This is a genomic window from Paeniglutamicibacter sp. NPDC012692 (genome assembly GCF_042901625.1).
Taxonomy (GTDB): domain Bacteria; phylum Actinomycetota; class Actinomycetes; order Actinomycetales; family Micrococcaceae; genus Paeniglutamicibacter.
This window is the reverse complement of record NZ_JBIBDE010000002.1, coordinates 623,566-736,076: the sequence shown is the minus strand read 5'-3', so window position 1 is coordinate 736,076 and position 112,511 is coordinate 623,566. Positions and strand designations below refer to the sequence as shown.

Genomic DNA, 112,511 nt, shown 5'->3' with positions numbered 1-112,511 from the left:
TTTCCCTGACGCCGCGGGAACTGGCCACGTCTCGGAAACCGGGCCGACCAGGGGAAGAGCCGGGCACCACCGCAGCGATAAGGACGACGTGAGATGGAACAACGAATAGCAATCATTGGCGGCGGCATCATCGGGGTTGCCCTGGCGCGTGCCCTTGCCCAACGGCAGGCCGGCGAGGTCACGCTCTTCGAAAAGGAAGACCGGCTGGCCAAGCACCAGACCGGCCACAACTCTGGAGTTGTCCACGCCGGCCTGTACTACGCGGAGGGGTCGCTCAAGGCCAAGCTGTGCGCCGCGGGGCGCGTGGCAATCAGGGAATTCTGCCTGGAAAAGTCGCTGCCGTACCGCGAGCTCGGAAAGCTGGTGGTGGCCATCGACGACTCCGAACTCGCGGCGTTGGCCGACATCGAGAAGCGGTCCCGAGCCAACGGGGTTCCCGGGCTCGTCAGGATCGAGGATTCCGCCGGGTTGCGCGAGATCGAACCGCACGTTGCGGGTGTGGCGGCCCTGCACTCCCCGCATACGGCTGTTGTCGACTATGCGGCGATCACCGAGGCCATGGCGCAGGACGTGCGTGCAGCGGGCGGGACGATCATGTTGGGCCAGGAAGTCACGGCGCTGGCCATCGAGCGCGGACGGGTCCGGGTGTCCACACCTGTTTTCGACGGGGTTTTCGACAGGGTCATCGCCTGTGCCGGGCTGCAGTCTGACCTGGTTGCGCGGATGGTCGGGGGCGATCCCTCGCCCAAGATCCTGCCCTTCCGCGGCGAGTACTGGCATCTGTCGGGGGAGGCGAACCACCTGGTCAAGGGCATGGTCTATCCGGTGCCGGACCCGCGGTTCCCCTTCCTGGGCGTGCACTTCACCCGCGGCGTGTACGACGACGTGCACATGGGCCCCAACGCCGTGCCGGCCCTGGCCCGCGAGGGCTACAGCTGGTCCAGGATTTCTGTTCGGGACACCCTCGAATCCCTGCGGTGGCCGGGTGCCTTTCCGCTGGCAAAAAGGCATTGGCGCATGGGCATCGACGAGATCGGCGGATCGCTGGTCAAGTCCCTTTCCTACCGGAAGGCGCAACGGTTCATCCCCGAACTGAAGCCCGCCGACCTCGCGGAGAAGGCCTCCGCCGGTGTCCGGGCACAGGCCTGGGGGAGGGACGGTTCGCTGGTGGACGACTTTGCGGTGGACCAGGTGGGGCCGGTGACATTGCTGCGCAACGCGCCATCGCCCGCCGCGACGTCGAGCCTGTCCATTGCCCAGTACATCCTGGAGAACTACCTGCAGGTCGACGTCCGGCCATAGCGGCGACCTTAGGGACCTCATGCCGGAATGCGGCCCCACCATGGGCGGCGACCCTTCCGTGACGGATTCAGCCCCGCCTCGCCTTGAGGGTTGCCTCGGCGACAGTGTCCAACCTCGGGTGCAGTTGGTCCCCATCCTCAATCACCCCGGTGAGCCAGCTCAGTGCCAGCCCATCGCCGGTGGCCTCCAGGATTGCGAGGTTGTTGTCGAACCAGGGGCCCTCGATTTCTTTCCAACGAAACGGCGGGTTTGGCACATGCGCGGCCCGTGCCATCCAAGCCCCGAATGGGACGGCGGGTCCGAAGGCCATGGCTGCGGCAAAGTAGCGCAGGAACCGGGGCAGCGGGTTGCGGATTGGCGAACAGACCGCCTGCAGGATGCGGCTGCCGTTCTCCCGTTCGACTTCGGAGACGTAGGAGAAGTGGACGTCGCCGGAGAGGAACGTGACGGTCTGCGGGGCGGGGCCGCGCTTGCCGTCGGCGACCTCGGTGGCGAAGCGGGCCACATCATGAAAGCTGCGCTGGAATGCCGCCCAGTGTTCAAGGTCCACGGCCAGGCGCAACCGTTCACCGAGCCAGGCCTGGGGCCTTCCGCGTTTCCCGGAGGAGAGGACCTCGTCCCAGGACTCCACGTGGTGCAGGCCCATGGGCAGCAGGAACGGTAGCGACGTACCGATCAGCAAGTGGCGGAAACCGCCGCGCATCCGCTCGTCGAGCCACACAAGCTCCGCCGGATTGAGCAGCGCGCGCTGCCCGGGTTCAAGCTTGCGTGCGGCCCGGGAATCCACCACGATCAGGCGCACCTGATCCCAGTCACGGCAGTAGCTCCACCTGTAGCTTTCCGGCCGGGCATCGACCCGTTCGGCGAATGCATCCAGGTCCGCCGTCAGATCCAGTTCGCCTGGATCGGTGTGGGCGGAGACGCGCTGCCACAGCGGATCCGCTGCCCGCTCCCTGGGAGAGAGGTTGCCGAGATGCTGATAGACCCAGTACGCACCGAGCCCGGAAACTATGCGCTGGTGCCACCAGTCGGTCTTTTGCATGCCTTGTTTCCAGCCCAGTGAGGAGTTCCAGTCGTCGCGGATATCGTGGTCGTCGAAAATCATGGCGCTGGGCAGGGTTGAGAGAAGCCAGCGGTTGGCAGGGTCAGACCATGCCAACCGATACAGGTGGGCGTATTCCTCGAAGTCCTTCAGCTCGGCCCCGGGCTCTTCCTTGATGTTGCGGCGTTTGCGGATGAAATCCTGCATCTCCTGGCTGGTTGAGTCCGCATAGACCTGGTCGCCGAGGAACAGCGCCAGGTCGGGCCAGCGCTCGCGCCCGTCCCCGGCCATGGACAGGGCGTAGGCGCGCATCGCGTCGACGCCGTGTTTGCGATTTCCGGATTCGTCATGCGGAACACTGGTGCGGCAGGAGCCGAAGGCCAGCCGTGGTTCCTTGCCCGGATCGAGGGTGGCGATCATCGAGTCCGGGAATCCGTCGTCGACGGGCCAGACGAGGTCTCCGTCCAGATGCACGGCATAGGGGAGTACGCTTCCGGCAGCCAGCCCTGACACCTCAACGAGAGCGTAGTGGTGCCCGTGCGCGGCAAAGGTCTTGGCCCGCCAAGCGTCCTCGCCGCAACGGACCTCGACGGTGCAGGCCGCGGCGGTTTCGACCCAGATGCTGGCGCACGAGTTGTCCACGTGCCGGAGCATCGGCCCGAGTATGAGGCCTTGTGCGCGCTCGGTTTGGTTGTCCGCTTCCGTGGGTCCAGCGATCATCGGTTGTCCCGCCTCTGGTGGTGCCGGTGAACCCAGACTGGCACATCAAAACCGATTGCCATAGACCGGTTTCGGTCGAGGAGGGATCCGGCCTTGGAGCTGGCGCTGGTGTAAGAAGTTGCCATCGGACCGGGGGTGTGCGACCTTAGGAGGAAGACCCTATGACAGGGGATCCGGACGATGGGTGCCGTACCCGGTGTGCGACAAGACGGCCCTTTAGGAGACTGTCATGTCCTGGCTCGTGCTTATCATTTCCGGTGTTCTTGAGGCCGTTTGGGCCACTGCCCTGGGCAAATCCGAAGGCTTTACCCGTTTGGCCCCGTCCATCGTCTTTGTGGTGGGCCTGATCGCAAGCATGCTTGGACTTGCGTACGCGATGAGGGAACTTCCGCTGGGCACCGCCTACGCGGTGTGGGTTGGAATCGGCGCGACGTTGACCGTCGTCTATGCCATGGCCACGGGCGGCGAATCGGTTTCGCTGCTGAAAGTACTCTTTCTCGTCATGATCGTCGGTGGCGTGGTGGGACTCAAGTCCCTTCACTAGAAGGAAGTTTCCCCCGACCCCGACACGCCCTGGTCCTGCAGGTGCCCCTCCAGCCGGACGCGCATGGCGGCCAGCAGCATCGCAAGCCCGATTTCGAAGGCCTGGTTGCTGCGCACCTTTCCGCGCGGTTCCAGCTCCAGGAGGCGTCCCAAATTTCGGGTTTCGCCTTCCGGCCGCCAGACTGCATCGGGTGCCGCGTAGTCCAGTCCCGACCCGAGCGCGAACGCGTCGAAAAGCTGGACGAGCACCAGCACCTCGTCGTCGGGAAAACCCGCGTCGACTAGCGATGAAGCGATGGAGTCATAGGCCGTGATGGCCTGCTGGTCGGTCACGGTGCTGGTGGCGATCAGCGGCACGATGTGCGGGTGCGAGGTGTACATGAGGCGCTCTGCACGGATGATCGACTCGATGGTCTCGTCCCACGGCGCATTGACGGGCAGGTCCGCCATGTAGCGCTCCGCCAGCCGGCCGCGCACCAGCTCGATTATGGCCACTAACCCCTGGACGTGGTTGTACAGGGACGGCGGCTTGACCCCCAGTGCGCGGGCCAGGGCGTTGACCCCGAAGGGCTCCCCGGAGTCGATGAGCTCGATGGCTGCGTCGGCGATGATTTCCGCCGTGAGCACGGGGCGGTGCGGTCGGGCCATGGGGCTGCATCCTGGGGTCGGGGGCAATCGGTCGTGGGCGGGTTGGTGTCCCGCCGGCTTCTCACAAGCCTAGACGCTTCCCGGGGTGGTTCTTCGTGGGTCCTTGGCCGGGGAACTTCGAAAAAGGGTCTTCCCAAATGGTGTGACGGCAGTCATAATCGTTAAAACTAACACCGTTAGTTTACGTGAATGTCGCCCCTCGGGCGCATTCCCCGCTCACCGTTTCCACGTCGTCAGTGTCAGAATCCTGGAGAGACTCCCATGTCCCACGCTCCCCACGCCGGCCGCATCCCCCTGCGGCTGCCCAGCGCCTCGGCCACCTTTGCCATCGCCATCGCCGGTTACCTCGGCGTCAACCTTTCGCCGTACATGATCACCGCGCTGGAGGCGTCCATCGGGGTCGACTTCATCACCGCCGGGTGGATCGTCACCGGGGTGCTGCTGGCCACCGCGATCGTCGGCCTGTCCGTTGCGCCGCTGTGCGCCGGGCGCTCACGGCTTTCCGTGGCCCGCGGCGGGCTGCTCCTGGGCGTGCTGGCCTTCGGCGCCGCGGCGCTGGTTCCCAGCCCGGCAGTGATCATCGCCGGCCTGCTGGTCGGCGGTGCCGGTGCCGGCGGTGCGGTTGCCGCCTCCGGCGCCGCCTTCGCCGCTTTCATCAACCCTGACCGCGTTGCCGGGTTCAACGGGCTGGCAAACCGCGCGATCATCACCGTGGTGCTCGCCGTGCTGCCGGTGCTGGGGCTCGCCCCGATCAACGTCTTCGGCGCGTTGGCGCTGTTCAGCCTGATCGGCCTGGTGCTCAGCGGCTGGCTGCCGCAGGTGCCGGTCGGGAACCCGCAGGCCGCGGCACTGCCGATGCCATCGGGGACCCCGGCCCATCGGTCCGCCGACCGCCGGGTGACCATTGCCGGCTTCACCCTGCTGGTCGTCTTCGCGCTGTGGGCCGTGACCGAGGATTCGCTCTGGGCCATGGGCGGGGTGCTCGGCGAATCGCAGGCCGGTGTGACCCCGGAAGGCCTGGGCCTGGCGCTCAGCGGTGCCACGGCCGGCGGGCTGATCGGCTCGGTCCTGCTGATGATCGTCGGCGACAAACTCGGCCGCGCCGTGCCGTTGGCCGTCTTGATGCTGCTCGGGAGCGCCCTGAAAATCGCCACCGGGTTCGCCACCGACCCCACCGTGTTCATCGTCCTGTTCATCGCCTGGAACACCGTCTACGCCGTCGCGTTCATGTACTTTGTGGCGGTGTCCGCGGCGCTCTCCGCCGACGGCCGTTGGTCCGGCCCGTTGCTGGCCGTCTACCTTGTCGGTTCCAGCCTGACCCCGATCATCGGCGCGGCCTTGCTGGCATGGCTCGGCAACCACGGATTCACCATTTTCCTCGGCGTCTCGAGCATGCTGCTGGCCGTCCCGACGGTTGCCGTCGCAGTGCTCGCCACCCGCCTGTACCGCGCCCCGTCCGTGACCGCCCCGGTGGAGTCGCCGGATGTCCTGGCCAAGTAGGCGGCAGGAACATCCGGCAACGCCAGCCCTTCACGAAAACTTCAACACCCAGGAGAATCCCCGCATGACCACCACGCTGTACATCAACGCCCGCATCTTCACCGCCGACACGGACCCGGAGGCGTCCTGGGCCGAGGCCCTGGTCGTCGACAACGGGAAGATCGCCTTTGCCGGAACCGCAGCCAAGGCCCTGGCCTTCGCCGGGCCGGACGCCGAATCGGTCGACCTCGAAGACCGCCTGGTGGTTCCCGGCTTCATCGACTCGCACACCCACCTGCTGATGACCGGCGAGGCGCTGGCCAAGGTCGAACTCACCTCCGCGCGCACGCTGGAGGAAATCCAGGCCCGGCTCGCCGCAGCGCGCGCCGCGGCACCCGGGGCCGCCCGCGTGCTCGGCCGCGGTTGGCTCTTCGATTCGGTTCCCGACGGCAAGCCGACGGCCGCCATGCTCGATGCGGCGGTCCCCGACGTGCCCGTCTACCTGGACAACAACGACTACCACTCCTGCTGGGTCAACGGCGCGGCCCTTGCCGAACTGGGCATCACCCGCGAGACCCCGGACCCGCTGGGCGGGCGGATCGTGCGCGACGACAACGGCGACGCCACCGGCCTGCTGCTGGAAACCGCGGCCCAGCAATTCGTGTGGCCACACCTCGCCTCCGTGACCAGCGACGCCGAGCGCGATGCGGGCCTGGACCGCGTCTTCGAGGCGTACCTGGCCGCAGGTGTCACCGGCGCCGTGGACATGGCCTTCGACGAGATCGGCCTGGCCACCGTGGAACGCGCCCTGCAGCGCCACGGCGGCAGGCTGCCCATGCGCCTGGCGGCGCACTGGTTCGTCTCCAACACCGGGGACGAGGCGGAAAACGTCGCCCAGGTGCGGCGCGCGGCCGAGCTGGCGGCCCGCGACTTCGGCCCGGGGTTCCGGGTGGTCGGCGTGAAGTTCGTTTCAGACGGGGTGATCGACGCCTGCACCGCCGCCATGCACGAACCGTACTTCGACGGCAGCAACGAGGGGCCGATCTGGCCGCTCGAGCAGCTCAAGCCGGTCCTTGCGGCCGCGGACGCCGCGGGGCTGCAGGTCGCCGTGCACGCCATCGGCGACGCGGCCAGCACCATCGCGCTGGACGCGATCGAACACGCCGCCGACCTGAACGGGCCGCGGGAGCGCCGCCACCGGATCGAGCACCTCGAGTACGCGGCGCCCGGCACCGCCGAACGCATGGCACGGCTCGGCGTCACCGCGTCCATGCAGCCGGTGCACACCGACTCCGCGGTGCGCGACAACTGGGACGCGATGCTCGGGGACGAGCGCACCGAGCGCGGCTTCGCCTGGCCGGAGTACGAGGCCGCCGGCGCGCTGCTGGCCTTCTCCTCCGACGCGCCGACCGCGCCCTACGCGGCGCTGCCGAACCTGTACGTCGCCACGACCCGGCGCTCGGCGCTGGATCCCGCCCGCGGCGCGGTCGAGCCGGACCTGGCCCTGCCGCTGGCCAGCGCGCTCATCCACGCAACCCGCGACTCCGCCCAGTCCGTGGGCGACGGCGCCACCCACGGACGCCTGGCCGCGGGGTACGCCGCTGACTTCGTCGTCATCGACGCGGACCCCTTCACCGAGGGCAACGACGTGCTGCTCACCGCCCGCGTGCTGCGAACCGTGGTGGCCGGGCAGGACGCCTACGACGCGGAACTCGCCGCGTCCGGTCAGGCCGTCTAGCGCGCCCCACGTCCCCGAACCAGCCCCCGAGAAGAGAGAAGCCCATGACAGATTCCGCCGACCTGCACCGTCCCAGCGCCGCGAATTGGCAGGAACCCGAGCACCTGCGCTGGTCTTTCCAGCACATGGACGAGCTTTTCCCGAGCGCAAGCATCGCCGCCGCCGGCCCGGCGGCCGAACTCGCCAGGCAACCGCGGGACCTCAGGTCCGTTGAGGTGCCGCTGCCCGGCGGCGTCAGCCTGAGTGTCGCCGAGATCCTGGCCGAGACCCGCACCGACGCCTGGGCGGTGCTGCACGGGGACCGGCTGGTCACCGAGGAGTACTTCGGGGAGATGGGTCCCGACACCCGGCACCTGCTGATGTCGGTGAGCAAGTCGATCGTCTCCAGCGTCGTGGGATCGCTCGCCGCCGACGGCCTGATCGATATCGAGCTGCCGATCGAACACCATGTCCCGGCACTTCGGGACAGCGGCTACGCGGGCGCCACGGTGCGCGCCATCCTGGACATGCGAAGCGGCATCAGGTTCAGCGAGGAGTACCTCGACCCCGATGCCGAGGTGCGCAAACTCGATGCCTCGGTCGGCTGGGCACCCCCGCGCGCCGACACCCCCGGAACGCTGAAGGAATTCCTGGCAACACTGGAACGCGAGCGGGAACACGGTGGGCATTTCGCCTACCGCAGCTGCGAAACCGACGTGCTGGGCTGGCTCTGCGAGGAAGCCGGAGGCAAGCCGTTCGCGGAGCTTGCCTCCGAACGCGTGTGGTCCAAGCTCGGCGCCCGCAGCGACGCCGTCATGTGCGTTGATTCGCAAGGCACGGGAATGTTCGACGGCGGCATCAGTGCCACGCTCACGGACGCGGTCAAGTTCGGGGCGATGATCCGTGACGGCGGTGTGTCGCTGACCGGTGAATGGGTGTTGGATGCCGGGTGGGTCGACGACATCTTTGCAGGGGGAGGGGACTCAACGGAGGCCTTTGCAGCGGGTCCCCACGGGAAAGGCATGCCCGGAGGCAAGTACAGAAGCCAATTCTGGTTCATGTCCGGCGACAGGACTACGGCTTACTGCCTGGGGATCCACGGGCAGATGATTTACATCAACCGCGCGAGCGGCGTGGTTGGGGTCAAGCTTTCTTCCACGGCCTTGCCCGTCGACCCGTTCGAGGGGCCCGCTGCAGCAGCAGCCTTCATGGCGGTCAGCGAGCACCTGCTGGAGGCCGATGCCCGGACCGCCGACTGACACGGATCGCCTGTTCGGGCTTTGAGGCACCCGAACGGACGATCGCGGGGCGTCGACGTCATCTGCGACGATGATGCGGCTCGTATCCCCTACACTGGGTTTCGTACCGCGGGAGCCAGTGATGCTGGCTGAGAGGGCGCCGTAAGCGCCGACCGACAGACGCCTTCCCGACACGGAAGGCGTGGAACCTGATCCGGATCATGCCGGCGTAGGGAAGGAGCCTTCATGTCGTGCACCCTGTCCGACCACATCACCACCGATCTTGCCGTTGTCGGCGGCGGAATCGTGGGCCTCGGCATCGCCTGGGAGGCCCGGCGTGCGGGCCGCCGGGTGGCGCTCATAGACCCGGCCCCCGGAACCGGCGCGACCTTTGCCGCGGCCGGCATGCTTGCGCCGGTCAGCGAGCTTCACCACCAGGAAGAAGACCTGCTGGAACTGACGCTGGCCTCCGCCGAACGCTGGCCGGCCTTCGCCGCAACCCTGCCCACGGGCCCGGCCGGGAGCTGTTTTTCGACCACTCCGACGCTGGTGGTGGGTGCCGATCCCGCCGATCGCCAGGCGCTGGCCGACCTGTGCGAGGCCCAGCATCGGCAGGGCCTGGAGGTCAGCCGGCTCAGCCTCAGGGAGGCCCGGGCGCTCGAACCCCTGCTGTCCCCGAACCTTGCCGCGGCCTATCTGGTGCCGCGCGACCACCAGGTCGATCCGCGCGCGGTGGCCCGCGCGATCCTCGACGGCCTGGCGGTTGTCGCCGGGGGCGACGACGCGACGCAGCCTGGTTGCCTGGTGGGCACCAACGCCGCCTCCCTGCTGCACGAGGATCCCGAAAACACCCACTCCCGCATCACCGGGGTGCTGCTCGCGGACGGACGCGAGGTCCATGCCCGGGAAGTCGTCGTGGCCAACGGGCACGGCGCCGCGCACTTGGATGGTTTGCCGCACGGCCTGCGCCTCCCGCTGCGGCCGGTGTACGGGGACATCCTGCGGCTGCGCGTGCCCGAAAACCTGCAACCGCTGGTCACCGCCACACTGCGCGGCCAGGTCCGCGGACTTCCCGTGTACGTGGTTCCGCGCAGCGACGGAACCGTGGTCATCGGCGCCACCTCCCGTGAGGACGGGTCCGTCGGGGTCAGCGCCGGCGGTGTGCACCAACTGCTGCGGGACGCCCAGGTGCTCCTGCCCGCCGTGGCCGAGCTCGAATTGCTGGAAACCACCGCACGGGCACGACCGGGGACGCCGGACAACGCGCCGCTGCTGGGCCGCGTGGCCGATGCCCACGGAACGGACATCCCCGGGCTCATCCTCGCCACCGGCTTCTTCAGGCACGGCGTGCTGCTGACGCCGATTGCCGCCCACATCGCCACAGAGTTGTTGCACGGCAGGAGCGACCCCGCCTGGGATCGTTTCCGCCCCGATCGTTTCTCGCCAGCCCTTCACCTCCAGGAGATTTCATGACAACCATCCAGCTCAACGGCACCCCCCACCCGCTGGTCGACGGAAGCACCCTGTCCGACCTGGTCGCCACGCTGACCGGCAGGACCCTGCTGCCCACCGGGCACCCCGTCGACGGCGGCAGGCTGGGTGTGGCCGTGGCGTTGAACGCGGGCATCGTCCCGCGCAGCCGATGGTCCGCCACCGGGCTCCAAGTCAATGACGAGGTGGAAATCGTCACCGCAGTGCAGGGCGGCTGAAGCTCCCCTTGACCCGGCGGCCGGCGCGGTCGCCACCCATAGTCTCCTGGAAGAAAGCAGCGAACCATGAACAACGTACTCACCCAGACCGACCCGCTGATCATCGACGGCATTGAGTTGGGATCCCGCCTGATCATGGGCACCGGCGGAGCCCCGAGCCTGGAGGGACTGGGCGCGGCGCTTGTAGCCTCCGGAACGGAACTCACCACGGTCGCCATGCGCAGGTACAGCGCCCCCGATGCCGCGACGAGCGGCGGAAACAACCTCTTTGGCCTGTTGCTTGAGAACAACATCCGGGTCCTGCCCAACACCGCGGGATGTTTCACCGCCCGCGAGGCCCTGATGACCGCGGAGCTGGGCCGCGAGGCACTGGAAACCGACTGGGTGAAGCTGGAGGTCATCGCTGACGAACACACCCTGCTTCCCGACGCCGTTGAACTGGTGGACGCCACTGAGCAGCTGGTGAACCGCGGCTTCAAGGTGTTTGCGTACACCAACGACGACCCGGTGCTGGCGCTCCGCCTGGAGCAGCTCGGGGTTGCGGCGGTCATGCCCCTGGGTGCACCCATCGGAACCGGACTGGGCATCCTGAACCCGCACAACATCGAACTGATCGTGGCGCGGGCAGGGATCCCGGTGATTCTTGATGCCGGGATCGGCACTGCCTCCGACGCGGCGTTGGCCATGGAATTGGGGTGCGATGCTGTTTTGCTGGCCTCCGCCGTGACCCGCGCCCAGGACCCGGTTCGCATGGCCGAGGCCTTCAAGCACGCGGTTCTCGGAGGTCGTTTGGCCGCACTCGCGGGACGCATCCCCAAGCGCGAGCACGCTTTGGCTTCCTCCGCCATGGAGGGCCGCGTTCGCCTGTAGTTTTTTCCGACGCCGATCGGCTCGATAATGATTTTTTCGACGTTTGACAAAGATATTTTCTTGCCGAATTCACGTAAAGTGACGCCGTTTTCACGCGCCAAATTTATTGCCTTGACTGTTGATAACAAACGTGATCCGGTTCCGCAACAACACCAATGGAGTCTAAAACAAATGATAAATCATTCTGTCGACAATGCCATTTTTGGGTTGCCCCCGCTGGTGGAGCCCGGACCGCCGCTGTCGTCTGAGGACCTTGAACGGTACTCCAGACACGCACTAATCCCACAGATCGGGCTCGAAGGGCAACGACGGCTGCGCAATGCCAAGGTGTTGGTTATCGGGGCCGGCGGTTTGGGCTCCCCGGCGCTGCTCTACCTTGCGGCCGCGGGCGTGGGAACCCTCGGGATCGTTGACGACGACTCGGTGGAACTGAGCAACCTGCAACGCCAGGTCATCCACGGGGTGGGCGACATCGGACGCAGCAAGCTGGACTCGGCCAGGGACTCCATCGCGGAAATCAACCCGGGCGTCGAGGTCCGGTTGCACGAGGTCCGACTGGACTCCACCAACGTGCTGGAAATCTTCGAGGGCTACGACGTCATCCTGGATGGAACCGACAACTTCGCCACGCGGTACCTGGTCAACGACGCCGCGGCATTGCTGGGCAAACCGTACGTCTGGGGTTCAATCCTCCGCTTTGACGGCCAAGTGAGCGTCTTCTGGGACAAGTTCGGGCCCAACCTCCGGGACCTGTATCCGGACCCGCCGGCCCCGGGCTCGGTTCCGTCCTGTGCCGAGGGCGGGGTCTTCGGGATGCTGTGCGCCTCCATCGGGGCCATGATGGTCACCGAGGCCGTCAAACTCATCACCGGTGTCGGCGAAACGCTCTTGGGCAGGTTGCTGGTCTTCGACGCGCTCTCCTCGCGCTGGCGCGAGCTGCGCGTCGCCAAGGACCCGGAATCGGAACCCATCACCGAGCTCGTCGACTACGAATCCTTCTGCGGCCTCGCCGAAACGGCCGGCAAGGCCGCCGCGAACGACGCACTGATCGGTGTCGAAGAGCTGGCTGCCAGGCTTGCCAAGCGCGAAGCCGGGGAGGACAGGTTTGTCCTGGTCGACGTGCGCGAACCGGTGGAATTCGAGATCGCCCGCATCCCCGGATCCGTGCTGGTCCCGGTCGGTGGCATCAACGACGGAACATTGCTGGGACGGATCCCGCAGGGCATTCCGCTGATCCTGCACTGCAAGGCCGGTGTGCGTTCCGGGCAGGCGTTGGAAGCCCTCGCCGCGGCCGGATACGAAGACGTTCTGCATCTCGAGGGCGGGATCGACGCCTGGAAACTTGGTTCCCCCGTAGCGGACGGGTAGTTCCCTTGCGGGTGCTCTGGGGGCGGCCAATCGATGATGGGTGCGGGCCAACGCGGGACGGAAATGATCCGTTCCGCAGAATTCCGGGGAATTATTCCCCTCCATGTTCCTATTGCGCATGGCAGCCTTATGGGCAACTCTGGGAGAGTTGATGGCCGTTTTCCTTGGGGGAGAAGCAGTGGATCATTATCAGTACCTGGGGGTCGGGCGTACCGCATCCGCCAACCAGATCGAGGCAGCCGTGAGGCTGGCATTGTTGCGCCATGGCGCCGACGCGGAATTGACCGAGCGGATCATGGATGCCTGGGACGTCGTGGGGGACCCGGATCGGCGGTTCGACTACGATTTCTGGCTGCTGACCCACCCGTCACCCGCAGGAGCCTACGCGTCGGTCGAGCACGGGGCTGCACCCATGCGGATCCCAGAACCCGATGTACCTCGGGCCGCCGTGCAACGACGTGCAACGGGGGCGCTGCCGCCCGAACGAAGCCTCCCGCCCGCTCAAGCTGGGCTTCCCGACACCGCCGCATCAAGGGCATCGGCGGTTCAGCCGGTCTGGCGGGACGAAGGCCCGGGACTCGCGGACAACGTCAGTAGAGGGTTCAATCGGTCGCGCCTATTGGTGCTTCTTGGTCTGGTGGCCGCAACGCTGTGTCTGGTGACGGTTCTGGTGACTTCGACACCGCCTACCGGCATCCTGCTGGTCAACGGAATGTGTTGGCTTGGTTTTGTCCTGATCGGCCGCCTATGGCCTTGGGCAGGTATCCCCGGCGGGCATTCCCGCAACAGGTGAACTTGGGCCCCGTAATTGGTCCTTGCAAGCCATGGGGAAGCGGGCTGTTCCGGTGCAGACAGCGCCCCGGAACGAGACTAGGCTTGGCCGCAACACCGGCAAGCCGACGCGCAACGCACTGCACCAGCGAGAGGACCACGGCCATGGGCTACACGCACAGCATCACCGTTCCACTGGACTGGGAGGAGGCGGTGGCCCGCACCAAGGAGGCGCTTGGGCGCCAGGGCCTCGGGGTGCTCACCGAGATCGATGTCCGCGCCGTCCTGACCGCGGAGATCAGCCGGGAGTCGGCCGACAGGATCGGAGACTACCTGATACTTGGGACCTGGAACCCGCATCTGGCCAACCGGGGACTGCTCACCGAACGCGAACTCGGCGCGCTGCTGCCTTGCAACGTGGTGGTCCGCAGGGCGGTGGGAGCGACCGAAACGACGATAGAGGCCGTCGACGCACTCGTCCTGACCCGGATCAGCGGCAACCCGGCCATTCGCGAGGTCGCCGACGACTTGGACACCCGGTTGAAGGCGGCGATGGAACGGCTGAGGGTCGGCTGAATCCCCGCGTTAAGGCCCCGTGGGGCGCCGCGGGAGCCTCCGCCCGGGGCGGTCCCGCGCCGCAACAATCCGCGCCGTTGCGGGGCTCGCGGCTAGGATTGCCCCATGAACGACGTAATGAAGCTGCGTTTCCTGGCGGCACCGACAGATGTCTCCGAGGACGGTGTCACGGTCCAGGCCGGCCGGGTCCTCGAATGGATCGACAAGGCGGGCTACGCCTGCGCCGTCGGCTACAGCGGCGGGTACTGCGTGACCGCATACGTCGGAAACGTGCACTTCACCAGGCCCATTGAAAACGGCGACCTGATCGAGATCACTGCCCGGATCGTCTACACCGGGCGCAGCAGCATGCAGGTGGTCGTCACCGTCGACGCCGCCGACGTGCGCGAGCGCATCTTCCGCCCGGCCATGGACTGCATCCTGGTATTTGTCGCGATGGACGAGGACCGCAAGCCCAAGCAGATTCCGAACTTCGAGCCGGCCGACGCCGAAACGGCGCAATTGGCCGCCGGCGCCGCCGAACGCATTGCCGGCCGTGCGGAGATCCGCAATGCCATGTTCGGCCAGGCCTACACGGATGCGGGCACCACGCCGCGCGAGACCTTCAGGTTCCTGGCCTCCCCGACGGACGTGAACTGGGGCGGGAACGCGCACGGCGGGATCGTCATGCGCTGGATCGACGAGGTGGCCCGGGCCTGCGCCATGAGTTGGTGCGGGAAGGATGCCGTGGCCGTGTACTCCGGAGGCATCCACTTCCTGAGCCCGATCCACATCGGCGACGTCGTCGAGCTCGAGGCCCGGCTGATCCACACCGGCCCGCACTCCATGCACATCGCGGTGCACGTCCGGGCGAAGGATCCGCGCGGGACAGAGTGGCGCGCCACGACCCAGTGCATGAGCATCTTCGTCACCCGCGACGAGTCGGGACACGCTTCCGAGGTGCCGCAGCTGGTGCTGCGCAGCGACGAGGACCGCCGTCTCGATGAACACGCGTTGGACCTGGTCCGCCGCAGGGCGAGCCTGTCCCCGCTGCGGTTCGCCGAGGAACGAAAGTACTGAGCGGTTTCCCCGCGCCGTCCGGCATCGTTCGCGCCGTCCGGCATCGTCCGCGCGGCACGGCGGAACCCGCGGGGGAACGACGGAACCCGCGGGGAACGACGGAACCCGCGGGGAACGCGCGCCGCGGGACCAGTGGCCGGGATATTGGCGGGTCGACCAACTAGGCTGAAATCCATGAGCCACACCCCTACCCAAGGCCCCCCGAAGCCACGCGTCGGCCCGGTCCGCATCACCGTGCCGAGCCGCAGCGACGCGTTCCTGCGCAAATTCACCGAGGTCATCGGCGGGCCGCTGGGCAGGCATTCGAGTCCGGGGCGCATCAGCCCCGGTTTCTTCACCGTCGAACGCGTGCTGATCATCCTCACGGTCATCGCCGCGCTGCTGGCCGTGGCCTCCAAGAACGCGTGCCGCATGAACGGCTGGGGCGGCACCAACGCCTATGCGTGGGCCTGCTACTCGGACTGGACCTCGCTGTTCCACGCCCGCGGGTTCGCCGAGAACCCCTTTGCCCCGTTCGCCACGGGGGCCGAGTTCGAGTACCCGGTGCTCATGTCGGTGGTCGCGTCGCTGACCGCCGCGCTGATTCCCGCGGGGGAGTACAACAGGGCGCTGGCGTTCTTCGACCTGAACTTCTTCCTGATGGTGGGCCTCTGGATGGTGGTGGTGATCGCCACGGCACGCACCGCCGGGCGCCGGCCCTGGGACGCGGCCATGGTGGCGCTGGGACCGGGCATCATCCTGGCCGGAAGCATCAACTGGGACATGTGGGCCGTGGCCTTCCTGGCCCTGGCGATGCTGGCGTGGTCGCGCCAGAACACCTTCCTGGCCGGGGTGCTGATCGGGCTGGGCACCGCCATGAAACTCTTCCCCATACTCTTCTTCGGCGCGGTGATTGTGCTTGCCATCCGCTCCGGCCGCTACAGGCCGCTCTGGGTGTCCCTGGGCGGCGCGGCCCTGTCCTGGACGGCCGTCAACCTGCCGTTTGCCGTGGTGAACTTCGATGCGTGGAAGCACTTCTTCACCTTCACCGAGGACCGCGGCGCCGGGCTGTCCTCCTTCTGGCACATCTGGAATGTCACCGCGGCGGTGGTTCCGGGCATGGCCACGCTCGACGCAAACCTCATCAACGTGCTGGCGATGGGCCTCTTCGTGGCCAGCTGCGCGGTGATCCTCTACCTGGGGCTGCGCGCACCCGTGGCCCCGCGCTTCAGCCAGCTCGTGTTCCTGATCGTGGCGTCGTTCGTCATGTTCAACAAGGTCTACTCGCCGCAGTTCGTGGTGTGGCTGATCCCGCTGGCGGCCCTGGCCTGGCCCAAGTGGAAGGACTTCCTGCTCTGGCAGCTCTTTGAGGTGCTGCACTTCTGGGCCATCTGGATGTACCTCTACGCCTCCACCGCCGACATCAAGGCGTCCAACACGTTCCCCACCTCCTTCTACGTCATGGCAGTGCTGGCGCACATGGTCGCCACCGGGTACCTGATGTACCGCGTGGGCGAATCGATGTTCAGGCCGGAGCTGGACCCGGTGCGCAGGGTGGGGCAGCTGGACCCGCAGGCCGGCCCCTTCGCCGGCGCGCCTGACAGGTTTGTCCTGGGAGGCCGACGTGGCCTTTGACGCGGCGGTCATCGGCGCCGGCCCCAACGGCCTGGCCGCGGCGCTCACCCTGGCCAACGCCGGGTTGGGTGTCAGGCTGATCGAGAGGAATTCCGGCGTCGGCGGCGCCGCGCGCACCCGGGAACTCGGCTACCCAGGCGCCGTGCACGACCTCGGCTCGGCGGTGCACCCGATGTCCCTCGTCTCCCCGTTCTTCGAACAGGTCGGGCTGCGCAGGCACGTCGACTTCATCGTCCCGGAGATCTCCTTTGCCCACCCGCTGGCCGACGGCCGGGCCGGCATCGCCTGGCGCGACCTGGACCGGACGGTGCAGGGGCTGGGCGCCGACGGTCCCGGCTACCGGCGGCTCCTGGGCCCCGTGGTCGGGCGCATGGACGCCACCGCGGACCTGCTGCTGAACCCGCTGCTGCGCGTCCCCCGGCACCCCGGCGCGCTGGCGGCCTTCGGGCTGCGCGCGGCGCAACTCATGGTCCCGCGGCTCGGCACCGGCGAGCTGGCGGCCGCGATGATTGCCGGCTGCGGCGCCCACACCGCCGGCGGCGGGCGCGGCCCCTCGGCAACGGGTGCGGGGCTCTTCCTGGCGGCCACCGCGCATTCGGCCGGCTGGCCGATCCCGCGGGGCGGTTCCCAGGCCATTTCCGACGCGCTCGCGAACCTGTTCACGGAGGCCGGCGGCAGCATCGAGCTGGACACCGAGGTCACGGACCTGGCGCAGATCCCCGAAAAGACCGTCCTCTTTGACACCTCGCCGGAGGCCATGGCCGCCATCTCCGGCGCCCGGCTGCCGGAGAAGTACGCCAGGCGGCTCAGGGGAACGCGCCGGGCCCCCGGCTCCTGCGTCGTCCACTACGTGCTCAACGCCCCGGTCCCGTGGCGCAACCGGGAGCTCGCCGATGCGGGCACCGTGCACCTGGGCGGCACCGCCGCGCAGATCGGCCGCGCGGAGCGCCTGGCCAACACCGAAGCCTCCCGCGCGCCCTATGCGATCGTCTCGCAGCCAAGCCGCTTCGACGCGAGCCGCGCCCCGGCGGGCAAGCACGTGCTGTGGGCGTACTGCCACGTCCCGAACGGGGATCCGAGCGACATGACCGCGGCGATCACCAGGCAGCTGGAGGCCGTCGCCCCCGGCTTCACCGACACCGTCGAATACTCGGAGGCCGTCACGGCCCGGGGGCTGCAGGCGCAGAACCCCAACCTGGTGGGCGGGGACATCTCCGGCGGCATGACGGACATGCTCGGCATGCTGGTGCGCCCGGTGCTCTCGGCCGATCCGTGGGCGACCCCGGCCCGGGGGATCTACCTGGCTTCGAGCTCCACCCCGCCGGGCCCGGCCGTGCACGGCATGAACGGCCACCTCGCCGCGTGCAGCGCGCTGCGCCGCGAATTCGGGATCGCCGGCTAGCGGGTGTCCTCGATGGCCGCCGGGATTCAACCGAACGGTTGAGCCGCCAGGCTTGCGGATCCCACTACGCTGGAGCTGTGAACACCAGCAATCCCGATGACCTGACAAGCCCCGGCACCGCCCTTGCGGCTGCCGACCAGCTGCCGGCCTCGGCCGGGGAAGTGGTGCTCCGGGTGTTGCGCGTGGGGCTCCACGTGGGCTTCGCGGCGCTGCTCGGCGTCGGGCTGCTCCGCATGCTGGTCTCCGAGGAATCGCCGGGCCGGCGCCTGCTGGCGATCATCCTCACCGGCGTGCTGGCGGCCCTGTACCTGGCCGGGACCATCGCCGAAAAGCGCCACTTCGGCGGCCGCGCGCCAAGCACCGTGCAGTGGGCCAAGTGGTGGCTCGGCGGGGTGGTGGTGCTCTGGCTGGTGCTGATGTACCTGAACGCCGACTACTCCTGGCTGGCGTTCCCGCTCTTCTTCCTGCACCTGCACATCCTGGGACAGCGGCATTCGCTGATCGCCGTGACCATGCTGACCGCCGTGGTCATCGGCGCCGGCGCCTTCCACTCGGGCTCGCTGAGCGCTCCCCAGGTGATCGGGCCGGTGGTCGGCGCGATCTTTGCGGTGGTCATGGGCATGGCCTACCGGGCGCTGTACACCGAGGGGGTGAACCAGCGCCGCGCACTCATTGAATTGCAGGCCACTCGGGCGGCCCTCGCCGAGGAGCAGCACCGCGCCGGGACCCTGTCCGAACGCACCAGGCTGGCCCGCGAAATCCACGACACCCTGGCCCAGGGCTTCTCCAGCATCGTGCTGGTCTCCCGCTCGGCCAGCGCCGCGCTCGCCGCGGGGGACACCGCGGCCGCCGCCGAACGCCTCGAAACCATCGGCGCCACGGCCGCGGAAAACCTCGCCGAGGCCCGCGACTTCGTCCGCGACCTGTCCGGCGGGGAGACCGGGGCCCAGGGACTGGCCGGTCGGCTGCGCAGGCTGTGCGCCTCCACCGAACGCACCGCGGAGGCCGCTGGCCAGGGCTTCGAGGTCGTCTTCAAGCAGGACGGCCAGGCTGTGTCCCTGCCGGCGCCCGTCTCCGCCGCGCTGTTGCGCGCCGCCCAGTCAGGGCTGGCCAACGTCGCCTCCCACGCCCGGGCATCGCGCGCGGTGCTCAGCCTGGGCTACCTGCCCGATGCCGTCACGCTTGACGTGTTCGACGACGGCAAGGGCATGGACCTGGACGAACTTCCCCGCGCGCCGCGGGCCGACGGCACCGGGTTCGGCCTCGCCGGCCTGCGCGAGCGCCTGGCGCTGCTGGGTGGCACGCTGGACATCGAATCGGCCCCGGGCGAGGGAACGGTCCTGGCCGTTCGCATCCCTTGGAACGGAACGGAAAGAGAAAACAATGCCTGACTTGAAGATCCTGCTGGTCGACGACCACCCGGTGGTGCGCGCGGGCTTGCGCGCCGTGCTCACCGAACAGGGCGGACTGACCGTGCTGGCCGAGGCCTCCGACGGCGCCGCCGCGCTGGCCCAGCTGGCGCGCCTTGAAACGCTGGGCCAGCACGTCGACGTGGTGCTCATGGACCTGCAGATGGACGGCATGGACGGGGTCACCGCCACCTCGCGGATCCGCGCGCAGGATGGGCCTCCGGTGCTGATCCTCACCACCTACGACTCGGACGCGGACATCCGCGCGGCGCTGGACGCGGGGGCCGCCGGCTACCTGCTCAAGGACGCCCCGCTGGCCGACGTGCTGGCCGCCGTCGAGTCCGCGGCCAAGGGGCAGCAGGTGCTCTCCTCGGACATCGCCGCCCGGATCACCCCGGAGGCGCGCGCCAACAACACCGACCTGAGCCCTCGCGAACTCGAGCTGCTGCAGCTGCTGGCCCGCGGGCAGAGCAACAAGGAAATTGCCCAGGAGCTCTTCATCTCCCAGTCGACGGTCAAGACCCACCTGATCCACATCTACGACAAGCTCGGCGTGGACAACCGCACCGCCGCCATCGACAGGGCGCGCGGCATCCGGCTGATCCGCTAGCTTCACCTGCGGTCCCGGCTCGGGCGCAATCCGCCCGGTGGCGTGCGAGGATGTGGGCATGTGTTCAACCGTCTTGTGGACGATCAACCACGCCGCGTACACGCCGGGGTTCCGTGACTGGACCCGCGACCGGCTCGGCGTGGAGCCCCAGGCGAGCGCGCTGCGGGTTGAGGCCCCGGCTGGCGATCGCCGGCCACACTGTCTCGCTTGGAAACGGAAACGGCCCTCGATGAAGCAGCCGGGCTAAGGATCGAGAGCGATTGCTCTGCTGACCGTTGGACTCGTTATGAATTTTCGACGCGTGCAGGCATCCCGGGCAGCCTTTGCGTCGGTTTCTTTCGCTTGAAAAATCGGCTGAAAAAAGACTAGACAAGGTATTGGTTTCAGGCGTAGCGTCACACATACAATTACATTTCGTAACGAAACCCTAGCCCGCAGACAAACCTCAGGAGATTCCCCAAACTTCTTCTCTGGTCGAGTGGGACTCCGTTTTCAGGCAGGATTACGCTCCGGATCCTGAGAACATTGGTGCGGTTTCGGCGGCGCAGGTAACCCCCAAGTACCTGCGAATGCAATTGCAGATGCTTCCCCCAAGGGCATCTTCAAATGAAATAGCCCCACCCGATCCGCAAGGAAAGGGTGGGGCTTATTTTTGCCTTCCGGTGGCTGACGAAGCTAGCGGCGATCCAGAATTTGGTAGATTCGGGACTCTGGCTGTCCGCTCACTTGCGCAATGCGCGCCACAGCACCCCCTTCTGCGCAAGCTTCACGCACAAGTTCATTCAGCACCACGGCCGGTTCGTCTCTGTCTCACATCACCATGCGGGCGCACTTGGATTGCGGGATCCATGGGTCCGTGGATACTTCGGGGATGCTTAGTGAAAACAGCTCGACGGAGCCATATGCGAATGTGCCGTCAAGCCGATTCCACCAAACCAGTTCTCCGAGTTGAGCAGCCCTTTGTGGCGTGCAGCTATGTTCCTAAGAGCGCCATGTTATGCCTGGTCGTTCGGCCCCTGGCACCACCCTGCGTGAACGCTATTGAATCGCAGGGTGGGCCGGAATCCTTCGAGTTTCACCTTGAAATGTGAAGCCCTAAGCGGGATTGATCAGGGCGATGTTCGTCCCAAGGATCAGTGCTGTTTCCGCGGTCGATTCCCCGGTGAAGGTGCTGGTTGCCTTGTCTGCTTTCCATCCGGAGGACGTGCTGCCGCCACCACCGCTGAAGCTGAAGGGTCCGATCCGAAGTCCGGCGGACACCTCCCACTTCTCCGAGAACGAGCTGAACGTGGAGTTACTGACCTTGATGGAGAATGACGGCTTGTAGCAAACGACCATCCCCACCTTCTGGACTCCCATGATCCCGTCCTTGCCCCAGACAGCCTTGCTGCCGCCTTCGCCGCCGGGGGAGAACCCCCGGACAAATGGGCCTTCGGAGACGCTACGCACGAACGCCCCGTTGTACCAGCGGCCTGCATCGATGCTGATGCTGTCCCAGGCCTTGAAGTTGACTGTCACTTCCAGGGAGTTGTCCGCGCCGAACTCGTCGATTCGTTCCCAGGAGCCGCCAACGTTCACACTCCAGAAGAAGTTGCCTACCGAGGCGCTGCCGCCGGCCCATGTCTTCTTGTAATCGTATTCGGATTGCGAGTTGGAAAAACTGATCTCGCCGCTGCTGCCACCGGTCCCGGCTTGGACCTTTTGCAACCAGGTCGTCGCATCCATGCCCAGTGAGTAGCCGGGGACCGCCGGAAAGCCGGAAAGGGACGTGTCTTGGAGCTTGGTGTAATAGTCCTTGTTGTCCAACCTAGCGATCGCGTCACTGAGCCCGGGTGTGGATGTTTCGGAGACCAGCTGGTCCAGCACGCGCTTCTTCGAATCGACAGTGCTAGAGGCTGCGGCCAGCTGGGTTACCCAAGCCTTGCCGCCGTAGGTGCCCAGCCATTCGGTGAAGGTGGGGACGTTGTTTCCACCCGTCTCACGAACGTAGGCCTCGCGGGCCTGTCCGTAGGTGTTCTGGTAGTCGTTGGTCGCCAGGTTCAGCGCATTGCGCGCTTGGGAAATTTTCTCTGCCAGTGCCGGGTCCGAGGTGTCGGCGGCGACGACATGGAGCATCTGCCCGTAGGTGTCGTTGAACTCGGTGCCAGCCGAGGTGTAGGCACCGGTGGCGCTGAATTGAGGCACCGCCGAGCAGAAGTCGTACTGCGCTGCACTCGTGTAACCAAGATTGGTCACGGGCCAATCCCAAGTCACAAAGGGGTAGTTGAGCTGGAAATTGGAGGGGTCCACACCGAGCCCGGCGGTGATGGCACCGTAAAGGTGCCCCCACGCCTTGTCGTTGTCCACTGCTGCTTCGGGCGTGGTGATGGGGTGTTCGCTGGTGGTGGCCAGCGGGTGCTCGGTGGTCAGGATCGCAGCGGCGTTGTACTCAAGCTGCTGAAGGACTTCAGTCATGATGGTCAACTTCCTGTAGTGAAGGGGCAACTCCGGAGACTAGATGGCACATGGATCCGGAGAGCCATGTGCAAAACATGGTGTGCGACTCGCCGGGTACCGGCGTTTCCCCGGGCAATGAGGCCTTTAGCGGCCTTCCGGGAGGTGCGGGACGTGGGCCTTTGGATTGACCAAAGAGCGTCCGCGGGTCAGGGGTGCGGGTGGGTGACCGGAGACCGGGCGCCGTTACGGAGTGGCGGATGCATGACCGCTCTTCCATTCCAAGCGCACCCGCGAGAGGGGCGCGCTTTCCATGCCGAAATGCCAGTTGCTGATGGTGGATCCTGAAGGGGTACCATTGCCGGTTCACTCCCCGTGATCCGTCCGATCCACGCTGTGCCGACGAAACGCGTGGTCTGCATTTTTTATATTACGTTTCGCCTTGTAATTAAACTATAAGAAGGAAGATGATCCGTGGCAATAGGGTGGGCATGAATTTTGGAACTCGCTAGGAAGTAGAGATGAGCTGGCGGTGGAACCGGCCGGCTGCCGGTCCAACGGTTCCTGCCGCACGGGGCCCTCCACAGGAGCCAAAGGCGACGATCCGTCCGGATTGAATGATGGTGGTCCGGGTTTTGCCTGGTGCAATCAAGGACGTGGCGACCTGGGTGACTTGGTCGTATTCGGCGAAGTTATCGCATCGTAGGCTGAAGTCTTGGGCTTGTGAACCAGTGAGTAGTCGATGGGCATGCAGGACCGCGTTGGAGAGCAGCATTCCCGACAGATGGTCGCAAGGGTGGTCGAAGATGAATCTGTCCTTCTGGTTCCAAACCAGTCGTGCTTCTAGCCCTTCGGGTTCGTGGTGCACGTCGGCCAAGACGGTCCCGAGGGGGCCGGTGGATTCCAGGGGGGTGGGAGAGGCGTTGCGGCGGATCGCTTGGTAGGCCCTGGGTGGCAGGGTCGAGAGGTCTCCGCGGCCGCTTCCCAGGATGACGCCTCCCGCGACATAGTCGGCTTCCAGTTGCAGATCACTGACTACCTCCTTGCGCGTTTTTGCGGCCAGCAGCCGAACATTGACGCGTCCGGTGAATTGTTCGGGGGTTTCCGGCGCCTTTCCGCCGTGCCAGCCGAACGCGACTTCGTTCATCAGGAAGGCCCAGCCTGGGGGAACCCCCCGATCCAGATGCGCGAAGGAGATTGCGCACTGGCGCATTAGTTCAACGCCCAGAAGTGTTGTAGATTCCGGAAGTGTGTGGTGGAAAGGGTGGCCCTGCGGAAGCGCCACGTTGATCCCCAGAGAGCCGTCCGGATTGGTTTCAGCAGTGCGCAGCAGCACCTGGGTTGCTGAACGCTTGTGGACGAGAGAGCTGTCAACCGGGTGTCGCATGGAAACCTGCTTCCTTAGGGGGCTCGATAGGACAGTGCGCCCAGCGCGCTGGCCACTGTTTGGGACACCAACGCCTCATCGAATCCCGTTAGCCCGGGCATGACGGCCCGCATCAACAGTGGCCCTGTGAGCAGGTCGAGGACCCATTCCAGATCTGGATCTTGAGGGATTTCCCCCCGGCCGGCCGCCCGCAGAATGATCATGCCGGCGCCATAACGGCGGGGGGCGAGGAATTCCTCCACAAAGATTCTTCGCAGATCCGGATCTTCGTGGAGGGAACCCAAGAATCCGGCCAGACTTCGTTTGACGAGTGGGCTGGAGAATAGCTCCAGTTGGTCGCGCTGAATGGCCTCGAGGTCGTCCGGGAGATTGCCGGAATCGATGCATTTATCAAGGTCAATGGCGAACCGGTCCAACAGCAACGCCAATACAAGGCGTGGAATGCCGTCAAAGCGCCGGTAGAACGCCGGGCGGGTTGTATCGGCACGGGAGGCAATCGCCTCTACTGATACTGCGCCGAAGCCGCGCTCAAGAATCAGCTCTTCGGCGGCCCTGAGCAGGGCTGTATCCAGGTTGGCGTTTCGCGGGCGTCCGATTGATGAGACCATAATGATACGCAGTGTAACGGTAAATAAGTGGGATGGCCTAGGGTAACGCAGGGAGGGCAGCATCATCCTTTTAATTTATGGATGTGGTTCCATGGCAACACGTATAGCCGCCCTCGCTTGTGCGGCCGGGTTTGACGTCGTCCTTGCCGGGCGCCCCTCGGCACGACTCGTCGAAGCAGCCGAGCGCCTCAACCTGCCGTGGCGCGCTTCGGGGACCGTGGATCCCGAAGATCTGGATGCCATGCTGAGTGACGTGAAGATCGTTTGCAACACGGCGGGCCCCTTCGCCCATACGGCGGCTGGGCTCATGCGCGCCTGCCTTCGGAACGGGTGTCACTATCTGGACCTGTCCAATGAGGCCACCACTTTCGAGGATGCCTGGTCGTTGGACAGCGACGCCCGGAAAGTTGGGGTGAGTCTTGTTCCCGGGGCCGGATTTGGTACGGCCGCAGTGGAAGCCCTTGCAGCCCACCTGATCGGAAGAATCAAGGAACCGGCCAGCTTGACGATTGTTCGCACCAATGGAGGTGGGGCACGGACTGTCGGCGTCTCGAGGACCATGTTGGAGATCTTGGCCCTACCCGGCGCAGGCATCAAGGACGGCCGATGGTCGGCCCAGGACTGTCGGATCACCGGATTCAACCTGCCCGATGGGCGGCTTACCGGGATCCCCGTGGCGCTGGGGGATGCCTTCGCCGTTGCGCAGGCCACAGGCATCAGGCAGGTCACAGCCTATTCCACTACCCGTATGAACCTCCTGTCAGCGCGGCTCGCCCTGCCTCTGGTCCGCACGCTGGCCAAAACAACTAGGGGCGGCCCGCACCGTTCGACGCGCGAGGGGCGCAAGACCAGGGGATCCGATGTGGATTACACGCAAATCTGGATTCGGGCCACTAACGCCCATGGTGAGACCAAGGCGAGCTATCTCCGAGGACGAAGCGGCAGTGAACTTGCCGCACGCATCGCCCTGCATGCAATTCAACAACTTCGAAATCGCACATCGTCTGGGTCCTTCACCGCCGGCAAGCTCATCGGAACCAGCAACATCCTGGCCCTCCCAGGCCTCCGGATCACAGACATCTAAACACCTGATCCAAGAATACGCACCTGCCGAAAGCCATCCCGGAATCTTTATAGCTGAATGGAACCAACGGGAGTTAAGCGGCTTCCATTTCGGTGGTTCCACTTGGTTGATTGATCCAAGCTAGGCCCGGTATGTCCAGGGTCTTGGGTCTTTGGTAGTGGCGGACAGGTCGAGTGTTTTGCCCTGACCGCGGCCAGTGTTTCGGAACGGTCCCCGGCGACCGCGGCGGCGCTGAATCGGCCGGCATAGCGTTTCCTTGGGTGTGGTTCACTGAAACTCCAGCGCGTGGGAGTCGTGTAAGGCTTGGGACTGGAAGCCATGCATTTAGGGACAGTGCGAAACGCGCGACTATGTGACAGTCGAAAAACTCAAGCGTTCGATCTGACGCTTGTTTGCAAGCTTCACGACGACGAGCACAAAGACCGCTGTTGTGGCTGCCGAGAGCAGCAGGCCGCCCAAGCTCCCTTCGGTGGCGTTCACATCGGCCAAGCCGATGGCGCCCAGGGAGAAGATGACCGAATTGTTGATGACGTGCAAAGCGATGGCGGCCTCGAGGCCGCCGGTCCGCCAAGCCAGCCATCCCGCCGCGAGCGCAAACAGCGCCACATCGAGCTGTCCGTAGATGTCGTACATGTGCCCGAACACAAAGAACGGGATGGGCAGCAGGATCGCGAATGCCGGATGGCGCAGCCAGCCGCCAATAAGTTGCATGAAGTAACCGCGGAAGACGTACTCCTCGGCGGCGGCCTGGAACGGCACCAGCATGATGGTGAGCAGCAGGAGCGTCCACATGTCCGGGCCCGAAAAATCGGGTTCAAACGGGATTCCCTGGACCAGGTCCAGTGCCGTTGAAATTCCGACGCTCAGCAGCAGGACGCCGAAGGCGACGGCCATGCAAGTTCCAAGCCAACCCCAGCGCATGGTTCCGCGCACCGAGGTCAGCATCCCCACCTTCTGGAAATTCATGATGCGAGTGGCCCAGAAAAGCGCCGGAATCATGAGAATGAGCGAGAGCATGGTGAGCGCGAAGGTCACCGGATCGCTCATGTCGATGTCTACGCTTTCCAGCGCCGACATCGGCTCCTCCGTCGAGCTATCCATCGAGGGGTTCGCCAGAATCGCAATGAGGAAAACAACCGTCGCCAGGATAATCATGCCGAAGTAGAGGCCCAACGCGATCAGGCCAACCACAATGGGTTTCCACCAGCGGTAGACCGGGTACGTCCGTGCGAGCCGGTGGTAGGGCAGGGGTTCTGCCGGCTGCTGCTCAACCGGCGTGTACACGGGGTACATGTTGCCGGGGTGGGGCGTCTCTCCGGGCGGAACCGGGAACTGGGGATAGCTGCTCATACGACCATTCTTTATCAGGGGAGCACTTTATTCGTGGACCGAAAGGAGGATCTTGCTGCCCAACCGGCGCGGAAAATGATTGGTCCTTATGGCCGATGCCTCGAAACGGGGGCTGTCTGTAGCATTAAACAAATGACAATCGACCTCGCCGCTGACCCGCGGGCCTCCAGACTTCGCGCCATGTGGGAGCATTCGTGGCGATTGGTGGTGGGCATCGCCATCGGGTTGGCTGCCTTTATCTTCACTTACGGTATCGACCTGCCCGACTCGCCTGCGAAGACGGATGAGGATGGCGTGATGATCATCTTCGACATCCTCTGCGCCTTGGCAACGTTTGCGCTTTACCCGCTGCGGCGGCGGTTTCCCGTGCCGATTGTCGTCGCGATCGTAATTCTGACCGCGTTCTCGGTCTTGTCCGTAGGCGTAAGTTCAATGGCCGTGGTTTCTCTGGCCACGCGGCGCAAGCCGCTGGAGATCATCGGTGTGTCACTGCTCTTTATCGTCTCATCGGTGGTGATAGAGGGGACGCTTCCCGATGCAGAACCCGGCCCGTGGTGGGAAATGACGATCTTCTCCACGCTTTTCGTCGGTGTTTTGATGCTGACGGGCATCAACATCGGCGCACGCCGCCAACTGCTCCAGAGCCTGCGCGAACAGGCCAGCAGCGTGGAACGGGAAAAGCATGCGCACATCCAGTCGGCTCGATCCGGTGAACGGACCCGAATCGCCAGGGAAATGCATGATGTCCTGGCGCACCGTCTCTCGCTTGTGGCTTTGCACGCCGGTGCGCTGGAATACCGGTCGGACCTTTCACCCGAAGCGACCCGCGACACTGCAACGGTGATCAGGGACAACGCCCACAAAGCCCTGAGCGAATTGCGGGAGGTCCTCGGCATGTTGCGCGACCCCAACACGCTGTTTGCCAATGAGGATGCCAGGCCGCAGCCCACGCTGGGACAACTGGAAGAACTGCTTGAACAGAGCCGTGACGTGGGCACCGATGTCGAACTGGTTTTGAGTCCCGGACTCCAGGATCGCCTAGTGACATTGCCGGAATCCACAGGGAGGCACCTTTACCGGGTGGTCCAGGAAGGTCTGACCAATGCGAGGCGGCACGCTCCGGGTGCAAAGGTCGAGCTCTGCCTGGAGGGACGTCCCGGGAAACGAATCCAGGTTCAGCTGAGCAACCCCATGCCGTCTGCGGCCGATCACGGGACAAACGCCCCGGCCGGCGGCCTGCCGCATTCGGGCCTGGGGCTGAACGGCTTGCGGGAACGGGTGCATCTGGCCGGTGGCGATATGGTTGCATCGGCACGAGAAGACGGAACATTTATCTTGAAGGCATGGTTGCCGTGGCAGAAGTGAAACAGCGAGTCCGAGTCGTGCTCGTGGATGACGAGAACCTCGTCCGGGCCGGGCTGCGGATGATCCTGGAGGGCGACCCCGGGATCGAGATCGTGGGGGAGTGCTCCGACGGCATCGAATCCATTGCCGCGGTCAATAGGCTGAACCCGGATCTGGTGCTCATGGATATCCGCATGCCGCGGATGGACGGGATCAGCGCCAGCCAGCGACTCCTCGAACAGCATCCGGACCTCAAGATCCTGGTGCTCACTACCTTCGAAGTCGACGAAATGGTGTTCACCGCGCTCAAGATGGGGGTCAGCGGGTTCCTGCTCAAGGACACGGTGCCCGCCGAGTTGGTCAGTGCGATCCATGCGGTGGCCGGTGGACGGACCACGCTGTCCGAGTCGGTGACCCGCACGCTGATCGACGCGGCCGGTTCGACGCCGCCCAATGCCCGGCGCATCGGTGCCCTGGAAAAGCTGGGCCAGCTCACCGAGCGCGAACGCGAGATCGCGACCGCCATTGCCCGGGGACTGTCGAACTCCGAGATCGCCGAACAGCTCTTCATCAGCCTGTCCACCGTCAAGACCCACATCGGCAGGGTGTTGGAGAAGCTGGACGCTGAGAACCGCGTGCAGGTGGCGATCTGCATCTATGAGTCCGAGGCCCCTTGACCCTCCGGTTTTTCGGAGCGTTCGGGCCTGGATGACCGCCCCCTAGGGGTGCGTCTCGGGGTTTGCCCGTACGCCAAAAGATTGACGATTGCCTCTTCCAAGATCATCCGCTGGAGCGGTGACGGGGAGGTGGATTCTCCGTAGCGTTGAAGCCATGATCAGAGCTGAAGCATTGGCGAAAGCCTACGGCACCAAACAAGCGGTCGACGGCATTTCATTCACCGTCCAGCCCGGCAAGGTCACGGGCTTCCTCGGCCCGAACGGCGCCGGAAAATCCACCACGATGCGCATGATCGTCGGCCTGGACCGGCCAACGGCCGGCACCGTCACGGTCAACGGGCGCAAGTACGCCGAGCACGCGGCCCCGCTGCGCGAGGTGGGAGCCCTCCTCGAGGCCAAGTCCGTCCACAAGTCCCGCAGCGCCCGCACCCACCTGCGCGCGCTGGCCGCAACACACGCGATTCCCAACCGCCGCGTCGACGAGGTCATCGAACTGACAGGCCTTGGCGCGGTTGCCAAGAAGAAGGTCGGCGGATTCTCGCTCGGCATGGGACAGCGACTGGGCATCGCCGTGGCGCTTCTGGGGGATCCGCAAACGCTGATCCTCGACGAACCCGTCAACGGCCTGGATCCCGAGGGCGTGCTGTGGGTGCGAAACCTGGCGCGGCACCTTGCCTCGCAGGGCAAGACGGTGTTCATCTCCTCCCACCTGATGAGCGAAATGGCGTTGACGGCCGACCACCTGATCGTGATCGGCCGCGGCCGGATCATCGCGGATGCACCCATCGAGCAGATCATCGAGGGCCGGAGCCTTCCCACCAGCAGGGTCAAGACCGACCACGTCGAATCCCTCATGAACGCGCTGGCAGCCGAGCACGTCCAGCTGACCCGCGTGGATGCCGAGACCGTCCAGGTGGTGGGTCTGGATTCCAGGATGATTGCCCGGCGGGCCCTGGACCACCAGATCCTGCTCCATGAACTGACTCCGATCCAGCAGTCGCTGGAGGACGCCTACATGTCGCTGACCCAAAACGAGGTCGAATACCACTCCCATCTGGGGAACGAACTTGCTGCAAGCGCCAGCGGAAAGCAGGGCCTGAAATGAGCACCGAAGCCATGACCCGACCCCGTTCGGCCGCCCCCGGCGCCGCCGGAAACGGGAAGCTGACCTTCGCGGGCATACTGCGCAGCGAATTCATCAAGTTCACGTCGCTGCCCTCCACCCTGGTCCTGGTTCTTTCCACGATTGCCGTCATGGTGGGCTTTGCCGCATTTAGCACCTGGCTTGTTGGACAAACCTCAGGTTTGTTGAAATCGCCCGAGGTAGCTGGCCAGATTGGCAACCTCAACGATGTGACCGCAGGGCTGCCCGCCAGCGGCATTTCCTTTGCCCAGCTGATCATCGGATCCCTGGCCATCATGGTCATGAGTTCCGAGTTCGCGACGGGTTCCGCCCGATCGACCTTTGTTGCAGTTCCCACACGCCAACCCGTTTTCTGGGCAAAGGTCCTGATGGTCACCATCGTCTCGGCGCTCGTGGCCTTGGTGTCGATCCTCCTGGGCTATGCGGTGGCAAAGCCCATCGCAGGAAGCTACAACCTGCCGCTCGAATTCACTTCTGAAGCGTTCCAACGCAACCTTTGGTTCGGGATGCTCTATGTGGTCATGGTGTCTCTCATCGGCCTCGCACTCGGAAGCCTGTTACGCAATTCGGCAGGCGCCATCGTAGTGCTCGCAGCCATCTTCTTTGTTCTGTCGGGAGTGGTCTCAGGGTTTGGCACCATGGTTGAATGGCTGGCCGATGCCATGCGCTTCCTGCCCGACCACGCGGCAAGCGCGCTCATGATGGGACCGGGCGGCGAAAACATGCTCGAAACCTGGCAGTCCGGCCTGGTGGTCGCTGCCTGGATCGCCATCCCGCTGGCGGCCGCCGCGCTGGTGCTTCAGCGCCGCGATATCTAGTTTCGGGGCAAGCACTGGATAGGCTCGGAGCATGAGTGAAAATCCGTTGAAGGAGGCCTTCGGAACCCCGGAGGTCTCCTTCGACGAGCTTTCGGCCCAACGCGTGGGGCGCCTGCGTTCCCTGATGCGCCGCAAGCCGCGCTGGGTAGACGCGGTGGTGGTGCTGCTGTACTTCCTGCTGTCCCTGCCGAGCATCATCGAGTCGGCGCTGGCAGCCCGCTGGCCGACCGTGGCGCTGCTGGTCGTGACCGGGTTCGTCCTGTACTTCAGGCGCCGCTGGCCCATGGCCATCCTGATTCTGGTGGCGGCGACCGACAGCACCGCAACGCTCCTGGATTCCTCCTACTTCGGCAGCAGCACCGGCCTGTGGATCGCGCTCTACACTGCCTCCACGCAATACGCCGCCCGGCGCATGTTTGTCCTCACCATCCTGATCAGCGCCCTGCAGTGCCTGATCTTCGTGGTGATCGGTGTTCCCGGCATGTTCACCGATTCACCCGAGGACCAGCAGGCGCTGGCCGAGGTCGGCGGCCGCGCGGTCCTGACGATCCTCGGCGTGGCGTTCCTTGCCGGATCCAACATCTTCTTCGTGGCCGCCGGCTCCGCGGTCCGGAACCACAGGTTGCACGAGGCCGAACTGGCGAACTGGGCAGCCCGCGTGCAAACCCTCGCCCAGGTGCGCGAGCGCAACAGGATCGCCCGCGAGATGCACGACGTGGTGGCCCATTCGCTCTCCGTGATGATCGCCCTGTCCGACGGCGCCTCAGTGGTGCTCAAGCGCGACCCACAACGGGCCGGCGAGGTGCTTGCCGAGCTCTCCGCCACCGGCAGGCACGCGCTGGCGGACATGCGGCGGGTCATCGGCGTGCTGCGCACCGGAGACGGCGCCCCGCTGGAACCCCAGCCGGCCGTGGACTCCATGGAAAAGATGCTCGAGGGGTTCACCGTGGCCGGCCTGCCGCTGCGCTTCACCCAGTCCGGCCCGCCGTTGCCCAAGGACGCGACCTTCCAACTGACCGTCTACCGGATCATCCAGGAATCCCTCACCAACGTGCTGCGCTACGGCCGCAACGTCACCCGGGTCGGCGTGCTGGTCGAACGCGCGGGCGACGAGGTGTCCATCAAGGTCAGCGACGACGGAACCCATCAGGGAGGCCGGCGCGAGGGCGTCGGCTCCGCCCAGGGCATCCGCGGCATGGGCGAACGCGCTGCCCTCTTCGACGGCACGCTGACCGCCGGCCCCTCCCTGGGGGGCGGCTGGAGCGTCGTCGCCACCCTGAAAATCCCGCATCCGGCAGGCGGCTCGCCTGCGGCCGCCGCCGCCACCGTCCCGACCACCGAGACCAGGACCGAACCATGAATCCAGAAGAAACAGCCCCCAAGCCCCGGATCGGCGTGCTGCTGGTCGACGACCAGCCGTTGCTGCGCATGGGGTTCCGGCTCATCCTCGAGGGCGAGGACGACCTCGATGTCCTCGGCGAGGCCTCCGACGGGGCCGAGGGCGTGAAGATGGCGCTGGAGCTGAAGCCCGACGTGGTGCTGATGGACGTGCGCATGCCCAACATGGACGGCATCGAGGCGACCAAGCGCATCGCCGACCAGCTGTGCGGCACCAAGGTCATCATCCTGACCACGTTCGACCTGGACGAGTACGCGTTCGCCGGGCTGCAGGCCGGCGCCTCCGCGTTCCTGCTCAAGGACGTCGCCCCGGAGGAGCTGGTCAACGCCGTGCGCCTGGTGGCAAGCGGCGACGCGGTCGTCGCACCACGGGTCACCGCCAGGCTGCTGGAAACCTACGTGCGCAATGCATCCCCGGCCCGCGGGGCGGCCCCCGCCCCGGAACGCGACCCGCTGCTCGAGGACCTGACCCCGCGCGAGCTCGAGGTGCTCGGGGCCATGTCCGAGGGGCTCTCCAACGCCGAGATCGCGCACCGCTTCTTCCTCTCGGAGGCAACCGTCAAGACCCACGTGCGCAGGATCCTGACCAAGCTGCACCTGCGCGACCGCGTCCAGGCCGTCGTCTACGCCTACGAGACGGGCCTGGTCATCCCCAGCCAGGGACTGGACTACTAGGGCGGCAATGAACAGCGAATTGTTGCGCAGCCCGTGGCTGCTGCTTTCCGTGGTGCTGCTGGTGGCCGGCGCCTTCCTGCTCTCGGTGTTCGGCTGGCCGATCGCCGGGTGGGCTAGCATCGTTCTTGGAGTGTTTTCACTGGTGACAGCGGTTCTCCGCACCCGCATCTAGCGGCCGGCCGCTGTTCCCGGCGGCTCCGTGGATCTTGAAACCAGCGGCCCTTCGGGGCCCAACGACACAAACCCAACTACACAAGGGAACGCCCCCATGCCCAGTGCAGCAGCACTCGACCACGTCAACGACCTCGCTTCCTTCGTGGCGGCCTCGCCCTCCAGCTTCCACGCGGCGGCCGAAGCGGCCCGGCGCCTGGAAGCTGCAGGCTTCACCGGACTCGATGAGCGCGCGGCCTGGGACCTGGGCGCCGGCAGGTACTTCGTGGTCCGCGACGGGGCGATCATCGCCTGGGTGCAGCCCGAATCGGCGACCGCGACCACCGGCTTCCACATCCTGGGCTCGCACACCGACTCGCCCTCCTTCAAGCTGAAGCCCAAGCCGACCACCGGCGCTTACGGCTGGCTGCAGGCCGGCGTGGAGGTCTACGGCGGCCCGCTGCTGAACTCCTGGCTGGACCGCGAGCTGCTGCTCGCCGGGCGCCTGGCCATGTCCGACGGAACCACGGTGCTGGCCCGCACGGCACCGATGCTGCGCTTCCCGCAGCTCGCCATCCACCTGGACCGCGCCGTCAACGACGGCCTGGCACTGGACAAGCAGACCCACATGAACCCGGTCTGGGGCATCGGCAACCCGGACGAGGCCGACGTGCTCGCGGTACTGGCCGAGTCCGCGGGCGTCGACCCGGCGCAGGTCGGCGGCTACGACGTGGTCATCGCCGACGCGCAGCGCGGCGAGGTCTTCGGCGGCTCCAGCGAGTTCTTCGCCAGCGGGCGGCTGGACAACCTGTCCTCGGTGCACGCCTCTCTGGTGGCGATGATCGAGCACGCGGCAACCGGCGGCGGCGACCACATCGCCCTCCTGGCCGCCTTCGACCACGAGGAAATCGGCTCCGAGTCCCGCTCGGGCGCCTGCGGACCGTTCCTGCAGGACGTGCTCGAGCGCATCGGCCACGCCCTGGGCGCCAACACGGAGGACCGCAACCGCGCGTACGCGGATTCCTTCTGCCTCTCGGCCGACGCCGGGCACTCGGTGCACCCCAACTACGCCGGCCGCCACGACCCGGCCAACCGCCCGCTGCTGGGGCAGGGTCCGCTGCTGAAGATCAACGCCAACCAGCGCTACGCCACCGACGCCGTGGGTGCCGCGCTCTTCGCAACGCTCTGCAAGCAGTCCGGGGTCCCGTACCAGGAGTTCGTCTCCAACAACCAGATGCCGTGCGGCTCCACCATCGGCCCGCTGACGGCCACCCGACTGGGCATCCGCACCGTTGACGTGGGGATCCCGCTGCTTTCCATGCACTCGGCCCGCGAGCTGTGCGGCGTCGAGGACCCGTTGCGCCTGGCCAAGGTCGCCGCCGGCTTCTTCGCCGCCTAAGGAGGCTCGCCCCGGCGTCGGAACGCGCCCGCCGGAGGCTCCCGATGCCGGGGCTTAACCCGTTGTTCATCGAAGCGTGCTTTGCTCGCGAACATGACCGCCGAACCGAAGCTTCCGCGCAGTGTCCTGCCAGAGGTCCAGTCGCTGCGCGCCGTGGCGGTGCTGCTGGTGCTGGCCTACCACCTCGCGCCGCAGCTGGTGCCCGGAGGTTTCATCGGGGTGGACGTGTTCTTCGCGATCTCCGGGTTCCTGATCACCGGGCACCTGTTGCGCGAGGTGCGCAGGACCGGCCGGATCGACCTGCCGGGGTTCTGGGCCGCGCGGGTGCGCAGGATCCTGCCCGCCGCCGTCGTGGTGATCATCGCGGTGCTGGGCGCCACTCTGGCCTTCCTGCCGCCCACGCAGTGGAAAACCGTGGGAATCGCGGCCCTGGCCGCCGCCTTTTCGGTGGAAAACTGGGTGCTGGCCGCCGACTCCGTGGACTACCTCGCGGCCGATTCCGCGCCCACGGCGCTGAACCACTTCTGGTCCCTCGGGGTCGAGGAACAGTTCTACCTGGCCTGGCCGCTGCTGGTGTTGCTGGCCGTGTGGCTGGGCAGGTTGCGGTGGCCGGCGCGGTCGGACCCGCGCATTGCGCTCCTGCTGGTCTTCGGCGCGGTCGTCGTCGGCTCGCTTGCCTACTCGATGGTGCTGGTGGGTTCCGGGAACCCCGCGGCGTACTTCGTCACCCCGGCCCGCGTCTGGGAGCTCGCCGCCGGCGGCCTGCTGGCACTGCTGCTCGCACCGCGCGAACCCGGCCTTGAACGGCGCGCCTGGCACCGGTTCCGGGCCACCGGCGCCCGCACCGCGCTGGCCTGGGCCGGTTTTGCCGCCATCGCCGCGGCGGCCTTCGGCTTTGGTGCGGCCACGCCCTTCCCCGGCCTGTCCGCGGCGCTGCCGGTGGCCGGAACCCTTGCGGTGATCCTGGCGGGGGAGACCCGCGGCGTTTTGGCCCCGCAAAAGATCCTTGAACTTTCCCCGGTGCAATGGGTGGGCAACGTATCCTATTCGCTGTACCTGTGGCACTGGCCGGTGCTCATCTTCTTCCTGAACTTCTCCGGCAGCGAGCCGGACCCGGCCCAGGGAACCGGGTTGCTGGTGCTGTCGTTGCTGCTCGCCGGGGCCAGCCACCGGTGGATCGAAACGCCGGTGCGCACCCTGGCCCCGCTGGCTTCCTCGAAGTGGCGGACCCTGGGCGCCGGTGCGGTCGTGGTCGCCCTGGTCACGGCGATGTCGTTCGCCCCCGGGACCCTGGCCCAACGCGACACCGCCGAGCAGGAGGGCGCGGCCGCCACCCTGCTTGCCGCTCCGCCGCCCGAGCTCGGTGCCGCCTCGATCCCGGACGGCGCGCCGCCCTACCTGCCGGGCAAGAAACAGATCATCCCGGTCCCCGCCGACGCCGAGCGCGACAGGCCGCACCTGGGCGAGTGCGTCCAGAAACCGGATTCGCCGGTCACCCGCGAATGCACCATGGGAGCGGCGGACGGCACCCTGACCATAGCGCTGGTGGGAGACTCGCACGCCACGCACTGGTACCGGGCGGTGGAGGCCACCGCCAAGGAACACGGCTGGACGCTGCTGACCTACCTGAAGAACTCCTGCCCGTTCACCGCCACCGAGCGCATCGCGGAGAAAAACGGCCGCATTTCGTGCCACCAGGCCAACGAGGACACCTTGAAGCGGATCATCTCCCGCGGCGACGTCGACGCCGTGGTGACCAGCCACTGGGCCGGGGCCGTCCTGGATAAGGGCGCCGCCGAGGGCTTCGCCGACTACTGGGGCAAGCTCGAGGACGCGGGCATCAAGGTCTATCCGATCATCGACACCCCGCGCCCCGGGACGAGGGTCTTTGCGCGGGACTGCGTGGTGCAACACCCGGATGACCTGGAATCCTGCGGGGCCCCGGCGACCAGCGCGTTCGAGGCCAACGACTTCACGCTCGCCGCGGCCAAGCGCGAGCCCCGGGTCGGTGTGCTGGATTTCTCCGACCAGTTCTGTGTCGGAGGATTCTGTCCGGCCGTGATCGGCAACGTGCTGGTGTACCGGGACAAACACCACATCTCCGACACCTACATGCGCACCCTTGCCCCGGTCTTCGGCGCCCGACTTGAGGCGAAGCTGCGTGCCGACGGGCTGGACGACCGTGCGCGGTGACCCCCGTGACGCACTGCACGCGGGTTCGTCGGGCCAGTGGGCGATTTTCCGCTAGACTGGATAAGGCTGTTTCTGTCGTGCCTGGCAATCGGGCATCGACGACAGCAAATGCAAAGAACCTCCTGTTGCGGAAATGCCGTGACCGTTTAGCCCAAAGGAGGTGGGTTCACATGCGTGCTTATGAATTGATGGTGCTGATCGACCCCGAGGTCGACGAGCGAACCGTTGAACCGACCCTCGGTAAGTTCCTGGACGTTGTACGTAACGATGGTGGAACCATCGAGAACGTTGACATCTGGGGCCGTCGCCGCCTGGCCTACGACATTCAGAAGAAGAATGAGGCCATTTACGCGGTAGTTAACTTCACCGCCACCCCCGCTACTTCCGCGGAACTTGATCGCCAGTTGAGCCTCAATGAGACCATCATGCGCACCAAGATCACCCGCCCGGAAGAGGCAAAGGTCGTTGCAGAGTAATTCTGCTTCTCGATCTTCGTAGAACAACACCTTTAGGAGGCTCCAATGGCAGGCGAGACCGTCATTACGGTAATCGGTAATTTGACCGGTGACCCAGAACTACGTTTCACCCCGTCAGGGTCGGCAGTCGCGAACTTCACGATCGCTTCGACCCCGCGAACCTTCGATCGCCAGTCCAATGAGTGGAAGGACGGCGACACGCTGTTCCTCCGCGCATCGGTGTGGCGTGAGGCTGCCGAAAACGTCGCTGAGACGTTGACCAAGGGCACTCGTGTCATTGCTCAGGGCCGCCTCAAGTCGCGTTCTTACGAAACCAAGGAAGGCGAAAAGCGCAACGTCACCGAGCTCGAGGTCGATGAAATCGGCCCGTCGCTGCGTTACGCTTCCGCAAAGGTCACCCGCACCCAGCGCTCCGGCAATGGTGGCAACGGTGGCTTCGGCGGACAGAATGCCGGCGGCAACGCCGGCGGATTCGGCGGCGGCAATGCCGGCGGCCAGGGTGGTTTCGGTGGCGGCAACGCCGGCGGAAACAGCGGTGGCGGCTGGAATGCACCGGCAGCCGATCCATGGGGCGCTCCTGCCGGAGGAAACAACGGCGGATGGGGCAACCCGGGTTCTGACGAACCGCCTTTCTAAACAAAATTATTCACCATCCCGCAGAAAATTCTGCGGGCTCCACCTGATAAAGGAGCTCCACGATGGCTAAGGCTGAACTCCGTAAGCCCAAACCAAAGTCCAACCCCTTGAAGGCCGCTGACATCACTGTCATCGACTACAAGGACGTAGCATTGCTGCGCAAGTTCATTTCGGATCGCGGAAAGATCCGTGCCCGTCGCGTTACCGGCGTTTCCGTTCAGGAACAGCGCAAGATCGCACAGGCCATCAAGAACGCGCGTGAAGTAGCCTTGCTGCCTTACTCCGGCGCTGGCCGCGGCTAAGGAAGGTATACAAACATGGCAAAGCTCATTCTGACCCACGAAGTTACCGGCCTCGGTGCCGCAGGCGACATCGTTGAGGTGAAGAACGGTTACGCACGTAACTACCTTCTCCCGCGTTCGTTCGCCATCACCTGGACCCCGGGCGGTGAGAAGCAGGTTGAGTCGATCAAGGCCGCCCGTGCTGCTCGCGCCGTTGCGTCCTTGGAAGAAGCACAGGCACTCGCCGCCGCTATCTCCGCCAAGCCGGTCAAGCTGACCGTCAAGGCCGGCGCTACCGGTCGCCTCTTCGGCACCGTCAAGACCGACGACATCGCCAAGGCTGTTGCAGCCGCCGGCGTTGGCGCGATCGACAAGCGCAACATCGAGATCAACGATCACATCAAGTCGACGGGTAACTACTCGGCTACCGTGCGTCTGCACACCGATGTATCCGCGACCATCTCGCTGGTAGTCGTAGCCGCAAAGAAGTAATTCTCTGCGGATTCATCGTCCCCCGGGACGATAGCGATGAGGACCTCACCTTCGGGTGGGGTCCTCATCGCTTTAACGGGTCGTGTGGACGTGACCCATGGGGGATTGGGCATCGTCCGGGGGGTGCGGCCGCACAGTATCGACAACTGGCGGCCAAAAGCGAGTGTTGTTCGCAGAATCTTCGATTCTTACTCTTCGTGAACCAATGTGTCGAAACAATCTTTGACTGAAGCTAAACTTTTCTCCTAACGTTAGTCATGAATCAAGAGTGTCAACGCAAAAGCCCTGGCTTGTTGACCGGCAACCCTCTCACGGTAGTGGGGTGCTCCAGGTGACGATTCGGCCCGCGGAACCCCGGGGGCAAGTACCGCACACCTTTGATGGCCTGTTGCGCTTTGGCGCACACCCGAATCAAGGTGGGCACCAAGCCGAAGGACCGAGCCATGACTCTTGCGACAGACCTAACCCCCGACACCTTGCGCAACGTTTTCGCCCAGCATCCCTCGGGTGTTGCCGCACTGTGCGCCATCGTCGACGGCGAGCCGCAAGGAATCGTCGCTTCGTCTTTCACCGTCGGCGTTTCGATGGATCCGCCGCTGGTGATGTTCGCGGTCCAGAACACGTCGCGTACGTGGCCCCTCGTTCGATCCAATGCCCGCATCGGGGTATCCGTGCTCAGCGAAAAGAACGAGGGCGTTTGCCGCCAGATCGCTTCCAAGACCGGGGACCGCTTCGCGGGGCTCCGCCTGGATTCCACCGACGAGGGCGCCCTGCTGCTCCACGATGCAAGCTTGTGGCTCGACTGCTCTGTTGAGCAGGAGATTCCGGCGGGCGACCACCACGTCGTCCTGCTGCGCGTGCACGGCCACCAAACGAGCAATGAAACAAATTCCCCGCTGGTCTTCCACGGATCCGCATTCCGCCGCCTGGAAACCGAACAGCTCGTCTCCTAGGCGCTATCCCGGAGGCACGCGAGCCTGCTTGGCCATGATCCACCACGAGAGCCGGATCATGGCCCGGCAGGTTCTGTCTTTTGCGGGGTGGGCCGCGAGGCAGGTGCCGTCCGTTCGCCTAGGAGGGGTCGTGGACGACTTCCATCATGTGGCGGTACCCGTGCCGCGCCAATTCCGTGAGTACGCCAAAGTCGACGTCAGCAAGCTTGTTGACATACAGGCATGCGGCACCTCGCTTGTGCTTGCCTAGCTTGGCCAGGAGCTCTTCGGATTCCGGCGCGACGGTCAGACCGTAGAGGGCCAGATTCGTCGATCGGGGCGAGAACCCGATCGCGCCGGCGTCCCCTTCCCTGCCTGAATCGTATTTGTAGTGGTAAGTTCCGAAGCCGATGATCGTCGGTCCCCACATGGTCGCAGGCTGCCCGGAGACTTCCTCCATCATTTCCAGCAACACCTGCGCGTCCGCGCGCCGAGTGGGGTGGGCAACGGAGGCGATGAACTCATGTGGATCAACGCGGGTGGGGGCGGTTTTGTTGGCGGCCATGCGAGCCAGTATTGCAGTGCCGTAGGCGCTCATCAACCTCGTTAATCCCCAGAATCCCCAGAGCCCTGTGGATAGCTGTGGATAGTTTGTGGGTAACCGCGGAATGCGTTGGGGATTAACCCCGGAATCTCGGGGTTTTTATGTGTATAACCAAGATTTTCGCCCCGAGAATCTGTGGATAACTACTTTCTGTCCACAGGTGTGTAAATGCATAGCGCCTAGTCAGACGGCTTTTGTTGATAAAAATCGCCGGTAATCCACAATGTTCTCCCCAGACTGTGCACACAACACGCCGCAAGGTGCACAGGTTATGCACAGCCCCTGTGGATAACGATGTTGGGTTTGAGTCAAATGAGGTCTAAGGTGACAATGTTCCCCACCTATTTCCACAGGCTTACGGTGTCTCTTCGCACACGTGAGATTGGACGTACCAAAAGGTCGGCCGACCCTGCGACACTGAAGTAGGTAATGACGCGGAAAACTGGGAACCCGCGAAGCTTGAAGGGAAAACCCGTGTCGCTAGCGAACATCGAAACCAATTCTGAATCCGGCGAGTCAGCCTACGGCCGCACGCCGCCGCAGGATCTTGTGGCCGAACAAAGCGTGCTCGGCGGCATGATGCTCTCCAAGGACGCCATCGCGGACTGCGTGGAAGTCCTGCGGGGACTCGATTTCTACCGCCCGGCGCACGAGGCCATCTACGAAGCGATCATCGACCTGTACGGCCGCGGCGAACCCGCCGACGCAGTGACGGTCTCCGACCTATTGACCAAGCGCGGGGAAATCACCCGCATTGGCGGCCCGGCCTACCTGCACACCCTGATCCAGTCCGTCCCGACGGCTGCCAACGCGGGCTTCTACGCCGAGATCGTTCGTGAGCGTGCCGTCTTGCGCCGTCTGGTCGACGCCGGAACCAAGATCGTCCAGCTTGGCTACTCGCAGGACGGCGAGGTCGACGCAATCGTCAACGAGGCCCAGGCCGAGGTCTACAAGGTCGCCGAACGACGCACCGCGGAGGACTATGTCCCGCTGCGCGACATCATTGAGGGCACCGTCGACGAAATCGAATCGGCGGGCTCCCGGGGCGAGGGCATGACCGGTGTGCCCACCGGATTCTACGAACTCGATGAGCTGACCCAGGGCCTGCACGGCGGTCAGATGATCGTCATCGCAGCCCGCCCGGCTGTCGGCAAGTCCACGTTCGCATTGGACTTCGCCCGGTCGGCAGCTATCAAGAACAACATGACCGCTGTTTTCTTCTCCCTGGAAATGGGCCGAAACGAAATTGCCATGCGTCTGCTGTCCGCAGAGGCCAGCATTGCGCTGCAGGACCTGCGCAAGGGAACCATCAAGGACGAGCAGTGGTCGAAGATCGCCACCACCATGGGGCGGCTCAACGACGCACCGCTGTTCATCGATGATTCGCCGAACATGTCGCTGATGGAAATCCGCGCAAAGTGCCGTCGCCTGAAGCAGAAGCACGACCTCAAGCTGGTGGTCTTGGACTACCTGCAGCTGATGAGCTCGGGCAAGCGCGTTGAATCGCGCCAGCAGGAAGTCTCCGAGTTCTCGCGTGCGCTGAAGCTGCTCGCCAAGGAACTCGATGTGCCGGTTATTGCGTTGTCGCAGCTGAACCGTGGTTCCGAACAGCGTACGGACAAGAAGCCGATGGTTTCCGACCTTCGCGAATCCGGATCGATCGAGCAGGACGCCGACATGGTCATTCTGCTTCACCGTGAAGACATTTACGACAAGGAGTCGGCGCGTGCCGGCGAAGCCGACGTGATCGTGGCAAAGCACCGTAACGGTCCGACCAAGACCATGGTGGTCGCCTTCCAGGGCCACTACTCGCGCTTCAACAACATGGCGCAAGAGGGCGGGATGTAACCGTCCCCAACACTGCGGTGCGGCCTTCCCGATGTCAGGGAAGGCCGCACCATTGCGTTAAGCGGCAGCCATGCTTCCGGCTTACCTACGCTTGCGCCTCGGCAAACGACTTGAACTCATTCATAGTCTTCAAGTTCTGCTTCGGGAACATCGAGCCGAAGAGCAGCCCGACGATCTTCATGAACCCGGAGAATTCGAAGGTATTGTGCGCGACCCAGCGGGTCGCTGTTCCGTCCACGTCGTGGAACTCGTTCTTGCAGATGTTGTGGACGCCTTTGGCATCATAGGTTCCGTCGAATGCATCGGGCAGCTCGCGTCGGGTGACCGTCTCGACCATTTCCATGGTGCCCCTGCCCTGCTTGTAGAGCAGCCTTGAGGTTGCACCGGGTTCCCCGGGCGTGCCGGAGACCGCCTCGAAGGAGAGCAACCCCGTCTGCCAGAGTTTCAGGTTTTCCGGGTCGTCGAAGAGCTCGATGAACCTGCTGCGCGGGACGTTGACGGTTATTTCGTTGGTGAACTCCATGCACGAAACCCTACCTGCGGTCACCCCCGAATGGACGTGAATTCACCCCCGAAAAACATTGCTGACAAGACTCTCCGCAGGTCGATGCAATGCGGGAAACGGGCAGGCTTTAAGCTCTAATCATGACCTCGTCTGCTCCCGGATCCGGCGCGAATGTGCCGCTGGGCCTTTTCGCTCCCCAATACCGCTGGATCACCGTGGGAATGTTCTCCCTGGTGTTCCTTGTCGCCTTCGAATCCCTGGCCGTCACGACGGTCATGCCGCTGGTCAGCAAGGATCTGAACGGCGCGGCCATGTACGCGCTGGCCTTCGCGGCACCCATGGCAAGCGGCGTCATCGGCATGGTGGCCGCGGGTGGCTGGTCCGACCGGAAGGGACCGACGGGTCCGCTCTACGTTTCCTCGATCGTGTTCATTGTCGGCCTGCTGCTGTGCGGCCTGGCGCCGAGCATGCAGGCGCTGGTGGTGGGACGCCTGGTCCAGGGGCTCGGCGGCGGTGCCATCACCGTGGCGCTGTACGTGGTGGTGGCAAGGGTCTACGTTCCGCGCCTGCATCCGAAGATCTTCGCCGCATTTGCCGCGGCCTGGGTCATCCCGTCGCTGATCGGCCCGTTTGCGGCCGGGCTTGCCGCGCAAACCGTCAGCTGGCGTTGGGTGTTCCTCGGCGTCGTCGGGCTGGTGCTGCTGGCCATGGCCGCGGTGGTGCCGTCGCTGCGCGGGCTCGGCGGCGGGGAGAAGCCGGAGGGCAAGATCGCCTGGCTTCCGCTGGGCTGGGCGGCCCTGGCTGCGGCCGCGGTCCTGGCCATGAACCTGCTTGCCGACGTCCCCTCGGTGGGGACCTGGCTGATGCTGCTGTCCCTGGCGGTGGTGCTGGTGGCGGTGCGCCCGCTGTTCCCGCGCAAGACCCTGAGCGCGGGGCGGGGCCTGCCGACCACGATCCTGGTTCGCGGGCTGGCCGCGGCAGCGTTCTTCGGCACCGAGGTGTACCTGCCGTACCTGCTGATGGACCGCTACGCGCTCACGCCGGCGGTGGCTGGCCTGGCGTTGACCGGTGGCGCGATCTTCTGGTCGCTGGGATCCGCGGTCCAGGGCCGCATGGGGGAGACCCTGGGCAACGAACGGGCCATGCTCATCGGCTCGGTGCTCGGCGTGGCGGCAATCGTCCTGGTCCTGGCGACCGCGGCCTGGCACTGGCCGGCCTTCGTGGCGATCGCCGCCTGGGGCCTCGGCGGGGCCGGCATGGGACTGGTGTACCCGAGGCAGAACGTGCACATGATCAAGCTGTCGACCACCGCGAACCAGGGCTTCAACTCCTCGGCGCTGGCCATCGCCGACTCGATGGGCTCGGCCCTGGCCCTTGCCGCGGCCGGGCTGATCTTCGCCGCCTTCAGCGGAAACGACTCGTTCGTCGCGGTCTTCGCCTTCACCGCGCTCATCGGGCTGGCGTTGATCGTCCTGACCCCGCGGACGCGGGCCGTTGAAACGGCTGTGCCGGCGATCGAGGTGCGCAATACACTCGGAGCATGAGCGACCATGAACTGCCGAAGATCGGTGCTCCCGCAACGCGGGCACTGAATGCCCACGGAATCACCACGCTTGAACAGGCCGCGGCCCTGGGCGAGAAGGCCCTGCAGGCCCTGCACGGGGTCGGCCCCAAGGCCATCCGGATCCTGCGCGAGGCGCTGGGGGAGGTCGGCTCGGAGCTGGCCGACTGAAGGCCGGCCCGGCACGGAATCCATGGCCCCCCGCGGCGGCGGCCACCACCCATGCCGTGATCGGCCCGAGGAAGTTCAACCGCGAGCGCGCCGGGTAACAGGCCCCCAGCAACCGCAGGTCCGGGCTTCTACGCCGTCGGCAGGATCCGCAGGTGCCGGGCTTCCGGCACAACGAGGTGGGCATCGTATTGGTGGTGCTTGGCCGTGTAAGCCTTGATGTAGGGGCACACCGCCACGATCTTGTGCCCCTGCGCGATGGTGTCCTCCAGTGCGAACACCGCCAGTTTCGAGGCCAGTCCCTGCCCGGAGTAGGCCTCGTCGACCACGGTGTGGAAGAAGACGCGCTCGATGCCGTGGTCGGTGGACAGGTCCCGGTAGTGGGCGGCGCCGATGATCTTGTCGCCGTCGAACACGGCATAGCGCTGCCGTTCGGCGAGCTGCCCGAGGTGGATTTGTTCCATGGTGCGCCCCCTTATCCGTCGCTGCTGTGTCGGCCGAAAAGGCGGCTGAAGAACCCCGGCGGCTCGCTGCCCTCGGCCAGGACCACCATGGCGCCGAAGCCGTCGTAGTATCCCTGGTGCTGCTCGTTGATGGCGTAGACGGCCCGGATGGAACGTTCGGCGTGCTCCGCGTCCATGGCCTGCCGCCGGTACACGCGCACGGGGATCAGGCCGTTGGCGTCCTGCTCCTCGGAACGGTCGACCGACCAGCCGGCATTTTCGAAGTGCGCGCAGGCTTCGTCGGCCTGCTGCGCCGATGCATAGGAAACGAAATGTTCCACCTCGCGCTTGGCTTCGAGCAGGTCTCCGATCTCCGCCCGCTCGGTCAGCGAACGCCGCAGCCGTTCAAGCTCCATCTCCAGGCTCATGGATTCCTTCCTTCCGCCGTCCCCGCGAAGTCGCGGGCCACGGGATTCATCGGGCGGGTGGCGCCTAGTCGCGCGGGCGCAGGCGGACGGTGGGCAGTACCGGGGCGGGCAGCGGATCGGGTTCGCCGTCCGGGAACTCGCCGAAGCGCTTGGCCGATCCGTCCCCGGGTTCGGCGCCGATTTCCGCCTGCCACTGCTGGCGGTATTTCACGACCTCCTCGTGGGTTCGCCCCACGAAGTTCCACCACATGAGGATCTGCTCATGGAGCGGCTCGCCGCCGATCAGCAGTGCGCGCACGGGCTTGTTTCCTGCGCTCAGCGTGACGGTTTGGAATCCGACGGGCAGGAACGCCAGGTGGTCGACCGGGACGTCGTCAACCTCGACCTTCAGCGACCCGGAATCGAGCAGGATGCCGTGTTCGTGGTGCGCCTTGAGGGCCACCTTGATCCGCGTGCCCGGTTCCATCAGGATCTCGGCGCCCACCAGCTCGGTGTGCGTGTGGACGGGGGAGGCCGAGTAGTGCTCGGCCCCGCGGTCGGCGGAGACGCTGAGCGACCCGAGGAACACGCGAACCGTCCAGTCCTCGGTTCCCATGGGCTCCGGTCGGTGGTGCACGAAGGTCGGTGCGGTGTGCCTGGCCCGGTCCGGAAGCGCGATCCACAACTGGGCGCCGTGCAGCACCCTGGTGTCCGGGGTCGAGAACTCGGAATGGCTGATGCCGCGCCCGGCGGTCATCAGGTTGACCTCGCCGGGACGGACCATGGCGTGGTGCCCCGCGGAGTCGCGGTGCTCGATCTCGCCGGTGAAGAGCCAGGAGACGGTTTGCAGGCCGGTGTGCGGGTGGCGCGGAACGCGCATGCCGCCGGATTCGCCCACGGGGTCCGGTCCGTAGTGGTCCAGGAAGCACCAGGCGCCGATCAGGCTGCGCTGCTTCTGCGGCAGGGTCCTGCGCACATCCATGGCCCGCGGCCCGCCCAGCGGGACGTTTCGCGGGGCCAGCAGCTCGATGCCTGCGCAAGCGCGGTGGTCGTTGCACACAAGTTCTTCCGGTGCGGTCTCCAGGTTGCTCATGACCATAGCGTAGTGCCGGTCGCCGGATCCGGCGAGGGGGCCCGCGGGCAGGCACGCAGGTGTCCGCGGCTACCGCATGACACAGTGAAACCCCGCAGCCTGCGCCGTTTCAGCCCCCGGCCACCGATTGCATGATCATGACCGTGGAACCGGCGGGCAGCACGGATTCCAGCCCCTGCAGCGAGCGGATGTTGTCGGGCCCGATGAAGATGTTCACGTAGCGGCGCACCTGCCCGCGTTCGTCCCTGACCCGGCGGGCAAAGAGCGGGTAGGCCTCGTCCAGCTCGTCTAGAAGGTTGCGGACGCTCGAGCCCACCGGCATGTGGGCCTCGAGCCTGCGGTTCCCGCCCAGCGCCGCGGCGAGCACCGACGGCACCTCGACCTGGATCGTCTGCATGCTCAGGCGCCAACGACCACTGCGGCGCGCACGCTGAGCACGTCGGGCAGCCGCCGGGCGACGGTGTTGAAATGGGCCCCCTCGTCGGGGCTCGCGAAGACCTCGCCGCCGCGGGTCCCGAAGTACACCCCGATGGTTCCGGGGTTGTCGTCCACGGCCGCCGCGTCGCGCAGCACCGCGTTGTAGTCGGGTTCCGGCAGCCCGTCGTGCTGTTCCTCCCAGGTCTCCCCGGCGTCGGTGGACCTGTAGGCCGAGAGCCGCCCGCCCACGGGGTTGCGCTCCTCGGCGGCCTTCAACGGGATGGTCCAGACGGTGCCGGGGGTGCGCGGGTGGGCGAGGAACACGAAGCCGAAGTCGGCGGGGAGCCCCTGGGCAATGCTTGTCCATTCATCGCCGGCGTTGTCGGTCCGGTAGACGCCGCCGTGGTTCTGGGCGTAGAGCCTGTCCGGGTCTCCCGCGTCCGCGGTGATGTGGTGGACGCACTGGCCGAACTCGGGCCACGGATCGGGGAAGAAGTCGGCCTTGATTCCCTTGTTCCGGGGTTCCCAGGAGGTGCCGCCGTCGGTGCTGCGGTACACGCCGCCGGTGCTCATCGCCGCGTGGACCACGTTCGGGTCGACGGCGTTCGGCACGATGCTGTGCACCGCGGCCCCGCCGAAACCGGCGCCCCATTCGCTGCGGTGCGGGTGGTCCCAGAGCCCGCGGTTCAGCTCGAAGTTCTCGCCGTCGTCGGTGGACTTGAAGACGGAAATGGGTTCGCAGCCAGCCCAGACGACCCCCGGGCGCTCGGCGGTGTCGGGGCGGATGTGCCAGATGCGGGCCAACGCGGTGTCGGTGTCCTCCGGGAACTTCACGGCGCCCTTCTCCGTCTCGGACCAGGTGGCCCCCATGTCGTCGCTGTGCACGACGGTGGGTCCCCAGTGCCAGTCGTTGACGCCGGCGAAGATCCTGGTGCGGCCGCCGCGGGTGTCGATGGCGACGGACGGGACCTCAAGGGTGGTGAAATACGGTCCGCTGAGCGTCCAATCCTGCCGGTCCGGGCTCTGGGCCAACCAGAGGCCCTTCTTGGTTCCGATGGCGAGCACTGTGTTTTGGTCGTTTCCCATGGGAAACAGTGCAACATCGCCCGTGGCCGATTTCAAGGGTGGATCGGTCTCCGGCACGATGTTTTCAACGGCCGTCGGCGACCGTGATGAACCCGTCCACGTACAGCAAACCCCTGTAGTTCTTGATGCGGGAAAGGCGTTTGGTCAGCGGGGATTCGTGGGTTCCGACGACGACGGTGGTGGCCCCCGAAGTGACGGCCGACTGCAGCCCGGCCGGTGCATCCTCGAAGGCCACGCAGTCGGAAATGTCCACACCCAGCGCCGCGGCCGCCTGCAGGTAGCCCTCGGGCGACGGCTTGCCGGCGATGACGTCCTCCGCGGCAACCAGGACCTCCGGGAGGGGCAGGCCCGCGGCCCGCAGGCGGATTTCTGCCAGCGTCCGCCCCGCCGAGGTGACAACGGCATAGGGGGTCGTTCCCAGCTGGCCCAGGAACGCCCCGGCGCCGGGCACCTCGATGATTCCCTCCACGCGGGTGGTCTCCTGCGCTTCGAGTCCGGCGGCGAGCCTGGCCAGGTCGCCGTTGGAACCGGGCAGGAACCGGCGCAGGGTGTCCAGGGTCTGGCGCCCGTGCGAGTAATCAAGCAGTTCGTCGATGTCGATCCCGTGTTGCCTTGCGAAATCGGTCCAGAGTTCCTCGACGACGGCCGTGGAATCGACGAGGGTTCCGTCCATGTCAAAGAGCAGGGCACGGGCCTTCAGCGCGGGGAACTGCGGGGTTTCCGGAATCATGCGATCAGCCTAACCGTTGTGCCCGGGTGTAGCATCGCCTGCAGACGGAGTGAAGGCCTCACCTGCAGAAAGGACCGCCCACATGAGCGTTGCAGCGGAACCAGTTGAGGCATTCCTGGATTCTTACGCCGCGGCGGTGTGGGACAAGGACGTCGAGGGCTTCATGCGCCTCTACGCGGATGAGGTGGTTGTCTTCGACGCGTGGGACCAGAGCGAGTACCGCGGCCGCGATGCGTGGGCGCCGGTGGTCGGGCGGTGGTTCTCGTCGTTGAACGACGAAAAGGTCGAGGTGGCCTTCAGCGACGTGCAGGCTACGAACGGCAGCGACGTGGCGTTCGCCTCGGCGCTGGTGACATATGCCGGGATCTCGTTGAAGGGCAAGAAACTGCGCTCCGTCACCAACCGTTTCACCGTCGCGTTGCACCGTTCGAGGGGGCGGTGGGAAGTCGCCCACGAGCATTCCTCCCTGCCCGTGGACGGGGCGACCGGCAAGGCCGTCTTCGGTTCCTAGACGTTGCGTGGCCCGTACATGATCAGGGCCACGCCGCCCAGGGCGACGATGGCGCCGGCGACATCCCAGCGGTCGGGCCGGAAACCGTCAACCAGCACGGCCCAGAGCAGCGAGCCAGCGACGAACACCCCGCCGTAGGCCGCCAGGATCCGTCCGAAATTCGCGTCCGGCTGCAGCGTTGCCACAAAACCGTAGAGCCCCAGCGCGATGGCACCCGCACCGATCCACAGCCAGCCGCGGTTCTCGCGGATGCCCTGCCAGATCATCCAGGCGCCACCGATTTCCAGCAGCGCCGCAACCCCGAAGAGCAGTACCGATTTGAGTATTGTCATGGGCTACATCATTTCACCCCCCCGCGTGGCCCCGCTCGGGATCCGGAAGGAGGGCCCCGGCATTCGGTTCGACGGCCGATTAGCGGTAACCTCGTGCGCATGGATATGGGACAACTCGTACTTGAACATGAATTCGCCGTGCCGCGCCCCGCATTGTGGGCTGCCTTTATTGAACCCGAAATCCTTGCCGAATGGTTTGGCCCCGAGGGATGGGGCGTCCACCTGGACACCGTCACCATTGACCCGCGCGTCGGCGGCGTGCAGGAATTTGTCATGCACTCCCTTGAGGACCCAACCCAGACCTCTCCGGTGCAGGCGAAATTCACCGAGGTGCGCGAGCACGAGCTGCTAGTGGGCCAGGACGGCCCTCACGAGATGACGTTGAGCCTTGTCATCGAATTGCGCGTCGAGCTCTTCGACCGCCCCAACGGTTCGCTGCTGAAGATCACCCAGGGCCCGTTGCCCGTGGAGGTCCTTGAATCCGCCCGTGCCGGGTGGGAATCCTCCTTCACCAAGCTCGAGCGGGTCTTCGCGGACTTTATGTAGTCCCTAGCCCCTGCCGATGAACGGCATGCCCGCGGCCGTAATGGTCACGTGGTTCACTGCGACATTGGCAGGGGACGCAGCAATGAACTCGATGGTTGCCGCGGCCTGCTCCAGATCAAACGTTGGTTCCGGCTTGCGGCTTCCGTCCGCCTGAAGCGCGCCGGAGTTGGCCCCGACATCCTGCATCATTTCCGAGGCGGCGTTGCCGATGTCGATCTGGGAGCAGGTGATGCCGTGGGCCCGCCCGTCCAGTTCGATGGACTTGGTCAGGCCCGTGATTGCGTGCTTGGTGACCGCGTAGGCAACCGTTGACGGGCGTGGCACCTGGGCGCTGATGGACCCGTTGTTGATGATCCGCCCGCCGCCGGAGCGCTGCATGTGCCTGAATGCCGCGCCTGCGCAGTACATGGCCCCGCTGAGGTTCACCGCGCAGACCTCTTGCCACTGTGCGGGGCTGAGTTCGCCGATGTTTGCGGCGGGCCCGAAGATCCCGGCGTTGTTGAAAAGCACGTCGATGCGTCCGAACCGTTCAATGGCCGCCGCAAAAAGTTCCTCCACGGCCTCCGGATCCGTGATGTCGGCGGGAACCACCAGGGCCCGCGGGTGCTGTGCCGCGGCATCAAGCAACGGCTGTTCCCGGCGGCCGGCAAGAACCACATTCCACCCCGACGCCAACATGCGCCTCGTCACGGCCTTCCCGATGCCCGAGCCTGCTCCGGTGACGAGGATTGTTCGGGGCAGGGAGTGCTGGGCTGTGTCTTGCGGGGATGAAGCATTCATGGGGGCGATCCTTGACGGTCGAATGGTCGAGTGATTCTTGTTGCTGCCCCCGAACGGGCCTTGGGGGTGGGTTTCCCCGATCCTACTGCGCAAAATATCTTCTATGCATGTCGGTTACAGACAGGGAAAAGCCGGTTTCGTACAGGTCGACTCGCGGGGTTCCGGGGATACCTTGGAACAACTATGAGTTCAGAACAGCAATCCTCAAGACTCGTCCTTGCCGTCCCGGAACCGGGCGACTGCGCGGAAATTTTCGCGATTGCCAGCGATCCGCGCACGTGGGCGCATGCTCCGGGGGAGCGAATCACCGACCCGAAGAAAACCGGCGAGCTTGTTGAAATGTTTCGCGAGGGCTGGGCAGAACACGGGCTTTCGAGTTGGGTCGTGCGCCTGGGGCGGCACTGCGAGGATCAGCGGCTTCGTCCCGGGACGCTTCTGGGAACCGGGGGAGTCCACATCTTTGCGCCTCCAGCGGCGACCCCATTCTGGAACCTCGGATACCGTTTTGCACCGGAGGGTTGGGGACGGGGCTTCGCCACGGAGATTGCTGCCAAAGCCGTCGGGATGGCACGGGACGTGAATCCCGAGGCGCCGGTGGTCGCCAGGGTGCTGTCAACGAATCCGTCTTCGGCTAGGGTTGCGCAAAAGGCTGGTCTCAGGCTGGCATGGCGGGGCGCGCCTTCGAAGGAAACGATTGCGGCCGTTGGTCAGCAAACGGTGCAGCGGCTCATTTTTGCCGACCGCGACCTTGAACCGGGAATGCTCGATTGGTTGGTTTCCCGCGGATAACGGAAGAGTTCAACACAGGGCTGAGAGCTGCCAGCAGGTCTTGGCCACCGCAGGAGGGCAAACCTCCGGCGCCGGTGATCGATTCGCCTGCGCCGGAAGTCTTCTACTTTTCGCCGTCGCGGACCCGCTGGGTGAAGTTCTGCACGTGGTCCTGCAGCACCTGGATCCTGTGTGCGATTGCAGCCTCCCGGTCAAAGCCGACATACGGCAGGGACTGCGGTGTACGGACATTAACCGAGCATTCGAACTTCTCACACACCAGTGTGCTGATGGTGTCGCCGTTGCGCCCGGCGGGGCCGGCTTGCTTGGCGTTGAAGAACGTCACGTCGTTGGGCAGGTTTACGTCTTCGCACCACGAGCACTGGGGGCGATTGCGGGTTTTGCCCTCGGCCTTGCGGAACATGATGCCGACGGGTTCGTCGTCCAGGTACGTGACCACGTAGCCAATGAGCGGAAGCTTTTCGTCGCGCCAGCCGAGGAAGTCGAGGTTTTCCCAAGAGAGCTCGTCAAAGTTGCTCGGCAGGGTGAGTGACTTGCGCTCGCGGAGCGAGGCATTGATGAACGATGGCCTGATTTGCTGTTCGGTGAGGGGAAGCATGAAGAATGTTGCCTAACTGTCTTTTCCGCTCTGCGGCAGTGGCCGGGCATGAGGCGGGAAGGTGATTCGGGTGGGAAAGAAACCGTTCAGGGGACGCCCGGAATCGGGCCACGTCCGCATGACGGAATCACCCGCGCCGTGTGGCGCGGGAAAAGAATCGCGAAAGACAGCGTTATCTCGAGCCGGCGGAAAAGACGCCGGCAACCTCCGGACGCCGTGTGGGCAGCTGGGGCGAGATGAAAACGAACATGGGAAAAACTATACGCCCGCCCGGACCTATGCCACGTCGACCGGCTGCGGCTCACCAGCCGTCGAGGGCCCGGAGGGTTTGAGCAAGCCGCGCAACGGCGTCCAGCCAACGGGTAGGGGACCGCGGATATCTGCGCGCCGGCGGTCGGCCTCGGCGGACCACCCTTGCGCGGCGGCCCCGCCCGGTTCTCCTACGGCGCCGCGTGCCACCCGGAAGCCGACGTCCTCCAGCACCGCGTCGGGCGCGCTGCCACGACGCACCGCGACACGGCAGCTCCACTTCTTGTCCGCCCAACCTCCTCCACGCAGGCTCCGGTAGTCGGCGTACCGCGCGGTGTCCGCGTAATCCCAGCACCATTCCCAGACGTTGCCGATCGTGTCGAAGAGGCCGAAGCTGTTGGGCTGCTTCAGCGCCACACCCTGAGGTCCATCGACATCGTCGGCTGCCGTCCAGGCAATGTCTTCGAGTTTTCCATGCGTTGGTCCGGTGGTTCCCGCCCGGCAGGCCCACTCCCACTCGGCCTCCGTGGGAAGCCTGTAGCCATCGGCTGTCACATCCCAGACGACGTTCCGGCCGTTGACGCCATATGCGGGTTTTAGTCCGGCAACTAGCGACGCACTATTGCACCAACGTATTGCCTCGAACCAGGTCACGGGGTGCACGGGTAACGCGCCCCGCGGATTGGCCGTTATTCCGGGGTCGGACCATTGGTCGAAGGTGACCGGAGTGGTTCCAATTTCGAAGGGCACGAGCGCCACGGTGCGAGTGGACGAGGAACGGGCGTCCCGCAGCTGGACTGTCCCCGCGGGGATCGATGCGAACGGCACTGTGTTTTCGGGTGTGCGAGGCATGGTTGCAAGTCTTCCGCATGCCTAGGGGATTGCAAGCCGGTTGTGCTGTTGCGTCTCGGGAGGACGCGTCCGGCTACGCGAGATTCTATGAATGTTGCGGTAATCCACGACGCGGCGTTGACTTATGGGCTTAAAACAGCGTTCACTTAATCTTAGTATGCGAGAGAAAGATTTCGTACAGTGAAATACTCTCGTGCTTCAAACGGTGACCAAAAGTAGCCACCCCTCTCCACATCTGAAGGAAACACCCATGACCCTCGTTGATGAGTTCGCTCAAGCATCGTCGTTCGATCCAGAGGAAACCTCTGAATGGATCGAATCATTTGATGCGTTGGTCCAGGCACGCGGAACGCAAACCGCGGAAGGCATCATGAGCTCCCTCATGAGCCGGGCGGGCCAGGCCAGCGTGAATTTGCCGCTGGTCCACACCACTGACTACGTGAACACCATTCCCGTGGACCAGGAGCCCGAGTTCCCGGGCGACGAGCAGGTCGAACGCCGCTACCGCGCCTACATGCGCTGGAACGCGGCCGTCATGGTGCACCGCGGCCAGCGCCCCGGAGTAGGCGTCGGCGGACACATTTCCACCTACGCCGGCGCGGCAACCCTGTACGAAGTGGGCTTCAACCACTTCTTCCGCGGCAAGAACCACCCCGGCGGCGGCGACCAGGTGTTCTTCCAGGGCCACGCCTCCCCGGGCATGTACGCCCGCGCCTTCATGGAAGGCCGCCTGTCCGAGGAGGACATGGACGGCTTCCGCCAGGAAAAGTCGCGCCAGGGCCACGCGCTGCCCTCCTACCCGCACCCGCGCTCGCTGCCCGACTTCTGGGAATTCCCGACCGTGTCCATGGGCATCGGGCCGGCTAACGCGATCTACCAGGCGCAGTCCAACCGCTACCTGCAGAACCGCGGCATCAAGGACACCTCCGACCAGCACGTCTGGGCGTTCCTGGGCGACGGCGAAATGGATGAACCCGAGGCACGTGGCTTCCTCCAGCTGGCAGCCAACGAGAAGCTCGATAACCTCACCTTCGTGGTCAACTGCAACCTGCAGCGCCTCGACGGCCCGGTGCGCGGCAACGGCAAGATCATGCAGGAACTTGAGGCGTTCTTCCGCGGCGCGGGCTGGAACGTCATCAAGGTCGTCTGGGGCCGCGAGTGGGACGACCTGCTGGCCAAGGACAAGGAAAACGCCTTGGTCAAGATCATGAACGAGACCCCGGACGGGGACTACCAGACGTACAAGGCCGAAAACGGCGCCTTCGTGCGCGAGCACTTCTTCGGCAAGTCCCCGGTGACCAAGGAAATGGTTGCCGACCTCACCGACGAGGACATCTGGAACCTCAAGCGCGGCGGCCACGACTACCACAAGGTCTACGCCGCCTACAAGGCAGCCACGGAGTTCAATGGCAAGCCGACCGTCATCCTGACCAAGACGGTCAAGGGCTACGGCCTGGGTCCGCACTTCGAGGCGCGCAACGCGACTCACCAGATGAAGAAGATGACCCTCGAGGACCTCAAGGGCTTCCGCGACCACCTGCGCATCCCGATCACCGACGAGCAGCTGGAGGCGGACCCGTACCTGCCGCCGTACTACCGCCCGTCCGACGACTCGGCCGAGTTCAAGTACATGATGGAACGACGCGCCGCACTGGGCGGTGCCGTCCCCTCGAGGCGCGCCAAGTCCAAGGAGATCCACCTCCCCGAGGACAAGGCCTACGACACCGCCTCACGCGGGTCGGGCAAGCAGCAGGCGGCCACCACCATGGCCTTCGTGCGCCTGCTCAAGGACCTGATGCGCGACAAGGAATTCGGCAAGCGCGTGGTCCCGATCGTGCCCGACGAGTCGCGCACCTTCGGCATGGATGCTTTCTTCCCGACCGCCAAGATCTACAACCCGGCCGGCCAGAACTACCTGTCCGTGGACCGCGACCTGGTCCTGGCCTACAAGGAATCCCCGGCGGGCCAGCTGATCCACCCGGGCATCAACGAGGCCGGCGCCGTCGCGGCGTTCACCGCGGCCGGCACCGCCTATTCCACCCACGACGAGCCGTTGATCCCGATCTACGTGTTCTACTCGATGTTCGGCTTCCAGCGCACCGGCGACTCCTTCTGGGCCGCCGCCGACCAGATGACCCGCGGGTTCATCATGGGCGCCACCGCCGGCCGCACGACGCTGACCGGCGAGGGCCTGCAGCACGCGGACGGGCACTCCCCGATCCTCGCGGCCACCAACCCCGCAGTGATCACCTACGACCCGGCCTACGGGTACGAGATCGGCCACATCATGCGCGCCGGCCTGGAGCGCATGTACGGCGGCAAGCACGAGGACCCGAACGTGATGTACTACATCACGCTCTACAACGAGCCGTACCAGCAGCCCAAGGAACCGGAAAACCTGGATGTCGAAGGCATCGTCAAGGGCATCTACAGGGTCTCCGAGAACCACATGGAAGGCCCCCGTGCCCAGCTCATGGCTTCGGGCGTTGCAGTTCCATGGGCACTGGAGGCCCAGCGACTGCTCGCCGACGAGTGGGGCGTATCGGCCGATGTCTGGTCGGTGACCTCGTGGAACGAGCTGCGCCGCGACGGCCTGGCTGCCGAACGGGAAAACTTCATGAACCCCGGCTCGGAGCCGCGCGTTCCGTTCGTCGCCCAGCAGCTTGAAGGTGCGCAGGGACCGGTTATCGCCGCCACCGACTACATGTCTTTGGTGCCGGACCAGATCCGCCAGTTCGTCCCGAACGAGTTCGCGACCCTCGGTGCCGACGGGTTCGGTTTCTCCGACACCCGCGCCGCCGCGCGCCGCTTCTTCAAGATCGACGCACAGTCAATGGTCGTGCGCACGCTGCAGATGCTGGCCAAGCGCGGGGAGGTCGACGCCTCGGCACCGGCCGCAGCCTTCGCCAAGTACCAGCTCAACGACGTCAACGCCGGCACCAGCGGAAACGCGGGCGGCGAGGCCTAGCCCTTAGGGCTCGCACGGGCAGCGGGAGGCCGTTTCAGGACGGAATTCGACCGCGACATGGATTGAGGGAAAACGTCCCCGGCATCAGCCGGGGACGTTTTCTTTTTGACAATTTTTGCCGGGCAATCTCGTGGTCTTCAGGGTGAGGCCAGTGGGAATCCAGGCTGCCGCTTCGATTGTCGAGACTTGATTTCGGGAGGGTGTGCTTTGGGTGCTCCGCATGGCGTGGAAGCGGGCAGAAGGCGCGCTGGAACGCGCGTGGGGTGGCATGGCGGGGGACCGTACCCGGAATCTGGCGTGCGCCGCTGGAAATCGCGTCACGCGGTCCTGGTAGACGCGTCATCACCGGGGAAAGTCACTCGGGGACTGGCCAAACACGGGGCCGGCTTGCGCGGACGCGCCGGATCCATCTTGAAGGTGAACCGTCTGTCGGGGCATTGCCTCGGTTCGCCGATTGAACGGAGAATCAGCCTTAAACACCACAAACGAGGGGATGCCATGGCGCCTCCAATGGCATCCCCTCGTGGTCTTGTGGGGTGTTGTTGCTTGCTACTGCATCCAGGGTCTTAGCTGCGTGCCTTGCTGCGGTGCAACCAAGACCACCATGATGTCGACTTCCTGTTCCGCGAAGCCCCGGACCCGAAGTCGGGATCCAGGCCTCGAATGGGTTCAAACATCGCGATGAAAGGCCTCACGGATAGTTCTCCGGATACCAGTGCCTCATGTCCTTTGGATGATTCAGCTGCCGAATCGACGGTGTTCATGTTTACCCCCTTCGAGGTGATTGTTTTCATATTGCGGAATATTGATTTTGTCTGACGGAATAATTATCACCCTATTTCCGGCGCTTCCACAAGGGGGTGGCCGGAAAAACTTGCCGCGCGGTCGAATGTTTCAACCTCCGCAAAACAGCCAAAAAAGTTTTTTCGGGAGAATCCTTGACGGCACGGCTGTGATGCGGGTTACATGTAACGAAGAAAGATTCCACGATTCAAAAACATCGAGTCGAAGCCGGCGTTGCCGGTGGTAAGGGTGTTCAGCGTTTGGGCGTGGCCTAAAAGATTTGAAAGAGCTGATCACCCATGGACTTGTTGCATTTCAACACCCTCGACACTCCTGCTGCGGCAAGTGTCCTTCGCCCCTGCCTTGATGTCGACCGATGGATTGATTCCATCGTCGACAGCCGTCCCTTCGGATCTATCGAAGATCTCGTTGCGCAAGCAGGACTCGCCGCGTCGTCGCTATCCGAGGAAGAAATCGCCTCGGCCCTGGCGCATCACCCTCGTATTGGTGAGCGCGCCGAGGGCGGTTCGACCGAAGCGACGTTGAGTCGCGAGGAACAGTCGGCACTCGCCCTGGACGATGGCATCAAGAAATCCCTTTCCGCCGGAAACCGGGCCTATGAGCAGCGCTTTGACCGCGTCTTTCTCATTCGAGCGGCCGGCCGCAGCAGTGAAGAGATCCTGGCCGAGCTTGATCGACGCCTTTCGAACGCCGACGAAGAGGAAACGCGCGAGGTAGGGCAACAGCTGCGCGAAATCGCGTTGCTTCGCCTCGATGCGCTCTTCGAATCCGTTTCCGCAAGCTAGCGGCATTCGCCAAAACCATCTTTGAGGAGCTCTGAGCCCGCAATCATGACAAATCGCAGCCACATCACAACCCATGTACTCGACACCGGGACCGGGAGGCCTTCCTCCGGTGTCAAGGCCACGCTGGAAGCCAAGACGGCATCCGGTTGGCAAGAAATCGGAACCGGGGTGACCGACAGTGATGGTCGGATCGCAAACCTTGGTCCGGTGCAGGTTGAAGCAGGTGAATACCGGGTTTCGTTCGATACCGGTGCCTACTTCGGGTCGAAGGGTACGGAAACCTTCTTCCCCGCGGTAACGATCAATTTCCTGGTGAGTAACACCGCAGATCACTACCACGTACCCCTTCTTATCAGCCCGTTTGCATTTTCCACGTACCGAGGGAGCTAATACAATGACTGCCACAAACATCGACGCCGCTGTTTCGACAAAGATCGTCCTGGGCCAGAACCAGTACGGCAAGGCCGAAGTCCGGCTCGTCAAGATCACCCGCGACACCAAGCGCCACCAGATCGAGGACCTGAACGTCACCTCGCAACTCCATGGCGACTTCACCCGCGCGCACATCGACGGCGACAACGCCCTGGTGGTGCCCACCGACACCCAGAAGAACACCGTTTACGGCCTGGCCCGAGACGGCGTGGGCGCCGTCGAGAACTTCCTGGTCCGCCTGGGAACGCACTTCACCGGCGAATTCGACTGGATCACCGGCGGCCGCTGGTCGGCCGAGCAGTACTTCTGGGACCGCATCAACGACCACGATCACGCGTTCTCCCGGAACAAGTCAGAGGTCCGCACCGCGATCCTTGAGATTGCAAACGGCGAGAAGAACATTGTTGCCGGCATCCAGGGGCTTACTGTCCTGAAGTCCACCGGCAGCGAATTCAATGGCTTCCCCGTGGACCGCTACACCACGCTGCAGGAAACCTCGGATCGCATCCTGGCCACTGATGTCACCGCCCGTTGGCGCTACAACACCAAGGCTGTCAACGGGGGCGAGCTCGACTTCGACGCGATCTACGCCTCGGTCCGTGGGCACCTGCTCGCGGAATTCGCCAACAACCACTCGTACGCGCTGCAGCAGACCATGTTTGAAATGGGCCGTGCGGTGCTCGAGGCGCATCCCGAAATCGACGAGATCAAGATGTCGCTTCCCAACAAGCACCACTTCCTGGTGGACCTCACTCCGTTCGGCCAGGACAACCCCAATGAAGTCTTCTTCGCGGCAGACCGCCCGTACGGACTCATTGAAGCAACCATCACGCGTGAGGGAGTCCCCTCCACGCATCCGATCTGGGAAAACACACCCGGTTTTTGCTAAGCGATGAGTAAAGAGGGTGCGCCGGTGTAGCACCACCGGCGCACCCTTCATCGCAGCAACCGACTAGGAGGTCAGTTGTGAACGCTACGCAAGTCAAAAATACCAAACTTCGACCCGAGGACGAGCGGCTTCCCTTGGGCAGAACCATCGCCTATGGATTGCAGCATGTGCTGACCATGTACGGGGGCATCATCGCGCCACCCCTGATCATTGGCGGTGCCGCGGGGCTGTCCCCGGAAGAGATCGGCGTCTTGATCGCCAGCTGTCTTTTTGTCGGTGGACTCGCCACCATCCTGCAGACGGTGGGCATCCCGTTCTTCGGTTGCCAGCTGCCGCTGGTGCAGGGCACGTCGTTCGCCTCGGTGGCCACCATGGTGGCGATCGTCAATGGCGGCGGGGGGATCCAGGCCGTGTTCGGGGCCGTGCTCGCGGCCTCCGCCGTCGGCTTCCTGATAGCCCCCTTCTTCGCCAGGATCGTGCGTTTCTTCCCGCCGGTCGTCACCGGCGTGGTTATCACCATGATCGGCATTTCGCTGACGCCGGTTGCAGCCAACTGGGCCATGGGCGGAAACGCCAAGGCCGAGAACTACGGAAGCCTTGAAAACATCGGGCTCGCCGGCGCCACGCTCTTGATTGCGCTACTGCTTTCCAAGCTCGGCAACGCCGCCATCTCGCGCCTGTCGATCCTCCTGGCAATGGTGCTGGGAACCGTCCTGGCGCTGTTGCTGGGCATGGCGGACTTCTCGAAGGTCGGCCATGGCGCACTCTTTGCCTTCCCGCAGCCGCTGGCCTTCGGCTGGCCCGTCTTTGAACTCGGCGGCATCATTTCGATGACCATCGTGGTCCTGGTGATCCTCACGGAAACCACCGCCGACATCCTTGCCGTGGGCGAGATTGCGGGCACCAAGGTCGACTCGCGTCGCATCGCCGACGGCCTGCGCGCAGACATGGCATCAAGCATGGTGGCACCGTTCCTGAACACGTTCACGCAGAGCGCCTTCGCCCAGAACGTGGGCCTGGTGGCAATCACCGGCGTCAAGAGCCGCTTTGTGGTGACCGCCGGCGGCGGCATCCTGGTGGTGCTTGGCCTCCTGCCGATCCTGGGCAGGGTCGTTGCCGCCGTGCCCACCGCGGTGTTGGGCGGCGCGGGGATTGTCCTCTTCGGCACCGTTGCAGCTTCCGGCATTCGCACCCTGAGCAAGGTCAAGTACGAGGGAAACCTCAACCTGGTCATCGTTGCCACCTCGATTGCCTTCGGCTGCCTCCCGATCGTCAAGCCCGACTTCTACGATGCGTTCCCCACCTGGTTCGGGACGATTTTCCACTCGGGCATCAGCTCGGCCGCGGTCATGGCCATCCTGTTGAACCTGCTGTTCAACGAAATGAAGTTCGGCACCCCCAAGAAGGATGCCTCCGTGTTCGTCGCGGCTCCGCCGCGCATGGTGCGTGAAGAGGAAGTTCGCAGCCTGCTGGACGGGGACCACTACGAGGCAGGCAAACTGATCGACGCCAACGGCGACGAAGTGCCGGTGGTGAGCGACGAAGAGTTCAAGCAGGCCCTTGAACAGCACCAACAGGAGCTGTCCGGGGTCGGTGTTCGGGTTCCGGTCGAAAAAGCCGGACACAGGGTGAAAGGAAATGAGTTCAAACACGCCTAGGCGGGCGGGGACTGCAACTGCTAACCAGATGACTGGCGGGGCGGGTGATCGAAGGGGATGGGCCTTCCGATCACCCGCCCTGCCTTTGGGGGCGTTGCCCCGCCTCGGTGCGCGAGCCCAGCCCGGCCGAAACGCAGATCACCCGGGGCCGCATGGGCGGCCCCGGGTGATCTGCATGCTCGGCCGGCTGGAATTCTGCCTTGGCCGATGGTCCGCGAACGGTCAGTCGACGCGCACGGCAAGGGAGCTGGACAGCTGGTGGGCGGCGTTCCTGAGTTCGGGAATCGCGCGTTCGGCGAAGGCCTCGGTGACACGGGTGACGGGCCCGGAGATCGAGATTGCCATCGGTGTCGGCGCGCCGGGCACGGCCATGGCGAAGCAGCGCACGCCAAGTTCCTGCTCTTCTTCGTCGATTGCGTATCCTCGGCGGCGAATCTGTTCCAGATCGGCAAAGAGGCGGCTCACGGTGGTGATGGTGTTCGGGGTGTACACGGCCATTCCGGCCTGGTCGACAAGGCGACGAACCCGATCATCATCCAGGACGGACAGGATGGCCTTGCCGACGCCGGTTCCGTGAAGGGTGGAACGGCGCCCGACCTCGGTGATCATGCGCATGGACTGCGGCGACTGCGCCTGGGCGATGTAGGTGACCATGTCGCCGTCCAGGACAGCGATGTTCGCCGATTCCCCCAAGGTGTTCACCAGGTTCTTGAGCACCGGTGTGGCCAGGGCGCCGAGCTGACGGTTGGCGACCTCGCCAAGGCGGATAAGTCGCGGGCCCAAGGAGTATCGTCGGTTCGCCAGCTGCCGGACGTAACCGATGCCAACGAGGGTCCGCAGCAAGCGGTGGATGGTCGGCAGCGGCAGTGGGGTGTCGACCGCGAGTTCGCTGAGAGCGGCCTCGCCGCCGGCTCGGGCGATGACTTCCAGCAGCTCAAATGCACGTTCAACGGACTGGACGCCGGACGCCGCCTTGGGTTCGGACATTGCGAAGCTCCTCATAAGTGGGGGATCGATGGATGGGTCTGTACTTAACTTACCGGAGAGCGTGATAATTATTCCGCGATCCGGAAGTGCGGCGGAAAATGTATGAGCCAAGCCACAAACGGGGCTTGTATTTTCATCCTGTAGATAATAGTATCCACTATACGGAAAACTTTTCTCGAGGAGGACCTCATGGCTGTACCTAGCCCAGGCTATTCACTGACCCTTCGGGTCGAAACCCCTGCAACGATTACTGCAACGAGTGAACTCGCCGCTGCAGTTGGCAAGGCCGGCGGTGCGATCACCGCGCTGGACGTGACCGAATCCGGTCATGACCACATGGTCGTCGACGTCAGCTGCAACACCACCGATGCGGCCCACGGGGATCTCATTCGAGACGCTCTCAACGCGCTCGAGGGCGTCACCGTCCGCAACGTCTCCGACCGCACCTTCCTGATGCACCTCGGCGGCAAGCTCGAGGTTGTCCCCAAGGTCGCACTGCGCAACCGCGACGACCTCTCCCGCGCCTACACCCCGGGTGTTGCCCGCGTCTGTTTGGCAATCGCCGAGAACCCGGCGGCCGCCCGCAACCTGACCATCAAGCGCAACACCATTGCCGTTGTCACCGATGGTTCCGCAGTCCTTGGCCTGGGCAACATCGGCCCGGCCGCGGCACTGCCGGTCATGGAAGGCAAGGCCGCACTGTTCAAGCAGTTCGCCAACGTCGATGCCTGGCCGGTCTGCCTGGACACCCAGGACACCGAAGAGATCATCATGATCGTCAAGGCCCTCGCCCCCGTCTACGGCGGCGTGAACCTCGAGGACATCGCAGCCCCGCGCTGCTTCGAGATCGAAGCGCGCCTGCGCGAGGAACTCGACATCCCGGTCTTCCACGATGATCAGCACGGCACCGCAATCGTCACCCTCGCCGCGTTGACCAACGCGCTGCTGGTGGTCGGCAAGCAGATCGACAAGATCAAGATCGTCGTCTCCGGCGTTGGCGCCGCGGGCAACGCGATCATCCAGCTCTTGGCCGCACGCGGCGCAAACAACATCATCGCCTGTGGTCGCAACGGCGCCATCAGCAGTGCGGATGTCTCTCCCGATGCGCACCGCAACTGGCTGGCCGAAAACACCAACCCGGAGCAGTTCACCGGAACGCTCAAGGAAGCAGTGGTCGGAGCCGACGTCTTCATCGGCGTCTCCGCACCGAACATCCTGGACGAGGCGGACATTGCCGCCATGAACAAGGATGCAATCGTCTTTGCCATGGCAAACCCGGACCCGGAAGTCGACCCGGCTGCAGCCGGACGCCACGCGGCCATCGTCGCCACCGGCCGTTCCGACTTCCCGAACCAGATCAACAACGTGCTCGCGTTCCCCGGTTTCTTCCGTGGCCTGCTCGATGCCGGAGTCTCCGACATCACCGACTCCATGTTGTTGGCGGCAGCCGATGCAATCGCCGCCCGCGTGAGCCAAGATGAGCTGAACCCGGGATTCATCATCCCGAGCGTCTTTGACCCGCATGTGGCCTCCGATGTGGCCGAAGCGGTTGCCCACGCGGCAGCCAAGAACAAGTAGCAAGAAAGAGCGCCTCCAATGACTATCACCGTCACCCACTACCCGGCCGTTGCACAGGCCCAGGAGATCCTTTCCGCCGAGGCACTGGCCTTCGTCGGAAAGCTGCACGAAAAGTTCGCAACCACCCGCGACGCCCTGCTTGAGACCCGCGTCTCGGCCCGCGCCGAGGCAGCCCGCACCGGAACCCTGGACTTCAACCCGGCCACCGCCGAGATCCGCGACGGCGACTGGAAGGTCGCCCCGGCTCCTGCAGCGTTGCAGGACCGCCGCGTGGAAATCACCGGCCCGGCCACCCCCGCCAAGATGGCCATCAACGCGCTGAACTCCGGCGCCAAGGTCTGGCTTGCGGACCTCGAGGATGCCTCGACCCCGACCTGGCACAACGTCATCGACGCCCTGGCCAACCTGGGCAGCGCCGCCCGCGGCACCCTGAAGTTCGTGTCCCCGGAGGGCAAGGAATATGCCCTGCGCACCGACGCGCCGCTGGCCACCGTCGTGGTCCGCCCGCGCGGCTGGCACATGGAAGAAGCCAACCTGCTGATCAACGGCGAAGCCACCGTCGGCGCCCTCGTCGACTTCGGCCTGCACTTCTTCCACAACGCCAAGGTTCTCAGCGAATCGGGCCAGGGCCCGTTCTACTACCTGCCGAAGATGGAGTCCGCCCTCGAGTCCCGCCTGTGGAACGAGGTCTTCACCTTCGCCGAGGCCGAGCTGGGCATCGAGCACGGCACCATCCGCGCCACCATGCTCATCGAGACCATCCCGGCCGCATTCCAGATGGACGAGATGCTCTTCGAGCTGCGCGACTACGCCTCGGGCCTGAACGCCGGCCGCTGGGACTACCTCTTCTCCATCATCAAGTACTTCCGCGAGGCCGGCGAAAAGTTCATCATGCCCGACCGCGCCGACGTCGCGATGACGGCCCCGATGATGCGTGCCTACACCGAGCTCCTGGTGCAGACCTGCCACAAGCGCGGAGCCTTCGCGATGGGCGGCATGGCCGCGGTCATCCCGAACCGCCGCGAACCCGAGGTCACCGCCGCTGCCTTCGACAAGGTCCGCAACGACAAGACCCGCGAGGCCAACGACGGCTTCGACGGTTCCTGGGTTGCACACCCGGACCTGGTCTCGATCTGCAAGGACGTCTTCGACTCGGTGCTCGGCGAGAAGCCGAACCAGGTCGATCGCCTGCGCCCGGAGGTCTCCGTCACCGCCGACCAGCTGCTCGACGTCGCCTCGGCGCCGGGCTCTGTCACCGAGGCCGGAGTCAACGCCAACCTCTACGTGGCGGTTGCCTACACCGCCGTGTGGCTCTCGGGCACCGGTGCCGTGGCCATCCACAACCTCATGGAGGACGCCGCAACCGCGGAGATCTCCCGTTCGCAGATCTGGCAGCAGATCAACAACAAGGTCGTTGCCGCCGACACCGGCAACATCATCACCGCCGAACTCGTCTCCAAGGCCCTCGCCGTCCAGGTTGAGAAGCTGCGCAGCGAGGTCGACAACGCCGCGGAATTCGAGAAGTACTACGTCCCGGCCGCGACCCTCATCGGCCGCCTGGTCTCGGGCCGTGAGGAAGACTTCGAGGACTTCCTCACGCTTCCGGCCTACCGCCTGCTGAGCACCGAACTGGTGGCCAAGTGAGCCCCCGTCACGCACTTGATGCCGCGGCCCTGGCCGAGGTTGAATCGCGCCTGGCAGCCACCGACGGGTTGCTGGCAAACAGCTACCCGGGTGACGACGGGCGTCGCCAGCCCATCCACACCGCCTACGTCCCCGCAGACCGCTTCACCCCTGGGCTTCCGGCCCAGTGGGGCGCGGACGCGCTGACCGCCGCGGGCGGCTTTGCCGGTCTTGCAGCACTGGCCCAGAAGCTCGGGCTGGAAAACCCCGCGGCCCTGGCCGAGCTGGTGGCCGCGAAGCTGAACAGCGAACCCATCGAGGACCTGCGGCTGGACTTCGAGGACGGATTCGGCGTCCGCAGCGACGCCGAGGAAGACGCTGCCGTCGTCGAGGCCGCCCGCCAGGTGTTCAAGGCCGTCGCCGACGGCGTGGCCCCGCCGTTCATCGGCATCCGCTTCAAGTGCTTCGAGGCACCCACCCGTGCCCGCGCACTGCGCACCCTTGACCTGTTCATTTCCGAACTCGTCGCCCAGGGTCCGCTGCCGGAGGGACTGGTGCTGACGCTTCCCAAGGTCACCACGATCGCCCAGGTCGAGGCCATGGTCTACGTCTGCGAAAAGCTCGAGGAGGTGCACGGCCTGCCCGCAGGCCGCCTGCGCTTCGAGGTGCAGATGGAAACCCCGCAGCTGATCCTCTCGCACGAGGGCACCGTGCCCTCCGCCGCGTTGATCCACGCCGGCAAGGGACGCGTTTCCTCGCTGCACTACGGCACCTACGACTACTCGGCCTCGCTGGGTATAGCGGCGGCCTACCAGTCGATGGAGCACCCCGCTGCGGACTACGCCAAGAACGTCATGCAGGTGGCGGTCGCCGGCACCGGCGTGCACCTGTCCGACGGCTCGACGAACATCCTGCCGCTGGGCGATCCCGAGGCCATGGAACGCGCCTGGGCACTGCATGCCCGACTGGTGCGTCGCCACCTGGAACGCGGCATCTACCAGGGCTGGGACCTGCACCAGAACCAGCTGGCCACCCGCTACCTGGCAACCTACGCGTTCTACCGCGAGGGTTTCGAGGCAGCAGCGGCCCGCCTGCGCAACTACGTGCACAAGATCGAGTCCGCGATCATGGACGAGCCCGCAACCGCCAAGGCGCTTGCGAACTTCATCCGCCGCGGCCTGATCTGCGGCGCGCTGACCGCAGAGGAGATTACGGCCAAGGCCGAAATTTCCGTATCCACCCTTGAATCGATCGCCCTGGCGCGAGCAACACAGACGGAGGAATCCAATGCCTAACACCGAGACTCGTGCCGATGCCAGCTACTACACGAACTACGGCGGACACCCGCCGCAGACCGATCTGCTGACCGACCGCGCCATCGTCACCGAGGCGTACACGGTGATCCCGCGCGGCGTGCTGCGCGACATCGTCACCTCCGTGTTCCCCGAGTGGACGGGCACCCGGGCTTGGGTGCTGAACCGCCCGGTTGCCGGCGGTTCGACCACCTTCGCCCAGTCGATCGTGGAGGTCACCCCGGGTGGCGGCTCGCAGAAGCCGGAGCCGCAGGCCGAGGTCCAGTCGTTCATCTTCGTCGTCGCCGGCGAGCTGACCGTGACCATCAACGGTGCCGAGCACAAGCTGGAAGAGGGCGGCTACGCCTACGTCCCGGCCGGTGCCGAATGGTCCGTGCTGAACAACGGCGCCGAAATTGCCACCTTCCACTGGATCCGCAAGCGCTACGAGCCGCTGGCCGGCGTCGCGGCACCGGGCCCGGTCGTTGGCAACGAGAAGAACGTCGTTCCGGGCGCAATGCCGGGCACCGAGGGCAAGTGGCGCACCACGCGCATGCTTGATCCCGAGGATGTGGCGTTCGACTTCGGCGTGAACATCGTGACCTTCGAACCTGGTGCGTCGATTCCGTTCGCGGAAACCCACGTCATGGAGCACGGCCTGTACGTGCTCGAGGGCAAGGCCGTCTACCGCCTGAACGCCGACTGGGTCGAGGTCGAGGCCGGCGACTACATGTCGCTGCGTGCCTTCTGCCCGCAGGCTTGCTACGCCGGTGGACCGTCGAACTTCCGCTACTTGCTGTACAAGGACCAGAATCGCCAGATTGCCTTGTAGTCCGTCGGCCTCCGGGTCATAATGGATTTTGTCGGGCCGGTGGACCTCTTTACGGGGGTTTGCTGGCCCGGCTTTTTTGTTGCCCGAGGGGAACTGAAACGCGGGGGACACCGCGGAGAAACGCCGTCGACACGGGAGCTTGGAAAACTGGTGGACATGAAGGCACCCATTCGAAGAGCCGATCCCCGCGAGCCGCTGGTGGCTGCCATGATCGGTGAGCACCTGGCCGAGATGGCCCCCACCGCCCCGTCAGACAGTCGTCACGCCTACCCTGCGGCGGCGCTTTCTGAGGCTGGCATCGCACTCTACGCCGCCGAACATCAGGGACGGCCGGTGGCGCTGGGGGCACTACACTTCTTCGCCCCCGGACGAGCCGAGCTGAAGAGCATGCGCACCGATGTGGCACACCGCGGCCAGGGTCTGGGGCGGTCCATGCTGGACCACCTTATCGACGTGGCCCGCCGCGGCGGGATTCGCGAGATCTTGTTGGAGACCGGAACCCACCCACAGTTCGCCCCGGCGAGGGCCATGTATGCAGCGGCCGGGTTCGAGCCCTGTGCACCGTTTGACGGCTACTGCGAGGATCCGCACAGCGTGTATCTGCGCCTTGGGTTGGCGGTCGTGGATGCGCAAGGATACACCTCGAAAATCGTGACTTCCGAGGGGCGCTAACCTGCGGCAGCACGCCCTTCTTTTCCGTGCTCCGGTCAGATGGACGGTGCACCGTTTGTATTAGCAATTGTTGCAGCCACCCGCGCTGTTGCTGAAGGGGGAATCTCCCCGGGATGCCTCTGCGAGGGCGCCGAAGCAGGGTTGCATGAATCCACGGCCGGGTGCGGACAGCCCGGCATTCCAGACATGTTCTTGGGGATGGTGCCGGGTGCCGGGAGTGGATGAGTTCGTCACGCGGCACTTCCCCGAACCCCAAAAAAGAAGGTCCTCTGCAGTCAAGCTGCAGAGGACCTTCTTCTTCATGGTCTCGGAATCAGTGGGATGCCACGTCAGCCGCGATGTTTTCGTTGGTGATCGGCCACCCGGTCACGACCTTGGGTCGCGGTGTGGCGTAGGTGCGGACCTTCGAGGTGCTCAGGCCCAGGCGGACCAGGGATTCGGCGATCGTCACCGCTGCCCGAACGCCATCCACGATGGGAACCCCTGTCGCCGCTGCAACCTTTGCCTCAAGTTCCGCCATGCCGCCGCAGCCAAGCACAATGACCTCTGCCTTGTCGTTTTCCACGGCCTGGCGGGACTGTTCCACGATCGCCGCCACGGCTCGCTCCGGATCGGATTCGAGCTCCAGCACGCCCAGCCCGCTGGCCCGGACCGATGCGCAACGATCGGTGAGCCCGGCCAGCTTCAGCCGGTCCTCGATCAATGGAACGGTGCGATCCAGTGTGGTCACCACCGAGTACTTGTGCCCCAGGAACTGGGCCGTCGATGCGGCGGCCTCGGTGATGTCCACGACCGGAACGTCGAGCAGTTCCTGCAGGCCCTCGCGGCCGTGTTCGCCGTAACCCGCCTGGATGACTGCATCGAATGGCTCGGTGTAGTTCACCACTTTGTCCATCACCGCGATAGCCGCCAGGTAGCTCTCAAAGTTTCCTTCGCAGGAGTCTGCGCCGAAGTTTGGAGTCAGCTCGATGATTTCGGTGCCCGGCGAGGCAGCCGAGCGGGCCGAGTCGCCGATCGAACGGGTCATGCTGGCCGTGGTGTTGACGTTGAGGACCAGAATTCGCATGTTGAAACTCCTTGGTGGCTATCGAACGGGGGATGGAAGCCGGTTAGTGGGTTGGGGCGACAGCGATTTCTTCGCCGCTGACGTCCTTGTATTCCTTGCCGTGCTTGGAGATGGCAAGGTAAACGACCGCACCCAGACCGGAGCCAATGAACCAGGCGAAGGAGGAAAGGTGGGTGAAGGCCGGTGAGAAGGCGAGGACCAGGGCCGCGATTGCGGAAATGACCAGGGCAATGACTGCCCGGAAGTTCACGCCACGGGTGAAGAAGTAGGTGCCGGTCGGGCTGGTGCGGTACAGGTCGGGGATGTTGACCTTGGCGCGGCGCATGACCCAGTAGTCGGCCATGATGATGCCGAACAGCGGGCCGAGGATGGCGCCCAGGCCGCCCAGGAAGTAGGTGATGACTGCGGGGGAGTTGTAGAGGTTCCACGGCAGGATCAGCAGGCCGATGACGCCCGAGATCATTCCGGCCCGGCGGAAGTTCAGGTGCTTCGGGAAGAGGTTCGTCAGCGCGTAGATCGGGGCGACGAAGTTTGCCATCAGGTTCACGGCAATGGTCAGGACCAGCAGGGCCGTCGAGGCGGCCAGCAGCAGGAAGGTGTTCGGGATGGATTCAACAACATCCGAAGGGCTCTGGATGATGGTGCCGTCGATCTTGAACTGGGCGCCGGTCATCACGACCACGATCACGCCGAAGAGCAGCATGTTCAGCGGAATGCCGTAGAAGTTGCCGCGCACGATCGAGCCCTTGGACTTGGCGCCGCGGGTGAAGTCGCAGAAGTTCAGCACGAAGGTGGCGTAGATGGAAACCCACAGTGCGCCGCCGCCCAGAATGCCGAGCCACATGTCTACGCCGGTCTTGGCTTCGCCGGTCGACCATGCGATGGAACCGCCGGCCTGGATGAACATCCAGATGGCCAAGGCGCCCATGGTGAAAAGGATGATGGGGCCTGCGAAGGCCTCATACTTGCGGATCATTTCCATGCCGTAGCTGACGATGACCAGCTGGATGGCCCAGAGGGACACGAAGCAGATCCAGCCGAGCGTGGAGAGCCCGAGGAAGTTGTTGGCGTTGATGGCCGCGGCACCCGGTGCCACTGCAAGAACCATGACCGACAGGACCACGGAGGCCAGGTAGGTCTGGATGCCGAACCAGGCAACGGCGACTGCGCCACGGATCAGTGCGGGGATTTGTGCCCCGCGGATGCCGAAGGCGATGCGGCTCATGACCGGGAACGGGACGCCGGTCTTTTCTCCCATGAACCCGGAGAAGGTCAGGAGCCCGAAGAGAAGCAAAGCGCCAAATCCGAGGGCCAGCAGGATCTGCCAACCACCCAAACCGAGAGCGAAAAGACCGATGGCAAACGCGTAGTTTCCAAGGGAGTGAACATCGTTGGCCCACAGCGTGAAGATGCTGTAGCTGGACCAGGTCCGACCCTTCTTGGTAGTCGGTGCCAGGTCGTTGTTGTAGAGCGTTGCACTGAGGTCATGGGGGTTGAGCTCAAGCGGGTCGACGATGGCTGGAGCCTTCAGTCGGGGGGTGCTCACATTTGGGGTGGTCATGGGATCTGCGCCTTTCGGCCGAGCGGTGTGATGGGGATTACAGCTGCTGTGAAAAATGATGACACGATTCCACCCAAAAGAAAAGCATTTCCGCATTGTGGAAATGTAGTGGAATGCCGACGTGGGCAAATGCGTGAGGCGCGGCCATTTTGAGACTGTATTATCTGCGCCATTACCAGCATTGTCGCGCGGCAAGGTCGCTCATCGATCGGAATTGAAACCCCTTGACAGTGACCGGCGCCACTGGCTAAAGTTCTCATAAAGCAATAATCATATTTCGCTCTGCGGAAATAATCCTGTGAAGGAGTCGAAGATGTCTTACACCGTCAACTGTTCAATCCTGCTGACCGAGCTTCCGTTGCTCGAACGCGCCGAAGCGGCCAAGGCTGCGGGGTTCGACAGCGTCGAATTCTGGTGGCCATTTGCCACGGCTGTCCCTGAAGATGCAGACGTGGACGCCTTCGTTGCCTCCATCAAGAACGCAGGCGTTCAGCTTGCGGGACTGAACTTCTTCGCAGGCGACATGCCCGCGGGCGACCGTGGTCTTGTTTCCTGGATTGGCCGCGACTCCGAATTCAAGGACAATGTTGCCGTTGTTGCAGCCATCGGCGAGGCCACCGGTTGCAAGGCATTCAACGCCCTGTACGGAAACCGCCAGGACGAGCACACCCCGCAGGAGCAGGACGCGCTCGCGTTGGAGAACCTGCTCGTCGCAACCGCCGGCGTGGCATCCATCGGCGGCACGGTGCTCATCGAGCCCGTCTCCGGCACCCCCGCCTACCCGCTGAAGACCGCCGCTGACGCTCTGTCGGTCGTCAACAAGGTCAAGGAAGCGGGCACCGGAAACATCGCGCTGCTCGCCGATTTCTTCCACCTGTCGGTCAACGGCGACGACGTCGCCGCTGTCATCGAAAAGCACGCCCACGAATTCGGCCACGTGCAGATCGCCGACGCGCCGGGCCGCGGCGCACCAGGAACCGGAACCCTGCCGCTGGGCGAGTGGATCACTCGGTCCCGCGAACTTGGCTACACCGGAGGCATCGCCCTGGAGTATAAGCAGGAACGCGAAACCGCCTTCAACTGGCTGATCCGCCAGAACGCCTAACGCCACCCCCGTCACGGACCCAAGAATTTTCAGGAGCAAAACATGTCGAACACCCAAAACGTCGCCTTCATCGGTCTCGGAATCATGGGCCTGCCCATGGCCATCAACCTGACCAAGGCCGGCTTCAACGTCACGGGCTACAACCGCAGCCCGGAAAAGGTCGCTGAACTCGTCGCCGCCGGCGGCACGGGCGCCGCCAGCGTTGCCGAGGCCGTCGCCGGCGCCGACGTCATCATCACCATGGTTCCGGACTCCGCCGACGTCGAAGGCGTCGTCACCGGCGAGGACGGCGTCTTCGCCAACGCGAAGCTGGGCGCCCTGTGGATCGACAACTCCTCGATCCGCCCGGACGTGGCGGCACGCCTGTCCAACGAGGCCCGCGCCGCAGGCATCCGCCCGCTGGACGCCCCGGTCTCCGGCGGCGAAGCAGGCGCCATCGACGCAGTCCTCTCCATCATGGTGGGTGGCGACAGCGCCGACTTCGCGGATGCAGAAGTGGTCCTGAACGCAGTGGGCAAGACCATCGTCCACGTGGGACCCTCCGGTTCCGGTCAGACCGTCAAGGCAGCCAACCAGCTGATCGTTGCCGCCAACATCCAGGCGCTCAGCGAGGCGGTCGTCTTCCTCGAGGCCTACGGCGTGGACACCGACGCTGCACTCAAGGTGCTCGGCGGCGGCTTGGCCGGCTCCAAGGTCCTTGACCAGAAGGGCCAGAAGATCCTGGACCGCAACTTCGAGCCCGGCTTCCGCCTGGCCCTGCACCACAAGGACATGGGCATCGTGACCTCTGCGGCCCGCGAGGCCGGGGTGATCCTCCCGCTCGGTGCCATCGTTGCCCAGCTCGTGGCCTCCACCGTGGCCAGCGGCGACGGCGCGCTCGACCACTCGGCACTGTTCCGCGGTGTCGAGCGTCTCTCCGGCAAGTCCGAGGTTGCGGCTCTTTCCGCTTCCTAAGGTTTCGGGCCCCGCCTCCTGGCGGGGCCCGGTAAGGCTCGGTCGCCGGCATGCGTTCCCTGATGCTCCCCGGCGACCGTAAAACTTCCCAACGATTCACATTTTTCCCCGGACGACCAACCCCATCAGACAGGTCGGGACCCGGGCCACAAGCTAAGGACGAGGACCCATGACCAAGATGCGCGCAGTAGACGCCATTGCACTGATTCTGGAAAAGGAAGGCGCAACCGAAGCCTTCGGCCTTCCAGGTGCCGCCATCAACCCGCTGTACTCGGCCATGAAGGCCCACGGCGGCATCCGCCACACGCTGGCCCGCCACGTTGAGGGTGCCAGCCACATGGCAGACGGCTACTCCCGTGCCACCGGCAAGATCGGACTGTGCCTTGGCACCTCCGGCCCGGCAGGCACCGACATGATCACCGGCCTGTACGCCGCGATCGCCGACTCCATCCCGATGCTCTGCATCACGGGCCAGGCGCCGACCGACAAGCTGCACAAGGAAGACTTCCAGGCAGTGGACATCGAGACCATCGCCAAGCCGGTCACCAAGTTCGCCGCCACCATCCTGGAGCCGGGCCAGATCCCGGGCTACTTCGCCAAGGCCTTCCAGATCATGCGCTCGGCACGTCCCGGCCCGGTCCTGCTTGACCTGCCGATCAACGTTCAGCTGGCCGAGATCGAATTCGACATCGACGCCTACGAGCCGCTGGCCGCAGACAAGCCTGCGGCAACCCGCGCCCAGATCGAGAAGGTCCTGGACATGCTGGTCGCGGCGGAGCGCCCGATCATCATCTCCGGCGGCGGCGTCATCAACGCCAACGCCTCGGCACAGCTCGTCGAGCTGGCCGAACTGCTGAACATCCCGGTCTCCCCGACCCTGATGGGCTGGGGCTCGATCCCGGACGACCACCGCCTGCAGTCGGGCATGGTCGGCATCCAGACCCACACCCGCTACGGCAACGTCTCCTTCCTGGCCTCCGACTTCGTGCTGGGCATCGGCAACCGCTGGGCCAACCGCCACACCGGCGGCCTGGACACGTACCGCAAGGGCCGCAAGTTCGTGCACATCGACATCGAGGCCACCCAGATCGGCCGCGTGTTCGCGCCGGACCTGGGCGTCACCTCCGACGCCGCCGCAGCGATCGAGCAGCTGCTCGCCGCAGCCCGCGACCGCAAGGCCGCTGGCACGCTGCCGGACTACTCGGCCTGGGCCGACGAGTGCACCGCCCGCAAGTCGACGCTGCACCGCAAGACCAACTTCGACAACATCCCGATCAAGCCGCAGCGCGTGTACCAGGAGATGAACACGGCCTTCGGCCGCGACACCACCTACGTGTCCACGATCGGCCTGAGCCAGATCGCCGGCGCGCAGATGCTGCACGTCTACGGCCCGCGCCAGTGGATCAACGCAGGCCAGGCCGGCCCGCTGGGCTGGACCGGTCCCGCCGCCCTGGGCGTCGTCCGTGCCAAGCCGAACTCCACCGTCGTCGCCCTCTCCGGCGACTACGACTTCCAGTTCATGATCGAGGAACTGGCCGTCGGCGCGCAGTTCAAGCTGCCGTACATCCACGTCGTGGTCAACAACTCCTACCTGGGCCTGATCCGCCAGTCGCAGCGTCCGTTCGAGATGGATTACCACGTCTCGCTGGGCTTCGACAACATCAACTCCCCGGAGACCAACGGCTACGGCGTGGACCACATCAAGGTCGCCGAGGGCTTGGGCTGCAAGGCCGTGCGCGTCGAGGATCCGTCCAAGCTCGCCGAAGCCTTCGCCGAGGCAGGCCGCCTGGTCAAGGAATTCCAGGTGCCGGTTGTCGTCGAGGTCATCCTGGAACGGGTGACAAACATCGCCATGGGTGCTGAACTGGATGCAGTCAACGAGTTCGAGGACTTGGCCGCCGCCGCCGAGGACGCGCCGAGCGCGCTGGTCCTCATGGATGCCGAGACCGGTCTTCGGGCCGACATCTCCGCCTAAAGGAACCCTCCGATCATGCTGGTAGTTATCGCCTCCGACAAGTTCAAGGGCTCCCTCACCGGGGCCCAGGTGGCCAGTGCCGTCGAGACGGGCCTGGGACGCAAGATCCCGGGGCTGCGCACCCGCGTGGTGCCCGTGGCGGACGGCGGCGAGGGCACGCTCAGCGCGGCCCTTGAAACCGGATTCATTGCCCGGGACCTGGCGGTCGCGGGCCCCACCGGGGAACCCGTGCAGGGTTCCATCGGGCTCCGCGAAGGAACCGCGGTCGTCGAACTGGCGACCGCCTCCGGGCTGGACCTGCTTCCGGGCGGGACGAAGGACCCGCTGGGGGCTACAAGCTTTGGGACGGGTGAACTCATCGCTGCCGCGCTGGACGCCGGGGCACGGGAAATCGTGCTCGGCGTCGGCGGCAGCGCCTGCACCGACGGGGGAGCCGGAATGATCCAGGCCCTCGGGGCCCGCCTGCTGGATGCTTCGGGTGCCGAGCTGCCACGCGGCGGCGGGGCCCTGGCGGACCTGGCCAGCGTGGACCTCGGCGGGCTTGACCCGCGCATTGCCGGGAGCGCCGTGGTGCTCGCCGCCGACGTGGACAACCCGCTCACCGGCCCCAACGGGGCGGCGGCGGTGTTCGGTCCGCAGAAGGGCGCGAGCCCGCAGGACGTCGAGCTCCTCGACGCCGGCCTTGCCAACTTCGCCCGCGTGCTTGGCCTGGCCCTGGACCCCGAACGGGTGGCCGCCCAGGCGGTTGCCCCGGGGGCCGGCGCCGCCGGCGGCGTGGGCTTCGCGGCCCTGGCCGTCCTCGGCGCGACCCGAAGGCGCGGCATCGACGTGGTCCTGGAACTCACCGGTCTGGAACGCGCGCTCGAGGGCGCCGACGCGGTGATCACCGGCGAGGGCAGCCTCGACAGCCAGTCGCTCGAGGGCAAGACGCCGATCGGGGTGGCCGAGCTTGCGGCCCGCCACTCGGTCCCCGTCTTCGCCATCTGCGGGCGGACGCTGCTGGGCGCGGACGAACTGAAGGCCGCGGGATTCGTGCACGTTGTCTCCCTGCAGGAACTCGAACCGGATGTCCGTCGTTCAATGGACAACGCCGAGGCCCTGGTGATCCAGGCCGCGGAGCGCATCGCACCGATGCTGCTGGGTGCCGCCGATCCTTCCGACCTGAACACAGTCGTCAGCTAGCACCCTCCCATCACACCTCAACAACGTAAGGAATGAATCCCATGAGCAACACAGAGCTCGCCGCGGACACGACGCCAAGCGATGATTCAGCGCATGGCGCCGGTGCCGATTACGACCTGGTGATCCGTGGCGAGCACATCGTCACCACCGCAGGCACCGTCGCACGTGAGGTCGGCATCCGCGCCGGCAAGATCGTCGCCATCGAGCCGCTGGGCAACAACCTGCGTGGCGCGACGACCATCGACCTGACCGACGAGGAGGTGCTGATCCCGGGCCTCGTGGACACCCACGTGCACGTCAACGAGCCAGGCCGCACCGAATGGGAGGGCTTCGAGTCCGCCACCAAGGCCGCCGCCGCCGGCGGCGTGACCACCATCGTGGACATGCCCCTGAACTCCATCCCGCCGACCGTCAACGTCGAGGCGCTGGAACTCAAGCAGGCCGCGGCACGCCCGAAGGCCTTCGTCGACGTGGGATTCTGGGGCGGTGCCATCCCGGGCAACAAGACCGACCTGCGCAAGCTGCACGACGCCGGCGTCTTCGGCTTCAAGTGCTTCCTGCTGCACTCGGGCGTCGAGGAGTTCCCGTACCTTGAGCCGGACGAGATGGAAGACGACATGGGCGAGATCGCGTCGTTCGACTCGATGATGCTGGTCCACGCCGAGGATTCGCGCGCCATCGACCGCGCGCCGAACGCCGAGGGCGACCACTACGACCGCTTCCTGGCCTCGCGCCCGCGCGGTGCGGAGAACGTTGCCGTCGCAGAGGTCATCGAGCGCGCCCGCTGGACCGGGGCCCGCGCCCACATCCTGCACCTGTCCTCCTCCGATGCCCTGGCCATGATCCAGTCGGCCAAGCGCGACGGCGTGAAGCTGACGGTCGAGACCTGCCCGCACTACCTCACGCTGCTTTCCGAGGAGATCCCGGACGGCGCCACCGCGTTCAAGTGCTGCCCGCCGATCCGCGAGGCCTCCAACCGCGAGCTGCTCTGGAAGGGCCTGGAGGACGGCGTCATCGACTGCATCGTCTCCGACCACTCGCCGTCCACGCTGGACCTGAAGGACATCGAAAACGGCGACTTCGGGGTGGCCTGGGGCGGCGTCGCATCGCTGCAGCTGGGCCTGGCCCTGATCTGGACCGAGGCGCAGCGCCGCGGCATCAAGCTGGAAACCGTGCTCAAGTGGATGTCCACCCGTCCGGCGGAAATCGCGGGCCTGCACCACAAGGGCGCCATCGCGCTGGGCAACGACGCGGACTTCGCGTTCTTCGCCCCGGGCGACAGCTTCGTGGTCGACGTGAACAAGCTGCACCACAAGAACCCGATTTCCCCGTACCAGGGCAAGGTTCTCGCGGGCAAGGTCCGCCGCACGTTCGTCCGCGGCACCGAGGTCGACTTCAAGACCCCCAAGGGCCAGCTGATCCGCCGCGGCGAGATCTAGGCCGCAGCACCACCGGAAACTTCCCGGGCCGTTCCCTCACAGTTCAGTGACCAAGGGGGAGCGGCCCGGGTTTTTTCATGCCCCGGAGCGTGCCGCGCGGCAAGCAATGCGGCCAAGCAAGAGGGTGCGGAACGCGGATTGAAGTCCTACGCTGGGTGATAACCGCTGAGCGCGCAGGGCAACGCCCTGCGCTTGATGAGAGGCCCGCACCCATGAGCTCCTACTTGGTCCGTCCGGCAGTGCACAGCGATGTCCCGGCGCTGGCGGTGATGGTTGAGGCGATGGACCTGGACCTGGAACAGAGCAAGGCGAACATCGCGGCCCTGCTGAAGGATCCGTTCCACGGGATCTTTGTCGCCGAACTCGACGGCCGGCTGGTGGGCAACGCCGCCGTCCAGGACCGCGGCCCCACCATCAGGGCCCGCCGGAGGGCCGCCCGGCTCCATGACCTGTTTGTGGTCGAGGAGCAGCGCCGTTCGGGCATCGGGCGGGCCCTGTTCGAGCGGGCCCGGGTGTGGGCGGCAGAGCGGCCGGACGTGTACTGGATGGAATGGCAGGCCTCCGCGGCCGCCGTCGGGTTCTATGCGCGCCTGGGGTTCACCGCCAACGAGCACAACGACACCGAGGCGCACCCGTTCTACGAGGTGGCCACCGTGAGTGTGGCCGAATCTACCGGATCCACCGTGTGATGACGTCCCAGGTGTTCACCCCGCCGATCTCGGGATCGCCCGGAGACCAGCCGATGTAGTCGCCGCTGCACCAACCAGAGCCATCCGGTTGCGCACCGGGCACCACCGAGAGCTCATTGGAATCGCGATCAAACACGTAGCGTTCGGTGGGCATGAATTCGGGTTCCTGTGCATAGGTCCATGAAATTCGGGTTCCGCAGTGCGTCACCCCCACAACCCAGGAGTCACGCGGCCCCCGGAACATTTCTGTTTGACGAGAGTCCGGATCAACGAGGAAAAGGTCTCCGCCAAAGACCACCGAGAGCACTTGCCCGTCGGAACCCCGTAACTGCATTCGCCCGGCATCGCCGGAGAGTACTTCTTCCGAGTTCTCCAGATGCAGGATTTCGCGCTGTTTTTCCCCGGGAATGTAGGCACTGATCGTCTGGGAGATTCCGTGGTCACTGTCGTCCTGGACTTCTGCCACGGAGGCCAGTCCATCTCCCCAGATGTACACGTTCTCCCCATCAGACTCGCGGCCGGCGCCGTCCGGTCCAAGTTCCTCGCGCACTGCGGTGGGATTCTTGAAATTTGCGGACAATATTTTAAGCACCATCGATCCGTCGTCGTCGTGGGGCCGGAAGAAGTTCCAGTAGACCCGTTCATCCACAAAGAGGGGGGCGGAGACCTGCTGGACATCAAAACCAGATCCCGGGCCGTCCACCGGCGTCTGTGCTGCCAGAATCCGGACATCGGTGGTTCCCGGAGAGACCCCAAGGATCCTCCAGCCGGGGGTTCCATCATCCATGGTGTCGTTTTCGCTCCACGTGATCCCGGTGTCGGTGACCGAGATGCTTGAAACGCCGCGCGGGATGTACTTTTTCTTCAACGCCCCCGAAGTGGTGAAGGGCTCAAAGGACTTTCCGACGTAACGTCCGATCTGCATGGATTCCGGATCGATTCGGTTCCCGGACTCCTCGAAGTCCTCCTCCGACAGGCGGGTTCCGTGAAGGCCCACCGGGGTGCCCGAAGGTTCCACGCCCAACGGCACGAAGGCCGTTTTATCCGTCTGCATGTCAAAAGTCGAGAACACTTCGGTGAAGTCATCGTCCTTGGTTGCTTCACGTGCATCGTCGAGGCTTCGCTCATTGAAGGTGAGCTTGGTTCCGTCGGCCCAGACAAGCGGGACGAGGGGTGCCGGCGGTTGTGGGGACTCGCTGGGCGACTGCGCGGATTCGCTGGGCGGCTCGATGGTGCCGGCGCCATTGGGCTGGGTCAGTGGGCTGCAGGCGGTGAGTCCAATGGACATCACAGTGCCCGCAACTCCAAGGACCAAGAATGTTCGGACGGTGCGCTGCATGGTGCTCCCGGGGGTGTTCGTTCGTTGAACGACGGTGGGTCGAGGGTCGATGGACGCATTCTTCCATCGAGTGACAATATCCTATGAACTTCTTTCTTGGATCTGTGCGGATGCCAACGTTAACGACTCGACACCTACTGCGTACTCGGCGTCACTCGTGAAGTCAAGATCGTAAACGACTCTCGATCATGCGGTTTCCGCGTGTAGGCGTGTCTTGTCTCGTGGATGGTGAAATCGTTGTTCATGACTGCCCGGCTCACGCCCGGGGCACAACGGACGGTGCCGGCGACACCGCTCGCAAACCCCCTTTGCGTTCCGCCGCGTCGGTCGCTCCGCGATGGCGCGGCAGTTGCTGTTCTGCCTAGTTTTCCCATCGGGTCACCACATCCCAGGTCTTTGCATTCTTGCCTGTGCCGGTGCTGAGCGTCCATGACATGTAGTCACCGCCGCACTGGGCGGTGCCGGTGAATGCCGGGTTGGTGAGCACCCGCAGCGAGGCGTTCCGGGCGTTGTAAACGTAGCGTGATTTCGCGGGACTGGAATTCTGGTCGACAAACGACCACGTGACGCGGTCGCCGCAATGCGCGACATTCGCCAACCTCGTTGTGCTCGGCAGGGGAATCGCGACGACCTTTCCGGAGACGGTGTTCACGATGTAGAAGTCGCCCAGATAGGAAAAGCTGAAGATGTTGCCTGCACCGCCCAGCGATTCAAAGCCCTGTCCTTCCGGGGCCGACTCCGAGATGCGGACCAAGTTGGTGTCGCCGTGGCTGGATTCAACAAGCGAGATGCTTTTGTTGGCGCTCAGCCCGTCGCCCGTGGACTCGATACCAAGAACCGCGACGGCAGAGCCGAAGTTCACGGGTGCGTACGCCTGCGTGCGCTCGACCCGAAGGTCCTTCCCGCCCTCGAACGGGGCCGACAGAACCCGACCTTCGTAGCCGCTGGGGGTGTCGGCGGGGAATGCCGCCTGCCAATAGACGCGGTCGTTGGCGATGATGGGCTTCGGCATGCCGAACGCCATCGGCGAGTGTGCCGGAACCGAGGCTTCCTTGGCGGTGGACAGCACCCTGGCTGTCATGCCGCCCGCGGGAACGCCCATGATTTTCCAGGTGCCCTCCATGAACGACTCCTCCTGGAGTTCCGCCCACACGGTTCCCGTTTCCGTCGCGGAGCCGCCCGCAACAAAGTTCGGCTTGCGTGCCTTGGCATCGGCGCCCGCTGCGGTGAATGGCGTGAATGTCCCGCGTGAGTACATGCCCACCTGGTCGGTCGCGGATAGGACACCGAACACGGGATTGTAGTCGTCTTGCTCGCCCGTGGAGCCGACCAGCATCCCCTTGTCCGTCAGGGCAAACGGGACGAAGACCCGGCCGTCTCTTGCCAGGTCCGTGGTGTTGTATTGCTCCCGGTAATCCGTGCCGGGCCGCGCAACCATGGCGTCCTGCAGCTTGAGCCTGGTAACAATGAAGTCCGGTCCGTCGGGCCACTCGAGTCCGGGCACGTTCAGTGCGGAAGGGCCCGTCGACGGTGTGGAGGGCATTGAGGAACCGGATGCGGGCTCTGTAGCGCCGCCCGGCGTGGTCAGGGTGGTGCACGCGGCCAGCAGCAGGGTGCCGAGGCCGAACAGGCACAGGGCGCCCGACATTGAGGGTTTTTTCATCTGCAACACGCTCCTGCGGGTTGGGCAATGGGTTGCCTAGCAAGAGTCTTGCCTAATGAGGTGCGAAAACGTGCCTCGGGCACGCCCAAGTCCGGAAGATTAAGCGCAAGGAAAGTGCTAGGTGTCGAAGGGTTTGTCTCCCCGAGTACGGAGCGTTTCTGATACTTGGCATCACTCAGTGATTGCCCTGTGACAAAATGCTTCAATGGCTACACGAGGCACATATGCGAAAGGCCGGGCAAAGCAAGGGAAGATCCTTGACGCCGCATTGGCGCTCACCGCACGCAAGGGCTTCAAGGAAACATCCATCCAGGAGATCGCCGATGAGGTGGGTTTGAGTCAGCCCGGAGTGCTGTACCACTTCCCGAGCCGAGACAGCCTGTTCATCGAGGTCCTGCGCCGACACGATCAAAATGCCCTCGATGCCAGCCGGTTGACGGGCCCCGGTGCAGCCGCCGGATGGGAACACCGTGATGTTTCGGGCTTCGTGCAGGAACTTGCATCGTTGATGCGCACAAATGCCGCAACCCCGGGGTTGGTGGAGATCTACAGCTACATGGCCATAGCCGCCAGCGACGCGACGCACGAGGCCCACTGCTTCTTCGTGGAGCGCCGCGAAATGATCCGGCGCGAATACTCGGGCGCCTTGCGAAGGATGCAGGAGATCGGGTTGCTTCCCGCGGAACTCGACGCCGAGGCAATTGCCCTGGCATTGCACGCGCTCGCCGACGGCCTGCAGCTTCTCTGGCTCAGTGAACCGGAGCTGGACATGGGTGCCCCGATCATCAACTTCCTGCAGGCATTGGGTGCACCGGCAGCACCGCCGGTAGGCGGCGCGGACGAGCGATAGCCGCGCCGGTTTGCAGGTGACCGGGCACCTTGGAGTGCGGGGCAAATTATCTCCCAGCGACCCGGTACATTCGTTCCCGGCTCTGTTAGTCTCGCAGCATGAAGCCCCGTCAGTCTGTGGCACCATTCATTCGTCGTGACCATTGGGCATCCACCTCGGAACCGCCGGGCGGGCCGGCTCCGGTGCGATGCCGAACGGCAACCAGCCCGTGAGCACTCTCCAGGGGTGGGAAATCACCAGTCGTGCCAGCGAGCAAGCGCGTGTGGCAGGCCTGGGGCCCTGGCGCTACACCATGCGGCTGAGCAGGAAGGCCGACAGCAACTCGCTCAAAAGCGAAATCGTGGGTGTGGTCGTTGGGTTGATCGTGGGCACCGCGAGTGTCTTGTTCCTTTGGCGGTGGAAACCGACTTCACCCGTCGTGTGGGCGGTAGCCCTGGTGATGTCCGCCGTTGGTCTTGCGATCGTCGCGTTCCACGTCCTTGAAGCGGTGCGCAAGTACCGTGCCGGAATCCGCGGAGTGCTCCTCGCGCACGTCCACGACGGTGGGCTGGTGCTCGAGCGCACCCAGGGTCCCCTGCACGTGGTTCCCCTGGACGAGGCGTCGCTGCAATTTGTCGCCTGGGACGCGGGTGCCGATGAACGCCGTCGCGAACAGCTGTGGATCACAGGACTCGATGGCACAGTGGGCGCCATCGAGGCCTGGAGTGATCCGGAGTGCAACGAACTTGCACTCTTGGCGGCACATTTCGGGCTGGATCCGGAGCCCCGGGAAATCGACGCCGTCGATCATGCCCGCCAACCTCGGATGCTGTGAGGAGTGCCTGCGGTGGTCGTGCCGGTCGAACGGGGTTAGACGCCTAGTTCCTCGCGCAACCGAGCCACGTGGCCGGTGGCGCTGACGTTGTATTCCGCCAACACGACGTCGCCCTCCGGACCCACGACAACGGTGCTGCGCAGGGTGCCGCTGGACTTCTTGCCGTTGAGCTCCTTTTCGCCAAAGGATCCGTAGGCGGTTGCCACGGCAAAGTCCGGGTCGGACAGCAACGGGAAGTTCAGCGACTCTGCCTCGGCAAAGGACTCGAGTGCGTCACTGCGGTCGGGGGAAATGCCAAGGACTTCATAGCCGGCCGAGCGCAACGAATTGATGTTGTCGCGGAAATCGCAGGCCTCCGTGGTGCACCCCGGGGTGGCTGCCTTTGGGTAGAAGTACACAACGACATTCTTGCCGGCGTAGTCGGACAGCGAAATCTCGTTGCCTCGCGCATCGGCCAAGGAAAATTCGGGCGCGCGCTCGCCGACTGTCAAAGGTGTTGAAAGGTCCGACACAAAAAACTCCAATCATTTTCGCATGGTGGTATTGCGTTTTCATACTAAGGGATTTGCGGCCCCTTCGACAGGGAATGGGCGCCGCAAATTGAATGCCCGACGGCATCGGGCCGACACTACTCCAAATGAAGTAGGAAGCAACGAAAAAATCACCCCCAGGGAGGGTCAAAGCGTCGTCGATCGAGTGTAGAGTGACCAATGCTTCGGCTGAAAACCATCGTCGAGCCGCTTTTCAAAGCCCGGAATCACCGGACCTATGTGAAGCTAACACCCTGAGGACACCCCTAGATGCTCTTAAAACTCATACTCAGATATTCGAAACCCTATAAAGGGTGGATCGCTGCCGTGCTGTTCTTCCAGCTGGCAACCACGATCGCCACTTTGTACCTGCCAAGCCTCAACGCACGAATCATCGACACCGGTGTGGTCAAGGGCGACACCGACTTCATCTGGCGCACCGGCGGCGTCATGCTTGCCGTCGCCTTCGTGCAGGTCTTCACCGCCATTGCCGCAGTCTATTTCGGTGCGAAAACGGCCATGGCCATCGGCCGGGACCTGCGCCACTCCGTATTCGACTCCGTCACCTCGTTCTCCGCGCAGGACGTCAACAAGTTCGGCGCCGCGACGCTGATCACCCGCGGCACCAACGACGTGCAGCAGGTGCAGATGCTCGTGCTCATGGGGCTGAACTTCATGGTTTCGGCCCCGATCATGTGCATCGGCGGCATCATCATGGCCGTGCGCGAAGACGTTGGACTCTCCTGGCTGGTGTGGGTCTCGGTGCCCGTACTCATCGCCGTGGTGGGCACGCTTGTGTTCTTCCTGATGCCGCTCTTCCGACAGATGCAGGAGCGCATCGATGGCATCAACGGCGTGCTGCGCGAGCAGATCACCGGCATCCGCGTGGTGCGCGCCTTCGTGCGCGAGCCCCACGAAACCGAACGTTTCGAGGACGCCAACGCCAAGCTCACCCGCGTGGGCGTGAAGGTGGGCAACCTCTTTGTGCTGATGTTCCCGCTGATCGGCATGATCCTGCACATCGCCACTGCCTCCGTCCTCTGGTTCGGAGGCCACCGGGTAGAGAACAACGGCATGGAAATCGGCGCGCTCACCGCCTTCCTGCAGTACCTGCTGCAAATCCTCATGGCGGTCATGATGGGTACGTTCATGGCCATGATGATCCCGCGCGCCATCGTGTGCGCCGAGCGCATCAACGAGGTCGTCACCCTGGAGCCAAGCCTGACGGACCAGACCGACCACATCACGGACATGACAGCCCCGGGAACCGTTGAATTCCGCAACGTGACCTTCGGCTACCCGGGCGCCGAGGCCCCGGTGCTCAACAACGTGTCCTTCACCGCCAAGCGCGGCGAAACCACGGCAATCATCGGATCGACGGGTTCGGGAAAGTCCACCCTGCTGAACCTGATCCCGCGGCTCTACGACGCCGGCGAGGGCCAGGTGCTGGTTGGCGGTGCGCCCGTCACCGAGCTGACCCGCACCCAGCTGTCCAACAGCGTCGCCACCGTCCCGCAGCGCCCGTACCTGTTCTCCGGAACCGTGGCGAGCAACCTGCGATTCGGCGCCGACGCTGCCACGGACGAGGATCTCTGGGAGGCGCTCGACGTTGCCCAGGCACACGAGTTTGTCTCTGCGCGCGAGGACGGCCTCGAAGGCCGGATCTCGCAGGGCGGCACCAACGTTTCCGGAGGTCAGCGCCAGCGTTTGTGCATTGCCCGAGCGCTGGCGGCCAAGCCGGAGATCTACCTCTTCGACGATTCGTTCTCCGCGCTCGACGTGGCAACCGACGCGCGCCTGCGCTCCGCCCTGCGGGAACCGACACGGGACGCGGCGGTCATCATCGTTGCCCAGCGCGTCTCCACGATCACCGGGGCCGACCAGATCCTGGTGCTGGACCACGGCGAAATCGTCGCCCGCGGAACCCACGAGGAACTGCTCGAGTCCTCGGAAACCTACCAAGAAATCGTGACATCGCAGCTGGCAGCGGAGGAGGTGGCCTAAATGGCAAAACGTACCAAGGAAAACGCCGCACCGGCGGTTGAAACAACCGACGAGATCGACGAGTTCGACACCGCCGGGTCCTCCGACATGTTCGGCGACTCGGTGCCCGTCCGCAAGGCCAAGAACTTCTGGCCGTCGGCCAAGCGCCTGATCGGCCTGCTGGCCCCGCAAAAGGTCGGCATGAGCCTGGTGCTCGTGCTTGTCGCTGCGGGTGTCGTGCTCTCGGTCATCGCCCCGAAGATCCTGGGCAAGGCCATGGACGTCATCTTCGCCGGCGCCTTCAGCAAGAAGATGGATCCCAACGTCCCCGTCGACCAGATCGTCGAGGGACTGCGCCAAACGGGCCAGAACGACCTCGCGGACATGATGTCCAAGATGAACCTGGTTCCGGGGCTCGGGATCGACTTCCCCCTGCTCAGCCGCTACATCCTCATTGTGCTGGCGATGTACTTCGTCTCCTCGCTGTTCATGTGGGCGCAGGGCTGGCTGCTCAACCGTCTGGTCATGAAGGTCGTCTACAAGCTGCGCAAGGACGTCGAGGACAAGCTCAATAAGCTGCCGCTGAACTACTTCGACACCCGCCAGCGCGGGGACCTGCTCTCCCGCGTGACCAACGACGTGGACAACATCCAGAACGCGCTGCAGCAGGCGGTCAGCCAGCTGGTGCAGTCGCTGCTCACGGTCGTCGGCATCGTGATCATGATGTTCATCGTCTCCTGGCAGATGGCGTTGATCGCGTTGATCGCGCTGCCGCTCTCGGCCGTTGCCGCGGGCGTCATCGGCTCGCGCGCCCAGGGCCTGTTCACCGCTCAGTGGAAGAACACCGGCGCCCTGAACGGGCAGATCGAGGAATCCTTCTCCGGCCACGACCTCATGAAGGTCTTCGGCCGCGAGAAGGACATGCTCGACCGCTTCCACGAGAAGAACGACGAACTCTACAAGGCCTCCTTCGGCGCCCAGTTCGTTTCCGGCATGATCTTCCCGGTCATGAACTTCGTGTCCTACCTGGCCTACGTCGGGATCGCCGTCGTCGGCGGGTTGCGCGTGGCCTCGGGCCAGATGAGCCTGGGCGATGCCACCGCATTCATCCAGTACTCCCGCGAGTTCACCCAGCCGCTGGGCCAGATGGCCGGCATGGCCAACATGCTGCAGTCCGGCGTGGCCTCCGCGGAGCGCACCTTCGAGCTGCTGGATGCCGAGGAACAGGATCCGGACACCGTCACCGACAAGCTGCCGGCACGCACCGACGGCCACGTCGAGTTCGAGAACGTCAGCTTCTCCTACTCGCCGGAAAAGCCGCTGATCGAGGACCTGTCCTTCGAGGCGCACCCGGGCCACACCGTGGCCATCGTGGGACCCACCGGCGCGGGCAAGACCACGCTGGTGAACCTGGTGATGCGCTTCTACGAGCTCAACTCCGGGCGCATCACCCTGGACGGCGTGGACATCACCGCGATCTCCCGGGCAGACCTGCGTTCCAAGGTCGGCATGGTGTTGCAGGACGCCTGGCTCTTCGGCGGAACCATCATGGAGAACATCCGGTACGGACGCCTTGACGCGACCGATGCCGAGGTCATGGCCGCGGCCAAGGCCACCTTCGTGGACAGGTTCGTCCGGGCGCTGCCCGACGGCTACGAGACGGTCATCGACGAGGAAGGCACCAACGTGTCGGCCGGCGAGAAGCAGTTGATCACCATCGCCCGCGCCTTCGTGGCCAACCCGTCGCTGCTGATCCTGGACGAGGCGACCTCGAGCGTCGACACCCGCACCGAGCTGCTGGTGCAGCACGCCATGGCGGCGCTGCGCAGCGACCGGACCAGCTTCGTGATCGCGCACCGCCTCTCCACGATCCGCGATGCCGACACCATCCTGGTGATGGAGGAAGGCAAGATCGTCGAGCAGGGAAACCACAGCGAGCTGCTTGCGGTCCGCGGCGCCTACTACCGGCTGTACCAGTCGCAGTTCGCCGGCCCGGTCGAGGACGCCGACGCCGTGCATGCCAATGGGGGAGCCCCCATGGCGGAGGTCGCGGCGCCCGGCGAGGACCCGGATGCCGAGGCCACTCGCTGACCGGTTCATGAGCGCTCAGGTCTAGAGCGCGGGAGCGGATCCGCTGCCGGAGCCCTTGGGGAACGAAGAACATTTCCCAGGCGCCCCGGCCGCCGGATCCGCTCCTTTTCTCGTCGCGGCCCTCAACAGTCCCCTGCATCACAGGAGGGTCATGCCGTGGCCCATGACGACGCAACCGATGATGACCATGACCAGAATGGTGATGAGCCTGTTGTTCTGGACGATCCAGTCCCGGATCAGCTTCAGGCGGGGTTGCGCCTGTTCGGGCTTGAAGTGGGAATAGACCACGGGGATGCCGACCGTCGAAGCACAGATCGCGGTGTACACGGCGAGGGCGATGAGGAACTCCCCGGGGCGCAGTGCCTGCGTCGACAGAACCATGCCCACGACGGCGCCGAGCAGCAGGGCCTTGGGCCTCAGGTTCAGCCCGAATCCAAAACCGAAGGCATGCAGGGGCCGCACGGCGGCAACAGCGCGCAGCCACTTCGGCAGTTCCTGGATCGCGTCGCGCTCGGAACGCTTCCACATCAACAGCGCAAAGACCTCCATGGCGACGCCGATGACGATCTGGGCGATGCCGAAGGCCAGGTTCGACCTGTGTTCGGCCCGGTCGGGCACGGCCATCGCCCCGGCGGAGAAAAGCAGTGCGAGCACGATGATTCCAAGGGTCCATCCCGCCAGGTACGCGATGGAGGAACGGTTCGAATTCGGCGAGAGCAGGATCAGCAAGGCGGCCATGATGGGGACCGAACTGATCGCCATGGCCACGGCCAACGGCAACAACAGCCCGATAGCCTGAAGAATCATCCGGACGGCACCCCCTGCTCACCAACAACCATGCACCAACCGTAATTTGCCGTGCCACCTGAGGGAATCATCCACAGCGGGTGATGTTCGCACCTCGGCGCCTCCCGTACTCTCGGATCGGAACGAGATAAATGGACTGGCCGGTTGCGACTTTTCGAGGGCCGGCAGAAACAAAGGGGTGACCACTTTGGCAGCTTCCCATCGAGGAACGATGATCCTGGTGGCATTGGCCGCAGCGACCGTTGTGGCCGTCGGCATGGGCATGATCAGCAGCATCCTGGTGCCGGTCCTCCTGACGCTGGTCCTGACGATCTGCGCCCACCCGGTGCGCGTGGCCCTGGAACGCTGGGGCTTCCCGCACGGGCTGGCCACCGGGTCCGTCGTCCTGGTGGTGTTCCTGTTCCTTGCCGGGTTCGTGGTCGCGCTGGTCATCGCCTTCACCCAGTTCGTCGGCATGCTGCCGCAATACGCCGGCCAGCTCGCCGACCTCGGCTCGAAGATCGGCGAATGGCTCGGCAAGCTCGGCATCGGCCAGGACCAGATCCAGGCGCTGCTCAAGGGGATCGACCCCAACAGCATCGTGGACTTCGCGACGGGACTCTTCGGCGGGCTCTTCAACGTCACCACGTCCCTGATCGTCGTCCTCACGATGCTGATCCTGATGGCCGCCGATGCGATGTACGTGCCGACGATCCTGCGGCAATTGCTGGGGACGCACCAGGAACTTGTCGTCTCGCTGGCGGCCTACGCCTCGAACGTCCGGCGTTACATGGTGGTGACCACGATGCTGGGAATCGTGCAGGGTGCCCTGAACACCGTGGCCCTGGTCATCATGGGGGTTCCTGCCGCAGTGCTCTGGGGCCTGCTGGCCTTCCTGTGCAGCTTCATCCCGAACGTCGGCTACTTCCTGGCGATCATCCCGCCCATCGTCTTCGGGTTCTTCGTCGGCGGCTGGCCCACGGTCATCGGCGTCATCATCACCTACGCGGTGATCAACGGCGTGGTCCAGTCCATCATCCAGCCGAAGGTCGTCGGAAACGCCGTGGCGCTGAGCCAGAGCCTGACCTTCCTGTCGGTCCTTTTCTGGGCCGTCGTGTTCGGGCCCATGGGCGCCATCCTCGCCATTCCCCTGACGCTGCTGGCGCGGGCCATCCTGGTCGACTCGGACCCCGACGCCCGGAAGTGGCGCCCCGCCATCGGGGACATCGCCGAGGCCCGCCGGCTCATCATGCAAGACGACGCGGCCGCCAAGGCAGTCCGGCGTGCCCGGCGCCGGGCACGGGAAGCCGGGGCTTCCCTGGAGGCACAGCCGTCGGAGGATCGCGCATCCACCGGGTGACGGAACCCCGCGGTGGATGCGCAGGCGACTCGAAGCGCGGACACCGGCAACAAGTGTTCGTCAAGCCGCCGGCGGGTGAGAAATGCAACGCGTCCCGTGGCGGCGAGGGGACTCCGGGGCGGCATAAACTAATGCCCATGTCTGCACCCGTGAAAGCACCCCGCCTGCCCGCCTTCAAGGAACCGACCACGCAGGGATCGGGCGACCTGACCGGGCTGGATCTCGACGGGCGTGCCGAGGGGCTGCTCTTTGATTCCGACGACGCCGACGGGGTCGACCTCGAGGACACCGTCTTCACCGAGTGCATCTTCCGTTCCGTCGCGTTGCAGGGCGCCCCGATGGCCCGGGTGACCTTCGGGGACTGCCGCATCGAGGAGGTCAACGCCCCGGTGCTCGAGGCCCCGGAATCGGGTTGGTGGAACACCGCGGTCGTCGGCGGCCGCATCGGTTCGGCCGAACTATACGGTGCGACGTTCCGCTCGGTGCTTTTTGAACGCGCCAAGCTCGGCTACCTGAACCTGCGCCGCGCCAAGATCAAGGACGTGATGTTCCGCGACGTGCACATCGAGGAACTGGATGCCGGCACGGCAAGCCTGGAGCGCGTCACCTTCATCGACTGCACCATCGACACGCTGGTGCTCAACGGCGCCAAGCTCAAGGACGTGGACCTGCGCGGGGCGCGGCTGCGCACGCTTTCGGGCATTTCCTCGCTGAAGGGTGCGACCGTCACCTACGAGCAGCTCATGGACCTGGCCCCGATCCTGGCCGGCGAGCTGGGCCTCAAGATCGAGTAGCGCCGCACCGGCTCAGGAGGCCGCGCCCAGCTTGGCTCGATAGGGTAGGGGTTATGCACCAAGCGCACCCCCAGTACCCATACGTGCCGCCTCTGCCCCGGACGCGCCAACCTGTCTTCGATTCGGGCAGGATGCTCCGCGGGGATTGGGTGGTCCTCGGCATGTACCTGGTGCTGTTCATCTTCGGCGCCGCGGGCCTGATGACCATGATCCCGGGGTTCACCGAGGCGTTCAACGACCAGGAATCCGCGACGTTCGGGGTGAACATGATTGCCTACGTCGTGGTCTTCACCGCGGCGATCATCATGGGCTTCGATACGCTGCGAAGGTCGTTTGCGACGTTCAAGTACTACCCGTGGGTCAAGATCCCGATGATCCCGGGCGCCTGGTTTGCCACGCTGATTGTCGGGGCGATCGTGATGGTGCTGCTGGGCAACCCGGTGAAAAGCGAAAACCAGCTGGCCATCGAGGGCATGACCCGTTCGGTGCCGTTCATGACGATGTTTGTTGTCACTGCGCTGCTGGGGCCGTTCGTGGAGGAGTACGTTTTCCGGCACCTGCTCATCGGGAAGCTGAGCCGCAAGCTCAACGTGTGGGTGTGCGTTGCCATTTCCGTGGTGCTGTTCACCGGGCTGCATTTCATCGGCGCCGGGTCATTCGACATCACCTCGGCCATTCCCTACACGACGCTGGGCGTCATGATGTCCGTCGCCTACGTCGTCACCGGCAAGTCCCTGGCCTACTCGTACATCCTGCACGTCTTCAACAACTCGGTGGCGCTGGTCATTTCCTACACGCTGCTGCCGCTTTTCCAGCAGTAACCCGTCGAGGAGCAAGCACACATCGTGGGTATCCAGGGAGACGGCGATTCGCCGTGGCAGGGGCACATGCACGGCAGCAGGGGCTACCGGCGCATGATCCTCGCGCTTTTTGCCGCCGGCGTCGCCACGTTTTCTCAGTTGTACTCGGTGCAGGGCGTGCTTCCCGAGCTTGCGCGCGACCTTGGCATCAGCCAGCCGCAGGCCGCGCTGGCCGTTTCCGCGGCGACGCTGGGGCTGGCCTGTTCGGTGCTGGTGTGGTCGCTGCTGGCGGACCGGATGGGCCGTTTGCGCACCATGACCATTGCCGTGGTCTGCGCGGTGGTCCTGGGGCTGGCGGTGCCGTTCTCGCCGGGCTTCGAGTGGCTGCTGGCCCTGCGCTTTGTCGAGGGCCTGGCGCTGGGCGGGATTCCGGCCGTGGCCCTGGCGTACCTGGCCGAGGAGGTGTCGAACCTGCACGCGGCGGTGGCGGCGGGGACGTACATTTCCGGCACGAGCCTCGGGGGACTGGCCGGGCGCCTGGTCGCCGGGCCGCTGAGCGAGTTCTGGAACTGGCGGGCCGGAACCCTGGTGGTGAGCGTCCTGGCCGCGATTGCCGCGGCGGTCTTCATCGCCGTCGCGCCCAAGCCCAGGGGCTTCACCCCGGTTCCGTGGTCCAGCCCGCACACGGTACCGCTGTGGAAAAAGCTGTGGATGAACCTGCGAAGCGGTCCGCTGCTGGCGCTCTACGCCCAGGGTTTCCTGCTCATGGGCGGGTTCGTGGCGGTGTTCAACTACCTGGGATTCCGGCTGGAGGCCCCGCCGTTCCTGATTCCCGCGGCGCTGGCCTCGCTGGTGTTCATCGCCTACCTGTCCGGCACCTGGTCCTCGCGCCGATCCGGGATGCTGGTGGCGCGTTTCGCGCGGCTGCCGGTGCTGCTCGGGTCGATCGGCGTGATGCTTGCCGGGCTGCTGGTCACACTCGTTGATTGGCTGCCGACGGTGGTGTTCGGCATGCTGCTGTTCACCGCGGGCTTCTTTGCCGCCCACGCCGTGGCCAGCGGATGGATTCCGCTGGTGGCCGTGGGCGGGCGGGCGCAGGCCGCGAGCCTGTACAACCTCGCCTACTACGGCGGTTCCTCGCTTTTCGGATGGGCCATCGGCCTGGCCTTCGACGCCGGAGGATGGCCGGGGCTGGGCCTTGCCGTCTCCTCGCTGCTGCTCGTTGCCGCGGCCTTGGCCCTGCTGGGATTGCGGCATCGCGAACCTGCGGCGTAGCGGGCAAGAACCCTTTCGACGGACCACGCCAGTAGGCTTGGCCTGTGAGTTCAGCAGCTAAAAACAAGGTTTCATCCCACGAGTCCTCCAGGGGCCTGGGCCGCACCATCCTGGCGCTCGCCATTCCCGCGCTTGGCGCGCTGATTGCCGAACCGCTCTTCCTGCTGGCCGACACCGCCATCATCGGACACCTGGGAATCAACGAACTTGCCGGGGCCGGGCTGGGGACCACGGTGCTGCAAACCGCGGTGGGCCTCATGGTTTTCCTTGCCTACTCGACGACGCCGGCGGTAGCCCGGGCGATCGGCGCGGGGCAGACGGGCAAGGCCATGGCCGCGGGCCGCGACGGCATCTGGCTGGCGCTGGGCCTGGGCGCGGTCCTGGCGCTGGTCGGCTTCTTCGGCGCCAGGCCCTTGGCCGCGGCCATGGGGGCGAAGGGCCCCGTGCTCGAGTTCGCGGTCGACTACATCCAGTATTCGACCTTCGGAATCCCGGCGATGTTGCTGGTGCTCGCCGCGACCGGCGTGCTGCGCGGCATGCAGGACACCAAGACCCCGCTCTACGTCGCGGGATTCGGGTTCGCCGCGAACATCATCCTGAACTTCATCCTCGTGTACCCGCTGAACATGTCGGTGGCCGGCGCCGCACTGGGCACCTCGATCGCCCAGTGGGGCATGGCCGTGGTGTACCTGTGGATGCTGGTTCCGCGGATCCGCAAGGCCGGCCAGTCGCTGGCCCCGCACGGCCGCGGCGTGCTGAGCACCGGACAGGTCGGCTCTTGGCTGATGCTGCGCACCCTGAGCCTGCGCCTCGCGCTGATCGCGACGGTATGGGTCGCCACCGGGCAGGGGGCGCTCACGCTGGCGGCCCACCAGCTGGTGTTCACCGTCTTCACCTTCATGGCCTTCGCCCTCGACGCGCTGGCCATCGCCGCCCAGGCGCTAATCGGCAAGGAGCTCGGGGCCGCCAACGAGCAGCGGGCGCGGCTGCTGACCCGGACCATGTGCCGCTGGGGCGTCTACTTCGGTCTCGTCACGGGTGCGGTGCTGGCCGCGGCCGCGCCGTTTGCCGGGGCCCTGTTCACGACCGACGAATCGGTGCGCCAGGCGACGATGGTGGGCATCTGGATCCTTGCGGTGGCGCAGCCCCTCTGCGGGCTGGTCTTTGTGCTCGACGGCGTGCTCATCGGAGCCGGCGACGCCCGCTACCTGGCCGTTGTCGGGTTGGTCAACCTCGTTGCCTACCTGCCGATGCTCTATGCCGTCACGCGCTTTGAGCACGGCGGGGTTTCCGCCGTGGCGTGGATCTGGGTGGCCTTCGGGATCGGCTTCATGGCCGCCCGTGCGGCGACGTTGTCATGGCGCGTGCGCAACGACAACTGGATGCGACTGGGCGCCTAGGCCACCGGCCTTAGGCCGTCAGCGACTGGGCGCCTAGGCCACCGGCCTTAGGCCGTCAGCGACTGGTTCGCCGGCGCGGGGATCGGGCGTGGCAGCGCTGCGTCGGTGAAATCCAGGGTGATCCGGGCGCCCGGGGTGTTGGACAGGCTCACCCGCGCGCCCATGGCGGCGGCTTGGCCGCAGGCGATGGTGAGTCCCAGACCGATGCCGCCCCCCTTGGAGACGAAGCGCTCGGGACCGGTTTCCAGGATGGAGGGCGGGAAGCCGGGGCCGTGATCCACGACTTCCAGGCGGCCGGCGGAACTGCGGACCAGCACGTGGCCCTCTCCATGCGTGAGGGCATTGCGGACCAGATTCTCGAGGATCCGTTCCAGCCGCCGCGGTTCAAGCCACACCACGGACCCCGAGGCGTCCAGCTCCAGGACCAACGATGCGCACTGGTCGGGGCAGTGGTCACGAATTCGGGAGATGATGCCCCGGACGCAGGCATCGAGGTCCGTGGCCACCAGCTCGATGGATTCCGTTCCCGATTCGAGCCGCGAGACCTCCAACAGGTCCTCGATCAACGTGCGCAGCTTGGCCACCCGGTCCTGCACCAGTTCCGTGGGGCGGGAGGGCGGCAGCAGGCTGGCCGCGGTGACCAGTCCCGTCAACGGGGTGCGCAGTTCATGTGCCAGATCGGCGGTGAAGCGTTGCTCCGCCGCGATCTTTGCCGTCAGTTCCGCGGCCATGACGTCCACCGCCGCGGCGAATTCGTCAACCTCGTCCTTGCCCCCAAAGGGCGGGCCGATGGCTTCTTCCACGACGATGTGGCGTTGTCCGGCGGCGATGGCCCGCGCCGCATGGGCTCCATCCGCCAGCCGCCGCACCAGACGCGATGCCACCAGGATGCCCAGCGCCGAGACAACGAAGAGCGTGGCGATGCCCGCCCAGAACAAGGCGGTGTCCATGTTGGTGCGCACCTGCAGGCTGTTGGCCCAGGACACCGAGAGCGAGAGCACCGCGGGCTGGGATCCGAGCTCGACGGGTGCGGCAGCAAAGATCACCGGCACCCCCTCGAGGGTGCCCCGGTACGTCACCACGTCCCCGGCCCGGGCTGCCTCCCGGGCCTGCCTTGGCAGGTTCGGATCGTTGACGGTTGCGCCAAGCACGCTGATGCCGGTTTCGCCCAGGATTTTCACCGCCTGCTGCAGTGACACCGTGGCCTCGGTGCGCAGCCGCTGCTCCTCCGAGGTGTTGATCATCTGGCGCACCAGCAACGCGGAGACCAATAGCGCCATGAACACCGACACCGTGGTGACAAGCGTGATTTTCCACCGCAGGCTCATGCTTGCTCAGCCATGGAGCCGATACCCGAAGCCGCGCACCGTCTCCACGCGTGCGGCCCCGATCTTGCGGCGCAGGCGCTGGACGTGCACGTCGATGACGCGGTGGTCGCTGTCCCAGCCGTGCCCCCAGACCTCCGTGAGGATTTCCGTGCGCGAATAGACGCTGCCCGGATCCTGGCTCAGGATCAGCAGGATGCGCATCTCGGTCGGCGTCAGATGCACCTCCTGGCCATCGAGGGTGACGATGAGCCGGTGCGTATCAATATCCAGCCCGCGCCCCGGGGGCTTGGGGGTTTCCTCCCTTGCCTCCGACGGGGAAGGAGCCAGGTCGCGGGTGCGGCGCAGCACCGCGCGCAGGCGTGCATCAAGAACCTGCAGGTCGAAGGGCTTGGCCAGATAGTCGTCGGCCCCGGCATCCAACCCGTTGACCATGTCGATGCCGTCCCCGCGTGCGGAGACCATGATCACCGGAACGCTGCTGAAGCGGCGCAGCGCGCGGCACACCTGGGTGCCGTTCATGGTCGGCAACATGACATCGAGCAGCACCGCATCCACGGGGTCGGTGGCATGCTGCGCCTTGAGGCGCTCCAGGCCCTCCAGACCGTCTCCGACGCCCTCCACCAGGTAGCCGAGCCGGGAGAGCCCAATCGTGGTGGCCTCGCGAATGACCTCGTCGTCTTCGATCATGAGGAGCCGGATTCCCGGGGTGTCCATCACTTCTCTCCTTCAGGTTCCGTGTAGTCGACGGGGCTTTTGAACGTGTCTCCCTCGATGAACCGACCATCCTGGTAGCGGAAGAGCCGCACCGACCAGCCCGAGGGGCAGCACATGGGGTCTTGGGGTTCGTAGATCGATTCCTGCGCCACCAGGCTTCCGTCGCTGCCCGAGGTCAGGTAGATGTCCGAACCGCCCACCGCCAGCACGATGCGTGGGGTGCCGGCATCGTTGCGCACCACAAAGGAAGCGAAGCTGTAGCTGTCCCCGGCGGTACTCACCGAATAGACCTGGAAGCGCTCGCCCGCCGCCTCGTGGCTGGGCAGGGCGATCACGCAACGGGCACAGGTACTGAGGTACTCGTGGATTTCCGCGGGATCCGCGCCGTCGTCGCGCAGGGAACCCAAATCGGTGTTCAGCAGCAGGCTGCGGATCTGCGCGGGGGCAAATGGCTTTTCCCAGGCCGCCGCCTCTTCGGGGGTGACGGTTGGTTGCTTTGCCGCCGTCGACGACGGGGGAGAGCCCCCTGCCGGCACCTCCACACGCAAGGCCCTGCCCGTCGAACAGGCGCCGAGCGTCACGCAGAGGACCATGGCCAGGACGATGCCCAGGCCGCGGCGCAGAGCCATGGCGTTCCTTTCAAGGGGGTGCTGACCCCGACGGAATTCGCGGGTTAGTGCCATTATGCCCGGTGAGATGCGTAGGAATCGTGACAAAAGGCGGTCCGAACCTGTCGATTGTGTAACAACTCCGTGTGTCCTTCGAGACGTTCCCGGCCGTGAACCGTTGCCTGCCTCGGGAAACATTGAGGCAGTGAATTCCAACCCCACTGTTGTTGCCGGCCCCGCACCCGAGGCTCTCGGTTCGTTGCGGGCACCGACGCGCAACCCCGCACTGGATGGCTTGCGTGGCATTGCCGTGGTGGCGGTGATTGCCTATCACCTGTGGCCACAGGTGCTGCCCGGCGGATTCCTCGGCGTCGACCTTTTCTTTGTGCTCAGTGGGTACCTGATTACCGGTGGATTGCTCAGGCGTCTGGACGCCGGTTTATCCGTGGGGTTGCGCGAATTCTGGGTTCGGCGGGCCCGGCGGTTGATTCCGGCGATGCTGTTGATGCTGGTGGGTGCCACGGCCCTGGCGATCCTTGCCGGCGGTGAACTTCCCGCGGGTCTGCGTGCGCAATGGCTCGGCGCGTTGAGCTACACCAGCAACTGGCTGCAGATCGCCGCCGGAAACAGCTACTTTGCCTCGGCAGAGCCGCCGTATTTCCAGCATCTGTGGTCGCTTGCCATCGAGGAGCAGTTCTACCTGCTTTGGCCCGTGGTGTTGGTGTTGCTGGTAGTGGTGCTGCGCACCAAGGCCAAGCTGTTGGCCGCCGTGGCCATCTTGGGGGTGGCCTCGGCGGCAAGCATGGCCTTGGCCTTTGTTCCGGGTCGGGATGCCAGTCCGCTCTACTTTGGCACATGGACCCATGGGTTCGGGCTGCTCATCGGATCCGCGGCAGCCATCTATGCCAGTTCCCGCCCGGGGCCCCAGGCGTGCGGCCCGTTGCCCCGCGCCGGCCGCACGGGGCAGTGGGCCGTTGGCTTGCCGCTGGTGGCAATGCTCGTGGCGATGTTCCTCTTGCCCGATACGTCGGGTGTGGCCTACCGCGGGGGCATGGCTCTGTTTTGCGTGGCCAGCGCCGGGGTGATTCTGTCTCTGGAAAGCGTCCACACGCTTGTGCGTGCAGTCTTGAATCAGCAGCATCTGCGGTGGATGGGCAATCGCAGCTATGGACTATATCTTTGGCACTGGCCGCTGGTGGTGCTCGCCGGGGTGCTCTTCCCGCCGCAAGCGGCGACGGCCGCAACCCTCTGCGTCCTCGCCGCGACGTTCCTGGCTGCCGCCGCGTCATGGCACCTGGTGGAGCAGCCCGTCATGCGCGACGGGTTCAAGGTCTCGCTGCGCGCGTGGCGCTCGAATGTTGCGGGGCGGATTGGTGCACTGCGTTCCGGTGCGCCCGGCCGTTACGGCCAGATCGTGCCGTTGGCGACGCTGCTGCTGATTCCCTTGTGCGCTGTCACCGTACTGGTGGCTTCCCCGGGGCAAAGTAACCTGCAGCGGCAATTGACCGAGGCCCAGGAGATGCTCGGCGAGCAAGCCGACACTTCTGGCATCGCGCCGGCGCCCGAACACCGGCCTGCGCCCGTCACTGGCAAAGGGACGGGAAAAGCTGCGGGCTCCGCGAAGGCAAAACACGGCACGGGTGGCGATGTCACGGCGTTGGGCGACTCCGTCATGCTCGCCTCCACCCGGGAATTGCTCAAGGAACTGCCTGGCATCTCCATCCACGCTTCCGTGGGCGCCCAGATTCGCGAGGCCCCGGAGAAGCTTGAGCGGTTGCGGGACGCAAACCGGTTGCGTCGGGTGGTGGTGCTGGGTTTGGGGACCAACGGCGATCTGCCGGCGGGCACGCTGGAGAAGGTGCGCGAGGTCATTGGTCCGGATCGCGAGCTGTTTCTGGTCACCGTCCATGCCCCGCGCGAATGGGCCGACTCGGTGAACGAGAAATACCGGAGCGCTGCCGCCAGGCACGTAAATGTCCATCTGGTTGATTGGGCTGCACTGGCGCCGGAACTCGACGACTTTGCACGCGACAGAATCCATCCCGGCCCCCACGGGACCCACGAATACGCCCGACTGATGACAAGCGCGCTGGGTAATTCCTGAACCGCGGTTTCCATCGTTTATTTCATGCTTTACCGCCGATTGTCGGCTTCCAATTGAAAGGTTCCATCTTGTCCAGCTTGCTTCCCCGTTCCCACCGCAGGGCTTTCGCCCACCGCATCGCGGCACTGGCGGTGGCCGCCGCAATGCTGAGCGGTTGCTCACCGGTTGCCTCACCGGGGACCGGGGCGTCGCAGTCGACACCAACTTCAGCGCCGGTTACAGAGGCCACGCAATTTTCCCCGCGACAGGGACTGTCCCTGGACCTGGTGCCGGGGATCCACACACTGACGCGCACCGACGAGGTGAACCGGATCTTCGCACAGTGGTTGGCAGTTCCCGGCCATCCGGAGGTCGAGGGCGCGCAACGGGCAGCCGTCGACGGGACGATCGCGTCGTTCCTTGCCACGCTGGGTGAGGAGCCAACCGCAGCGGCCTCGGCCCACGAGCTGAGCATCGACCCGGAACTGACAGGGTCCTCGCGCACGATGCTCGGAATCAGATCCAGCACCTCCACCGTTGTTGGCGACAACACCTCCAAGAGCTACCGGACGCAGTGGTTCGATCTGGGTGCAGGACGGATGCTGGAGACCGAGGAGCTATTCGTCGATGCAGCGGCCCTGCAGAAGTTCGTGGACCTCGTAGGCGAGGGCCTGCACGGACGTCCCGGAACCGGTGGAGGGGGTGCCGCCCCGGTGGACCCGCAACAGCCGGCATCACTCAACTTTGATGCCGCCGGCAACGCGCTGGTGGAGTTCGGCGAAAACACCGTTGCGGCTAGCGCGGAGGGCAACGTGGTCATCAAGCTGTCAGACACCGTGATCACCCCGCTGCTCAGCGCACGTGGTCAGCAGGTTCGTGACGCAGGCATGCGGCCCACCGGCTTGCCTGCGCCGAAGCCTTCATCCTCTTCATCGGCTTCGGGCGGCAACCCCGGATCCAAGGATCCCGCCGACGGCACCCGTGACATCGATGGTGCACGCGTGGATTGCCGCAAGGTCAAGTGCGTGGCGTTGACCTTTGACGACGGGCCGGGACCGAAGACGGGGCAGCTGTTGGATGCGTTGAAGCAGGCGAATGCGGCGGCAACCTTCTTTGTGGTCGGTCCGAATGCGGAGGCTCGGCCGCAGGTTCTGGCGCGCATGCTGGCGGAGGGGCATGAAATCGGAAACCACACGTGGAACCACCGCATGCTCACCTCGCTGGCCCCGGATCGCGTGGCCAAGGAGATCGGCAGCGCCGCGGGCGCGGTCGAGGATGCAACGGGTGCGGCACCCACGCTCTTGCGTCCGCCGTACGGCGCCACCAACAACACGGTCAAGAAGGCCGCTGGGGTTCCAGTCATCCTGTGGGATGTGGACACCCTGGATTGGAAGGTGCGCGATGCGAGCAAGGTTGTGTCGAATGCACTGCGCGACACCAAGCCGGGATCGATCGTGCTGATGCACGATATCCATTCCAGCACCGTCGAAGCGGTTCCCGCGATCCTGAAGGGATTGCGCGCCAAGGGCTACCACTTTGTAACGGTCTCCGAGTTGCTTGCCTCGGCCAACCCGCAAGATGGTGCGGTCTATGGCCGTGGTCCGGCGCCGGGGAAGGCGAAACCGAAACGCTAAGGCATCGGGGTGCGCAAACTCGTCGTCCGGGTCTTCAGGCCCAGAGGCTTCCGGGGTCGTTGAACTGCTGGGCCATCGTGGCACGGATGGATCGCAGGTGGGCCCGCATTGCGGCCTCGGCGGCCCGCGCATCGGCGCTTGCGATCGCCTCGTAGATCGCCTCGTGTTCGGCCTGCTCCGCGGGCGCGCTCATGTAGCGCTGAAGGCCCGGAAGGACATGGTGCGCACGGGCCGTCTCGTCGAAGCTATGGCGCAGCGTATCCGCCAGCCGTGTGTTGCGCGAGGCATCGGCAATGCGCTGGTGAAAACGCTGGGCGGCTTCCATGGCGGCCAAGGGGTTCTCGGCGGAGACCTCGGCTTGCGAGTCAAGGATCTGGCGCAATTCCGCGACGAGTGCGGGGGAGAGGAAACCTGCTGCCGACGCCGCGGCATGCGGTTCCAGCAGCATCCGCAGGTCGAGGGTTTCCTGGACGTCATTGAGCCCCATGGTCCTGACCAGGTAGCCCTTCTTGGGCAGGACCGTCAGAAGGCCCTGGGTGGTCAGGATCCGGAGGGCCTCGCGCACCGGGGTCTTCGACACCGAGTATTCCTCGGCCAGGCGCGGTTCAACCACGATGCTTCCGGGAGCCAGCTCCCCGGTGAGGATCGCCGCGCGCAACTGGACGACCAGGCCATCGGTCAACGATGTTCCCATGCTGCCTCCTAGGGTGTGCGCCCGCATGTGAGCGTCATATTGGACAAATGCAGATCAGGCTGTTGTGAAAGATACTACCCGCCTGTTAGAAATATATTTCAGAGATTTTTCACGGAGTTTGCAAGGACGATCGTTGAACATGGCACAAAACCTGGCACCACCCCAGAAGGAACAAGCAGCCGAGCCGCAGCGGCTCACCCCCGCCGGCCGCCGCGCGGTCTTTGCCGCAGTGCTCGGAACGGTGATCGAGTGGTACGACTACGCCCTCTATGGCGCCGCGGCCGGGCTCGTGATTGCGCCGCTGTTCTTCTCCGAGGCTGTGGCCTCTGCGGGAGCAATGATGGCCTTCGCGACGTTCGCCGTGGGCTTCGTCGCCCGCCCGCTGGGCGGCGTGATCGTCGGCCACATCGGCGACAAGTACGGCCGGCGGCCGGCCATGATGCTGACTATCATACTCATGGGTGTTGCCACGGTCGGTGTCGGACTGCTGCCCACCAGCATGGCCATCGGCGCGGCCGCCCCGCTGCTGCTGGTGCTCCTGCGCCTGTTGCAGGGATTCGGTGCCGGGGCCGAACTGGCCGGTGCGATGACACTGGTTGCCGAATTCGCCCCGCCCAAGCGCCGCGGTTTCTACACCTCGCTGGTGCTTTCCACCCCGCCCGCCGGCATCGCCCTGGCAACCTTCGCATTCTTCGCCGTCTCGTCCCTGGGAACCGATGTGCTGTTGGGCTGGGCCTGGCGGATCCCGTTCCTGGTCTCCGCCGTGCTCTTCTTCCTGGCCCTGTACATCCGCAACCGGCTGGAGGAAACCCCCGAGTACTCGGCGGCCATCACGAAGGCCGAAAACGAACGCACCAAGACGCGGCTGCCCCTGCGCGACGTGCTGGCGCGCGACTGGCGCCAGGTCATCGTCGGGTTCTTCTCGATCACCGGCCACAACGCCATGAACTACATCCTGGCCGTGTACGCCCTCACGTTGATGACCTCCCCGGCGGTGGGATTGGACAAGCCCTCGGCCTTGCTGGCCGTCACGCTGGGCTCGCTGGTCAGCGTCGCCCTGACGCCGGTCGGAGGGTGGATGTCGGACAGGTTCGGTGCCCCGCGTGTCCTGCTCTTCGGCAGCCTCATGGGCGCTGCCCTTGCGTACCCGATCTTCGCGTTGCTCAGCGCCGGCGATTTCGCCCTGGCCTTCACGGCGATTGCCCTGGGCTACGGTCTTGTCATCCCCGCCACCAGCGGCGCGCAGGGCGCCTTCCTCACCAACCTCTTCCCGCCACAACGCCGGCTCAGCGGCATCGGGCTGGCACGAGAGACCAACGGCGCGTTGGTTGCGGGGCTCAGCCCGCTGATCGCCGCAGCGCTGGTCACGGCCGCCGACGGGCAAACCTACCTGGCCGCCGGATACCTTCTGGCCTGCTGCCTGGCCTCGGCGGTCGCGGTGGCCGCATCCACCCGGCTTCGCACCAACCGGTAGCACTCGGCCCCTCCCAAGTCCGAACCCCGACACCCACTACCCAAAGGAACAAATCGATGAAGCGACGCCTGCCGCAAATCTCCGAACTGCGTTCGCTGATGAAGTTCGAACCGATCAACCTGGACCGCCGCGCCGCGCGGCTGGCCAAGGCCGCCGACGTGTGGGACATCCGGGCCATCGCCAAGCGGCGCACCCCGACGCCCGCCTTCGACTACGTGGACGGTGCGGCCCAGCGAGAGCTGACCTACCGCCGTTCACGCGAGGTCTTCGACTCCATCGAGCTGATCCCGCGGATCCTGCATGGCACGGCCACCGCCGACCTCTCCACCGTCATCGCCGGGGAGCGTTCGTCGCTGCCCTTCGGCATAGCCCCGACGGGTTTCACGCGGTTCATGCACGCCGAGGGGGAGACCGGCGCCGTCCGTGCGGCGGCCCGCGCCGGCATCCCGTTCTCGCTGTCGACCATGGGCACGCGCTCCCTGGAGGAAGTAGCCGAGGCGGCCCCGGACTCCCGCCGTTGGTTCCAGCTCTACCTGTGGAAGGACCGTGACAAGTCCCGCGAGCTGCTGCAGCGAGCCCGGGATTCCGGCTACGACACGCTGCTTGTCACTGTCGACACACCGGTTGCCGGCCAGCGCCTGCGCGATGCCCGCAACGGCATGGTCATCCCCCCGAAGCTGAACCTCAAGACGGTGCTCGACGCCTCCTACCGCCCCGAATGGTGGTTCAACTTCCTGACAACGGATTCGTTGAAGTTCGCCTCGCTGTCCAACACCAGCACCGACCTGCCGACGCTGATCAACTCGATGTTCGACCCGACGCTTTCCTTCGCCGACCTGGAATGGATCCGCTCGATCTGGCCGGGAAAGCTCTTCGTCAAGGGCGTGCTGACCGCCGAGGACGCCCGAAAGTCGGTTGCCGCCGGTGCAGACGGTCTGGTCGTCTCCAACCACGGCGGCCGCCAGCTGGACCGTGCCCCGATTTCCTTCGAGGCCCTGGCCGAGGTGCGCGCGGAAGTCGGCCGCGACGTGGAAATCATCCTGGACTCGGGCATCATGTCCGGTGCCGACATTGTTGCATCGCTCTGCGCGGGGGCCGACTTTGTGCTGATCGGACGTGCCTACCTCTACGGGCTCATGGCCGGCGGCGAGGCGGGAGTGGAACGGGTCATCGAGCTGTTGGCCGAGGAGATCCGCGTCAACATGCAATTGATGGGGGCCGCGACCATTGCGGACCTCGGCCCGGAACTGATGCGCCGGCGAGCTCCCGAATTCAGGGGATAGGTTGAGCGCCGTTAGACTCGAAGAGTGCCTGCTGTAAAAATCCCCGCCGCCCTTGCCGCCGAAGTCGCAACCCCCGTCATGGGCCGCGCACTCACGGCCGCCGGGTTCGCGCTCATTTCAATTTTCTGGCCCGGTGCCACCAGCCAGGTCTTGGCCTACAGCCTTGCCGCGTTCATGGTGGCCAGCGCCAAGTTCATGTGGGACTACGCCAAGGCGCCCAGCGCGCCGAAGGCCGCACAAGGCCTATACGCCGGTGCCGCACTGGTGATGATCCTCTCCGGCCTGGTCATGGCGCTGCGTCCTGAGGTGCTGGTCATCGGCATTGCCGGGGCCGCGGCCTTCATCATCGCCGGCGCTCTGGAAATCATGGTCTTCATCCGCCTCCGTGCCGACTTTGTGCCGTTCAAGGACCAGCTGGTCACGGGCTTTGTCGGTCTGGGAGTGGGTGCAGCGCTTTTGATGGGGCTGAACATGGATGCCCACGCATTGCTCGGGTTGGCCGGGGGCGGCGCCATCATCCTGGCCGTCTTCGAACTGATCTCGGCCTTCGGATTGCGGCATGATTCCAAAGAAAGCCAAGCCGGCCTTTGGGGCTAGACTAGACGTTGAACCAAACCTGTAGGAGGGCCTTAACGTGGGCAACAACCCGGTTGAGAATAAAAAATCTTGGCAGCAGAGCATCAAGGCGCCACTGTCCTTCTCGCTTGTCATGGCCTTGATCGCTGGCGTAGTAGCCACGATTTCGGCGACCGGCGGATCGAACAACCCGCTGCGGTTGGACGTCGGGCTTGTGGCCTTCGGCGTGGCGTTCGTGGCCTGCCTGCTGATCATCTCCGTGATGACCATGGCAGGCAAAGAAAATCCCGAGGATCTTGGCACCGGATCCGGTGTCAACCGTTCCTCGGCGAACCCTGACAAGAAGTCAGGCCACTAAATAAATTTGAAACGAAAGCCACCGAGATCCGAATCTCGGTGGCTTTTGTGTTTCCACTCCCGTCTCCGGGAGGCGGCCGGGATGCGCCTCAGGAAGCGTTTTGCTCGTTGCCTGCGGCGCTCCAACGATCCAGGAATTCCTCGGCAGTGAGTTCCTCCAAGTCCGAGCGAACCATCGACACGAGGGACTCCGCCTCCTCGATGCTGCCGGTGTTGATGCGAATGACCTCGGAGTGGTCGTCGAGCCGGTGCACCACGACCGCGGCACCCACGACATCGGATCCGTCTCCGCCGAAGAACGCTTCGACGAGGCCCGCGGCCCAGCGTGCGGCGGCGCGAAGGGGGCTCTCGTTGGCCTTTTCCAAGTCCACATCGAAGTCATCAGAAGCGTGTTTTTGGGGTACTTGTTCGTTGCTCACTGCTGCTCCTCGGATCGATAGATCGGAACCATCTCCGGCTATGAGACCAGTGTATGGCGAGGATTACTGTTTTTGTGCGGATTGACGCTGGCGGTACGCGCGGACGTGTTCGCGGTTCGCGCAGTTGCCGGTATCGCAGTATCGCTTGGAGCGGTTCTTCGACAGGTCCAGGAGCACCGCGGTGCAATCCGACGCCGCGCAGGAGCGCAACCTTTCGCGTTCCCCGGAACGCAAGACATCGACCAGGGCCATGGCGGCCTCCACTGCCATGCGCTCGCTCAGTGGTGCCTGCTGGGTCGTAGCGTGGATGTGGTAGTCAAACCCGTCGTGTTTGACCAGCTGCGGCAGTGCCCTGGCGTTGCGCAGTATGAAGTTGACCTGCTCGACGGCCTCGTCCTCGGACGCCACCCAGATGTCACGCAATTGGGCGCGCAGCTGGCGCACCGAACGTAGCTCGGCGTCGCTGTGGGTGCGGGACCCGGAGAAGCGCTGCTCGCTGATGAACTGGTCGAGATCCGCCAGGGTCAGCAGGCTGTCGGTCTCGCCGGCGGTGGTGTTGAGGAGGTCGACGACCGAGCCTAGGGCCACTACCGTGTCAGGGGCAAAGGTCATGATGACTCCTGTGGTGCCTTGTAGATTGACGGGATAACACATTTGGTTCTAGTGTCATGAGCATACATTCATTTACTCCTGACAGTCGATTTGGTTGTGCGCGACCACTCAAACGTCGGAACCGCCACGCTGAGGAGCGCGCATGCCTTTGGAGAGAGTTTCATCCGATCCCGTCGTTTCGCCGACCCTGGCTGTTCGTCGCTCGACGCCCCGCATGGGCGGGGTTGGCATTGCGCTGTTTTCCTCGGCGATCTTTGGTCTCTCCGGCTCTTTCGCCAAGGCGCTGTTGGACTCCGGCTGGTCGCCGGCCGCGGCCGTGACGCTGCGGCTGGCCGGGGCTTCCTTGGTGCTGCTTGTCCCTACGCTCATCGTGATGCGCGGCAAATGGGGCCTCGCCGCGAAGAACTGGAAGTCGATCCTGCTCTTCGGCTTCTTCGGGGTGGCGATCTGCCAGTTCTTCTACTTCCAGGCCGTCGAACGCCTTGACGTGGGAGTGGCCCTGCTGCTGGAGTTCCTGGCGCCGGTGCTGATCGTGATCTTCCTGTGGATCCGCCACCGCAAGCGCCCGGAGGCCCTGACCATTGGCGGAACCATGCTGTCGCTGATCGGCCTGGCTGCCGTGCTGGATCTGACGGGGAGCACCCGGGTAGACCCGATCGGCGTGCTGTGGGGCCTCGGTGCAGCGGTCGGGCTGGTCGTCTACTTCTTTGTCAGTGCTCGGGTCGAAGGGGCGTTGCCGCCGCTGGTGTTGGCCACCGGAGGACTCTCCGTGGGTGCGGTGACCATGGCCCTTCTGGCAGTGGTCGGGCTCCTGGAGATGCGCATGGCGTTCACGCCGGTGAAGCTTGCCAGCTGGGAAACGCAATGGTGGGTTGCCCTCGGCGGGCTCGTTCTCTTCTCCACCGTCATTTCCTACGTCACGGGCATCATGGCCGCCCGGGCCCTCGGATCGAAGCTTGCCTCGTTCATCTCGCTGACGGAGGTGCTCTTTGCGGTGGTGTGGGCCTGGCTGCTGCTCGGGCAGCTTCCCGCGGGCATCCAGCTGCTGGGTGGCGCACTGATCGTCGGCGGCGTGCTGCTGGTGCGCGCCGATGAAATGCGCAGCCCCTAAGTAGATTCGGCATGGTGCGCGGGCCGGCTCCCCGCACAATGGTTGTGGCCACGCCGTAACGGCGTGGCCACAACCGTTTAAAGCATCTTGGCGTCTTGGCCTTCGCTACACGGCGTTGTCGACGCCGGAGAGGATCACGTAGGTCTTGCGAACGGTTTCGTGGACCTCCCAGAGCCCCTTCCAGCCTGCGGGCATCACCACGGTGTCGCCGGCGCCGACCAGCACCCCGCGGCCGCCCTCCGAGGTGATGGTCACGGACCCGCTGAGGATCTGGCAGACCTCGTGGTATTCGTCGCGGAAGGCGGTGAACGTGCCGGGCGTCGCCTCCCAGACCCCGACCTCCAGGGAGTCGGCTGACCAGACCTCCCGCGAGGCCTCCTGCATGCCCTCGGTGAGCGCCGTGGCCTTGGGCTCGAACTCCCCGAGCTCGGCGGTGCCGGCGGAGGGAAGGTGGATCAACTTTGCTGCCATGTCTTGCACGTTCCTTTAGTGGTGTCGCGTTTGGTGGGGGTTTGTTCGGGTGCCGTTCAGGCCCGGCCGGAGACGAGGTCCGCGATGTGGGCGATCTTCGAGGTTGCCGAACGCCCGTCTTTCTCCGCCTGGTCTGCAATGCCGTAGGCCTTGTAAAGCGACTGGACGGCGATCCATCGGGCGGGTTCGACCTCCCAGCGCCTCACCTTGCGGTTCACCCACGGCATCTGCACCAGTTCGCTGCCCGGATCAAGGATCAGGTCCCGGAGTGTGCGCCCGGCAAGGTTGGTGGCGGTGACGCCGGTGCCGACGTAGCCGCCCGCCCAGCCGATGCCCGTTTCCTTGTCCAGCCCGACGGTTGCCTTCCAGTCGCGGGGCACGCCCAGCACGCCGGCCCAGGCGTGGTCGATCGCCGCGCCGCGGGTGGCCGGGAACATGTCGTGCAGGATGTCCGTGAGCAGCTTGATGGTGGCGGGCTGGGTGGCCCCGTCGGTGTCGGTCTTGGATCCGTAGCGGTAGGGCACCCCGCGCCCGCCCAGGGCGATGCGCCCGTCCTCGGTGCGCTGGGCATACATGTAGGCGTGGGCCATGTCCCCGACGGTGTCGCGGTCGTTCCACCCGATTTCATCCCAGACCGAATCCGGCAGGGGCGCGGTGGCGATCATCGATGAGTTCATCGGCAGCCATTCGCGGTGCGAACCCTTGAGGTTTGCGGTGAATCCCTCGGTGGCGCGCAGGATGTAGGTCGCCTCGACGGTGCCGTAGGCGGTGACGGCCTTGCGCGGGAGGATCTCGGTGACGGCGGTGCCCTCGTAGATCCGCACGCCCAGGCGTTCGCAGGCCTCGGCCAGACCGCGCACCAGCTTGGACGGGTGGATGCGTGCCGCATGTGGCTGGTGGATGGACCCCAGCGCGTTGGCGATGTTGACCCGTTCCCCGGTTTCCCGTGCGTCAAGGAGCCTGACGCCGGCCTCCGGCCAGGCTTCCTCGGCCTTGGCCGCTTCCTTGAGCCTGGCCAGTTGCGCCTCGTTGCGGGCGACGTTCAGTTCCCCGCCCTTGTGGAAGTGCGCGTCGATGCCCTCGGCGCCAGCGGTGGCAATAACCTCGTCGACGGTCTCGTTCAGCAATTCCTGGAAGCGGCCGACGGTCCTGCGGCCGTGGGTCTTGACGTACTGGCCGCGGCCGCCGGTGATCGAGTTGGTCAGCCAGCCGCCGTTGCGCCCGGAGGCGCCGAACCCGGCGAAGCGGCTTTCAATCACCACGACATCCAGCGACGGATCCGCCTTCTTCAGGTAGTACGCGGTCCACAGCCCGGTGTAACCGGCGCCGACGATCGCCACGTCTGCCGTGGTGTCCCCGGTCAGTGGTGTTCGCTGGCCGGGTAGGCCGTCGGCTGCGTACCAGAACGAAACGTTGCCGTTCACTGTCATGAGATTGCTCCTGCTTGTTCTTCGCGGTGGATGTCGGCGGGTGTGTCAGTTGGTGGGCGGGGAAATGACCCAGAGGACCTCGGCGGTGTCGTCGCCGATGTTGCGCAGTCCATGTTCGATGGATGTCAGGTACTCGATGCTGTCGCCGGCGTCGAGGACGTGTTTTTCGTCCCCGACAAACAGTTCGATCCTGCCGTTCAGGCACATCACGAATTCCTGGGCGTTTCCGTGGCTGTAGTGCTCGTCTCCGGTGCTGCCGCCGGGTTCGAGATGGCCTGAGTAGATTTCAAGGTTGCGCAGGGGTGCTCGGCTCAGGCTGAACTTGGTCAGGCCGTCGGCCATGTGGATCCTGGGGCGTTGGCCCTTGCGAAGGACGCCCTGCGAGTCCTTGATGCGCCCATCGATCAGTTCGGCTGCGCTCACGCCCAGTGCCGAGGCGAGGCTCCTGAGGCTGGCGACGCTCGCGTTGGACCTGTCGTTTTCCAGCTGGCTGATGAATCCGGAACTCAGACCGGTCATGGTGGCCAGCCGGCGCAGGGTGAGTCCGCGCAGTTCGCGCGCGGCGCGAACGCGGGCCCCGAGGGTTTCCAGGGCTTCCGTTTCCATCGATGCAAAATCCCGTTTCCCGGAATGAAGCATTCCGTTACGCGTCACTAAACACTTTGTTCACAAGCAACCCTAGGCGCATGTGACCCGGAGCACAATGGAAGCCGTTCCATGGCAGGGATGGGTTTCGGTGAGCGGCCTCATTCGGTGATGGGGGAGTCCGCGGCCGGCGGTCGGCCGGGGGGCAAATAGTCGTCACGAACCGCAAAACGACAAAGGTCCGGTGTTCCCTTTCGGGAACACCGGACCTTTGCTCAGGGACAGCCGCGCGACCCCGGTAGCGAACTAGTTGCGCTTGCCGAAGCTGCGCAGGCGGAGCGAGTTGGCCACAACCAGCACTGAACTGGCGGCCATTGCGGCGCCGGCGATCATCGGGTTCAGGAAACCCAGGGCGGCGATCGGGATGCCGGCGGTGTTGTAGGCGAATGCCCAGAACAGGTTCATCTTGATGGTGCCCAGGGTCTTGCGGGAAAGCTCGATCGACTGCGCCACCTGGTTCAGGTCGTTGCCCATGATGGTCAGGTCCGCCGCCTCGATGGCGACATCCGTGCCCGAGCCCATGGCGATGCCGAGGTCCGCCTGGGCCAGTGCCGGGGCGTCGTTCACGCCGTCGCCGACCATGGCCACCACCTGTCCGCGTGCCTGGAGGTCGCGCACGGCCTGCGCCTTGCCGTCGGGGAAGACGTCGGCAAAGACGTCCTCCGGGGCGATCCCGACCTTTGCGGCGACCTGCGTTGCCACAGCCTTGTTGTCGCCGGTGAGCAGGACCGGGCGCAGGCCCAGTTCCTTCAGCCTGGCGATCGCGGCCGCCGAGGATTCCTTGATGGTGTCGGTCAGGTTGACCAGGCCCGCAAAGGATCCGTCGACGCCGATCATGATGGAGGTCGCGCCCGTCTGCTGGGCCGCGGCCAGGCTGGCCCGGTGTTCGTCGGTCAGCTCGATCCCGTTCTCCCTGAGCCAGCTTTCCCGTCCCGCGACGACGGTGCGGGTGCCGATGGTGGCGCGGACGCCGCCGCCCGGGGCGGAGGTGAATGCCGCGGCCGCGGCCAGCGGGGCAACGGCCCTCGCTGCCTCGACGATGGCGTGGGCGATCGGGTGCTCGGAGCCGGACTCGGCCGCGCCGGCCAGGGCCAGCAGCTCGGCCTCGTCGAACCCGGAAGCCGGGGTTGCCGAGGCGACGGCGAGGTTGCCCTCGGTGACGGTTCCGGTCTTGTCCAGCAGCACCGTGTCGATCTTGCGGGTGTCCTCGAGGACCTGCGGACCGCGGATCAGGATGCCCAGCTGGGCGCCGCGGCCCGTGCCGACCAGCAGGCCGATGGGCGTTGCAAGGCCCAGGGCGCACGGGCAGGCGATGACCAGCACCGCAACGGCCGCGGCGAACGCCGAGTCCAGGTCGCCGGTGAACACCAGCCACAGGACGAAGGTGAGCAGCGCGATGGCCAGCACGATCGGGACGAAGACCGCCGAGATGCGGTCGGCCAGCCGGGCGATGGGCGCCTTGCCGGTCTGCGCCTCGGAAACCAGGCGGCCCATCTGGGCCAGCGTGGTGTCCTTGCCGACGCGTGTGGCGCGAACCACCAGGCGGCCGGAGGTGTTGATGGTGGCACCGGTGACGGTGTCGTCCGGGCCCACCTCGACGGGCACCGATTCGCCGGTGACCAGCGCGGTGTCGATGGCGGAGTGGCCGGAGACCACGAAGCCGTCGGTGGCGATCTTCTCACCGGGGCGGACAACAAACTCGTCTCCGGGGACCAGCTCTGCGGCCGCGATCTTGGTTTCGACGCCGTCGCGCAGCACCGTGGCCTCCTTGGCGCCCAGGTCCAGCAGGGTCTTCAACGCGTCGCCGGCCCGCGCCTTGGCGCGTGCCTCGAGGTAGCGGCCGAGCAGCAGGAACGTCGCCACGACGCCCGCGGTCTCGAAGTAGAGCGCGTGTTCGCTCATCGACATGCCCGTGTGGGCCGTGATGTTCGGGTCCGCGATCAGCTGCCAGAGGGAGAAGAAGTACGCCGCGAGCACACCGATCGAAACCAGCGTGTCCATAGTGGAGGCGAAGTGGCGGGCGTTGATGGCCGCGGCGCGGTGGAACGGCCACGCGGACCAGAACACCACGGGAGTGGCGAGGGCCAGCGCGACCCAGCCCCAATGCGGGAATTGCGCGCCGGGAAACATGGAAATGATGAACAGCGGCACCGTGAAGATTGCGCCGACAACCAGGCGTTTCTTCAAGTCGCTTCGGGACGGGTCGGCCGCGTGGTTCATGCCCGGCATCGTGTGCGGTTCGTTGGCGGCGGGGGAGCCGGAGGCCGGTTCCACCGCCGCGTGGGCGTGCAGCGCAGGGGTCGCGGGTGCGGAGGCGTATTGGTCGACCTTGAGGCTGGCCTGGTAGCCGGCGGATTGGACGGTGGCGATGAGTTGCTCGTCGCTCACGTTCTCGGGGACCGTGATGCGTGCCGATTCCAGCGGGAGGTTCACCAGGGCTTCGACGCCCTCGATCTTGCCCAGTTTGCGTTCGACCCGGCCGACGCACGATGCGCAGGTCATGCCCTGGATGTCCAGTTCGACGATGCGTTGGTTGACGGGGAACGAGATGTCGTTGCTCATGATTCCTCTACTTCTCTCAAACCTGGCAGCGGGCCGGACACGTGGTCCGGGATCCGTCCGCAGGCGAGGGGGTTAGGCGCTCGTGGAGACGAGCGTGTAGCCGGCCTCCGCGACTGCTTCTTCGAGAACCGAGTTCTCGACGGGTGCGTTGGTGGTGACTGTGGCGGTGGAGGTGCCGCCGGCGGAGAGGACGACCTCGACGTTGCTGACGCCCGGAACCTCGTTGAGTTCCTCGGTGACGGAGGCGACGCAGTGGCCGCAGGTCATGCCGTCGATCTTCAGGGTGATGACGTTCTGGCTCATGGTGTCCTCGGTGGGTCGTGCAGTGATGGTGATGCCTTCGTTCGAGTTGCTTCCGCAGCCGCAACCGCCGCAACCGCAGCTTGATTCGTTGCTCATGTGTTCTCCTTGGGTGGTTCTTGAGGGGTGTTGGAAAGTGCGTCTGCCCGCGCCTAGCGCAGCAGGCGGCCGATGGCGGTGGTTACCTCTGCGACCTTGTCCGCCACGATGCTCTGGTCGCCGGTTTCGATCGACTGGGCTGCGGCGTTGACCACACAGTGGGAAACGTGGTCCTCCACCAGGCCGAGGCTGACCTTGTGCAGGGCGGCGTTGATGGCCGAAATCTGCGTGAGGATGTCGATGCAGTATTTTTCCTCGTCAACCATGCGGCTGACCCCGCGCACCTGGCCCTCGATGCGACTGAGTCGCTTCAGGAGGGCCTCCTTGTTGGCGGTGTAGGCGTGGTTTACATGTTCATCGACGGGGGCTGAAACGTTTTCCATGGTTCCAATAATACCCCTCGGGGGTATGTTGTCAAGTACCCTCCCGGGGTATGCGATGGGTGAATGGTTGATAACTTTGATTTATGCGTATTCCCTCCGAGCAGTCCTTCGTCCCCATCATCCTGGGGGGCGACATCGGTTCGTACTCATTGGCTCGAGAGTTTCACCAGGAATACGGGGCCATTTCAGCGGTCGTCCCATCCGTCATGACCGGTATCGTGGATCACTCCCGCATCCTCGACGCACGTCCCTTTGCCGAACAGGACAACGAGGCGGCCTTCCTGGACTTCGTGATTTCGCTCGGTCGGGAATTGGCGGCCGGCGCGGGCGGGCCCCGCCCCCTGCTGCTGCTGGGCGGAGCCGACCAGCACATCCGCTTCATCGCCCGCAACGCGGAGCGCCTACGCGTTTGGTTCACCGTCCCGTACGTCGGCGAAGAGCAGCTGGATCGGGCCACGGAGAAGGACGCGTTCTACGAA

At 65.2% G+C, this 112,511-nt stretch carries 108 protein-coding genes and 3 riboswitches (1 of these 111 running past the window's edge); of the genes, 71 read left to right on the top strand and 37 right to left on the bottom strand.

Annotation, left to right across the window (positions count from 1 at the left end):
* Positions 1–93 precede the first annotated feature (93 nt).
* Positions 94–1,302 (top strand): L-2-hydroxyglutarate oxidase, encoded by a 1,209-nt coding sequence (gene lhgO, locus ACFY5D_RS11515; protein ID WP_387529428.1) that lies wholly within the window; start codon positions 94–96, stop codon positions 1,300–1,302.
* A gap of 67 nt (positions 1,303–1,369) precedes the next feature.
* Here the strand turns inward: lhgO and ACFY5D_RS11510 are convergent, their stop codons facing one another.
* Positions 1,370–3,064 carry an alkaline phosphatase D family protein gene (locus tag ACFY5D_RS11510; protein WP_387529425.1) on the bottom strand — a complete coding sequence of 565 codons (1,695 nt, stop codon included), beginning with the start codon at positions 3,062–3,064 and terminating at the stop codon, positions 1,370–1,372.
* Between the two features lie 152 nt (positions 3,065–3,216).
* A riboswitch (guanidine-III (ykkC-III) riboswitch) is annotated at positions 3,217–3,282 on the top strand.
* An 11-nt stretch (positions 3,283–3,293) separates the two neighbouring features.
* Between ACFY5D_RS11510 and ACFY5D_RS11505 the strand changes: the two genes are divergently transcribed.
* Positions 3,294–3,608, top strand: coding sequence for a DMT family transporter (locus ACFY5D_RS11505; RefSeq protein ID WP_387529422.1), 315 nt, complete (start codon positions 3,294–3,296; stop codon positions 3,606–3,608).
* Here the strand turns inward: ACFY5D_RS11505 and ACFY5D_RS11500 are convergent.
* Positions 3,605–4,255 carry a TetR/AcrR family transcriptional regulator gene (locus tag ACFY5D_RS11500; RefSeq protein ID WP_387529419.1) on the bottom strand — a complete coding sequence of 217 codons (651 nt, stop codon included), beginning with the start codon at positions 4,253–4,255 and terminating at the stop codon, positions 3,605–3,607. The two genes, ACFY5D_RS11505 and ACFY5D_RS11500, sit on opposite strands and share 4 nt — an antisense overlap.
* A 261-nt stretch (positions 4,256–4,516) precedes the next feature.
* Here ACFY5D_RS11500 and ACFY5D_RS11495 point away from each other — a divergent pair, with 261 nt between their 5' ends.
* The 15 genes from ACFY5D_RS11495 to ACFY5D_RS11425 all read left to right on the top strand — a co-directional run bounded on the left by ACFY5D_RS11495 (position 4,517) and on the right by ACFY5D_RS11425 (position 20,446).
* Positions 4,517–5,755 (top strand): MFS transporter, encoded by a 1,239-nt coding sequence (locus ACFY5D_RS11495; protein ID WP_387529416.1) that lies wholly within the window; start codon positions 4,517–4,519, stop codon positions 5,753–5,755.
* Positions 5,756–5,819: 64 nt separating this feature from the next.
* Entirely contained in the window at positions 5,820–7,472 is a 1,653-nt protein-coding gene (locus tag ACFY5D_RS11490) for an amidohydrolase (RefSeq protein ID WP_387529413.1), read from the top strand.
* Between the two features lie 44 nt (positions 7,473–7,516).
* Positions 7,517–8,710 carry a serine hydrolase domain-containing protein gene (locus ACFY5D_RS11485; RefSeq protein WP_387529410.1) on the top strand — a complete coding sequence of 398 codons (1,194 nt, stop codon included), beginning with the start codon at positions 7,517–7,519 and terminating at the stop codon, positions 8,708–8,710.
* Between the two features lie 99 nt (positions 8,711–8,809).
* Positions 8,810–8,942, top strand: a riboswitch (TPP riboswitch).
* A complete protein-coding gene (thiO, locus tag ACFY5D_RS11480; protein WP_387529407.1) occupies positions 8,936–10,162 on the top strand; it encodes a glycine oxidase ThiO in 1,227 nt (408 codons plus the stop codon). Its footprint overlaps the riboswitch before it by 7 nt.
* Positions 10,159–10,398 carry a sulfur carrier protein ThiS gene (gene thiS, locus ACFY5D_RS11475; RefSeq protein ID WP_387529404.1) on the top strand — a complete coding sequence of 80 codons (240 nt, stop codon included), beginning with the start codon at positions 10,159–10,161 and terminating at the stop codon, positions 10,396–10,398. The genes thiO and thiS overlap by 4 nt, the downstream gene beginning before the upstream one ends.
* Positions 10,399–10,464: 66 nt before the next feature.
* Complete coding sequence (locus ACFY5D_RS11470) at positions 10,465–11,268, top strand: thiazole synthase (protein ID WP_387529401.1); 804 nt, start codon at positions 10,465–10,467, stop codon at positions 11,266–11,268.
* Between the two features lie 171 nt (positions 11,269–11,439).
* Entirely contained in the window at positions 11,440–12,636 is a 1,197-nt protein-coding gene (gene moeB / locus ACFY5D_RS11465; protein WP_387529398.1) for a molybdopterin-synthase adenylyltransferase MoeB, read from the top strand.
* A gap of 151 nt (positions 12,637–12,787) precedes the next feature.
* Positions 12,788–13,429, top strand: a complete 642-nt coding sequence (locus tag ACFY5D_RS11460; protein WP_387529396.1) for a J domain-containing protein — start codon at positions 12,788–12,790, stop codon at positions 13,427–13,429.
* 143 nt (positions 13,430–13,572) lie between these two features.
* Entirely contained in the window at positions 13,573–13,983 is a 411-nt protein-coding gene (locus ACFY5D_RS11455; RefSeq protein WP_387529393.1) for a DUF302 domain-containing protein, read from the top strand.
* Between the two features lie 105 nt (positions 13,984–14,088).
* A complete protein-coding gene (locus ACFY5D_RS11450) occupies positions 14,089–15,042 on the top strand; it encodes an acyl-CoA thioesterase (protein ID WP_387529390.1) in 954 nt (317 codons plus the stop codon).
* A gap of 174 nt (positions 15,043–15,216) precedes the next feature.
* The gene (locus ACFY5D_RS11445; RefSeq protein ID WP_387529387.1) at positions 15,217–16,656 is read left to right on the top strand and encodes a glycosyltransferase family 87 protein; all 1,440 of its coding nucleotides are present in this window, start codon (positions 15,217–15,219) and stop codon (positions 16,654–16,656) included.
* On the top strand, positions 16,646–18,058 hold the full coding sequence (locus ACFY5D_RS11440) for a phytoene desaturase family protein (protein WP_387529384.1): 1,413 nt from the start codon (positions 16,646–16,648) through the stop codon (positions 18,056–18,058). Before ACFY5D_RS11445 ends, ACFY5D_RS11440 begins: the two co-directional genes overlap by 11 nt.
* 77 nt (positions 18,059–18,135) lie before the next feature.
* Entirely contained in the window at positions 18,136–19,449 is a 1,314-nt protein-coding gene (locus ACFY5D_RS11435; RefSeq protein ID WP_387529382.1) for a sensor histidine kinase, read from the top strand.
* On the top strand, positions 19,442–20,077 hold the full coding sequence (locus tag ACFY5D_RS11430; protein WP_387529379.1) for a response regulator: 636 nt from the start codon (positions 19,442–19,444) through the stop codon (positions 20,075–20,077). Before ACFY5D_RS11435 ends, ACFY5D_RS11430 begins: the two co-directional genes overlap by 8 nt.
* A gap of 207 nt (positions 20,078–20,284) precedes the next feature.
* Entirely contained in the window at positions 20,285–20,446 is a 162-nt protein-coding gene (locus ACFY5D_RS11425; protein ID WP_387529376.1) for a hypothetical protein, read from the top strand.
* A 726-nt stretch (positions 20,447–21,172) separates the two neighbouring features.
* On the opposite strand, the gene ACFY5D_RS11420 is transcribed toward ACFY5D_RS11425, so the two are convergent.
* The 3 genes from ACFY5D_RS11420 to ACFY5D_RS11410 all read right to left on the bottom strand — a co-directional run bounded on the left by ACFY5D_RS11420 (position 21,173) and on the right by ACFY5D_RS11410 (position 24,571).
* Complete coding sequence (locus ACFY5D_RS11420) at positions 21,173–22,531, bottom strand: hypothetical protein (protein WP_387529373.1); 1,359 nt, start codon at positions 22,529–22,531, stop codon at positions 21,173–21,175.
* Positions 22,532–23,018: 487 nt separating this feature from the next.
* Entirely contained in the window at positions 23,019–23,897 is an 879-nt protein-coding gene (locus tag ACFY5D_RS11415) for an AfsA-related hotdog domain-containing protein (RefSeq protein ID WP_387529370.1), read from the bottom strand.
* 14 nt (positions 23,898–23,911) lie between these two features.
* A complete protein-coding gene (locus tag ACFY5D_RS11410; protein ID WP_387529367.1) occupies positions 23,912–24,571 on the bottom strand; it encodes a TetR/AcrR family transcriptional regulator in 660 nt (219 codons plus the stop codon).
* On the opposite strand from ACFY5D_RS11410, the gene ACFY5D_RS11405 reads away from it, so the two are divergent.
* Positions 24,567–25,589: a saccharopine dehydrogenase NADP-binding domain-containing protein gene (locus tag ACFY5D_RS11405; RefSeq protein ID WP_387529795.1), complete on the top strand. Its 1,023-nt coding sequence runs from the start codon at positions 24,567–24,569 to the stop codon at positions 25,587–25,589. The genes ACFY5D_RS11410 and ACFY5D_RS11405 overlap by 5 nt on opposite strands.
* Positions 25,590–25,937: 348 nt before the next feature.
* On the opposite strand, the gene ACFY5D_RS11400 is transcribed toward ACFY5D_RS11405, so the two are convergent.
* Positions 25,938–26,939 (bottom strand): CPBP family intramembrane glutamic endopeptidase, encoded by a 1,002-nt coding sequence (locus ACFY5D_RS11400; protein ID WP_387529364.1) that lies wholly within the window; start codon positions 26,937–26,939, stop codon positions 25,938–25,940.
* A gap of 132 nt (positions 26,940–27,071) precedes the next feature.
* Between ACFY5D_RS11400 and ACFY5D_RS11395 the strand changes: the two genes are divergently transcribed.
* The 14 genes from ACFY5D_RS11395 to ACFY5D_RS11330 all read left to right on the top strand — a co-directional run bounded on the left by ACFY5D_RS11395 (position 27,072) and on the right by ACFY5D_RS11330 (position 39,575).
* Complete coding sequence (locus ACFY5D_RS11395) at positions 27,072–28,304, top strand: sensor histidine kinase (protein WP_387529362.1); 1,233 nt, start codon at positions 27,072–27,074, stop codon at positions 28,302–28,304.
* Positions 28,292–28,960, top strand: coding sequence for a response regulator (locus ACFY5D_RS11390; protein WP_387529359.1), 669 nt, complete (start codon positions 28,292–28,294; stop codon positions 28,958–28,960). Before ACFY5D_RS11395 ends, ACFY5D_RS11390 begins: the two co-directional genes overlap by 13 nt.
* A 154-nt stretch (positions 28,961–29,114) precedes the next feature.
* Positions 29,115–30,065 carry an ABC transporter ATP-binding protein gene (locus ACFY5D_RS11385; protein WP_387529356.1) on the top strand — a complete coding sequence of 317 codons (951 nt, stop codon included), beginning with the start codon at positions 29,115–29,117 and terminating at the stop codon, positions 30,063–30,065.
* Entirely contained in the window at positions 30,062–30,922 is an 861-nt protein-coding gene (locus tag ACFY5D_RS11380; protein ID WP_387529353.1) for an ABC transporter permease, read from the top strand. Before ACFY5D_RS11385 ends, ACFY5D_RS11380 begins: the two co-directional genes overlap by 4 nt.
* A gap of 31 nt (positions 30,923–30,953) precedes the next feature.
* Entirely contained in the window at positions 30,954–32,282 is a 1,329-nt protein-coding gene (locus ACFY5D_RS11375; RefSeq protein WP_387529350.1) for a sensor histidine kinase, read from the top strand.
* Positions 32,279–32,995 (top strand): response regulator, encoded by a 717-nt coding sequence (locus ACFY5D_RS11370; RefSeq protein ID WP_387529347.1) that lies wholly within the window; start codon positions 32,279–32,281, stop codon positions 32,993–32,995. Before ACFY5D_RS11375 ends, ACFY5D_RS11370 begins: the two co-directional genes overlap by 4 nt.
* 7 nt (positions 32,996–33,002) lie before the next feature.
* Positions 33,003–33,167, top strand: a complete 165-nt coding sequence (locus ACFY5D_RS11365) for a hypothetical protein (protein WP_387529344.1) — start codon at positions 33,003–33,005, stop codon at positions 33,165–33,167.
* Between the two features lie 96 nt (positions 33,168–33,263).
* Positions 33,264–34,544 carry a M18 family aminopeptidase gene (locus ACFY5D_RS11360; RefSeq protein WP_387529341.1) on the top strand — a complete coding sequence of 427 codons (1,281 nt, stop codon included), beginning with the start codon at positions 33,264–33,266 and terminating at the stop codon, positions 34,542–34,544.
* 93 nt (positions 34,545–34,637) lie between these two features.
* Positions 34,638–36,737 carry an acyltransferase family protein gene (locus ACFY5D_RS11355; protein ID WP_387529339.1) on the top strand — a complete coding sequence of 700 codons (2,100 nt, stop codon included), beginning with the start codon at positions 34,638–34,640 and terminating at the stop codon, positions 36,735–36,737.
* A gap of 170 nt (positions 36,738–36,907) precedes the next feature.
* Complete coding sequence (gene rpsF, locus ACFY5D_RS11350; protein ID WP_209905970.1) at positions 36,908–37,213, top strand: 30S ribosomal protein S6; 306 nt, start codon at positions 36,908–36,910, stop codon at positions 37,211–37,213.
* Positions 37,214–37,258: 45 nt separating this feature from the next.
* The gene (locus ACFY5D_RS11345) at positions 37,259–37,849 is read left to right on the top strand and encodes a single-stranded DNA-binding protein (RefSeq protein ID WP_210001022.1); all 591 of its coding nucleotides are present in this window, start codon (positions 37,259–37,261) and stop codon (positions 37,847–37,849) included.
* 62 nt (positions 37,850–37,911) lie between these two features.
* Positions 37,912–38,151 carry a 30S ribosomal protein S18 gene (gene rpsR / locus ACFY5D_RS11340; RefSeq protein WP_007269381.1) on the top strand — a complete coding sequence of 80 codons (240 nt, stop codon included), beginning with the start codon at positions 37,912–37,914 and terminating at the stop codon, positions 38,149–38,151.
* A 15-nt stretch (positions 38,152–38,166) separates the two neighbouring features.
* Positions 38,167–38,622 carry a 50S ribosomal protein L9 gene (gene rplI / locus ACFY5D_RS11335; protein WP_387529333.1) on the top strand — a complete coding sequence of 152 codons (456 nt, stop codon included), beginning with the start codon at positions 38,167–38,169 and terminating at the stop codon, positions 38,620–38,622.
* 260 nt (positions 38,623–38,882) lie between these two features.
* Positions 38,883–38,995: riboswitch (SAM riboswitch) on the top strand.
* Between the two features lie 70 nt (positions 38,996–39,065).
* The gene (locus ACFY5D_RS11330) at positions 39,066–39,575 is read left to right on the top strand and encodes a flavin reductase family protein (protein ID WP_387529330.1); all 510 of its coding nucleotides are present in this window, start codon (positions 39,066–39,068) and stop codon (positions 39,573–39,575) included.
* Between the two features lie 118 nt (positions 39,576–39,693).
* Here the strand turns inward: ACFY5D_RS11330 and ACFY5D_RS11325 are convergent, their stop codons facing one another.
* Entirely contained in the window at positions 39,694–40,119 is a 426-nt protein-coding gene (locus tag ACFY5D_RS11325) for a DUF1801 domain-containing protein (protein WP_387529327.1), read from the bottom strand.
* A 513-nt stretch (positions 40,120–40,632) separates the two neighbouring features.
* On the opposite strand from ACFY5D_RS11325, the gene dnaB reads away from it, so the two are divergent.
* A complete protein-coding gene (gene dnaB, locus ACFY5D_RS11320; RefSeq protein WP_387529324.1) occupies positions 40,633–42,006 on the top strand; it encodes a replicative DNA helicase in 1,374 nt (457 codons plus the stop codon).
* An 85-nt stretch (positions 42,007–42,091) separates the two neighbouring features.
* On the opposite strand, the gene ACFY5D_RS11315 is transcribed toward dnaB, so the two are convergent.
* Entirely contained in the window at positions 42,092–42,529 is a 438-nt protein-coding gene (locus ACFY5D_RS11315) for an SRPBCC family protein (RefSeq protein WP_387529321.1), read from the bottom strand.
* A gap of 122 nt (positions 42,530–42,651) precedes the next feature.
* Here ACFY5D_RS11315 and ACFY5D_RS11310 point away from each other — a divergent pair, with 122 nt between their 5' ends.
* Together ACFY5D_RS11310 and ACFY5D_RS11305 are read left to right on the top strand one after the other, a co-directional pair.
* Positions 42,652–44,055 (top strand): MFS transporter, encoded by a 1,404-nt coding sequence (locus tag ACFY5D_RS11310; RefSeq protein ID WP_387529318.1) that lies wholly within the window; start codon positions 42,652–42,654, stop codon positions 44,053–44,055.
* A complete protein-coding gene (locus tag ACFY5D_RS11305) occupies positions 44,052–44,243 on the top strand; it encodes a DNA-binding protein (RefSeq protein ID WP_387529315.1) in 192 nt (63 codons plus the stop codon). Before ACFY5D_RS11310 ends, ACFY5D_RS11305 begins: the two co-directional genes overlap by 4 nt.
* 128 nt (positions 44,244–44,371) lie before the next feature.
* Here ACFY5D_RS11305 and ACFY5D_RS11300 read toward each other — a convergent pair whose 3' ends face one another.
* The 6 genes from ACFY5D_RS11300 to ACFY5D_RS11275 form a co-directional block, all read right to left on the bottom strand.
* Complete coding sequence (locus tag ACFY5D_RS11300) at positions 44,372–44,704, bottom strand: GNAT family N-acetyltransferase (protein WP_387529312.1); 333 nt, start codon at positions 44,702–44,704, stop codon at positions 44,372–44,374.
* 11 nt (positions 44,705–44,715) lie between these two features.
* Positions 44,716–45,111, bottom strand: a complete 396-nt coding sequence (locus ACFY5D_RS11295; protein WP_387529309.1) for a ribonuclease E inhibitor RraB — start codon at positions 45,109–45,111, stop codon at positions 44,716–44,718.
* A gap of 64 nt (positions 45,112–45,175) precedes the next feature.
* Positions 45,176–46,183 (bottom strand): pirin family protein, encoded by a 1,008-nt coding sequence (locus ACFY5D_RS11290; RefSeq protein ID WP_387529306.1) that lies wholly within the window; start codon positions 46,181–46,183, stop codon positions 45,176–45,178.
* Between the two features lie 109 nt (positions 46,184–46,292).
* Positions 46,293–46,580: a MoaD/ThiS family protein gene (locus ACFY5D_RS11285; RefSeq protein WP_387529304.1), complete on the bottom strand. Its 288-nt coding sequence runs from the start codon at positions 46,578–46,580 to the stop codon at positions 46,293–46,295.
* Between the two features lie 2 nt (positions 46,581–46,582).
* Positions 46,583–47,686: a WD40/YVTN/BNR-like repeat-containing protein gene (locus tag ACFY5D_RS11280; protein ID WP_387529301.1), complete on the bottom strand. Its 1,104-nt coding sequence runs from the start codon at positions 47,684–47,686 to the stop codon at positions 46,583–46,585.
* Between the two features lie 64 nt (positions 47,687–47,750).
* Positions 47,751–48,416: an HAD-IA family hydrolase gene (locus tag ACFY5D_RS11275; RefSeq protein WP_387529299.1), complete on the bottom strand. Its 666-nt coding sequence runs from the start codon at positions 48,414–48,416 to the stop codon at positions 47,751–47,753.
* Between the two features lie 82 nt (positions 48,417–48,498).
* On the opposite strand from ACFY5D_RS11275, the gene ACFY5D_RS11270 reads away from it, so the two are divergent.
* The gene (locus tag ACFY5D_RS11270; RefSeq protein ID WP_387529296.1) at positions 48,499–48,927 is read left to right on the top strand and encodes a YybH family protein; all 429 of its coding nucleotides are present in this window, start codon (positions 48,499–48,501) and stop codon (positions 48,925–48,927) included.
* On the opposite strand, the gene ACFY5D_RS11265 is transcribed toward ACFY5D_RS11270, so the two are convergent.
* Positions 48,924–49,259, bottom strand: coding sequence for a YnfA family protein (locus ACFY5D_RS11265; protein ID WP_387529293.1), 336 nt, complete (start codon positions 49,257–49,259; stop codon positions 48,924–48,926). The genes ACFY5D_RS11270 and ACFY5D_RS11265 overlap by 4 nt on opposite strands.
* Positions 49,260–49,358: 99 nt before the next feature.
* Here ACFY5D_RS11265 and ACFY5D_RS11260 point away from each other — a divergent pair, with 99 nt between their 5' ends.
* Positions 49,359–49,805, top strand: coding sequence for an SRPBCC domain-containing protein (locus ACFY5D_RS11260; RefSeq protein WP_387529290.1), 447 nt, complete (start codon positions 49,359–49,361; stop codon positions 49,803–49,805).
* Between the two features lie 3 nt (positions 49,806–49,808).
* Here the strand turns inward: ACFY5D_RS11260 and ACFY5D_RS11255 are convergent, their stop codons facing one another.
* Positions 49,809–50,585: an SDR family oxidoreductase gene (locus ACFY5D_RS11255; protein WP_387529287.1), complete on the bottom strand. Its 777-nt coding sequence runs from the start codon at positions 50,583–50,585 to the stop codon at positions 49,809–49,811.
* Positions 50,586–50,615: 30 nt separating this feature from the next.
* Here ACFY5D_RS11255 and ACFY5D_RS11250 point away from each other — a divergent pair, with 30 nt between their 5' ends.
* Positions 50,616–51,374, top strand: coding sequence for a GNAT family N-acetyltransferase (locus ACFY5D_RS11250; RefSeq protein WP_387529284.1), 759 nt, complete (start codon positions 50,616–50,618; stop codon positions 51,372–51,374).
* 103 nt (positions 51,375–51,477) lie between these two features.
* Here ACFY5D_RS11250 and ACFY5D_RS11245 read toward each other — a convergent pair whose 3' ends face one another.
* Together ACFY5D_RS11245 and ACFY5D_RS11240 are read right to left on the bottom strand one after the other, a co-directional pair.
* Entirely contained in the window at positions 51,478–51,972 is a 495-nt protein-coding gene (locus ACFY5D_RS11245; protein WP_387529281.1) for an FBP domain-containing protein, read from the bottom strand.
* A gap of 276 nt (positions 51,973–52,248) precedes the next feature.
* On the bottom strand, positions 52,249–53,073 hold the full coding sequence (locus ACFY5D_RS11240) for a formylglycine-generating enzyme family protein (protein ID WP_387529278.1): 825 nt from the start codon (positions 53,071–53,073) through the stop codon (positions 52,249–52,251).
* 250 nt (positions 53,074–53,323) lie between these two features.
* Here ACFY5D_RS11240 and aceE point away from each other — a divergent pair, with 250 nt between their 5' ends.
* The 5 genes from aceE to ACFY5D_RS11215 all read left to right on the top strand — a co-directional run bounded on the left by aceE (position 53,324) and on the right by ACFY5D_RS11215 (position 60,609).
* The gene (gene aceE / locus ACFY5D_RS11235; RefSeq protein ID WP_387529275.1) at positions 53,324–56,041 is read left to right on the top strand and encodes a pyruvate dehydrogenase (acetyl-transferring), homodimeric type; all 2,718 of its coding nucleotides are present in this window, start codon (positions 53,324–53,326) and stop codon (positions 56,039–56,041) included.
* A gap of 1,082 nt (positions 56,042–57,123) precedes the next feature.
* Positions 57,124–57,630, top strand: a complete 507-nt coding sequence (gene uraD, locus ACFY5D_RS11230) for a 2-oxo-4-hydroxy-4-carboxy-5-ureidoimidazoline decarboxylase (RefSeq protein WP_387529272.1) — start codon at positions 57,124–57,126, stop codon at positions 57,628–57,630.
* Between the two features lie 45 nt (positions 57,631–57,675).
* A complete protein-coding gene (gene uraH, locus ACFY5D_RS11225) occupies positions 57,676–58,020 on the top strand; it encodes a hydroxyisourate hydrolase (protein WP_387529269.1) in 345 nt (114 codons plus the stop codon).
* 4 nt (positions 58,021–58,024) lie between these two features.
* A complete protein-coding gene (pucL, locus tag ACFY5D_RS11220) occupies positions 58,025–58,951 on the top strand; it encodes a factor-independent urate hydroxylase (protein ID WP_387529266.1) in 927 nt (308 codons plus the stop codon).
* A 77-nt stretch (positions 58,952–59,028) separates the two neighbouring features.
* Complete coding sequence (locus ACFY5D_RS11215; protein WP_387529263.1) at positions 59,029–60,609, top strand: nucleobase:cation symporter-2 family protein; 1,581 nt, start codon at positions 59,029–59,031, stop codon at positions 60,607–60,609.
* Positions 60,610–60,831: 222 nt separating this feature from the next.
* Here the strand turns inward: ACFY5D_RS11215 and ACFY5D_RS11210 are convergent, their stop codons facing one another.
* Positions 60,832–61,596, bottom strand: coding sequence for an IclR family transcriptional regulator (locus ACFY5D_RS11210; protein ID WP_387529260.1), 765 nt, complete (start codon positions 61,594–61,596; stop codon positions 60,832–60,834).
* 189 nt (positions 61,597–61,785) lie between these two features.
* Here ACFY5D_RS11210 and ACFY5D_RS11205 point away from each other — a divergent pair, with 189 nt between their 5' ends.
* The 5 genes from ACFY5D_RS11205 to ACFY5D_RS11185 all read left to right on the top strand — a co-directional run bounded on the left by ACFY5D_RS11205 (position 61,786) and on the right by ACFY5D_RS11185 (position 67,593).
* Positions 61,786–63,174: an NAD-dependent malic enzyme gene (locus ACFY5D_RS11205; RefSeq protein ID WP_387529257.1), complete on the top strand. Its 1,389-nt coding sequence runs from the start codon at positions 61,786–61,788 to the stop codon at positions 63,172–63,174.
* An 18-nt stretch (positions 63,175–63,192) separates the two neighbouring features.
* The gene (aceB, locus tag ACFY5D_RS11200) at positions 63,193–64,818 is read left to right on the top strand and encodes a malate synthase A (protein WP_387529254.1); all 1,626 of its coding nucleotides are present in this window, start codon (positions 63,193–63,195) and stop codon (positions 64,816–64,818) included.
* Entirely contained in the window at positions 64,815–66,092 is a 1,278-nt protein-coding gene (locus ACFY5D_RS11195; RefSeq protein ID WP_387529251.1) for a DUF6986 family protein, read from the top strand. The genes aceB and ACFY5D_RS11195 overlap by 4 nt, the downstream gene beginning before the upstream one ends.
* Positions 66,085–66,921 (top strand): bifunctional allantoicase/(S)-ureidoglycine aminohydrolase, encoded by an 837-nt coding sequence (locus ACFY5D_RS11190; protein ID WP_387529248.1) that lies wholly within the window; start codon positions 66,085–66,087, stop codon positions 66,919–66,921. The genes ACFY5D_RS11195 and ACFY5D_RS11190 overlap by 8 nt, the downstream gene beginning before the upstream one ends.
* 156 nt (positions 66,922–67,077) lie before the next feature.
* Complete coding sequence (locus ACFY5D_RS11185) at positions 67,078–67,593, top strand: GNAT family N-acetyltransferase (protein ID WP_387529245.1); 516 nt, start codon at positions 67,078–67,080, stop codon at positions 67,591–67,593.
* A 313-nt stretch (positions 67,594–67,906) separates the two neighbouring features.
* On the opposite strand, the gene ACFY5D_RS11180 is transcribed toward ACFY5D_RS11185, so the two are convergent.
* A complete protein-coding gene (locus ACFY5D_RS11180) occupies positions 67,907–68,659 on the bottom strand; it encodes an aspartate/glutamate racemase family protein (RefSeq protein ID WP_387529242.1) in 753 nt (250 codons plus the stop codon).
* Between the two features lie 43 nt (positions 68,660–68,702).
* Positions 68,703–70,220 carry an NCS1 family nucleobase:cation symporter-1 gene (locus tag ACFY5D_RS11175; protein WP_387529239.1) on the bottom strand — a complete coding sequence of 506 codons (1,518 nt, stop codon included), beginning with the start codon at positions 70,218–70,220 and terminating at the stop codon, positions 68,703–68,705.
* Between the two features lie 313 nt (positions 70,221–70,533).
* Here ACFY5D_RS11175 and ACFY5D_RS11170 point away from each other — a divergent pair, with 313 nt between their 5' ends.
* The 6 genes from ACFY5D_RS11170 (at position 70,534) to ACFY5D_RS11145 (ending at position 77,564) form a co-directional block, all read left to right on the top strand.
* Positions 70,534–71,325, top strand: coding sequence for a hydroxypyruvate isomerase family protein (locus ACFY5D_RS11170; protein WP_387529237.1), 792 nt, complete (start codon positions 70,534–70,536; stop codon positions 71,323–71,325).
* A 42-nt stretch (positions 71,326–71,367) separates the two neighbouring features.
* A complete protein-coding gene (locus tag ACFY5D_RS11165; protein WP_387529234.1) occupies positions 71,368–72,279 on the top strand; it encodes a 2-hydroxy-3-oxopropionate reductase in 912 nt (303 codons plus the stop codon).
* A 169-nt stretch (positions 72,280–72,448) separates the two neighbouring features.
* The gene (gcl, locus tag ACFY5D_RS11160; RefSeq protein ID WP_387529231.1) at positions 72,449–74,254 is read left to right on the top strand and encodes a glyoxylate carboligase; all 1,806 of its coding nucleotides are present in this window, start codon (positions 72,449–72,451) and stop codon (positions 74,252–74,254) included.
* 15 nt (positions 74,255–74,269) lie between these two features.
* Positions 74,270–75,436 (top strand): glycerate kinase, encoded by a 1,167-nt coding sequence (locus ACFY5D_RS11155; protein ID WP_387529229.1) that lies wholly within the window; start codon positions 74,270–74,272, stop codon positions 75,434–75,436.
* 41 nt (positions 75,437–75,477) lie between these two features.
* Complete coding sequence (gene allB / locus ACFY5D_RS11150) at positions 75,478–76,875, top strand: allantoinase AllB (protein ID WP_387529226.1); 1,398 nt, start codon at positions 75,478–75,480, stop codon at positions 76,873–76,875.
* Between the two features lie 212 nt (positions 76,876–77,087).
* Complete coding sequence (locus tag ACFY5D_RS11145) at positions 77,088–77,564, top strand: GNAT family N-acetyltransferase (protein WP_387529223.1); 477 nt, start codon at positions 77,088–77,090, stop codon at positions 77,562–77,564.
* Here ACFY5D_RS11145 and ACFY5D_RS11140 read toward each other — a convergent pair.
* Together ACFY5D_RS11140 and ACFY5D_RS11135 are read right to left on the bottom strand one after the other, a co-directional pair.
* Positions 77,545–78,852: a hypothetical protein gene (locus ACFY5D_RS11140; protein WP_387529220.1), complete on the bottom strand. Its 1,308-nt coding sequence runs from the start codon at positions 78,850–78,852 to the stop codon at positions 77,545–77,547. The genes ACFY5D_RS11145 and ACFY5D_RS11140 overlap by 20 nt on opposite strands.
* Positions 78,853–79,264: 412 nt before the next feature.
* Positions 79,265–80,566 (bottom strand): hypothetical protein, encoded by a 1,302-nt coding sequence (locus ACFY5D_RS11135; protein WP_387529217.1) that lies wholly within the window; start codon positions 80,564–80,566, stop codon positions 79,265–79,267.
* Between the two features lie 205 nt (positions 80,567–80,771).
* Between ACFY5D_RS11135 and ACFY5D_RS11130 the strand changes: the two genes are divergently transcribed.
* Entirely contained in the window at positions 80,772–81,416 is a 645-nt protein-coding gene (locus ACFY5D_RS11130) for a TetR/AcrR family transcriptional regulator (RefSeq protein WP_387529214.1), read from the top strand.
* A gap of 208 nt (positions 81,417–81,624) precedes the next feature.
* Positions 81,625–82,230, top strand: a complete 606-nt coding sequence (locus tag ACFY5D_RS11125; RefSeq protein ID WP_387529211.1) for a hypothetical protein — start codon at positions 81,625–81,627, stop codon at positions 82,228–82,230.
* A gap of 35 nt (positions 82,231–82,265) precedes the next feature.
* Here the strand turns inward: ACFY5D_RS11125 and bcp are convergent, their stop codons facing one another.
* Positions 82,266–82,742, bottom strand: coding sequence for a thioredoxin-dependent thiol peroxidase (gene bcp, locus ACFY5D_RS11120; RefSeq protein WP_387529208.1), 477 nt, complete (start codon positions 82,740–82,742; stop codon positions 82,266–82,268).
* 288 nt (positions 82,743–83,030) lie between these two features.
* Between bcp and ACFY5D_RS11115 the strand changes: the two genes are divergently transcribed.
* Together ACFY5D_RS11115 and ACFY5D_RS11110 are read left to right on the top strand one after the other, a co-directional pair.
* Positions 83,031–84,764 (top strand): ABC transporter ATP-binding protein, encoded by a 1,734-nt coding sequence (locus ACFY5D_RS11115; protein WP_387529206.1) that lies wholly within the window; start codon positions 83,031–83,033, stop codon positions 84,762–84,764.
* Positions 84,765–86,834, top strand: a complete 2,070-nt coding sequence (locus ACFY5D_RS11110; protein WP_387529203.1) for an ABC transporter ATP-binding protein — start codon at positions 84,765–84,767, stop codon at positions 86,832–86,834.
* A 138-nt stretch (positions 86,835–86,972) separates the two neighbouring features.
* Here the strand turns inward: ACFY5D_RS11110 and ACFY5D_RS11105 are convergent, their stop codons facing one another.
* Positions 86,973–87,641, bottom strand: a complete 669-nt coding sequence (locus tag ACFY5D_RS11105; protein ID WP_387529200.1) for a GAP family protein — start codon at positions 87,639–87,641, stop codon at positions 86,973–86,975.
* A gap of 178 nt (positions 87,642–87,819) precedes the next feature.
* Between ACFY5D_RS11105 and ACFY5D_RS11100 the strand changes: the two genes are divergently transcribed.
* The 5 genes from ACFY5D_RS11100 to ACFY5D_RS11080 all read left to right on the top strand — a co-directional run bounded on the left by ACFY5D_RS11100 (position 87,820) and on the right by ACFY5D_RS11080 (position 93,249).
* Positions 87,820–88,980 (top strand): AI-2E family transporter, encoded by a 1,161-nt coding sequence (locus ACFY5D_RS11100; RefSeq protein WP_387529198.1) that lies wholly within the window; start codon positions 87,820–87,822, stop codon positions 88,978–88,980.
* Between the two features lie 137 nt (positions 88,981–89,117).
* The gene (locus tag ACFY5D_RS11095; RefSeq protein WP_387529195.1) at positions 89,118–89,774 is read left to right on the top strand and encodes a pentapeptide repeat-containing protein; all 657 of its coding nucleotides are present in this window, start codon (positions 89,118–89,120) and stop codon (positions 89,772–89,774) included.
* A 53-nt stretch (positions 89,775–89,827) separates the two neighbouring features.
* On the top strand, positions 89,828–90,595 hold the full coding sequence (locus tag ACFY5D_RS11090) for a CPBP family intramembrane glutamic endopeptidase (RefSeq protein ID WP_387529192.1): 768 nt from the start codon (positions 89,828–89,830) through the stop codon (positions 90,593–90,595).
* A 66-nt stretch (positions 90,596–90,661) separates the two neighbouring features.
* Positions 90,662–91,849, top strand: coding sequence for an MFS transporter (locus ACFY5D_RS11085; RefSeq protein WP_387529792.1), 1,188 nt, complete (start codon positions 90,662–90,664; stop codon positions 91,847–91,849).
* A 44-nt stretch (positions 91,850–91,893) separates the two neighbouring features.
* On the top strand, positions 91,894–93,249 hold the full coding sequence (locus ACFY5D_RS11080) for an MATE family efflux transporter (protein WP_387529189.1): 1,356 nt from the start codon (positions 91,894–91,896) through the stop codon (positions 93,247–93,249).
* Positions 93,250–93,296: 47 nt separating this feature from the next.
* Here the strand turns inward: ACFY5D_RS11080 and ACFY5D_RS11075 are convergent, their stop codons facing one another.
* From ACFY5D_RS11075 to ACFY5D_RS11065, 3 genes are read right to left on the bottom strand one after another with little or no spacing between them, the layout of a single operon-like run.
* A complete protein-coding gene (locus ACFY5D_RS11075) occupies positions 93,297–94,577 on the bottom strand; it encodes a sensor histidine kinase (RefSeq protein ID WP_387529186.1) in 1,281 nt (426 codons plus the stop codon).
* A 6-nt stretch (positions 94,578–94,583) separates the two neighbouring features.
* Positions 94,584–95,291: a response regulator transcription factor gene (locus ACFY5D_RS11070; RefSeq protein ID WP_387529183.1), complete on the bottom strand. Its 708-nt coding sequence runs from the start codon at positions 95,289–95,291 to the stop codon at positions 94,584–94,586.
* Positions 95,291–95,920 (bottom strand): hypothetical protein, encoded by a 630-nt coding sequence (locus ACFY5D_RS11065; protein WP_387529180.1) that lies wholly within the window; start codon positions 95,918–95,920, stop codon positions 95,291–95,293. Before ACFY5D_RS11065 ends, ACFY5D_RS11070 begins: the two co-directional genes overlap by 1 nt.
* Positions 95,921–95,975: 55 nt before the next feature.
* On the opposite strand from ACFY5D_RS11065, the gene ACFY5D_RS11060 reads away from it, so the two are divergent.
* A complete protein-coding gene (locus ACFY5D_RS11060) occupies positions 95,976–98,003 on the top strand; it encodes an acyltransferase family protein (protein WP_387529177.1) in 2,028 nt (675 codons plus the stop codon).
* A gap of 68 nt (positions 98,004–98,071) precedes the next feature.
* Positions 98,072–99,616: a polysaccharide deacetylase family protein gene (locus ACFY5D_RS11055; protein ID WP_387529174.1), complete on the top strand. Its 1,545-nt coding sequence runs from the start codon at positions 98,072–98,074 to the stop codon at positions 99,614–99,616.
* Between the two features lie 34 nt (positions 99,617–99,650).
* Here ACFY5D_RS11055 and ACFY5D_RS11050 read toward each other — a convergent pair whose 3' ends face one another.
* On the bottom strand, positions 99,651–100,310 hold the full coding sequence (locus ACFY5D_RS11050; protein WP_387529171.1) for a GntR family transcriptional regulator: 660 nt from the start codon (positions 100,308–100,310) through the stop codon (positions 99,651–99,653).
* Positions 100,311–100,449: 139 nt separating this feature from the next.
* On the opposite strand from ACFY5D_RS11050, the gene ACFY5D_RS11045 reads away from it, so the two are divergent.
* From ACFY5D_RS11045 to ACFY5D_RS11030, 4 genes are read left to right on the top strand one after another with little or no spacing between them, the layout of a single operon-like run.
* A complete protein-coding gene (locus ACFY5D_RS11045) occupies positions 100,450–101,784 on the top strand; it encodes an MFS transporter (protein WP_387529168.1) in 1,335 nt (444 codons plus the stop codon).
* Positions 101,785–101,840: 56 nt separating this feature from the next.
* Positions 101,841–103,067: an alpha-hydroxy acid oxidase gene (locus ACFY5D_RS11040; protein ID WP_387529165.1), complete on the top strand. Its 1,227-nt coding sequence runs from the start codon at positions 101,841–101,843 to the stop codon at positions 103,065–103,067.
* A 24-nt stretch (positions 103,068–103,091) separates the two neighbouring features.
* A complete protein-coding gene (locus ACFY5D_RS11035) occupies positions 103,092–103,664 on the top strand; it encodes a hypothetical protein (protein ID WP_387529162.1) in 573 nt (190 codons plus the stop codon).
* Positions 103,665–103,701: 37 nt separating this feature from the next.
* Entirely contained in the window at positions 103,702–104,001 is a 300-nt protein-coding gene (locus tag ACFY5D_RS11030; RefSeq protein ID WP_387529159.1) for a hypothetical protein, read from the top strand.
* Between the two features lie 88 nt (positions 104,002–104,089).
* On the opposite strand, the gene ACFY5D_RS11025 is transcribed toward ACFY5D_RS11030, so the two are convergent.
* On the bottom strand, positions 104,090–104,419 hold the full coding sequence (locus tag ACFY5D_RS11025; RefSeq protein ID WP_387529156.1) for a hypothetical protein: 330 nt from the start codon (positions 104,417–104,419) through the stop codon (positions 104,090–104,092).
* Between the two features lie 63 nt (positions 104,420–104,482).
* Positions 104,483–105,031, bottom strand: coding sequence for a CGNR zinc finger domain-containing protein (locus tag ACFY5D_RS11020; RefSeq protein WP_387529153.1), 549 nt, complete (start codon positions 105,029–105,031; stop codon positions 104,483–104,485).
* Positions 105,032–105,173: 142 nt separating this feature from the next.
* Here ACFY5D_RS11020 and ACFY5D_RS11015 point away from each other — a divergent pair, with 142 nt between their 5' ends.
* Positions 105,174–106,142, top strand: a complete 969-nt coding sequence (locus tag ACFY5D_RS11015; RefSeq protein ID WP_387529150.1) for a DMT family transporter — start codon at positions 105,174–105,176, stop codon at positions 106,140–106,142.
* A 105-nt stretch (positions 106,143–106,247) separates the two neighbouring features.
* Here the strand turns inward: ACFY5D_RS11015 and ACFY5D_RS11010 are convergent, their stop codons facing one another.
* The 6 genes from ACFY5D_RS11010 to ACFY5D_RS10985 all read right to left on the bottom strand — a co-directional run bounded on the left by ACFY5D_RS11010 (position 106,248) and on the right by ACFY5D_RS10985 (position 112,032).
* Positions 106,248–106,613 carry a cupin domain-containing protein gene (locus ACFY5D_RS11010; RefSeq protein WP_387529147.1) on the bottom strand — a complete coding sequence of 122 codons (366 nt, stop codon included), beginning with the start codon at positions 106,611–106,613 and terminating at the stop codon, positions 106,248–106,250.
* 56 nt (positions 106,614–106,669) lie between these two features.
* Entirely contained in the window at positions 106,670–108,043 is a 1,374-nt protein-coding gene (locus ACFY5D_RS11005; protein ID WP_387529144.1) for an NAD(P)/FAD-dependent oxidoreductase, read from the bottom strand.
* Between the two features lie 45 nt (positions 108,044–108,088).
* A complete protein-coding gene (locus ACFY5D_RS11000; protein WP_387529141.1) occupies positions 108,089–108,649 on the bottom strand; it encodes a helix-turn-helix domain-containing protein in 561 nt (186 codons plus the stop codon).
* A gap of 285 nt (positions 108,650–108,934) precedes the next feature.
* Positions 108,935–111,250 carry a heavy metal translocating P-type ATPase gene (locus tag ACFY5D_RS10995; protein ID WP_387529138.1) on the bottom strand — a complete coding sequence of 772 codons (2,316 nt, stop codon included), beginning with the start codon at positions 111,248–111,250 and terminating at the stop codon, positions 108,935–108,937.
* Between the two features lie 72 nt (positions 111,251–111,322).
* Positions 111,323–111,649, bottom strand: coding sequence for a heavy-metal-associated domain-containing protein (locus tag ACFY5D_RS10990; RefSeq protein WP_387529135.1), 327 nt, complete (start codon positions 111,647–111,649; stop codon positions 111,323–111,325).
* A gap of 53 nt (positions 111,650–111,702) precedes the next feature.
* Positions 111,703–112,032, bottom strand: a complete 330-nt coding sequence (locus tag ACFY5D_RS10985) for a metal-sensitive transcriptional regulator (RefSeq protein WP_387529132.1) — start codon at positions 112,030–112,032, stop codon at positions 111,703–111,705.
* Between the two features lie 83 nt (positions 112,033–112,115).
* On the opposite strand from ACFY5D_RS10985, the gene ACFY5D_RS10980 reads away from it, so the two are divergent.
* Positions 112,116–112,511, top strand: the beginning of a protein-coding gene (locus ACFY5D_RS10980; protein WP_387529129.1) for a carbamoyl-phosphate synthase. Its footprint extends 870 nt past the window's final position; only the first 396 of its 1,266 coding nucleotides appear in the window; it begins with the start codon at positions 112,116–112,118; its stop codon lies beyond the right edge, outside the window.

Bases quoted from the DNA above. Each gene is read 5' to 3' on its own strand.
- lhgO (WP_387529428.1), top strand. From the start codon at position 94: ATGGAACAACGAATAGCAATCATTGGCGGCGGCATCATCGGGGTTGCC.
- ACFY5D_RS11510 (WP_387529425.1), bottom strand. From the start codon at position 3,064: ATGATCGCTGGACCCACGGAAGCGGACAACCAAACCGAGCGCGCACAA.
- ACFY5D_RS11505 (WP_387529422.1), top strand. From the start codon at position 3,294: ATGTCCTGGCTCGTGCTTATCATTTCCGGTGTTCTTGAGGCCGTTTGG.
- ACFY5D_RS11500 (WP_387529419.1), bottom strand. From the start codon at position 4,255: ATGGCCCGACCGCACCGCCCCGTGCTCACGGCGGAAATCATCGCCGAC.
- ACFY5D_RS11495 (WP_387529416.1), top strand. From the start codon at position 4,517: ATGTCCCACGCTCCCCACGCCGGCCGCATCCCCCTGCGGCTGCCCAGC.
- ACFY5D_RS11490 (WP_387529413.1), top strand. From the start codon at position 5,820: ATGACCACCACGCTGTACATCAACGCCCGCATCTTCACCGCCGACACG.
- ACFY5D_RS11485 (WP_387529410.1), top strand. From the start codon at position 7,517: ATGACAGATTCCGCCGACCTGCACCGTCCCAGCGCCGCGAATTGGCAG.
- thiO (WP_387529407.1), top strand. From the start codon at position 8,936: ATGTCGTGCACCCTGTCCGACCACATCACCACCGATCTTGCCGTTGTC.
- thiS (WP_387529404.1), top strand. From the start codon at position 10,159: ATGACAACCATCCAGCTCAACGGCACCCCCCACCCGCTGGTCGACGGA.
- ACFY5D_RS11470 (WP_387529401.1), top strand. From the start codon at position 10,465: ATGAACAACGTACTCACCCAGACCGACCCGCTGATCATCGACGGCATT.
- moeB (WP_387529398.1), top strand. From the start codon at position 11,440: ATGATAAATCATTCTGTCGACAATGCCATTTTTGGGTTGCCCCCGCTG.
- ACFY5D_RS11460 (WP_387529396.1), top strand. From the start codon at position 12,788: ATGGCCGTTTTCCTTGGGGGAGAAGCAGTGGATCATTATCAGTACCTG.
- ACFY5D_RS11455 (WP_387529393.1), top strand. From the start codon at position 13,573: ATGGGCTACACGCACAGCATCACCGTTCCACTGGACTGGGAGGAGGCG.
- ACFY5D_RS11450 (WP_387529390.1), top strand. From the start codon at position 14,089: ATGAACGACGTAATGAAGCTGCGTTTCCTGGCGGCACCGACAGATGTC.
- ACFY5D_RS11445 (WP_387529387.1), top strand. From the start codon at position 15,217: ATGAGCCACACCCCTACCCAAGGCCCCCCGAAGCCACGCGTCGGCCCG.
- ACFY5D_RS11430 (WP_387529379.1), top strand. From the start codon at position 19,442: ATGCCTGACTTGAAGATCCTGCTGGTCGACGACCACCCGGTGGTGCGC.
- ACFY5D_RS11420 (WP_387529373.1), bottom strand. From the start codon at position 22,531: ATGACTGAAGTCCTTCAGCAGCTTGAGTACAACGCCGCTGCGATCCTG.
- ACFY5D_RS11415 (WP_387529370.1), bottom strand. From the start codon at position 23,897: ATGCGACACCCGGTTGACAGCTCTCTCGTCCACAAGCGTTCAGCAACC.
- ACFY5D_RS11410 (WP_387529367.1), bottom strand. From the start codon at position 24,571: ATGATGCTGCCCTCCCTGCGTTACCCTAGGCCATCCCACTTATTTACC.
- ACFY5D_RS11400 (WP_387529364.1), bottom strand. From the start codon at position 26,939: ATGAGCAGCTATCCCCAGTTCCCGGTTCCGCCCGGAGAGACGCCCCAC.
- ACFY5D_RS11395 (WP_387529362.1), top strand. From the start codon at position 27,072: ATGACAATCGACCTCGCCGCTGACCCGCGGGCCTCCAGACTTCGCGCC.
- ACFY5D_RS11385 (WP_387529356.1), top strand. From the start codon at position 29,115: ATGATCAGAGCTGAAGCATTGGCGAAAGCCTACGGCACCAAACAAGCG.
- ACFY5D_RS11380 (WP_387529353.1), top strand. From the start codon at position 30,062: ATGAGCACCGAAGCCATGACCCGACCCCGTTCGGCCGCCCCCGGCGCC.
- ACFY5D_RS11375 (WP_387529350.1), top strand. From the start codon at position 30,954: ATGAGTGAAAATCCGTTGAAGGAGGCCTTCGGAACCCCGGAGGTCTCC.
- ACFY5D_RS11370 (WP_387529347.1), top strand. From the start codon at position 32,279: ATGAATCCAGAAGAAACAGCCCCCAAGCCCCGGATCGGCGTGCTGCTG.
- ACFY5D_RS11365 (WP_387529344.1), top strand. From the start codon at position 33,003: ATGAACAGCGAATTGTTGCGCAGCCCGTGGCTGCTGCTTTCCGTGGTG.
- ACFY5D_RS11360 (WP_387529341.1), top strand. From the start codon at position 33,264: ATGCCCAGTGCAGCAGCACTCGACCACGTCAACGACCTCGCTTCCTTC.
- ACFY5D_RS11355 (WP_387529339.1), top strand. From the start codon at position 34,638: ATGACCGCCGAACCGAAGCTTCCGCGCAGTGTCCTGCCAGAGGTCCAG.
- rpsF (WP_209905970.1), top strand. From the start codon at position 36,908: ATGCGTGCTTATGAATTGATGGTGCTGATCGACCCCGAGGTCGACGAG.
- ACFY5D_RS11345 (WP_210001022.1), top strand. From the start codon at position 37,259: ATGGCAGGCGAGACCGTCATTACGGTAATCGGTAATTTGACCGGTGAC.
- rpsR (WP_007269381.1), top strand. From the start codon at position 37,912: ATGGCTAAGGCTGAACTCCGTAAGCCCAAACCAAAGTCCAACCCCTTG.
- rplI (WP_387529333.1), top strand. From the start codon at position 38,167: ATGGCAAAGCTCATTCTGACCCACGAAGTTACCGGCCTCGGTGCCGCA.
- ACFY5D_RS11330 (WP_387529330.1), top strand. From the start codon at position 39,066: ATGACTCTTGCGACAGACCTAACCCCCGACACCTTGCGCAACGTTTTC.
- ACFY5D_RS11325 (WP_387529327.1), bottom strand. From the start codon at position 40,119: ATGGCCGCCAACAAAACCGCCCCCACCCGCGTTGATCCACATGAGTTC.
- ACFY5D_RS11315 (WP_387529321.1), bottom strand. From the start codon at position 42,529: ATGGAGTTCACCAACGAAATAACCGTCAACGTCCCGCGCAGCAGGTTC.
- ACFY5D_RS11310 (WP_387529318.1), top strand. From the start codon at position 42,652: ATGACCTCGTCTGCTCCCGGATCCGGCGCGAATGTGCCGCTGGGCCTT.
- ACFY5D_RS11305 (WP_387529315.1), top strand. From the start codon at position 44,052: ATGAGCGACCATGAACTGCCGAAGATCGGTGCTCCCGCAACGCGGGCA.
- ACFY5D_RS11300 (WP_387529312.1), bottom strand. From the start codon at position 44,704: ATGGAACAAATCCACCTCGGGCAGCTCGCCGAACGGCAGCGCTATGCC.
- ACFY5D_RS11295 (WP_387529309.1), bottom strand. From the start codon at position 45,111: ATGAGCCTGGAGATGGAGCTTGAACGGCTGCGGCGTTCGCTGACCGAG.
- ACFY5D_RS11290 (WP_387529306.1), bottom strand. From the start codon at position 46,183: ATGAGCAACCTGGAGACCGCACCGGAAGAACTTGTGTGCAACGACCAC.
- ACFY5D_RS11285 (WP_387529304.1), bottom strand. From the start codon at position 46,580: ATGCAGACGATCCAGGTCGAGGTGCCGTCGGTGCTCGCCGCGGCGCTG.
- ACFY5D_RS11280 (WP_387529301.1), bottom strand. From the start codon at position 47,686: ATGGGAAACGACCAAAACACAGTGCTCGCCATCGGAACCAAGAAGGGC.
- ACFY5D_RS11275 (WP_387529299.1), bottom strand. From the start codon at position 48,416: ATGATTCCGGAAACCCCGCAGTTCCCCGCGCTGAAGGCCCGTGCCCTG.
- ACFY5D_RS11270 (WP_387529296.1), top strand. From the start codon at position 48,499: ATGAGCGTTGCAGCGGAACCAGTTGAGGCATTCCTGGATTCTTACGCC.
- ACFY5D_RS11265 (WP_387529293.1), bottom strand. From the start codon at position 49,259: ATGACAATACTCAAATCGGTACTGCTCTTCGGGGTTGCGGCGCTGCTG.
- ACFY5D_RS11260 (WP_387529290.1), top strand. From the start codon at position 49,359: ATGGATATGGGACAACTCGTACTTGAACATGAATTCGCCGTGCCGCGC.
- ACFY5D_RS11255 (WP_387529287.1), bottom strand. From the start codon at position 50,585: ATGAATGCTTCATCCCCGCAAGACACAGCCCAGCACTCCCTGCCCCGA.
- ACFY5D_RS11245 (WP_387529281.1), bottom strand. From the start codon at position 51,972: ATGCTTCCCCTCACCGAACAGCAAATCAGGCCATCGTTCATCAATGCC.
- ACFY5D_RS11240 (WP_387529278.1), bottom strand. From the start codon at position 53,073: ATGCCTCGCACACCCGAAAACACAGTGCCGTTCGCATCGATCCCCGCG.
- aceE (WP_387529275.1), top strand. From the start codon at position 53,324: ATGACCCTCGTTGATGAGTTCGCTCAAGCATCGTCGTTCGATCCAGAG.
- uraD (WP_387529272.1), top strand. From the start codon at position 57,124: ATGGACTTGTTGCATTTCAACACCCTCGACACTCCTGCTGCGGCAAGT.
- uraH (WP_387529269.1), top strand. From the start codon at position 57,676: ATGACAAATCGCAGCCACATCACAACCCATGTACTCGACACCGGGACC.
- pucL (WP_387529266.1), top strand. From the start codon at position 58,025: ATGACTGCCACAAACATCGACGCCGCTGTTTCGACAAAGATCGTCCTG.
- ACFY5D_RS11210 (WP_387529260.1), bottom strand. From the start codon at position 61,596: ATGTCCGAACCCAAGGCGGCGTCCGGCGTCCAGTCCGTTGAACGTGCA.
- ACFY5D_RS11205 (WP_387529257.1), top strand. From the start codon at position 61,786: ATGGCTGTACCTAGCCCAGGCTATTCACTGACCCTTCGGGTCGAAACC.
- aceB (WP_387529254.1), top strand. From the start codon at position 63,193: ATGACTATCACCGTCACCCACTACCCGGCCGTTGCACAGGCCCAGGAG.
- ACFY5D_RS11190 (WP_387529248.1), top strand. From the start codon at position 66,085: ATGCCTAACACCGAGACTCGTGCCGATGCCAGCTACTACACGAACTAC.
- ACFY5D_RS11185 (WP_387529245.1), top strand. From the start codon at position 67,078: ATGAAGGCACCCATTCGAAGAGCCGATCCCCGCGAGCCGCTGGTGGCT.
- ACFY5D_RS11180 (WP_387529242.1), bottom strand. From the start codon at position 68,659: ATGCGAATTCTGGTCCTCAACGTCAACACCACGGCCAGCATGACCCGT.
- ACFY5D_RS11175 (WP_387529239.1), bottom strand. From the start codon at position 70,220: ATGACCACCCCAAATGTGAGCACCCCCCGACTGAAGGCTCCAGCCATC.
- ACFY5D_RS11170 (WP_387529237.1), top strand. From the start codon at position 70,534: ATGTCTTACACCGTCAACTGTTCAATCCTGCTGACCGAGCTTCCGTTG.
- ACFY5D_RS11165 (WP_387529234.1), top strand. From the start codon at position 71,368: ATGTCGAACACCCAAAACGTCGCCTTCATCGGTCTCGGAATCATGGGC.
- gcl (WP_387529231.1), top strand. From the start codon at position 72,449: ATGACCAAGATGCGCGCAGTAGACGCCATTGCACTGATTCTGGAAAAG.
- ACFY5D_RS11155 (WP_387529229.1), top strand. From the start codon at position 74,270: ATGCTGGTAGTTATCGCCTCCGACAAGTTCAAGGGCTCCCTCACCGGG.
- allB (WP_387529226.1), top strand. From the start codon at position 75,478: ATGAGCAACACAGAGCTCGCCGCGGACACGACGCCAAGCGATGATTCA.
- ACFY5D_RS11145 (WP_387529223.1), top strand. From the start codon at position 77,088: ATGAGCTCCTACTTGGTCCGTCCGGCAGTGCACAGCGATGTCCCGGCG.
- ACFY5D_RS11140 (WP_387529220.1), bottom strand. From the start codon at position 78,852: ATGTCCATTGGACTCACCGCCTGCAGCCCACTGACCCAGCCCAATGGC.
- ACFY5D_RS11135 (WP_387529217.1), bottom strand. From the start codon at position 80,566: ATGAAAAAACCCTCAATGTCGGGCGCCCTGTGCCTGTTCGGCCTCGGC.
- ACFY5D_RS11130 (WP_387529214.1), top strand. From the start codon at position 80,772: ATGGCTACACGAGGCACATATGCGAAAGGCCGGGCAAAGCAAGGGAAG.
- ACFY5D_RS11115 (WP_387529206.1), top strand. From the start codon at position 83,031: ATGCTCTTAAAACTCATACTCAGATATTCGAAACCCTATAAAGGGTGG.
- ACFY5D_RS11110 (WP_387529203.1), top strand. From the start codon at position 84,765: ATGGCAAAACGTACCAAGGAAAACGCCGCACCGGCGGTTGAAACAACC.
- ACFY5D_RS11105 (WP_387529200.1), bottom strand. From the start codon at position 87,641: ATGATTCTTCAGGCTATCGGGCTGTTGTTGCCGTTGGCCGTGGCCATG.
- ACFY5D_RS11095 (WP_387529195.1), top strand. From the start codon at position 89,118: ATGTCTGCACCCGTGAAAGCACCCCGCCTGCCCGCCTTCAAGGAACCG.
- ACFY5D_RS11090 (WP_387529192.1), top strand. From the start codon at position 89,828: ATGCACCAAGCGCACCCCCAGTACCCATACGTGCCGCCTCTGCCCCGG.
- ACFY5D_RS11085 (WP_387529792.1), top strand. From the start codon at position 90,662: ATGCACGGCAGCAGGGGCTACCGGCGCATGATCCTCGCGCTTTTTGCC.
- ACFY5D_RS11075 (WP_387529186.1), bottom strand. From the start codon at position 94,577: ATGAGCCTGCGGTGGAAAATCACGCTTGTCACCACGGTGTCGGTGTTC.
- ACFY5D_RS11070 (WP_387529183.1), bottom strand. From the start codon at position 95,291: ATGGACACCCCGGGAATCCGGCTCCTCATGATCGAAGACGACGAGGTC.
- ACFY5D_RS11065 (WP_387529180.1), bottom strand. From the start codon at position 95,920: ATGGCTCTGCGCCGCGGCCTGGGCATCGTCCTGGCCATGGTCCTCTGC.
- ACFY5D_RS11060 (WP_387529177.1), top strand. From the start codon at position 95,976: ATGCCCGGTGAGATGCGTAGGAATCGTGACAAAAGGCGGTCCGAACCT.
- ACFY5D_RS11050 (WP_387529171.1), bottom strand. From the start codon at position 100,310: ATGGGAACATCGTTGACCGATGGCCTGGTCGTCCAGTTGCGCGCGGCG.
- ACFY5D_RS11045 (WP_387529168.1), top strand. From the start codon at position 100,450: ATGGCACAAAACCTGGCACCACCCCAGAAGGAACAAGCAGCCGAGCCG.
- ACFY5D_RS11040 (WP_387529165.1), top strand. From the start codon at position 101,841: ATGAAGCGACGCCTGCCGCAAATCTCCGAACTGCGTTCGCTGATGAAG.
- ACFY5D_RS11020 (WP_387529153.1), bottom strand. From the start codon at position 105,031: ATGACCTTTGCCCCTGACACGGTAGTGGCCCTAGGCTCGGTCGTCGAC.
- ACFY5D_RS11015 (WP_387529150.1), top strand. From the start codon at position 105,174: ATGCCTTTGGAGAGAGTTTCATCCGATCCCGTCGTTTCGCCGACCCTG.
- ACFY5D_RS11010 (WP_387529147.1), bottom strand. From the start codon at position 106,613: ATGGCAGCAAAGTTGATCCACCTTCCCTCCGCCGGCACCGCCGAGCTC.
- ACFY5D_RS11005 (WP_387529144.1), bottom strand. From the start codon at position 108,043: ATGACAGTGAACGGCAACGTTTCGTTCTGGTACGCAGCCGACGGCCTA.
- ACFY5D_RS11000 (WP_387529141.1), bottom strand. From the start codon at position 108,649: ATGGAAACGGAAGCCCTGGAAACCCTCGGGGCCCGCGTTCGCGCCGCG.
- ACFY5D_RS10995 (WP_387529138.1), bottom strand. From the start codon at position 111,250: ATGAGCAACGACATCTCGTTCCCCGTCAACCAACGCATCGTCGAACTG.
- ACFY5D_RS10990 (WP_387529135.1), bottom strand. From the start codon at position 111,649: ATGAGCAACGAATCAAGCTGCGGTTGCGGCGGTTGCGGCTGCGGAAGC.
- ACFY5D_RS10985 (WP_387529132.1), bottom strand. From the start codon at position 112,032: ATGGAAAACGTTTCAGCCCCCGTCGATGAACATGTAAACCACGCCTAC.